100 protein-coding genes, 2 tRNA genes and 1 pseudogene (1 of these 103 running past the window's edge) are annotated in these 115,343 nt (G+C 39.2%); 43 read left to right on the top strand and 60 right to left on the bottom strand.

All coding sequences use genetic code 11. From position 1 onward, the window contains the following. Both argB and argC read right to left on the bottom strand, forming a co-directional pair. Positions 1-645: the 5' portion of an acetylglutamate kinase gene (gene argB, locus H5161_RS09745; protein ID WP_182769173.1), read on the bottom strand. It extends 123 nt beyond the left edge of the window; 645 of the gene's 768 nt are visible here — the first part of the coding sequence; it begins with the start codon at positions 643-645; its stop codon lies beyond the left edge, outside the window. After that, a complete protein-coding gene (argC, locus tag H5161_RS09740; protein ID WP_182769172.1) occupies positions 646-1,656 on the bottom strand; it encodes an N-acetyl-gamma-glutamyl-phosphate reductase in 1,011 nt (336 codons plus the stop codon). A gap of 224 nt (positions 1,657-1,880) precedes the next feature. On the opposite strand from argC, the gene argE reads away from it, so the two are divergent. After that, positions 1,881-3,029 (top strand): acetylornithine deacetylase, encoded by a 1,149-nt coding sequence (argE, locus tag H5161_RS09735; protein ID WP_149602219.1) that lies wholly within the window; start codon positions 1,881-1,883, stop codon positions 3,027-3,029. A gap of 53 nt (positions 3,030-3,082) precedes the next feature. On the opposite strand, the gene H5161_RS09730 is transcribed toward argE, so the two are convergent. Then, positions 3,083-4,015: a hypothetical protein gene (locus H5161_RS09730; RefSeq protein WP_002958768.1), complete on the bottom strand. Its 933-nt coding sequence runs from the start codon at positions 4,013-4,015 to the stop codon at positions 3,083-3,085. A gap of 75 nt (positions 4,016-4,090) precedes the next feature. Further along, positions 4,091-5,476, bottom strand: coding sequence for a DNA repair protein RadA (radA, locus tag H5161_RS09725; protein WP_182769171.1), 1,386 nt, complete (start codon positions 5,474-5,476; stop codon positions 4,091-4,093). A 364-nt stretch (positions 5,477-5,840) separates the two neighbouring features. Here radA and H5161_RS09720 point away from each other — a divergent pair, with 364 nt between their 5' ends. Beyond that, complete coding sequence (locus tag H5161_RS09720; RefSeq protein WP_182769170.1) at positions 5,841-8,318, top strand: PilZ domain-containing protein; 2,478 nt, start codon at positions 5,841-5,843, stop codon at positions 8,316-8,318. Positions 8,319-8,338: 20 nt separating this feature from the next. Here the strand turns inward: H5161_RS09720 and serB are convergent, their stop codons facing one another. Continuing rightward, positions 8,339-9,367: a phosphoserine phosphatase SerB gene (serB, locus tag H5161_RS09715; protein ID WP_182769169.1), complete on the bottom strand. Its 1,029-nt coding sequence runs from the start codon at positions 9,365-9,367 to the stop codon at positions 8,339-8,341. A 152-nt stretch (positions 9,368-9,519) separates the two neighbouring features. Between serB and H5161_RS09710 the strand changes: the two genes are divergently transcribed. After that, positions 9,520-10,137: an AhpA/YtjB family protein gene (locus tag H5161_RS09710; protein WP_182769168.1), complete on the top strand. Its 618-nt coding sequence runs from the start codon at positions 9,520-9,522 to the stop codon at positions 10,135-10,137. Here the strand turns inward: H5161_RS09710 and H5161_RS09705 are convergent. The 5 genes from H5161_RS09705 to H5161_RS09685 form a co-directional block, all read right to left on the bottom strand. Further along, positions 10,107-10,874 (bottom strand): TatD family hydrolase, encoded by a 768-nt coding sequence (locus tag H5161_RS09705; RefSeq protein WP_182769167.1) that lies wholly within the window; start codon positions 10,872-10,874, stop codon positions 10,107-10,109. The two genes, H5161_RS09710 and H5161_RS09705, sit on opposite strands and share 31 nt — an antisense overlap. A gap of 21 nt (positions 10,875-10,895) precedes the next feature. Then, positions 10,896-11,534: a pyridoxamine 5'-phosphate oxidase gene (pdxH, locus tag H5161_RS09700; RefSeq protein ID WP_002958774.1), complete on the bottom strand. Its 639-nt coding sequence runs from the start codon at positions 11,532-11,534 to the stop codon at positions 10,896-10,898. Positions 11,535-11,962: 428 nt separating this feature from the next. Then, the gene (argS, locus tag H5161_RS09695; protein ID WP_182769166.1) at positions 11,963-13,705 is read right to left on the bottom strand and encodes an arginine--tRNA ligase; all 1,743 of its coding nucleotides are present in this window, start codon (positions 13,703-13,705) and stop codon (positions 11,963-11,965) included. 60 nt (positions 13,706-13,765) lie between these two features. Further along, positions 13,766-15,355, bottom strand: coding sequence for a peptide chain release factor 3 (gene prfC, locus H5161_RS09690; RefSeq protein ID WP_002958776.1), 1,590 nt, complete (start codon positions 15,353-15,355; stop codon positions 13,766-13,768). A 292-nt stretch (positions 15,356-15,647) separates the two neighbouring features. Further along, positions 15,648-15,851 (bottom strand): hypothetical protein, encoded by a 204-nt coding sequence (locus H5161_RS09685; protein WP_033020690.1) that lies wholly within the window; start codon positions 15,849-15,851, stop codon positions 15,648-15,650. A gap of 245 nt (positions 15,852-16,096) precedes the next feature. Between H5161_RS09685 and H5161_RS09680 the strand changes: the two genes are divergently transcribed. Continuing rightward, entirely contained in the window at positions 16,097-18,763 is a 2,667-nt protein-coding gene (locus H5161_RS09680; protein ID WP_182769165.1) for an ATP-binding protein, read from the top strand. 73 nt (positions 18,764-18,836) lie between these two features. Here the strand turns inward: H5161_RS09680 and rimI are convergent, their stop codons facing one another. The 5 genes from rimI to guaB all read right to left on the bottom strand — a co-directional run bounded on the left by rimI (position 18,837) and on the right by guaB (position 23,042). After that, positions 18,837-19,304: a ribosomal protein S18-alanine N-acetyltransferase gene (gene rimI / locus H5161_RS09675; RefSeq protein ID WP_182694287.1), complete on the bottom strand. Its 468-nt coding sequence runs from the start codon at positions 19,302-19,304 to the stop codon at positions 18,837-18,839. Then, complete coding sequence (locus tag H5161_RS09670; RefSeq protein WP_182694285.1) at positions 19,291-19,596, bottom strand: hypothetical protein; 306 nt, start codon at positions 19,594-19,596, stop codon at positions 19,291-19,293. The genes rimI and H5161_RS09670 overlap by 14 nt, the downstream gene beginning before the upstream one ends. Positions 19,597-19,660: 64 nt before the next feature. Further along, positions 19,661-19,737: transfer RNA gene (locus H5161_RS09665), tRNA-Trp, on the bottom strand. Between the two features lie 155 nt (positions 19,738-19,892). Beyond that, on the bottom strand, positions 19,893-21,470 hold the full coding sequence (gene guaA / locus H5161_RS09660) for a glutamine-hydrolyzing GMP synthase (protein ID WP_002958782.1): 1,578 nt from the start codon (positions 21,468-21,470) through the stop codon (positions 19,893-19,895). Between the two features lie 102 nt (positions 21,471-21,572). Next, positions 21,573-23,042 carry an IMP dehydrogenase gene (guaB, locus tag H5161_RS09655; RefSeq protein WP_002958783.1) on the bottom strand — a complete coding sequence of 490 codons (1,470 nt, stop codon included), beginning with the start codon at positions 23,040-23,042 and terminating at the stop codon, positions 21,573-21,575. A 401-nt stretch (positions 23,043-23,443) separates the two neighbouring features. On the opposite strand from guaB, the gene xseA reads away from it, so the two are divergent. Next, complete coding sequence (gene xseA / locus H5161_RS09650; RefSeq protein ID WP_024596085.1) at positions 23,444-24,775, top strand: exodeoxyribonuclease VII large subunit; 1,332 nt, start codon at positions 23,444-23,446, stop codon at positions 24,773-24,775. Here xseA and H5161_RS09645 read toward each other — a convergent pair. The 3 genes from H5161_RS09645 to H5161_RS09635 all read right to left on the bottom strand — a co-directional run bounded on the left by H5161_RS09645 (position 24,772) and on the right by H5161_RS09635 (position 29,386). Next, a complete protein-coding gene (locus tag H5161_RS09645; RefSeq protein ID WP_182747685.1) occupies positions 24,772-25,452 on the bottom strand; it encodes a hypothetical protein in 681 nt (226 codons plus the stop codon). The two genes, xseA and H5161_RS09645, sit on opposite strands and share 4 nt — an antisense overlap. 35 nt (positions 25,453-25,487) lie before the next feature. Further along, positions 25,488-26,306 (bottom strand): serine O-acetyltransferase, encoded by an 819-nt coding sequence (gene cysE, locus H5161_RS09640; protein ID WP_002958786.1) that lies wholly within the window; start codon positions 26,304-26,306, stop codon positions 25,488-25,490. Between the two features lie 197 nt (positions 26,307-26,503). After that, complete coding sequence (locus H5161_RS09635; RefSeq protein WP_182769164.1) at positions 26,504-29,386, bottom strand: pitrilysin family protein; 2,883 nt, start codon at positions 29,384-29,386, stop codon at positions 26,504-26,506. Between the two features lie 250 nt (positions 29,387-29,636). On the opposite strand from H5161_RS09635, the gene H5161_RS09630 reads away from it, so the two are divergent. Beyond that, positions 29,637-30,593 (top strand): methylenetetrahydrofolate reductase, encoded by a 957-nt coding sequence (locus H5161_RS09630; RefSeq protein ID WP_024597318.1) that lies wholly within the window; start codon positions 29,637-29,639, stop codon positions 30,591-30,593. A 259-nt stretch (positions 30,594-30,852) separates the two neighbouring features. Here H5161_RS09630 and H5161_RS09625 read toward each other — a convergent pair whose 3' ends face one another. The 3 genes from H5161_RS09625 to H5161_RS09615 all read right to left on the bottom strand — a co-directional run bounded on the left by H5161_RS09625 (position 30,853) and on the right by H5161_RS09615 (position 34,018). Next, a complete protein-coding gene (locus tag H5161_RS09625; RefSeq protein ID WP_182723965.1) occupies positions 30,853-31,833 on the bottom strand; it encodes a sensor domain-containing diguanylate cyclase in 981 nt (326 codons plus the stop codon). Positions 31,834-31,892: 59 nt separating this feature from the next. Then, complete coding sequence (locus H5161_RS09620) at positions 31,893-33,140, bottom strand: DEAD/DEAH box helicase (RefSeq protein WP_182769163.1); 1,248 nt, start codon at positions 33,138-33,140, stop codon at positions 31,893-31,895. Positions 33,141-33,316: 176 nt separating this feature from the next. Further along, positions 33,317-34,018 carry a DUF3581 domain-containing protein gene (locus H5161_RS09615; RefSeq protein ID WP_182716070.1) on the bottom strand — a complete coding sequence of 234 codons (702 nt, stop codon included), beginning with the start codon at positions 34,016-34,018 and terminating at the stop codon, positions 33,317-33,319. A gap of 112 nt (positions 34,019-34,130) precedes the next feature. Between H5161_RS09615 and H5161_RS09610 the strand changes: the two genes are divergently transcribed. Continuing rightward, the gene (locus tag H5161_RS09610) at positions 34,131-35,000 is read left to right on the top strand and encodes a CPBP family intramembrane glutamic endopeptidase (RefSeq protein ID WP_182769162.1); all 870 of its coding nucleotides are present in this window, start codon (positions 34,131-34,133) and stop codon (positions 34,998-35,000) included. A gap of 104 nt (positions 35,001-35,104) precedes the next feature. Beyond that, positions 35,105-35,497: a hypothetical protein gene (locus tag H5161_RS09605; protein WP_039484976.1), complete on the top strand. Its 393-nt coding sequence runs from the start codon at positions 35,105-35,107 to the stop codon at positions 35,495-35,497. Between the two features lie 16 nt (positions 35,498-35,513). Here the strand turns inward: H5161_RS09605 and H5161_RS09600 are convergent, their stop codons facing one another. The 5 genes from H5161_RS09600 to proB form a co-directional block, all read right to left on the bottom strand. Next, positions 35,514-35,813, bottom strand: a complete 300-nt coding sequence (locus H5161_RS09600) for a hypothetical protein (RefSeq protein ID WP_021032137.1) — start codon at positions 35,811-35,813, stop codon at positions 35,514-35,516. 161 nt (positions 35,814-35,974) lie between these two features. Further along, positions 35,975-37,459 (bottom strand): glutamate--tRNA ligase, encoded by a 1,485-nt coding sequence (gene gltX / locus H5161_RS09595; protein WP_002961608.1) that lies wholly within the window; start codon positions 37,457-37,459, stop codon positions 35,975-35,977. Positions 37,460-37,498: 39 nt separating this feature from the next. Beyond that, positions 37,499-37,858 (bottom strand): glutaredoxin domain-containing protein, encoded by a 360-nt coding sequence (locus H5161_RS09590; RefSeq protein ID WP_002961611.1) that lies wholly within the window; start codon positions 37,856-37,858, stop codon positions 37,499-37,501. A 56-nt stretch (positions 37,859-37,914) separates the two neighbouring features. Further along, on the bottom strand, positions 37,915-38,889 hold the full coding sequence (locus H5161_RS09585; RefSeq protein ID WP_182769161.1) for a GGDEF domain-containing protein: 975 nt from the start codon (positions 38,887-38,889) through the stop codon (positions 37,915-37,917). A 101-nt stretch (positions 38,890-38,990) separates the two neighbouring features. After that, the gene (proB, locus tag H5161_RS09580; protein ID WP_182769160.1) at positions 38,991-40,094 is read right to left on the bottom strand and encodes a glutamate 5-kinase; all 1,104 of its coding nucleotides are present in this window, start codon (positions 40,092-40,094) and stop codon (positions 38,991-38,993) included. A 119-nt stretch (positions 40,095-40,213) separates the two neighbouring features. Between proB and H5161_RS09575 the strand changes: the two genes are divergently transcribed. Further along, positions 40,214-41,173, top strand: a complete 960-nt coding sequence (locus H5161_RS09575) for a DMT family transporter (protein WP_182769198.1) — start codon at positions 40,214-40,216, stop codon at positions 41,171-41,173. Here the strand turns inward: H5161_RS09575 and H5161_RS09570 are convergent. Genes H5161_RS09570 through pdsO form a run of 3 tightly spaced genes read right to left on the bottom strand, consistent with a single transcriptional unit; the run spans position 41,068 to position 44,466 of the window. Next, a complete protein-coding gene (locus H5161_RS09570) occupies positions 41,068-41,673 on the bottom strand; it encodes a class GN sortase (RefSeq protein WP_182692556.1) in 606 nt (201 codons plus the stop codon). The genes H5161_RS09575 and H5161_RS09570 overlap by 106 nt on opposite strands. Then, positions 41,670-43,688, bottom strand: a complete 2,019-nt coding sequence (locus H5161_RS09565) for a marine proteobacterial sortase target protein (protein ID WP_182769159.1) — start codon at positions 43,686-43,688, stop codon at positions 41,670-41,672. Before H5161_RS09565 ends, H5161_RS09570 begins: the two co-directional genes overlap by 4 nt. Positions 43,689-43,734: 46 nt before the next feature. After that, the gene (gene pdsO, locus H5161_RS09560; RefSeq protein ID WP_024597605.1) at positions 43,735-44,466 is read right to left on the bottom strand and encodes a sortase-associated OmpA-like protein PdsO; all 732 of its coding nucleotides are present in this window, start codon (positions 44,464-44,466) and stop codon (positions 43,735-43,737) included. A 204-nt stretch (positions 44,467-44,670) separates the two neighbouring features. On the opposite strand from pdsO, the gene pdsR reads away from it, so the two are divergent. The 3 genes from pdsR to H5161_RS09545 all read left to right on the top strand — a co-directional run bounded on the left by pdsR (position 44,671) and on the right by H5161_RS09545 (position 47,944). After that, complete coding sequence (gene pdsR, locus H5161_RS09555) at positions 44,671-45,360, top strand: proteobacterial dedicated sortase system response regulator (protein ID WP_182716796.1); 690 nt, start codon at positions 44,671-44,673, stop codon at positions 45,358-45,360. Continuing rightward, positions 45,360-47,498 carry a proteobacterial dedicated sortase system histidine kinase gene (pdsS, locus tag H5161_RS09550; RefSeq protein ID WP_182769158.1) on the top strand — a complete coding sequence of 713 codons (2,139 nt, stop codon included), beginning with the start codon at positions 45,360-45,362 and terminating at the stop codon, positions 47,496-47,498. Before pdsR ends, pdsS begins: the two co-directional genes overlap by 1 nt. Before the next feature lie 281 nt (positions 47,499-47,779). Continuing rightward, positions 47,780-47,944 (top strand): hypothetical protein, encoded by a 165-nt coding sequence (locus H5161_RS09545; RefSeq protein WP_182769157.1) that lies wholly within the window; start codon positions 47,780-47,782, stop codon positions 47,942-47,944. Between the two features lie 5 nt (positions 47,945-47,949). Here the strand turns inward: H5161_RS09545 and H5161_RS09540 are convergent, their stop codons facing one another. Continuing rightward, positions 47,950-49,200, bottom strand: a complete 1,251-nt coding sequence (locus H5161_RS09540; RefSeq protein ID WP_182769156.1) for a multifunctional CCA addition/repair protein — start codon at positions 49,198-49,200, stop codon at positions 47,950-47,952. A 132-nt stretch (positions 49,201-49,332) separates the two neighbouring features. Between H5161_RS09540 and H5161_RS09535 the strand changes: the two genes are divergently transcribed. Further along, positions 49,333-49,560, top strand: coding sequence for a hypothetical protein (locus tag H5161_RS09535; RefSeq protein WP_182196206.1), 228 nt, complete (start codon positions 49,333-49,335; stop codon positions 49,558-49,560). Positions 49,561-49,590: 30 nt separating this feature from the next. Here H5161_RS09535 and H5161_RS09530 read toward each other — a convergent pair whose 3' ends face one another. The 4 genes from H5161_RS09530 to H5161_RS09515 are packed head-to-tail and all read right to left on the bottom strand — an operon-like array spanning position 49,591 to position 53,456. Beyond that, positions 49,591-50,091: a DUF1543 domain-containing protein gene (locus tag H5161_RS09530; RefSeq protein ID WP_002961636.1), complete on the bottom strand. Its 501-nt coding sequence runs from the start codon at positions 50,089-50,091 to the stop codon at positions 49,591-49,593. Between the two features lie 8 nt (positions 50,092-50,099). Then, positions 50,100-51,449: a sigma 54-interacting transcriptional regulator gene (locus H5161_RS09525; protein ID WP_182769155.1), complete on the bottom strand. Its 1,350-nt coding sequence runs from the start codon at positions 51,447-51,449 to the stop codon at positions 50,100-50,102. A 2-nt stretch (positions 51,450-51,451) separates the two neighbouring features. Then, positions 51,452-51,997, bottom strand: coding sequence for a hypothetical protein (locus tag H5161_RS09520; RefSeq protein ID WP_182673323.1), 546 nt, complete (start codon positions 51,995-51,997; stop codon positions 51,452-51,454). A 1-nt stretch (position 51,998) separates the two neighbouring features. Then, the gene (locus H5161_RS09515; RefSeq protein WP_182723959.1) at positions 51,999-53,456 is read right to left on the bottom strand and encodes a sensor histidine kinase KdpD; all 1,458 of its coding nucleotides are present in this window, start codon (positions 53,454-53,456) and stop codon (positions 51,999-52,001) included. A gap of 330 nt (positions 53,457-53,786) precedes the next feature. Here H5161_RS09515 and H5161_RS09510 point away from each other — a divergent pair, with 330 nt between their 5' ends. The 5 genes from H5161_RS09510 to H5161_RS09490 all read left to right on the top strand — a co-directional run bounded on the left by H5161_RS09510 (position 53,787) and on the right by H5161_RS09490 (position 56,756). Continuing rightward, positions 53,787-54,020: an EF-hand domain-containing protein gene (locus H5161_RS09510; RefSeq protein ID WP_002961641.1), complete on the top strand. Its 234-nt coding sequence runs from the start codon at positions 53,787-53,789 to the stop codon at positions 54,018-54,020. 24 nt (positions 54,021-54,044) lie between these two features. After that, positions 54,045-54,272, top strand: a complete 228-nt coding sequence (locus H5161_RS09505; protein ID WP_182769154.1) for a hypothetical protein — start codon at positions 54,045-54,047, stop codon at positions 54,270-54,272. A gap of 186 nt (positions 54,273-54,458) precedes the next feature. Further along, positions 54,459-54,695 (top strand): EF-hand domain-containing protein, encoded by a 237-nt coding sequence (locus H5161_RS09500; protein WP_182694203.1) that lies wholly within the window; start codon positions 54,459-54,461, stop codon positions 54,693-54,695. 9 nt (positions 54,696-54,704) lie between these two features. Beyond that, entirely contained in the window at positions 54,705-54,941 is a 237-nt protein-coding gene (locus H5161_RS09495; protein ID WP_002961647.1) for a calcium-binding protein, read from the top strand. A gap of 132 nt (positions 54,942-55,073) precedes the next feature. Continuing rightward, entirely contained in the window at positions 55,074-56,756 is a 1,683-nt protein-coding gene (locus H5161_RS09490; RefSeq protein ID WP_182723958.1) for an amidohydrolase, read from the top strand. Positions 56,757-56,811: 55 nt separating this feature from the next. On the opposite strand, the gene H5161_RS09485 is transcribed toward H5161_RS09490, so the two are convergent. Continuing rightward, on the bottom strand, positions 56,812-57,651 hold the full coding sequence (locus tag H5161_RS09485; RefSeq protein WP_039485043.1) for an HDOD domain-containing protein: 840 nt from the start codon (positions 57,649-57,651) through the stop codon (positions 56,812-56,814). Between the two features lie 296 nt (positions 57,652-57,947). Between H5161_RS09485 and H5161_RS09480 the strand changes: the two genes are divergently transcribed. Further along, positions 57,948-59,648, top strand: coding sequence for a dipeptidyl-peptidase 3 family protein (locus tag H5161_RS09480; RefSeq protein ID WP_182695732.1), 1,701 nt, complete (start codon positions 57,948-57,950; stop codon positions 59,646-59,648). Between the two features lie 41 nt (positions 59,649-59,689). Here the strand turns inward: H5161_RS09480 and H5161_RS09475 are convergent, their stop codons facing one another. After that, positions 59,690-60,094, bottom strand: coding sequence for an HIT domain-containing protein (locus tag H5161_RS09475; protein WP_182769153.1), 405 nt, complete (start codon positions 60,092-60,094; stop codon positions 59,690-59,692). Positions 60,095-60,205: 111 nt separating this feature from the next. On the opposite strand from H5161_RS09475, the gene H5161_RS09470 reads away from it, so the two are divergent. Next, positions 60,206-62,431, top strand: a complete 2,226-nt coding sequence (locus tag H5161_RS09470; protein ID WP_182769152.1) for a S9 family peptidase — start codon at positions 60,206-60,208, stop codon at positions 62,429-62,431. A gap of 142 nt (positions 62,432-62,573) precedes the next feature. Then, positions 62,574-64,211 carry a methyl-accepting chemotaxis protein gene (locus H5161_RS09465; RefSeq protein WP_182695734.1) on the top strand — a complete coding sequence of 546 codons (1,638 nt, stop codon included), beginning with the start codon at positions 62,574-62,576 and terminating at the stop codon, positions 64,209-64,211. 71 nt (positions 64,212-64,282) lie between these two features. Here the strand turns inward: H5161_RS09465 and H5161_RS09460 are convergent, their stop codons facing one another. Both H5161_RS09460 and dinB read right to left on the bottom strand, forming a co-directional pair. After that, positions 64,283-65,803, bottom strand: coding sequence for a leucyl aminopeptidase family protein (locus tag H5161_RS09460; protein ID WP_182769151.1), 1,521 nt, complete (start codon positions 65,801-65,803; stop codon positions 64,283-64,285). A gap of 129 nt (positions 65,804-65,932) precedes the next feature. Next, positions 65,933-66,985: a DNA polymerase IV gene (dinB, locus tag H5161_RS09455; protein ID WP_182769150.1), complete on the bottom strand. Its 1,053-nt coding sequence runs from the start codon at positions 66,983-66,985 to the stop codon at positions 65,933-65,935. A 681-nt stretch (positions 66,986-67,666) separates the two neighbouring features. Here dinB and H5161_RS09450 point away from each other — a divergent pair. From H5161_RS09450 to H5161_RS09440, 3 genes are all read left to right on the top strand, one after another. After that, positions 67,667-68,095, top strand: a complete 429-nt coding sequence (locus H5161_RS09450; RefSeq protein ID WP_002958095.1) for a thioesterase family protein — start codon at positions 67,667-67,669, stop codon at positions 68,093-68,095. 18 nt (positions 68,096-68,113) lie between these two features. Continuing rightward, the gene (locus tag H5161_RS09445; protein WP_182769149.1) at positions 68,114-69,166 is read left to right on the top strand and encodes an aldo/keto reductase; all 1,053 of its coding nucleotides are present in this window, start codon (positions 68,114-68,116) and stop codon (positions 69,164-69,166) included. Between the two features lie 117 nt (positions 69,167-69,283). Continuing rightward, complete coding sequence (locus tag H5161_RS09440; protein WP_182693575.1) at positions 69,284-70,207, top strand: ABC transporter substrate-binding protein; 924 nt, start codon at positions 69,284-69,286, stop codon at positions 70,205-70,207. Here H5161_RS09440 and H5161_RS09435 read toward each other — a convergent pair. The 6 genes from H5161_RS09435 to H5161_RS09410 form a co-directional block, all read right to left on the bottom strand. Further along, positions 70,158-70,778 carry a fumarylacetoacetate hydrolase family protein gene (locus tag H5161_RS09435; protein WP_182711480.1) on the bottom strand — a complete coding sequence of 207 codons (621 nt, stop codon included), beginning with the start codon at positions 70,776-70,778 and terminating at the stop codon, positions 70,158-70,160. The two genes, H5161_RS09440 and H5161_RS09435, sit on opposite strands and share 50 nt — an antisense overlap. 332 nt (positions 70,779-71,110) lie before the next feature. Next, positions 71,111-73,078, bottom strand: coding sequence for a hybrid sensor histidine kinase/response regulator (locus tag H5161_RS09430; RefSeq protein ID WP_039485072.1), 1,968 nt, complete (start codon positions 73,076-73,078; stop codon positions 71,111-71,113). A 10-nt stretch (positions 73,079-73,088) separates the two neighbouring features. Then, entirely contained in the window at positions 73,089-73,550 is a 462-nt protein-coding gene (locus tag H5161_RS09425) for a response regulator (RefSeq protein WP_039485075.1), read from the bottom strand. Continuing rightward, positions 73,551-75,035, bottom strand: a complete 1,485-nt coding sequence (locus H5161_RS09420) for an ATP-binding protein (protein WP_182716785.1) — start codon at positions 75,033-75,035, stop codon at positions 73,551-73,553. It abuts the gene before it with no gap. Between the two features lie 38 nt (positions 75,036-75,073). Continuing rightward, positions 75,074-75,283, bottom strand: a complete 210-nt coding sequence (locus H5161_RS09415; RefSeq protein WP_039485081.1) for a histidine kinase — start codon at positions 75,281-75,283, stop codon at positions 75,074-75,076. A gap of 14 nt (positions 75,284-75,297) precedes the next feature. After that, complete coding sequence (locus tag H5161_RS09410; protein ID WP_182769148.1) at positions 75,298-76,638, bottom strand: sigma-54 dependent transcriptional regulator; 1,341 nt, start codon at positions 76,636-76,638, stop codon at positions 75,298-75,300. A 235-nt stretch (positions 76,639-76,873) separates the two neighbouring features. Between H5161_RS09410 and H5161_RS09405 the strand changes: the two genes are divergently transcribed. Both H5161_RS09405 and H5161_RS09400 read left to right on the top strand, forming a co-directional pair. Beyond that, positions 76,874-77,389, top strand: coding sequence for an NUDIX hydrolase (locus H5161_RS09405; protein ID WP_039485087.1), 516 nt, complete (start codon positions 76,874-76,876; stop codon positions 77,387-77,389). A 216-nt stretch (positions 77,390-77,605) separates the two neighbouring features. Further along, positions 77,606-78,982, top strand: coding sequence for an NAD-dependent succinate-semialdehyde dehydrogenase (locus H5161_RS09400; RefSeq protein WP_182672851.1), 1,377 nt, complete (start codon positions 77,606-77,608; stop codon positions 78,980-78,982). Between the two features lie 158 nt (positions 78,983-79,140). Here the strand turns inward: H5161_RS09400 and H5161_RS09395 are convergent, their stop codons facing one another. Beyond that, on the bottom strand, positions 79,141-79,488 hold the full coding sequence (locus tag H5161_RS09395; protein WP_182732772.1) for a hypothetical protein: 348 nt from the start codon (positions 79,486-79,488) through the stop codon (positions 79,141-79,143). Between the two features lie 693 nt (positions 79,489-80,181). Between H5161_RS09395 and H5161_RS09385 the strand changes: the two genes are divergently transcribed. From H5161_RS09385 to H5161_RS09365, 5 genes are all read left to right on the top strand, one after another. Beyond that, a complete protein-coding gene (locus H5161_RS09385) occupies positions 80,182-80,727 on the top strand; it encodes a GNAT family N-acetyltransferase (protein ID WP_013868587.1) in 546 nt (181 codons plus the stop codon). Between the two features lie 146 nt (positions 80,728-80,873). Beyond that, complete coding sequence (locus H5161_RS09380) at positions 80,874-81,587, top strand: HNH endonuclease (RefSeq protein ID WP_182769147.1); 714 nt, start codon at positions 80,874-80,876, stop codon at positions 81,585-81,587. Continuing rightward, complete coding sequence (locus tag H5161_RS09375) at positions 81,574-81,984, top strand: hypothetical protein (RefSeq protein WP_182769146.1); 411 nt, start codon at positions 81,574-81,576, stop codon at positions 81,982-81,984. Before H5161_RS09380 ends, H5161_RS09375 begins: the two co-directional genes overlap by 14 nt. 2 nt (positions 81,985-81,986) lie before the next feature. Continuing rightward, the gene (locus H5161_RS09370; RefSeq protein WP_182769145.1) at positions 81,987-82,310 is read left to right on the top strand and encodes a hypothetical protein; all 324 of its coding nucleotides are present in this window, start codon (positions 81,987-81,989) and stop codon (positions 82,308-82,310) included. A 3-nt stretch (positions 82,311-82,313) separates the two neighbouring features. Next, complete coding sequence (locus H5161_RS09365; RefSeq protein WP_182769144.1) at positions 82,314-82,859, top strand: hypothetical protein; 546 nt, start codon at positions 82,314-82,316, stop codon at positions 82,857-82,859. A 163-nt stretch (positions 82,860-83,022) separates the two neighbouring features. Here H5161_RS09365 and H5161_RS09360 read toward each other — a convergent pair whose 3' ends face one another. From H5161_RS09360 to H5161_RS09350, 3 genes are all read right to left on the bottom strand, one after another. Next, a complete protein-coding gene (locus H5161_RS09360) occupies positions 83,023-84,105 on the bottom strand; it encodes an endonuclease/exonuclease/phosphatase family protein (RefSeq protein WP_182695738.1) in 1,083 nt (360 codons plus the stop codon). 23 nt (positions 84,106-84,128) lie between these two features. Then, entirely contained in the window at positions 84,129-84,491 is a 363-nt protein-coding gene (locus H5161_RS09355; RefSeq protein ID WP_182769143.1) for a hypothetical protein, read from the bottom strand. A gap of 76 nt (positions 84,492-84,567) precedes the next feature. Continuing rightward, positions 84,568-84,816: a TIGR03643 family protein gene (locus H5161_RS09350; RefSeq protein WP_024595124.1), complete on the bottom strand. Its 249-nt coding sequence runs from the start codon at positions 84,814-84,816 to the stop codon at positions 84,568-84,570. 123 nt (positions 84,817-84,939) lie between these two features. On the opposite strand from H5161_RS09350, the gene H5161_RS09345 reads away from it, so the two are divergent. The 3 genes from H5161_RS09345 to H5161_RS09335 all read left to right on the top strand — a co-directional run bounded on the left by H5161_RS09345 (position 84,940) and on the right by H5161_RS09335 (position 88,450). Continuing rightward, entirely contained in the window at positions 84,940-85,629 is a 690-nt protein-coding gene (locus H5161_RS09345; RefSeq protein ID WP_182732775.1) for an ABC transporter substrate-binding protein, read from the top strand. A 29-nt stretch (positions 85,630-85,658) separates the two neighbouring features. Further along, positions 85,659-86,315 (top strand): YoaK family protein, encoded by a 657-nt coding sequence (locus H5161_RS09340; protein ID WP_138488600.1) that lies wholly within the window; start codon positions 85,659-85,661, stop codon positions 86,313-86,315. A 74-nt stretch (positions 86,316-86,389) separates the two neighbouring features. Next, the gene (locus H5161_RS09335) at positions 86,390-88,450 is read left to right on the top strand and encodes a TonB-dependent receptor (RefSeq protein WP_182769142.1); all 2,061 of its coding nucleotides are present in this window, start codon (positions 86,390-86,392) and stop codon (positions 88,448-88,450) included. A gap of 7 nt (positions 88,451-88,457) precedes the next feature. On the opposite strand, the gene H5161_RS09330 is transcribed toward H5161_RS09335, so the two are convergent. Continuing rightward, on the bottom strand, positions 88,458-89,252 hold the full coding sequence (locus H5161_RS09330) for a helix-turn-helix domain-containing protein (RefSeq protein WP_182769141.1): 795 nt from the start codon (positions 89,250-89,252) through the stop codon (positions 88,458-88,460). A 106-nt stretch (positions 89,253-89,358) separates the two neighbouring features. Between H5161_RS09330 and H5161_RS09325 the strand changes: the two genes are divergently transcribed. After that, positions 89,359-90,555, top strand: a complete 1,197-nt coding sequence (locus tag H5161_RS09325) for an MFS transporter (RefSeq protein WP_154903461.1) — start codon at positions 89,359-89,361, stop codon at positions 90,553-90,555. Here H5161_RS09325 and H5161_RS09320 read toward each other — a convergent pair. The 4 genes from H5161_RS09320 to H5161_RS09305 all read right to left on the bottom strand — a co-directional run bounded on the left by H5161_RS09320 (position 90,544) and on the right by H5161_RS09305 (position 94,192). After that, positions 90,544-90,765, bottom strand: a complete 222-nt coding sequence (locus tag H5161_RS09320; protein WP_154903460.1) for a hypothetical protein — start codon at positions 90,763-90,765, stop codon at positions 90,544-90,546. The two genes, H5161_RS09325 and H5161_RS09320, sit on opposite strands and share 12 nt — an antisense overlap. A gap of 97 nt (positions 90,766-90,862) precedes the next feature. Beyond that, positions 90,863-91,276, bottom strand: a complete 414-nt coding sequence (locus H5161_RS09315; protein ID WP_007377055.1) for a GFA family protein — start codon at positions 91,274-91,276, stop codon at positions 90,863-90,865. Positions 91,277-91,510: 234 nt separating this feature from the next. Continuing rightward, a complete protein-coding gene (locus H5161_RS09310; protein WP_002958068.1) occupies positions 91,511-92,803 on the bottom strand; it encodes an amidohydrolase in 1,293 nt (430 codons plus the stop codon). 399 nt (positions 92,804-93,202) lie between these two features. Next, on the bottom strand, positions 93,203-94,192 hold the full coding sequence (locus H5161_RS09305) for a fatty acid desaturase (RefSeq protein WP_154903459.1): 990 nt from the start codon (positions 94,190-94,192) through the stop codon (positions 93,203-93,205). Between the two features lie 388 nt (positions 94,193-94,580). On the opposite strand from H5161_RS09305, the gene H5161_RS09300 reads away from it, so the two are divergent. Further along, a tRNA-Leu gene (locus H5161_RS09300) sits at positions 94,581-94,665 on the top strand. Positions 94,666-94,883: 218 nt separating this feature from the next. On the opposite strand, the gene H5161_RS09295 is transcribed toward H5161_RS09300, so the two are convergent. The 4 genes from H5161_RS09295 to H5161_RS09280 all read right to left on the bottom strand — a co-directional run bounded on the left by H5161_RS09295 (position 94,884) and on the right by H5161_RS09280 (position 99,180). After that, positions 94,884-95,357, bottom strand: a complete 474-nt coding sequence (locus H5161_RS09295; protein ID WP_058154199.1) for a VOC family protein — start codon at positions 95,355-95,357, stop codon at positions 94,884-94,886. 100 nt (positions 95,358-95,457) lie between these two features. Then, the gene (locus H5161_RS09290) at positions 95,458-95,928 is read right to left on the bottom strand and encodes a GFA family protein (RefSeq protein ID WP_058154198.1); all 471 of its coding nucleotides are present in this window, start codon (positions 95,926-95,928) and stop codon (positions 95,458-95,460) included. Between the two features lie 103 nt (positions 95,929-96,031). Continuing rightward, positions 96,032-98,104, bottom strand: a complete 2,073-nt coding sequence (locus H5161_RS09285; protein ID WP_182769140.1) for a catalase — start codon at positions 98,102-98,104, stop codon at positions 96,032-96,034. A 242-nt stretch (positions 98,105-98,346) separates the two neighbouring features. Then, positions 98,347-99,180 carry a mechanosensitive ion channel family protein gene (locus H5161_RS09280; protein WP_182769139.1) on the bottom strand — a complete coding sequence of 278 codons (834 nt, stop codon included), beginning with the start codon at positions 99,178-99,180 and terminating at the stop codon, positions 98,347-98,349. A gap of 288 nt (positions 99,181-99,468) precedes the next feature. Here H5161_RS09280 and gss point away from each other — a divergent pair, with 288 nt between their 5' ends. The 6 genes from gss (at position 99,469) to H5161_RS09250 (ending at position 109,215) form a co-directional block, all read left to right on the top strand. Beyond that, positions 99,469-101,331 (top strand): bifunctional glutathionylspermidine amidase/synthase, encoded by a 1,863-nt coding sequence (gss, locus tag H5161_RS09275; RefSeq protein WP_182769138.1) that lies wholly within the window; start codon positions 99,469-99,471, stop codon positions 101,329-101,331. A gap of 135 nt (positions 101,332-101,466) precedes the next feature. Next, positions 101,467-101,835: a DUF2237 family protein gene (locus H5161_RS09270; protein WP_182732786.1), complete on the top strand. Its 369-nt coding sequence runs from the start codon at positions 101,467-101,469 to the stop codon at positions 101,833-101,835. A gap of 236 nt (positions 101,836-102,071) precedes the next feature. After that, the gene (gene dps, locus H5161_RS09265) at positions 102,072-102,596 is read left to right on the top strand and encodes a DNA starvation/stationary phase protection protein Dps (protein WP_024595435.1); all 525 of its coding nucleotides are present in this window, start codon (positions 102,072-102,074) and stop codon (positions 102,594-102,596) included. 609 nt (positions 102,597-103,205) lie between these two features. Next, positions 103,206-106,145: a TonB-dependent receptor gene (locus H5161_RS09260; RefSeq protein WP_182694014.1), complete on the top strand. Its 2,940-nt coding sequence runs from the start codon at positions 103,206-103,208 to the stop codon at positions 106,143-106,145. 309 nt (positions 106,146-106,454) lie between these two features. After that, positions 106,455-107,243, top strand: coding sequence for a hypothetical protein (locus H5161_RS09255; RefSeq protein WP_182769137.1), 789 nt, complete (start codon positions 106,455-106,457; stop codon positions 107,241-107,243). Positions 107,244-107,496: 253 nt separating this feature from the next. Further along, entirely contained in the window at positions 107,497-109,215 is a 1,719-nt protein-coding gene (locus H5161_RS09250) for a SulP family inorganic anion transporter (RefSeq protein ID WP_182769136.1), read from the top strand. 268 nt (positions 109,216-109,483) lie between these two features. Here the strand turns inward: H5161_RS09250 and H5161_RS09245 are convergent, their stop codons facing one another. Next, the gene (locus H5161_RS09245) at positions 109,484-110,011 is read right to left on the bottom strand and encodes a hypothetical protein (RefSeq protein WP_182693385.1); all 528 of its coding nucleotides are present in this window, start codon (positions 110,009-110,011) and stop codon (positions 109,484-109,486) included. A gap of 621 nt (positions 110,012-110,632) precedes the next feature. Between H5161_RS09245 and H5161_RS20110 the strand changes: the two are divergent. Further along, a pseudogene (locus tag H5161_RS20110) lies at positions 110,633-110,869 on the top strand (sodium-independent anion transporter); the annotation flags it as partial. Between the two features lie 54 nt (positions 110,870-110,923). Here the strand turns inward: H5161_RS20110 and H5161_RS09240 are convergent. Then, entirely contained in the window at positions 110,924-111,601 is a 678-nt protein-coding gene (locus tag H5161_RS09240) for a glutathione S-transferase family protein (RefSeq protein WP_182769135.1), read from the bottom strand. Between the two features lie 316 nt (positions 111,602-111,917). Continuing rightward, positions 111,918-114,989 (bottom strand): PKD domain-containing protein, encoded by a 3,072-nt coding sequence (locus H5161_RS09235; protein WP_182769134.1) that lies wholly within the window; start codon positions 114,987-114,989, stop codon positions 111,918-111,920. Positions 114,990-115,343: the final 354 nt, after the last annotated feature.

Here is a 115,343-nt window from a genome sequence, read left to right as displayed (position 1 = left end):
AACTTTGACCTCCATCCCGCCCACAATTACTCCATTTGTAATTAAAGTATCAATGTGTTTTGTGTCAAGTTGATGTAACGGCTGTTTATTTTCATCAAGCACTGCTTCAACATCCGTCATAAAAATAAGCTCAGCATTTAAGTTACTAGCAATAGCCGCTGCTGCTTCATCTGCATTTACGTTGTACCAAAGCCCTTGCTCATCAAAGCCTATAGAGCTAACAATCGGTAGGCGACCGATTTTAAGTAAATCATTAACAATAGAATCGTCGTTGCTTTTACATTTACCCACTAAGCAAAGCGCTTTTAGCTTTTGATTGGCAGTAACACCTGCCTCAAAAAGGCTTAAGCCCACAGGCTTGTGCCCAGCACTAATAGCTTGAGTCATTAATTGTTTATTAGCGCAACCTGCGAGTGCACCCACTATATAAGGCATTTGCTCTGCTGGGCTAATACGTAATCCTTGGTGTTTAGCACTGGCAAAACCCGCTTGTTTTAACCATGTATCAACTAAAGCGCCACCGCCATGTACAATGACAAATTCATCATTTTTTTGCTCATTTAATACATCAAACAACGCTTTTGCTGCATTTTCTGTATTAAGTACTGCACCACCTAGTTTAATTACCCACGTTTTTTTACTCATTTAAAACGCTCCTTTTAAACCAGTGGTATGATCTAAATTCATAGAAATATTAATACACTGCAAAGCTTGTCCAGCAGCGCCTTTTAATAAGTTATCAATAGCAGACATCACAATTAACTGCGTTCCTTGTTGCTGCCAGCCAATATCAACAAATGGCTGCTTAGCTACACCTTTAATTGAAGGTACTTTATCGCCTAATAAACGAATTAATGGCTCGCTCGTAAGTACTTGATAAGCCGATGCAACGTTTTCCTTGGTAACGCCTGGCTTAAGCTGTACATAAATAGTTTCTAAAATACCGCGCGGAAAATTACCTAAGTGCGGTGTAAACAACACTTTGTGGCCAAGGTGTTGTTCAATTTCAGGGCCGTGGCGATGGTTAAACAAACCATAAGGTGCAAGCGACACTTCACAAAAATGCGTTCCTACACTGGCTTTACGCCCTGCGCCTGTAACGCCCGAAACCGCATTAATAATAATACTTTCGCTACTCAATAAGCCTGCTTGCTTAAGCGGTTTTAGCGCATTAAGCGCTGCTGTTGGGTAACAACCTGCAACAGCAATTAGCTTTGCATTAGCGATAGCATCATGGTTCCACTCAGCTAGACCGTAAGCCGCTTCATTTAAAAGCTCTGGATGTTGATGCTCAAAACCATAGTAAGTAACGTAGTCGTCATTGCTTGCTAAACGATAGCCACCAGATAAATCAAATACCTTTTTACCCATAGCTAAAAATTGCGGCGCTAGATCAACACTTACTTTGTGATCGGTACATAAGCATACGTAATCAGCATCACTTTGAATGTCATCAAAAGCTGATACGCTAAGAGGAAGTAAAGGGCAGTCTAGTAAGCCAAGGTGCTCTGGGTATAAATCACTTAGCAATTTATTTTTATCTAAGCTACCCTCAGATACATAACAGCCTGTTAAAGTTAAGTTTGGATGCTTAGCAACTAAACTTGCTAACTCTGCGCCGCTGTATCCGCTTGCGCCAATAATCACTACATTCATTTGTTACTCGTTATCTTAAAATTAATTACTACTTATCTATAATGTTCGCTTAAACTAGCTTAGACGCTAATTAAGTCTTTTTTATTAATGAATTTTGATTATCGTCGCATTATTTTCATGGCGTTACTTTTAATATATTTATGCTTAAAAAGTGAATTGATATTCATCATAAATACTTTTATATTGTTATGCAATTAAATTGAATAATAATTTTGGATTTTTTTATGCCTTTGCCTTCGTTTATTTCCATGTACCAACAATTGATTGCAGCCCCTTCAATTAGTGCTATTGAAGACAACCTGTGTATGAGCAATAAAAACGTAATTGAACTCCTAGCCAGTTGGTGCGAAACAATCGGTTTTACGTGTGAAATTATAGAATTAGAAGGAGGTAAAGGGCGCTATAATTTATTAGCAAAACGCGGAGAAGGTGATGGCGGATTAATGCTAGCTGGTCATACCGACACAGTGCCTTTTGATGACAGTCGTTGGAATCATAATCCATTTAAACTTACCGAACTCGATAACAAATTGTATGGGCTAGGAAGTATTGATATGAAAGGCTTTTTTGCTTTTGTATTACAAGCGATTAGTGAACTTGATGAAAAGCAGCAAACTCAGCCTATTTTAATCCTTGCCACCGCCGACGAAGAAACAACGATGGCTGGTGCACAACAAATATGTAAGCACCCGAATTTAAAACCTGCGCGTTGTATAATAGGCGAACCTACTGATATGACGCCAGTATTTATGCACAAAGGCCATATGAGTACAGCAATAAGAGTGGTTGGTCGCTCTGGGCATAGCTCCGATCCCGAACGTGGTCTTAACGCCATTGAAGTAATGCATAAAGTGATTACAAAATTGATGATCTTAAAAGAACAATTAAAGCATAAGTATTCAATAAACCACTTCGAAATCCCTTATCCAACATTAAACTTAGGTAATATTCATGGCGGCGATAACGCGAATAGAATTTGTGGTTGCTGTGAAATGCATATAGATATGCGCCCATTACCAGGTTTAAGTGTACAAGAACTACAAGCATTAGTACTCGATGCAACGAAAGAGATAAATCAGCAATACCCAAATGCGGTGAGCGTTATTGATTTACATGAACCAATACCGGCATTTAGTGGGAGCACCGACAGTGCTTTAGTAAAAATGGCTGAAAAAATAGCGGGGCAAAAAGCGGTCGCAGTAAATTACTGCACTGAAGCGCCGTTTATCCAGCAACTCGGTTGTGAAACGATTGTAATGGGCCCAGGCTCAATTAACCAAGCACACCAGCCTGATGAATTTTTAGCGATGGAAAAAATAAAACCATCACAACAAATAATCACTGATCTTATAAAAGCAAATTGCTTTAGCTAATAAGATTACAATAAAGGCGCCAATTGGCGCCTTTATTAATACAGAACTAAGGCCTAATCACCTTTAACTTCTAAGTTAATAAACTTAACTAGCTCTTCAGGTTGCCCTACTAGCATCATAACTTGTTGGTTAATTTCCATCATAGTTTTACCTTCAGGTAGCTTTGCAGACACACTGAATGAATTCAAACCTTTCGCAAAGCTAGTTAAAGCCTCTGCAATATCTTCAGTTACAGGAGCTTGTTGTAACTGTTGCTCTAGCGTCATTTCCATTTGCTCAAGCGTCATACCTTGCTTTTCAAGCTCGCTTGAGAGTAAATCTTTTAATTTACCCTGGTTATTTAAGGCAAAGCTAACATTACGCGGCTCTAATTTACTCATTGCTTGCATAACAAGTGTTTGCTGCTGTAATTCTTGCTCATACGTCAGCGGTTGATCACCCGCTTCTTGCTGCGCCTTGCTAATAGCCAATGAAGCATCCATTAACGCTTTTGAATTAGCTAAACCCATATCCATATTAAAACTAACAATGTCTTTTGCATCAAGCTTAACTACTACATCACTATTGCCAGACTCTTCATCGTAATCAAGTGATGAATGTAAGTCGTAACTTGCCGACGCTAACATTTCGTTTGTATCAGCTGGTAATTTTGATACGAAGCTTTTATCAAACTGAAAGCTTTTTACATCAAATGATGTATGTGGTGATATTTTATCCGGCTCGTAGCCAGTTATTTCAATGCTTTGAATATTAGCAACATTGTCACCTTCAGGGCTTATTACTTCCATGTTTGTTATTTCTACACTCTTTGAAATAACACTTGCCGATAAACCAGCGTATTTAAATGTAGCGCCAGTTTGCTCGCTTACTAAAGCAAGTTGCTTATCTACTTCTGCACGCACTTCTTGAGTTGCTACGTAGTTTGCGTAACTAACACCACCCACGCCTGCGGCCACAAGAGCTGCAACTATAACTAATTTTTTCATGTCATTTCCTTATTTAATTCTTTCTATAAAGTGTCTCAACTTAAGAGTAACACTGAAGAACATCACCGATAAGTGTTAATTAATCAAACTAAGTAACTCATGTACGGTTTTTACAGGGGTAATTTTAGCGCCTAGCCCTTCCATCGATTTATGGTAATTGCGAAATGGAATATATATTTCTATAAAACCATGTTGTGCAGCCTCTTTAACACGCGGTACACCACTGTCTATTGGGCGTACATCGCCGTTTAAGCTAAGTTCTCCCATAATACACGTGGTACGAGGTACAACAAATTCGTTTAAACTGCTAAGTAACGCGGTTACTAATGCTAAATCGATGCAGGTTTCTGTCTCATCAATTCTTAAACCACCCACAATATTAAAAAACGTATCGTGAAATATTTTAGTTTTAGTATGCTTACGTAATATACCGGTCAGCATTTTTATACGATTCATATTTAAACCAACACAAACACGCTGCGGAAATTCAGCTTCTGTTTCGGTAGTTAAACATTGAATCTCAAGCAATAAATTACGATTCCCTTTACGAATACAGGTAATAGTAGAGCCAGGTGAGTCGGTGGTTGAACCCGATAAAAATATTTCACTTGGATTATCAACGCTTAACATTCCACGTTCACACATTTTAAAAATGCCAACAGTATCAATATCACCAAAGCGGTTTTTATTTGCCCTAAGGGTTCGTATTTGCCCATCGTTGGTATCTATGTGTAAAAGCGCATCAACAATATGTACAAGTGTTTGAGGGCCTGCTATTTCGTTATTTTTATTTACGTGAGCAATAATGAACATGGTTACATCATTTTGCTTACAGTACTGGGTTAATGCTTGGGCGGCGCTTTTTACTTGCGAAGGCGAACCTGGGCTACCATTTGCCGTATCGGTTACAACAGCTTGAATAGAGTCAATAACAGCAAACTTAATTTTATTTTTCTCGAGCTCTTCGATGATGGTTTCAACGCTCGTTTCAGAAAGTAAATAAAGCTCGTCCGGGTTATAGTTTAACTTTAAACGATTTACCCTGTTTTTAAACTGCGATAAAGATTCTTCTGCCGTACAGTAAAGTGACGGCATCCGTTGTGACATTCTCGCCACTAGGTCAGATAGCAAAGTTGTCTTACCCGCCCCCGGATCGCCCGAAATTATATTAACAGAGCCAGTAGTCACCCCGCCGCTTAGTACGCGATCAAGCTCGCCGATTTCAGTTAGCTGCTTTTCAGCCTCTGATGTAGCAATATCATTGATTTTTTTAGAGCCACCACCAACACCACCAGCATAACCACCAACGTTTGCTCGTATTGATGCTTTTTTACTGTGCCCTGCTGAAGGCTTAAATTCCGCTAATGTGTTCCACGCACCGCAGCGACATTGACCCTGCCAACGTTGATAGTTCATGCCACATTCGGTACAAACAAATTCTACTTTTGCCGCTTTAGCCATTGATAACTTTACCTACTATTCTTTAATTAAAAAAAATTCTTACTATTAAGCGCTTATTTTGCCATTTCAGGCATTTACTTAGCAACAAACTCTTGCCTGCTTAAAAATCTAGCGTCACAATCAATAAATACACATGGTGTTTCTTTTTAGCTATAATTTAGGGCATACTTTTTGCTTTGTAATAGTTTAAAGTAACTTGCCAATAAAATGGCAGACAACACACACATAACAAGAGCTAAACAGTAGTAACTCAAATAATCGTACCTATATTAATAACATAGCGCGATTTAACGTTTATTGAACTTCTAATAAATGGACTTAACAGTATACCTACTTTTTCAATTAGACGGTGATGGTTTTATAAATGGCTGATGACATAATGCTCAAACACGAAGACCTCGTGAATGAGTTAAAAACATATTTAGGCAACGCTAAATTTGATCTAATTTTCAAATCAAAAACCGCAGGGTTAACTAAACCTGAGCAATTTTTAATGAAAATGGAAATGTCGCGTTTATCTCAGCCAGTGGCACGTTTTGTTGATCTTCGCGGATTAGTGACAGGCCAAGTAAAACCATATGAGCATAACGGCAAGCAACACTTTATGGATGACACAGCCATTGAAGTGTTTGAAAAAGCGCTTAAACAACATGGTGAATACACCTTAGCTGTTTACGAAGCCGTAATGAATACAGAAAATAACCACCGCGTATTACAAAAACAAGCAGCCGAAAAATCAGAGTTACAAGAGTTAGAAAATAACTTAAACACTGAAGTAATTAAGTTTGCCTCTTACGAGAGCCGCCGTGAAGAGCGGATGAATTACTCAATAAAAGTAACGATTGATTACAAAGATAAAAAGAACATTGCTGCTAGCACCTCAGATATATCTTTAAGCGGTTGTAAAGTTAAGCTTGCAACGCGCTACTCTATAAAAAAAGGCGAACTCATCGCAATGCGCTTAGTAGGCCTTGAGCAAGACTTTGAACTTGGCCTAAAAAACGGTATTCAATACGAAGTTGTTGCAGTAGAAAATATCTCTCGTGAATTTAATCACATCCGTTTAAAGCGCACTTATATAGAAAACAACGATGCCTTTAATGACTTTTTAGAAAGTTTTATTCATGGTAATAAGCGTCGTTATAAAGTAAATCTAGATAATACGCTCGATGCTGTAGTATCAAAGGGGTATGAGCAGTACTACATTCCTCGCGTAACGTCATTATATGTGTTTTTAAGTAAAAAAAAGGAGCAATATTACCCAAGCCTCAGCCTTACCACTGAAAATAATATTTTTATTCAGCGCTACTTTACCGATGAAAAAAAAGTACCGTGTTTGTACAATATACTTAATCATCAGCGTATTACACAATTACTAACTCAAATTACCGCAGTAAAAGAAGATTACCTCTATACATTTACACATATATCATCAGGTAAAATTTATTACTACTCAGCGACGCGTACAGAGTTAAATAACAACCCTAAATTACGTGATCTATTTTTAGGTTTTGGTAGCCAAAAAGAGAGCTGGCAGTGCTTTAAAATACAAGTAATGCCAAGTCATCCAGATGATTCTTTTATACCGCTTTCACTACCTAATAGTGCCGGTGAAAATATAGAAAAATTAAATAAGCCACCTTCACCTCGTGTAAAAGGCCTTATAAAAGATGTTAAGTATATTGTTGTACTTACAAATATTGGCAATAAAGCTGAACAAGCAAATTATAAACAACTTACTTTTGATAAAGCATTAGTAAATCAGCTTAAGCACTTTGGCCACGCAAAACACAAAACACCACCCTACTTAGATATTGTGCCACTTGAATACGTAAATTTACGCTCGCATAAGCGCTATCTTTATAAAACACCAGTTAGTGTCACTATTAATGATGAGGTATTTAACGGCTATACACGTGACTTTTCGGTAATGGGTTTGCAGTTAGAGTGCGAACAACCTGCCACATTTAAAAAAGGCGATATAGTACTTTTAGCATTCCCTGAACTTCAAAAAATAACTAAAAAGCATAAGCTTAGTGAACTAAAGTACGAAGTAATGGCCATCAGTAAGTCATTTACTACTATTAACCTAAAAGCAAATCGTATTGCTGATTTACCCCATGCTGGCGTGACCTTTTTCACTCAGCTAATAGAAGGTAATAAAGACAAACTTAAAGTATCTGAAGAAGCACCTAAAGTAGAAGGCTTATCTACCGCACTTAGAAATATGGTTACAAAAAGCGTTTGCCAATTTCCGCTATATTTACACAAAGAAGCTGCACACTTTAAAACCGGCGCAATTGGATATGGATTATACGCCAGCCCTATTCACGTAATTTTGCAAAACTTTGGTTTATTAAGTAACAAAACTGACTTTTCGAGCATTCTGACTGAAGAGCAAATTATTAATGTAATAACACCAAATATTAAAGATCGCAGCCGCCAAGATGCACCACTTGCTTTTACACTTGCTATTAACTTCGATCCTCGAAAAGGCAGTATTGAAGAGGCTATTGTTAGCCAATGCGCTTTAGGTGAAGACTACTCAAGCTTTTATAAACAAATTAGTAAAGGTATTACATCGCAACTTATATTCGTAATGCGTTTGTATATATCGCGCACAGGTCGCCCCGATACTGATTATCTTTCTAATGAGCTAAAATACGTAAGTCAGTACGCAATGCACAAAGCTAAAGATTTAGAAGAAGCCTTATGGGCCGTAGCTGGTGTGGGTGATGTAGTAGATATAACTGAAGAAGCGCTAAGCCATTTAGAACTAAAAAAAGAGCAAGTAGCACAAATGAGCCGCCGTAAGCTTATTTGGTTAAACCGCTTACGTTAAGCGGTTTAACTTAATTTATTTTAAAGTGTTGGTTGTTTTTCTAACGGAATAGCCAACATATACAACAATTGCAATAATGACCCATCACAAATAGCCGCCTGTGCTTGCTCAACCACTTTTGGCTTACCATGTACGGCCACACCTAGGCCTGCTTTTGCCATCATGACTAGATCATTTGCGCCATCTCCAATAGCTACAGTTTGTGCTTTTTTAAGCCCTAGCTTTTGCTGAAGTGACTCTAAAACGACCGCTTTTTGCTGCGCATCGACAATCGTACCCAGTACTTTACCTGTTAGCTTGTCGTTTTTAAATTCGAGCACATTAGCGTGCACTTCATCTAAATTAATCAGCTCTTGTACACGCTCTGCAAAAGGCACAAAACCACCTGAGGCAATCGCCAAATACCACTTATGTTGCTTTAAAATTTGGCACAGTATTTTAATACCAGGCATTAATGGTAATGTACTTTTCAGCTCTTCAATTAAGCTTTTTTCAATACCTTCAAGCTTAGCTACACGCTGATATAAACTCTCACTAAAATCAAGTTTACCCGCCATTGCAAGTGCAGTTACAGAGGCAACTTCATCGTATACGTTCGCAAGGCGTGCTATTTCGTCTATGCACTCAATAGTTATTGCAGTTGAATCCATATCCATAACCAATAAACCTGGCTCATATAAATTAGGCGGCGTAGCAACTTGCACTAATTGACAATCAAGCGTGTTTGAAAATTCTTGTAGTACTAAAGGGTTTATAGTTTTATCTGCATTTTGCGCGTAAAAACACAGTGCTGGTGCAAGCCCTAAATCAGGTTGGTATTGGCATATAGCGGTGACGTTTTGGTTATGTGTCGCTAAAAAGTCAACAATATTGGCAATGTGTTTTTCTGCAAAATCACCTGCAAATGCGATGCTAAATAAGCCTAATGCTTTGTTTGGAATATAATCGAGAGGTGTAGATACACCACCACTATAGCTAAACCATTTATTTAGAATTAAGTGTTGTAATGGTTGCTCAGCAGCTTGCTGTGCCATGTTGATTTGCGACATGGGATCTCCGTGTTTATTTTTATTTTCCTGATAGTTGGCATCTCAAAACTGCTATTCTCAACACTAAATTCGCCATCAGGTGGGGTTTAAGGTTATAGTTAGTGTAGTTGTAACATCAAATCAAAATGCTGTCAGTAGCATAAACGGTGACTATGAAAAATAACCATATTAAAAACCCTATAAGCGCATCCCAAAGAAAGCGACTCGTTCGCTTAATTCTTGCGGCTGGCTGTTTTGTATTACTAAGCTGGGTGGGTGTTAATAGTAGCTTTCAGAGTCACCAGTTACTTTACGATAGCGCCGACAGCACCGCAAAAAGCCTCACTCAGTTTATGGCTTTAAATGTTAAAACACCTTTAATCGAAAAAAATAAACCCCAGCTCAATGCAATTTGTAACGATATAAGTAAAGATGAGTTCGTGCTTTCGGCCACTATTTACGATCAACAGGGGATTTTATTAGCCAGTAGCGACAATTGGCAGTCGCACCATGTTTATGGTCAACTTTCTGATTCTACCCCCGGAATAAGTAAGTTAAAAACACCTTTTATGGAACCTGTTATAAGCGATGATGACCGCCCTATAGGTTTTGTATCTATTACTTATTTAACTCGCGCTGCAATATCCGACAGCCATAATCATTTTCATGACTTAGGCAGGCAGGTTTTATTAATGCTAGTGATTGCTTGTATATTTACGTGGCAGTTAGGACGAGGGTTAAAACGTTGGCAGGTAAATCGTTATATGCAAAAAACATCTGAGCAAGAATAGTAAAGCTGCTTTGCAAGCGTCTCTCTTTCACTATGTGGCTTTAAACTACATAACGCGTTAAATACATCAGGTATATGCAATGGCGTGTTAATCTCCCCTTGGTAGCCATTTAAAGGCATTGAAGGTGAATCTGTTTCAAGCACTAAGTGCTCGGGCTCAATAGCGGCAATAACAGCACGGGTTTTAGCTGCACGCTCATAGGTAATAACACCGCCTACGCCAAGCTTAAAGCCCTGTTTGATATAATACTTCGCTTGTTGGATTGAACCTGAAAATGCATGAATCACTCCCCCATTTTTTGGCTTACAACGTTTAAACGATTGTGCAATTAAATCATGGCTTTGTCTGTGATGTACAATGAGCGGTAAGCTTAGCTCATTAGAAAGCCCTATTTGCTGTTCAAATAAATAAGTTTGTTTAGAGAGGTTTTCAATGCTTCGATCAAGCCCACACTCACCAATGGCCACCAGCTGATGCTTATTTGTAGTTGCAAAGTCAAATAACGCTTCTATGTGCGATTCTTTATGTTGCTCTAAGAAGTAAGGATGTAGCCCTGCCGCTATTTTTATACTTGGATAGGTTACTTTGAGCTTTATAAGAGTATGCGATTGAGCAAGCGTAATACCCGGCACAACGAACTGATTAACTCCCTTTGCTACACACTCGGTTATCAGCGATTCACGACTTGAATCAAACTCACTAAAATCGAGGTGGCAATGAGAGTCAATAAATTGCACGGTTACTTACTCATCTATTTATTAAGGGTTTAAGCGTGTAATTTGCCAGCTGTTATCTGCTTGGCGCTGATACATAAAACGGTCATGTAAACGATGCGCCCCACCTTGCCAAAACTCAATTTTAGTGGGCACTACACAATAACCGCCCCAAAAATCAGGTAATGGAATTTCACCTTTAGCAAACTTGTTTTTCATATTAGCAAAGGTTTCCATTAGTACTTTACGTGATGACACCGGACGACTTTGAGCTGATGCCCACGCTGCTAATTGGCTTTCTTTAGGACGAGATAAAAAGTACTTTGCCACAGCAGAAGTAGGTAATGGTTTAGCCTCGCCATAAACAATAACTTGGCGTTCCATGTGATGCCAAGGAAAGTGCAAGGAAATTTTGTTATTGCCTTTAAGCTCCTGCGCTTTACGCGAACCTGTATTGGTAAAAAATACAAAGCCGTTATCATCCAGATGCTTTAAAAGCACTATACGCTGTGAAGGCTGACCGGTTTCATCAACAGTTGCTACAACCATCGCTGTTGGATCGGGTAATTGGCTTGCTACAGCATGCTCAAGCCATGTTTCAAACTGCTTGAATGGGTCATCTTGCAAGTTATCTTCGCTTAACGCGTCTTGCAGGTATTCACGGCGGATATCTTCGAGTTTCATAACAAATCCTTTAAATAAAGACTTAGAAAAGAGCTTAGGGTAGCGAGCTTAAAACAATAGATATTGAGTAATAACAAGTATCGAGTCTCAGGTATATACGATAGAAATAGCACCGAGTCTCGGGTGTATCGTTGGGTTTCGTTTCACTCAACCCAACCTACAATGTAAAACATTGCATCTGCAAGTGTAGAAGTGCTGACAAGACGGAGTGCTTTTTTATGCCAAGGAGCATACATTTAGTATGTGACTTAGGCTAAAAAAGCACGACAACGCAGTCAAAGCGAACTACACGCAGCAGACGGTTCACCTAAGTAGTTTAGCCTAAGACAAGGCATCCAACCCGACTTATCCCTATGAGCATACGGTTTGTATGTGATTAGGGTAAGCCGGGGTGGATAACGCAGTATTAGGTTAAAATACGACGGTGATTACATTTGCTCCATGACTTCAATGCCTAGCAAATCTAATCCCGTTTCTAATGTTCTTGAAACCAAATTACACAACACTAAACGGCTATCGCGCGCGCTTGGCTCTACGCCTTCTTTAAGTACTGGGCAGGCTTCGTAAAATGTCATGTATAAGCTTGCAAGCTCGTATAAGTAACCACATAGTACGTGCGGTGTTGCTTCGCTGATCATTAAATCAAGTACTTCTTCGAGCTGTAGTAGCTTAAGTGCAAGTGCTTTTTCTTGAGGCTCAACAATTGCAACGTCTGAATTTAATGTAGCAGCATCAACACCTGATTTGCGGAAAATACTGCGTACGCGTGTATAAGCATATTGTAAGTAAGGAGCGGTTGCGCCTTCAAAACTTAGCATGCTGTCCCAGTTAAAAATGTAATCACTGGTACGGTGCTTAGAAAGGTCGGCATATTTAACTGCGCCAATACCTACTTTACGGGCAATTTCGCTGCGATCGCTATCACTTAAATCAGACTCACGTTCAGCTAATTTTGCTGCTGCGCGGTTAATTGACTCTTCTAATAAATCAGCAAGTTTTACTGTGCCACCAGTACGTGTTTTAAATGGTTTATTATCGGCGCCCATCATGGTGCCGAACGGGCAAAACTCGTAGCTTGTTTCGTCTCTTAATAAACCAGCTTTACGCGCTGTTAGCTCTACTTGGTTAAAGTGTAGATTTTGACGTGCATCTACAAAAATTAAGATGCGATCAGCACCTAATTTATTTGAACGGTAGTCACATGCCGCTAAGTCTGTTGTTGCATATAAAAAACCACCGCCAGATTTTTGTACGATAAAGGCTGATGGCTCGCCATCTTTATTAGCTAGCTCATCTAAAAACACCACTTGCGCGCCTTGCGACTCTACGGCAATGTTTTTATCTTTAAGTAGGCTAATAATATCGTTAAGCTCTGCATTGTATGCGCTTTCAGCCATAATATCGGCTTGGGTAAGCGTTACATTTAAACGCTTGTATACTTCTTCAGAGTGTTTAACTGAGGTGGCTATAAATAGTTTCCAAAGTTTTTCACAATGCGCATCGCCGCCTTGTAATTTAACAACGTAGTCACGTGCTTTATCTGCAAAGCCTTCTTCGTCGTCAAAGCGTTTTTTAGCATCGCGGTAAAAAGTTTCTAAATCAGCAAGCGCAACAGTATCTAAGTCAACGCCTTGGCTAATTTGATCTTCTAAATGCGCGATTAACATACCAAATTGCGTACCCCAATCACCCATGTGATTTTGACGTACAACCGTATCGCCTCTAAATTCAAGCGCACGTACAATTGAGTCACCAATAATAGTTGAACGTAAATGACCTACGTGCATTTCTTTAGCTAGGTTTGGTGATGAATAATCAACAACAACTTTTTGTGGCTTAGCGTGCTCGTTTACAGCTAGTTTTGCATCATTGTTAGCCGCTTTAACGCTTTGCGCTAAAAACTCAGGCTTTAAATGGATATTAATAAAACCAGGACCCGCAATTTCAGTCTTTTGTGCAATATCGCTTACATCAAGGTTATCAATAATTTTTTGTGCAAGCTCACGTGGATTGCTTTTCATTTTTTTAGCTGCGCCCATGGCTGCATTAATTTGGTAATCACCAAATTGTGGACGCGTGCTTTGCGTTACTGCCGGGTTTGTGTCTTCAGGTAAGCCTGCACCGACCATAGCTGCAATGGCTTTTTCAATTAAAATAGTACGAATATTCATATTTTTTTACCTTTATAAACCCGCCAAAGCAGGTTTTCTTTTAATTCTTGTAAATGAGCTCTAGTTTTCGCGTGTATGGCTAAACGTTACTTCTGGGTAACGCTCGACCGATAAGTTAAGGTTTACACGGCTCGGCGCAATGTAAGTTAAGTTATCACCGCCATCGAGTGCTAAATTGCTTTCGCATTTACGTTTAAATTCTTCAAACTTTTTAACGTCATCACTGCTTACCCAGCGTGCCGTATTCACGTTTACGCCTTCATAAATAGCATCAACGTTATATTCTGCTTTTAAACGTGCTACAACCACATCAAACTGAAGTACGCCTACCGCGCCTACTATTAAGTCGTTATTAATAAGTGGTCTAAATACCTGTACAGCCCCTTCTTCAGAAAGCTGTACTAAGCCTTTTAATAATTGCTTTTGCTTAAGCGGATCGCGAAGGCGAATACGACGAAATAGTTCAGGGGCGAAGTTAGGAATACCACTAAATTTAAGTTTTTCGCCTTGCGTGAACGTATCACCAATTTGAATTGTACCGTGGTTATGCAAGCCAATAATGTCCCCAGCGAAAGCATCTGCGGCACGTTCACGATCGCCCGCCATAAAGGTTACCGCATCAGAAATGCTCACTTGCTTGCCAATTCGCACGTGATTCATTTTCATGCCTTGGCTGTACTTACCCGATACAATACGCATAAATGCAATACGGTCACGGTGTTTAGGGTCCATGTTGGCCTGAATTTTAAATACAAACCCGGTAAAGTTTTCTTCAGTTGCAACAATTAGTCTGTCTTCGGTTTCACGTGGTAATGGCGTTGGCGCCCACTTAGTTAAACCATCTAACACGTGATCAACACCAAAGTTACCAAGTGCGGTACCGTAATAAACTGGCGAAAGCTCACCGGCTAAAAACAAATCTAAATCAAATTCGTTTGATGCACCAATAACAAGCTCAAGCTCATCACGTAACTGCGCAGCTAAGTCTTCACCAATGGCAATATCTAACTCTGGATTATCAAGGCCTTTAATTGTACGAACATCTTGAATTTTATGACCTTGGCCCGTTTTATATAAAACAGCTTCATCATTATGAATGTGATAAACACCTTTGAATTCTTTACCACAACCAATTGGCCAAGTAATGGGTGCACAGGCAATATTTAGCTCTGTTTCAACTTCGTCCAGCACTTCCATTGGGTCGCGAATATCACGGTCACATTTGTTCATAAACGTAACAATAGGTGTGGTACGCAGGCGTGTAACTTCCATTAGCTTACGGGTACGGTCTTCTACACCTTTAGCCGCATCAATAACCATTAAGCACGAATCTACTGCTGTTAATGTACGGTACGTATCTTCAGAGAAATCTTCGTGTCCTGGCGTATCAAGTAAATTAACAAGTGCGTCGTTATATGGAAATTGCATTACAGACGTAGTAACTGATATACCACGCTCTTTTTCCATTTCCATCCAGTCAGATTTAGCATGCTGGTTAGAGCCGCGACCTTTTACAGTACCAGCTCTTTGAATAGCTTGTCCGAATAACAATACTTTTTCGGTAATCGTTGTTTTACCAGCATCCGGGTGAGAGATGATAGCAAAGGTCCTTCGCTTGCTGATTTCATTGATAATAGTCTGGTCTGCCATTGATAAATTCTTTTAGTTTATATGCGGGGTTGAATGCATTTTAATAAGCGTCTGCGAGTAAACCCGTTATGTTGATCGTAATTAACTACTATTCTCGCTGATTTTCACGTTGCAAACAGCTGATAATAAAGCGTCAATAGTTGATTTTTTAATAATGGCAATTGTAACAGGAGTCGGTATAAAAGTGTGCTATCTACTTAAAAATATCTTAGCTTTAAAATAAATGTGTACAGCAAGCGATATTTAAACGACCTACAATTTGCTCGTAGATCGTTTAAATAAAAATGAGTAGTTACTTAACAACATCAATAGTAGGTACAACCGACATTCCAACACGTAGTTGACTAAGTAAAGGCTGCTTAGCATCTAAACTAATCTTTACCGGTAGGCGCTGCGCTATTTTAGTAAAGTTGCCTGTCGCATTATGCGCACCAATAGTGGAGTAACTTACACCACTTGCTGGACTTAGACTGTCAACGTGTCCTTTTAATGTCACGCTTGGCAATGCATCAACTTTAATTAGTAACTTTAAAAGATGTAAAACTATGTAAGTTTTTTAAACAGCGAATTAATATTATATCCATGTAACTTGTTAAATTTAAATAACTTAAACATAAAAAAAAGAGCTAAAGATCATGCAACTAATGATTGTAATTTAGCCACCAAGACCGCTATAAGCTTGTGTAATCAGGTCGTAACGCATATTATTGGCAGATTGCATGGAGGATAAGTCGTTTGGTCATGAAAACCAGTAAGTTAAGTATAAGATTATTATGGTATATAACACCTCTTGTTATTCTGCCACTGCTATTTTTAGGTGGCTTTACGCTCACCAATGTCACTAATTCAACACAAAAACAAGCTGATTTAATAATGAGCCGTTTTGTTGAGCAACAACAGCAAAAAATATTCAACTATATCGACTCTTTTCACTCTACTGCAAAACTACTTTCAAATTCGCCAGTACTTAGTGACTTTTTAGCAAACGATATTAGTGCCAACGGTAATTACACCCGAAAACTTGGCGCGCTTATGGATGTATTTGCCAGTTACAGCGAAGCTTATCCAGATATAATTAGCATTAATTTAGTTTCAGCAAGTGGGAAAAGTGATGCCTACTACTCTAATAACCTAACAACAGCGCCTAAAAGCTATCCATTTTTTAATCGAGTATTGCAAAGTAATTTAAGTACACAGCAATTTATGATTCAAAAGGACGATGGCACCACGAGCTTATATTTCATTCAACGAATTGACAGCGTTGATTACTACTTGAAACGTCCACAGCAGCTTGGTTTTATTGTAATACATATAGAGCCTTCAATACTCAACTCCAGTATTTTAGAAGCGCCATATAACAACACACTTAATTTAATGTTGACCAAAGACGGGAAAATTTTATTTAGCTCCGACTACAACATGCGCGGCCAATACATAAGCGAATATGAACTTAACCAAGTACATGATCTTGCCGATATAGGCATGCTTTCTACCATTGAACTCTCAAGCATAGATAAAATAGAGCGAATGATTTTTGCCGTACAAATGCCCGGTGGATATTATTACGTTTCAACCATTCCCAAAGGTGTGCTTTATCAATCTGGTAAAGCCATAAGCTTAATAACAGGCTTAATTGTTATTATTTCGATAATCACCCTGCCAATATTAATTTTTATAGTGGTACGTAATTTATTACTTAATCCAATTGAATTACTAGGTGCTGCAAGCCACCGTGTTGGTGATGGCGATTTGTCGGTGCACTTACCAGCTCATACAAATGACGAAGTGGGTGTTTTGTTTAACGACTTTAACCACATGGTTAATCAAATTAGACACTACCAGCAGCAGCTTGAAGAATATAAACACCACCTTGAAGATAAAGTAGAAAGTCGTACTAAAGCACTTGAAGCCATGAACAGCCAACTAGAGCTTGCAATTGGCCAAGCCGAGCAAGCTAATCAGCTTAAAAGTCGTTTTTTAGCTAATATGAGTCACGAAATACGAACGCCACTTACGGCTATTATGGGCTTTACAGAGCAGTTACTCCACAACGACAAAGTAGCCAACGACAAACAACATCTAAGCACTATTTTACGTAATTCAAAACACTTACTAGAGTTAATAAATAACATACTCGACTTATCTAAAATTGAAGCTGAAAAGCTAGCTGTCGATTTGTCTGCGTTAAACGTAGTACAGCTTGTGCATGACATTGAATCGATTATTCAACCACTGGCACAAGAAAAACAATTAACCCTTAATATTGATTACCAACTGCCGCTACCTCGCACCATTTATAGTGATGTGACCCGCTTAAAACAAATACTTATAAATATTGCAAATAACGCTGTTAAATTTACCGAAAATGGCAGTGTGTCTATTTGCGTGCATTATTTACAAGCAAGTCAAAAGCTAGAATTTGTAATTAAAGATACCGGCATTGGGATGTCTGAGCATCAAATAGAGCGTGTGTTTAAACCGTTTGAGCAAGCCGATGCCACAACCACACGTCGTTTTGGTGGTACAGGCCTTGGGTTGTGTATTTCTAAAAATTTAGCACTGTTACTTGGTGGCGATGTAACGCTTGAAAGTGAAGTTGGCGTTGGTAGCCGCTTTACAATTAGGGTGTCGTGTCAGTTATCTGATGATCAACCAATGCTTGAGTTTTTAACGCAAGAAAGCCAGTTAATACCAGAGAAAGACCCTCTCTTATCGTTTGCGACCAATAACTTTGAGGCTAATATTTTAGTCGCTGAGGATAACCCTGATAACCAACTATTAATTAAATTATTACTGCAAACTTGGGGCCTTGAACCCGATATTGCTAGTAATGGCGCACAAGCTGTAGAAATGGCACTCGTTAATGACTATCAGCTTATTATAATGGATATGCAAATGCCTGTAATGGGCGGATTAGAAGCGACTAAAATGCTTCGTCATGCAGCATACGATGGCCCCATTATTGCCCTTACTGCTAATGTAATGAACCACGATATAGGCACTTACCTAGAAGCTGGCTGCAACAAAGCACTCGCTAAACCCATTGATAAAGATGCTCTGGAAAATGTACTCGTAAGCTACCTACATCTTGAAAAGGATAATCAAAATAAGTGGGACAGCTTATTAAAAAGCGAAAAGTTTCAGCAAATTACTGATAACTATTTAGCCAACTTACCTACTTATTTAGAAGAAGTTAAAACTCTGCAACATTGTAATGACTGGGAAGCATTAAGAAGTATAGCGCACAGTATTAAAGGTAGTTCTGGATGCTTTAATTTTGATGAGATTTACCACAGCGCTGTGGCACTTGAAGAAAATTTAAAAAGTAACAATAAAGTGCCAAGAGACGAGCTAGTAAATAAATTAATAGCAGCCATTGAGCAAGCAATTAGTGGCAAAGTAACCTAAAAGAAAACTTACAAAATAGTACAAGTTCGGTGCGTTAGTGCTCTATGCTTAAAACGCTAACCACCGACTTTAATTATGAAAAGTTTAAACCTAATGCCATGCCCATTAAAATAGCGTCTTCAAAGCCATTTTTGGCCGGATTATCACTTGGATAGTAGTTTTTACGCACTGACATCTCTGTAAAGCCAGCGTTCTCGTATAGCGCAATAGCCCGCGTATTAGATTCGCGTACTTCTAAAAAGAGGTTTTCAGCATTTTGCTGTTCACCATATTCAATAAACTGGGCTAACAACTGCCTTGCAATACCCTTACCCTGGTGGCTTGGTGTTACACAAATATCCATAAGCGTAAAATCAGGCCCTGCTTTTTCACCAATATAAAAACCAATCATGCTCACCTCATCAAATGCGGCAACATTAAAATAGCGCCCGCCTATACATGAACTCATTGTATTTAAAGTCCACGGATGGCTATGACATGCTGTTTCGATGGTCATTAATTGAGGTATTGCAGTTTCATCTACTGATTTAAAGTTTATCAAGGTGTTCACTCATTAAAGCCCATAAAGCACGCTTCTCAGAGGCGTTGAGCTGTGGGGTTGGCAATGTAAGCTGATTGTCGTTTAATTGCATCTCACTACCCTGTACAACGCTATTTATAATAATAGCCCCTGCACTGAGCTTAATGTCTGCAAATAGTTGCTCATTTATCGTTAAAGAACTAGCTGTCGTGCTTTGCGATAAAGTATCTGCTTGGTCATTTGTTTGAGAACAATAATGCTGATTGAGTTCAAGATTTTCTATATCAAAAATAGCTGCGTAACGTGGATGCATAACAACTCAGTAGATTAGACATTTGAACAATATAAGAAGTAATAAAAACGATGTAAAGAAGAAATGGCAGGGGCGGAGAGATTCGAACTCCCAACCATCGGTTTTGGAGACCGCTGTTCTACCAATTGGAACTACGCCCCTGCAATGACGACGAATTATAGAGAAGTTTCGCCAAAGGTAAAGAGAAAAATCACTCTTTTAGTTCAACTGCTTTTTAAATAAACAAAACGGCGAATTAGCATGCTAATTCGCCGTTTTTTAATCACTTAAAATTAGTTAATTAAAACTAAAATTAATTATTCCCATTCGATAGTTGCAGGTGGTTTACCTGAAATATCGTAAACTACACGAGAAATACCATCTATTTCGTTAATGATACGGTTTGAAACCACACCTAAAAACTCATATGGTAAATGTGACCAGCGTGCTGTCATAAAGTCGATTGTTTCTACACAACGAAGTGATACAACCCAATCGTACTTACGTGCATCGCCCATAACCCCTACCGATTTAACTGGTAAGAATACAGTAAACGCTTGGCTTACTTTATGATAAAGCTCAGCTTTGTGTAGCTCTTCGATGAAAATCGCATCTGCGCGGCGTAGTAAATCACAGTACTCTTTTTTGATTTCGCCAAGTACACGTACACCTAAGCCTGGTCCAGGGAAAGGATGACGGTAAAGCATGTCGTACGGTAAACCAAGTTCTAGACCAATTTTACGTACTTCATCTTTGAATAATTCACGCAATGGCTCAACAAGGCCCATTTTCATGTCATCTGGTAATCCGCCCACATTGTGGTGAGATTTAATAACATGCGCTTTACCTGTGGCAGATGCCGCAGATTCAATAACGTCAGGATAAATTGTACCTTGTGCTAACCATTTCGCATTTTTAAGCTTTTTGGCTTGCTCATCAAATACATTAATAAACGTGTGACCAATGGCTTTACGTTTATCTTCTGGGTCTGATTTACCAGCTAAATCATTTAAAAACTGCTCTTCAGCTTCAACTTTAACAATGTTTAAGCCAAATTTATTACCAAACATGTCCATAACTTGCTGACCTTCGTTTAAACGAAGTAAACCATTATCAACAAATACACATGTTAGCTTTGCGCCAATTGCACGGTGAATAAGCATAGCCACAACTGATGAATCAACACCACCAGATAGACCTAAAATAACTTCGTCATCACCTACAGTTTCTTTAATACGCTCAATAGCATCATCAATGATTTTTGCAGGAGTCCATAATTTTTCACAGCCACAAATATCAATAGCGAAACGCTCAAGCAAACGTAACCCTTGATGAGTATGCGTTACTTCTGGGTGAAATTGTACGCCGTAAAAACGCTTTTCTTCGTTAGACATTGCAGCATGTGGACAAGTAGATGTTTTAGCTGTTGTTGTAAAATCAGCTGGAATGTCCATTACTTTATCGCCATGACTCATCCATACGTCAAGTATGCCGTTGCCGCCATCAGTAATATGGTCTTCAATTGCATCAAATAATGCACAGCTGCCTACTTTTTCAACTTGTGCGTAGCCAAACTCTTTTTTATCAGAGCTGTGTACACTTCCGCCAAGTTGAGCTGCCATTGTTTGCATGCCGTAGCAAATACCTAGCACAGGCACGCCTGCATTAAATACATACTCAGGAGCGCGCGGGCTGTTTTCAAGTGTTGTTGATTCTGGACCACCAGAAAGAATAATACCTTGTGGGTTGAACTCGCGGATTTGCTCTTCAGTCACATCCCATGCCCAAAGTTCACAGTAAACACCAATTTCACGCACACGACGGGCGATTAATTGAGTGTATTGTGAACCAAAGTCTAAAATGAGAATTCGTGAATCGTGAATATCTTTGCTCATGGAGTATCTCGTAAAGTCTGATGCTAAATGCCGTTTGTTAATGTAAACGACTAAAAAGAGGGCTTGCAAAGCAAGCCCAGTATATTAAATTAATTACGCTGCTTAACCTAAGCGGTAATTTGGTGCTTCTTTAGTGATTTGCACATCATGAACATGCGACTCACCCATACCTGCTGAAGTAACACGTACAAATTGTGGTTTTGTATTTAGCTCTTCAATTGTTGCACAACCCGTTAAGCCCATAGCACTACGTAAGCCACCTACTTGCTGATGAATAATCGTTGCAATAGGACCTTTGTAAGCTACGCGACCTTCAATACCTTCAGGTACTAACTTGTCTGCTTCGTTTGATTTTTGGAAGTAACGATCTGATGAACCTTCTTTTTGATCCATCGCGCCCAATGAGCCCATACCACGGTAAGATTTGTAATAACGGCCTTGGTACAATTCAACTTCACCTGGTGCTTCTTCAGTACCAGCAAGAAGAGAACCCACCATTACACACGATGCACCAGCAACAAGTGCTTTAACAATATCACCAGAAAAACGAATGCCACCATCAGCAATAACAGGAATGTCGCGACCTTTTAAGCCTTCAACAGCATCTGAAATAGCGGTAATTTGTGGAACGCCACAACCGGTAACAATACGTGTAGTACAGATAGAACCAGGGCCGATACCTACTTTAACTGCATCCGCTCCGGCATCAGCTAGTGCAATCGCACCTTCAGCTGTTGCAATGTTACCTGCAATAATTTGTAAGTCTGGGTACTCTTTGCGAGTTTTAGTAACACGGTCAATAACGCCTTGAGAGTGACCATGCGATGTATCGATAAGTAAAACATCAATACCCGCTTCTACTAATGCAGCAATACGCTCATCAGTACCTGCACCAACACTTACAGCAGCACCTACACGTAAACGACCTTGGTCATCTTTACATGCGTCAGGTTTGTCTTGGGCTTTTTGGTAATCTTTTACTGTGATCATGCCTTTAAGTTTAAATTCATCATCAACAACTAAGATTTTTTCAATGCGGTGTTCGTGCATTAAGCCTAAAATTTCTTCGCGTGCTGCGCCCTCTTTAACGGTAACAAGCTTTTCTTTTTTAGTCATAACGGTAGAAACAGGCTGTTCAAGCTTAGTTTCAAAACGCATATCACGACTAGTAACAATGCCTACAAGCACATTATTGCTGTCGGTAACCGGAAAGCCTGAAAAACCTTTTTCGTGCGAAAGCTCAATTGCATCTGCAATTGTTAAATCGGCAGTAACCGTTACAGGGTATGAAACAATACCTGCTTCGTAGGTTTTAACTTTACGTACGTTTTTCGCTTGTTCTTCAATAGTCATGTTTTTATGAATAAAACCAAGACCACCTTCTTGCGCAAGGGCAATAGCTAAACGAGCTTCTGTAACAGTATCCATAGATGCTGAAATAAGCGGCAAGTTAAGTTTGATACCACGCGTTAAGCGAGTTGAAATATTTGCCGTGTGTGGCAAAACAGTAGAATGACCAGGTACTAAAAGTACGTCATCAAAGGTAAGAGCTTCTTTAGCGATTCTAAGCATTTTGGCAACTTCTCACATGTGGATCTAAGATAAGGAATTGCGGCCAAATTTTAACAGCGTTGTTGGCATGAGTAAATAATATTTCGCAAATATTTATGATAATATAGGGTCTATTAGCCTTTCAAGGTTAAATTTGCAGCAGTTTGTTAGGTAATTAGGCAAGGCAGAGCCTATGCAGTGTGGTTATTCCCCATAAATAGGCGATAACGTAGCATCAATTCCAAACAAGCGCTGCCCAAAGGGTTCAGCCTAGGGGCGATTAACTCTTTGTTACTCGGTTTTTACTTAGCCCACTAGGTTACAAACCTCGCGCCGCGATTAAATCGCCCCTAGTTTGAACGAATTTTAATCTACAAAGGTCAATAGACCCTTGCTTTATAAATAGTTTTAGGTTGTTTTTTATGTTTTCGAAGCCTTCGCAGGCGGTTTACACCGTTTCACGCCTTAATAGAGAAATTCGCACAATTCTTGAGCAAGGTTTTGCATCTTTAGTGCTCACGGGCGAAATTTCTAACTTTATTACCCCTGCATCTGGACATTGGTACTTTTCGTTAAAAGACGATAAAGCACAAATTAAAGCTGCTATGTGGCGTGGGAATAATCGCAACCAAAGCTATCGCCCTGCAAATGGCGCGCAAGTTACAGTAAAAGCGCGTGTATCACTTTATGAACCTCGCGGTGACTACCAGCTTATTGTTGAGCATATGGAACCGGCCGGCGAAGGTCAGCTAAAACAAGAATTCGATGCACTTAAAATGCGTTTGGCCGCCGAAGGATTATTTAGCTCTGCGTATAAAAAACCACTTCCGCAAAACATTAATCGTATTGGTGTTATTACCTCAGCAACCGGCGCTGCTATAAAAGATATTTTAACGGTACTTAAACGCCGTGCGCCGCAGTTAGAAGTAATCATTTACCCTGCTATGGTACAAGGCAAAGAAGCACACCTACATTTAATTAATCAAATTGAATTAGCTAATGCTCGTGATGAAGTAGACGTACTTATTTTAGGACGAGGCGGCGGATCACTTGAAGATTTATGGTGCTTTAATCACGAACAGCTCGCACGAGCTATTTTTGAAAGTGAATTACCGATAGTAAGTGCAGTAGGCCATGAAATAGATACAACCATTAGCGATTACGTTGCTGATGTTCGTGCAGCCACTCCATCAGCCGCAGCTGAGCTTGTAAGCCCAAATACGCAAGAGTTACACAACAAAGTAACGCAATTGGTTAATCGTTTATCTAACGCGTTTAAGCACGGTATTGCCGATAAACGCGCTCTAGCAACGCAGTTACAACACCGCCTTAATTTGTGTCATCCGCGTAGTCAGCTTAGTCAAAAATCACAACGTTTGGATGAGCTAAGCATTGCGCTTCAACAAGCTATGCGTAATCGTTTATACCAACAAGAACGCACACTCAATAACTTAACACCTCGTTTGATGCGCCAATCACCTGATAAAAAACTCGCTTCAGCAAGCCATCAACTCTCGCAATTACAAGCTAGGCTAAACCAAGCTATACAGCATCAGTTACAACAAGCGAATAATAGCTTAGCACTGCAAGCAAGCAGGTTAGACTCGGTAAGTCCGCTTAATGTTTTAGCGCGCGGTTATAGCATCACTAAAACACAGCAAGGAAAAGTAGTTAAATCTGTGGGGCAAATTAAAACAGGCGATGTTTTAGTTACAGAGTTAGTCGATGGCTCTATAGAATCACAAATTATTTAAAGCTCTGTACTTAGCAACATTTTAAGTTCGCTATCGCTCGATGTGGAGGTAGTGCTTTTAAATTGTTGCCAAAACTCTTGTTCCATCAACTTATCGTTTAGCTCTCGCCATTGAGCATTACCAAATGTGTCGTTATCAATGGGGGCGGCAAGTTCAAATTCACATACTGTTTTTTTACATTTTGCACTAACAACGTCAGGAATAATTGATAAATCAGCTGTTAATAAAAAATCTTGTAATGCCATTTCAGTACGATAAGCCCATTCTTCATCGCGCGTTTGATTTTCAAATTTATCACGTAAAATCTGCTCAAAATCTGAAGGGCCCCTCATTTTCTTTAAAACACTTTTGAGCGCCGCTTTCTGTTCGGCGAGTTGCTGCTTAAGCTGAGTTACTTGCTCTTCTAAAGGTAGTTCATCAAGCATTTGGGTTTCTGAATTGGTTGTAGGCGTGTCTTCAGCGGGCTCTATACTAGCGACTTGCTCAGGTACTGCAGAGTCTGCATTACTCAATACCTCATTACTTTGTTGTTCAGTATGAAGCTTTTTCTGTTTTTCATAACTTGGCTGCGACTTAACAGATTCTGGATGACTTGAAGCTGCATTAAAGTAGCTCCAAGTTAAACCTACACCCGCAATAAACCCAATCCCTAGAGCCAATAAACTATTCTTGTTCATGTTAATTCCTTTTAAGTTTTATTATTTTTAGTTACTTATAACATTGCACTCGTGTGCGATTCGTTTTCAGGCTCAGGATTTGCTAAAAAGTTTTGGTTCATACTTTGCGCCGGACACTCACAATCCGGTCGACCAATAATTTTAGCGGGTACGCCAACAGCGGTTGTGTGTGGTGGAACATTGCTAAGTACAACTGAGCCCGCACCAATTCGTGCGCCCTCACCTACTTCAATATTACCCAGTACTTTAGCACCCGCGCCAATTAATACGCCTGCTCTAATTTTAGGATGACGATCGCCCTGCTCATTGCCTGTACCGCCAAGCGTTACAGATTGCAAAATTGATACGTTATCTTCAATTACCGCTGTTTCACCAATAACAATACCGGTTGCGTGGTCAAACATAATGCCTTTACCCACTTTACATGCTGGGTGAATATCGACCCCAAACACTTCAGAATTACGGCTTTGAATAAAGCGCGCTAGCTCTTTGCGATTTTGTTGCCACAAACAATTAGCCAAACGGTGCGCCTGAATAGCATGAAAACCTTTTAGATTTAATATAACCGTAAGATAGGTTTCTGATGCAGGGTCGCGGTCTTTTACCGCTTTAATATCCTCAGCAACAAAAGATAGCATACGGTCACATTTTACAAATGCTTGGTCAAACAGCTCTCGGATAGTGAATGCAGATACCACCGCATCAGCCAACTTATTAGCAACAATAAAGCTCAATGCCGAACCTAAACAATCATGATTTAAAACACATGAATAAACATGACTTGCTAATAATGGTTCACGTTTTACTACATCGTTAGCTTCGTCGCGAAGCTGTTGCCAAATTGCATGACGCATAATACTGCACTGCCTTAAGTTGATATAAAATAGCCTTTTCCCAAGTCTAACGGATTTAACCACTAAGGTGTTAATCCCTTAGTTATTTGTTCTGGTTATTAGGTATAACTGTTTATTAAGTTTCATTATTAAATAATAAAAATGCCTCGATGCTTATAGCACCGAGGCATTATTTTAACGCTTAAAAAACACTTAAATTATTGAAATACTTTATCGACTTTCATCACTTCAATATTTTTTGCAGGAATTGCTAATTTATAATCAGCAATCACTTTATCTTCAGCCACTAATTCAGCAGGTTTATTAGTGTTATAAATCATTGGTGATGTTTGCTGCGATGCTAAACGTTTTTGCATATCAGCGCCGTCACCAGTAATAAATACATAGTGAACATTGTCTGTTTGTAAGTTTTCTTTAATAACGCGATTAACATCAGCAAGCGTTAGCGTTTTAAGTTTATTAGTTACGTAACTTACAAAGTTATCAGTGTTGTAAAATTCGCTATCAAGCGCGTAACCTAATTGGCGATTTTGACTTGCAACCATTTGCGGCACAAAGTTAATTAAAAAGTTACGCGTAGCTTCAAAATCACCTTCGCTCATACCATTTTTAATTAGCTTATCTAGCTCAAACAAGGCGGTACGTGTTGCAAAGTGCGCATCGTTATTAGAGCGAAGTGGGCGTAACCACACTTGAAATATTTGCTCTGAGCGCCCTAGGTTTGCATCTGGCTTGGTTTGAAACATACCACGTGGAAAGTATTCAATGTATGCGTAATCGCCATAGTTCATGCCGCGAGTTTCACGAATGCGCTCATATAAAAAGCTGTTAGAACTACGGTGCTCACCAAAGTACGAACGCACAAGCCAAAGGGCTGTCCAGTCTTCGCTACTTCTTATTGTATCAATAGGAAAACCAAACGATACAGCAGTCGATTGTGCCGATTTTTCTACAATAGTTGCATGATGACCTTTAAGCACTGGCGCATCAGGAATACTTAAACGGCTTTGCTCACCTTTTGGTAGCGTTGCAAAATCGCTCATCATTTTAGCTTTAAGGTTTGCAGGCACAGCCCCAATTAAGCCAACCGTGAGTTTAGATTGCGTAAGCTCGCTGTTATAAAACGCTTTAACATCATCTAGCGTCAACGCTTCTAAATCCGAAATATCACCGTAGTTGTAACTTTCGTAAGGGTGATTTTTGTAAAGTGCACTGTATAGCACTTCTTTGCCTAGCTCTTCATCGTTAGATGCTTTTAAGCCTGATTTAATACCATCGATCATTTCTTTTTTAAGGCGTTTAAAGTCATCTTCTCTAAAGCCTGGGTTTAATAATTGATCGCTCACAAGTGAATACCACTGCGCTGCATTGTCTTTATGAATACGCCCTTGGAACGACAGCATTTCTTTATCTATTTGATAACCAAAGCTACCTGCAAGCGGATAAAGTGCTTTTTGAATATCTTTATAGCTTGTCGCCTCTGAGCCACCTTGTGCAAGCATTGCCGCAGTGAGCGCTGCAACACCTTTTTTGCCTTGAGGGTCGGCAGCCGCGCCGGTATTGAATAAAAAGTTAACATCGATTAACGGCGAGCTATTGGTTTTATCAAGTACTTTAAATGCAGGTGCCGCAGGTGCTTGTTCAAGCTTTGCAGTAAGCGCATTTAAATTAACTTCTTGCTCAAAACCTGGGGCTTTATCAAGTGCCGACATTGTTAATGTGGTACGTGCGTTATCAGTAAAGTATTTATTAGCAACGGCTTTAATATCTGCGCTGGTGATGTTATCTGCCGATTTATACAGCTGGTTTATAACCTCAGGATCGCGCTCAAAATGCATGTAGCTGGCAAGGGTTGATGCAATCGCTTGCGACGAATCTAAGCCATTAATAAAGCTGTATTTAAGATTCGATTTTAAATCACTTAGCTTTTGCTCATCAACAAGCTCAGTGCGTGCTTTTGCATAAGTTCGATTAATGGCATCGCGCGCAGTGGCTAAATCGCCTGCGTTTTCTACTTTAACAAATACGTGTAATAAACCCGGATCTTTAGTCTCTGGGTTATAGGTAAACATTTGGCTGGCAATTTGTTTGTCGACCACTAGCTCTTGATATAAATCTGAATTACTAGAAAAATAAAGCTGTGAGATTAAATCAAGCGCCGCTCTGTCTTTTTTAGCAGGCTCCCACGCAGCGCCTTTGTACGATACGAGTAACCAATGCCCTGGTAGCGCTTCATCTTGCTGGTGTAAATATTTTGGTGCTTGTTGAACAGGTTCTGCTTTAATGTCAGCAACATAGTTACCCTTTTTCCAGCTGCCCCAATGCTTTTTAACCATTGCCATTGTTGCTTGTGGGTCTACATCGCCCACGATGACAAGTGACACGTACTCAGGCTTATAAAACTTAGCAAAAAATTCTTTACCATAGGCCATTTGATCAGGCATGGCTTCTATGTCTTTAAAAAAGCCCATAGTGGTGTGTTTATACGTGTGCTTATCAAACGCCTCTTCGCGTACAGCGCTTAATAATTTACGAATTGGGCTCGCGTTGTTTTTTAAGTACTCACCTTTTACTGTTTGTGCTTCTGTTCTAAATTGCTCTTCGGTGTAGGTTAAGTTTTGAAAAATATCAGCTTCAAGCTCAAGTACTTTATCAAGGTGCTGCTTTGAAAAGTTTAAATGGTAATTTGTGTAATCGTTTGTGGTATATGCGCGGTTATCAACACCTGAATTTTTTAATATGTCTGAGTACACATCTTCAGGGTATTTTTTTGAGCCTTTAAACATCATGTGTTCAAAAAAGTGAGCAAAGCCTGTTTTGCCCTCTTCAACTTCGTTACGCGATCCAACCGATACCGGAATTTGCAGCGACACTACATCAGGGTAATCGGTTTTAACAACCATGACACGTAAGCCGTTTTCTAGCTCTTCAATTAAGTAATCTTGTGAAAAAACACGGTCATCAGCTTTATTTACTTGTTCTTGTTGTGCTGTTGTTTGCGTGCTTTGGTTTTGTTGCATGGCGCAACCCGTTAAGGCCAGCGATACCGCTAAGCTGGTTGCTAATAATTTAAATTTCATTGTTGTCCCTTTTTAAATTGAGCAAATTTGTTGTCAGATTTAACTCTTTAATTATGCCCCAAAGCCAATAAATATAAGAGTCCCAAGGGGATTTATTATGTAAACAACTGTGTCAATTATAAATTATGGGAACAAGCACTATGAATAAACATCATGTTAATTGAAAAACTTTCATTAAATAAATCTATCTAGACGTCTAAATGGCTGCTATATTAAATCCATCAAAACAAACTTAGCTGGAATGAGGATTATGGCTTTATCACTAAAAGAGAAGATAGTGGACACCAATCAAGGTGTTTATCTTATTGGTACTACCCCGCCTAAAATTGGCACCGATAAAGCGCAATTAAAAACCATTGCAGAAAAGCTATTAGGTCGCTTACACGAAATTGAATACGACGGCGTGATAATTTACGACATTCAAGACGAAAGCAGCCGAACTAACCAAGACCGCCCATTTGCGTTTAAACAAACCGTTGATCCGCGTGAATACAGCCATTTACTTCGTAATTTATCTGCACAAGATGTGATTACTTATAAAAGTGTGGCGCAGCGTGGCGTAGGCGAATTTAAAGATTGGCTAAGTGAAACTAAAAACGACTACGATTTACAAAATGTTGTTTTAGTAGGTAGCCCATCATCGATAGGCGATATAAAGCTAAGCCTGCCAGATGCTTATAAAGCATTGGCTGAGCAATCAGATGATTTCTTTTTAGGTGGCGTTACGATTGCTGAACGCCATTCAAGTAAACGAAATGAGCACGAACGATTAATAGAAAAAACAGCACAAGGTTGTCAGTTTTTTATATCGCAAGCTGTTTACGATGCACAAGCGACTATAGAGCTAATCACTAGCTACGCACGTACATGTAAAGCGCAGGGTATTACACCACAACGTATTATATTAACGTTTACCCCGTGCGGCGGCGAAAAAACCTTAGAATTTATGCAATGGTTGGGTATCTCAGTGCCAGAGGCAACAAAATGGCGCATGCTTGATGCAGACAATACATTAAGCGAATCGGTCCGTATTTGCCGCGAAAACCTCGACTTAATACTTAAAAGCTGTGCGCATTTAGATGTACCGCTGGGCTTAAATATTGAAAGCTTAACAAACCGTAAAGAAGAAATTGATGCATCAATTAACTTATACCGTTTATTAAAAGCTATTATGGAATTAAACCTTGCTGAAAAGCTAATAGCTTAAAGGCTAGGTAAGAGCTAATTAACCCCCTTCTTGGCAAGCCTCATGGCTTGCTTTTTTATGTCCGTACTTTGAAAAATAAATTAAGAAGTACAAGTAAAAATTTGCAGCTTAAGCTATTCATTGAAGCTATTTTTGGTTATTACTCTCAAGCCTTTTTAAGGCAAACCCCATAGAGGAGCACATAACACCAAAAATAAAACCTATCGCAGAAAAAACCAGCCAAGTTTTTGTGGCATGAGTCATGACGAACTTACTTTTATTATTGTGCTTTTTTAGCGAGTCTATACGCTTGTTTATTTTTATACATTGCGTGGTCTGCATCATTTAATAGCGCTTCAAAGGGCTGCTTTTGTTTATTAGTAAAACTATAACCAATGCTGAGCGATAAATCGCAAACACCTTCTTTTAGTAAAGCATTTGTATACTCAGAGGATATTTTATCCATGATGTAGCTAATTTTGCTTTTATCGCTTAATTGCATTACTGCAACAAACTCATCACCACCTAAACGCCCTACTATGTCGGCATCTCTTAAATGGTTTTTTAGCGTATCCGCCAAAATAATTAAGGCTTTGTCACCCACTTCATGACCAAAGGTGTCGTTTAATTTTTTAAAGTCGTTTATATCTATAAACAAGCAACATACGTCGAATCCCAAACGCAGTGCTAAATTAAGCTTTTGCTGAGCTAGTAAGTTAAGTGCTCGGCGATTATAGATATCTGTTAATGAGTCTAACATGGCTATTTCGCGCATTTGTTCATAGCTGTAAACAAGCGCTAGGTCGTCTTCAATTAAATCGCGTAGTTGCTCTATGAGTTCAAAGTATTCATCGGTATAGCTAGTTATTTTAGTGTCTTTTAAGCATAGCGTGCCAAATACTTCACCTTCTGGCCAATGAATAGGTAAGCCTAGGTAGGATTCAACGCCATCCTCAACTACTTCTGGTAGGGTGTTCCATGCATCGTTATTGCTTGCATCATTAACATATAAAATATTATTAGTTTCAGCGACGTGCCGACAAAAAAGAGGAGTTTGAGGGGGAAGTATCGGGTTGGTTTCAAAGCTTGAGCCACCTTCGTTATTTCTAATAACAACGCGATAGCCTTTGCTTGTCGCCTGAACTATATAACCAGACGGGGCTGAAAAAAGCCCCGTGATAAGGTCCATTGTTTTTTGCCATTTATGCAAAGATATTTGGCCATCAACACCAGAGAATGCCCATTTATCAGTTTCAAACATTAACTTTACCTCGGCTATTTAATAGCTCCAGTATAGGCAAAAAAGTAAACTAAAAGCTATTATTTACGACGTCTACTTGGCTCTCTTTTACCTGTAATGCGTTTTTTATCGCGATCTTTTCGAGATTTATTCGTATTTTTACGATTATCTTTGGGCTTTTTATTTAAGTCAGGCTCGTAACCTTCTAACCACTGCGGCGTTAAACGCGTATCGAGTAATACTTCAATTTCTTCTAGCAGCCATTGCTCATCAATACTTACCAATGACATAGCAAGCCCTTGTTCACCAGCGCGACCTGTACGGCCAATACGGTGCACATAATCCTCGGCAATGTACGGCAGTTCAAAATTAATTACGTATCTAAGTGTAGAAATATCTAAACCACGCGCAGCGACATCGGTTGCAACAAGTACGCGTGTAATACCTTCTTTAAAGTTTTGCAATGCACGGTCGCGTGCGCCTTGCGATTTATCGCCATGGATTGATTCGGTTTTTAACCCATCTTTACACATTTCTTTAGCAAGCTGATCGGCCATTTGTTTTGTGCGAGTAAAAATAAGCACTTGGCGCCAGTTTTTCATGCCAATCATGTGCGATACAAGTTCGCGCTTACGGTCTTCATCTACAGCGTAAATAACTTGCTCTACTTCAACCGCAGCTGAGTTACGTTTATCAACTTCAATTAGCTCAGGGTTTTTAAGTAGTTTTTTACTGAGTTCAAACACGCTGTCATCAAACGTAGCTGAAAATAGTAAAGTTTGGCGATCGCCCGGGATATGTCGCAATATACGTCTAATTTCATCAATAAAGCCCATATCAAGCATGCGGTCGGCTTCGTCAAACACTAAAGAGTCTACGCTTGAAAGTACCACACTGCCTTTAACTATATGATCAAGTAAACGCCCTGGTGTTGCCACTATAACTTGTGCTGTTTTAAGTGCTTTTATTTGAGGGCCAATACTTGCACCACCATAGGCTAAAGCACCATTGATGTTAGTGCCTTGTGCGTACTTTTCAAAGCTGGCAAATACTTGCTGAGCAAGCTCTCGTGTTGGCGTTAAAATTACAACGCGGGCAAGGCCTTGCTCATCTTTTTTAGGGGTATTTAAAAGCTTATGTAACAGAGGTAAAACAAAGGCGGCGGTTTTACCCGTACCTGTTTGCGCGCTGCCCATTACATCACTTCCGGCTAAAATAGGCGGAATAGTTTTAATCTGAATTGCGGTAGGCTGAGTGTAATTATTTTGCTCAATCGCTGTTAATAATAACGGGTCGAGATTAAGTGATGAGAACGTAGTGGCAGACATAGGCTTAGCTTTAAAATAACAAAGAGCGCTATTGTACGCATATTACTGTACTGCGTAAATTAACCAGTCCAGAAAAGTATTTAATCGTGATTGCTCTCTTTCGCTTTAGCGCTAAAATAATAAAAAAGGCGCTAAATAACCGTTGTATTTAGCGCCTTTTATAATTTGCTGTAGCTTTAAGCTGGCTTTAGTGTCGCTTTACGTTCGTTGTAAAACGCTATTAAATCGTCAACTGTTGCTTGGCAGTATTCGCGAATACCCGAAACCACCATGTGCTTTTCACCACTACCCACTTTAACGCCGTTTTCTAACAGGTTAAAACGTAGTGTAATTTTTCCGCGCTTACCAGTGTACTCAAAGCTTGGCTCTGCAAATTCAAGTACTGGCGCTGTTATATCAAGGTTATCAAGATTAATAAGCATTGATTCGTAAATTACCATCGGACGAGCAGGGTTTATCATTACCTCTTGCTTGCCCATTAATGGGATAATTACATGCGGAAAGGTAGTACCAGAAAACTCAACATAATTTTTTATTAGACTATTAGTTAGTGCTGGGCATTGGCTGGTTTTACCGCTGCGCTTTACCTTTAAAATGACTTTTTCGCCATTGGTTACATCAAACTCATCGGCTCCCTCAGGGAAATGAAGTTTGGTGTTTTCATCAACCATACCGGCAAAAGTAAATTCCATTTGTTCACTAATACCGTAGCGGTCTAGTACCAATGAAAAAAGTAAGTCTCCTGGCGCGCAAAACTTTTTGGCATCTTTGTCATGAAGTGGATTGTAATCGTCAGCAACGCATTTAGCGAAGCGACAACCCTGCTCACGAGAGATAGAAACATAATCAGCATGCTGCTGAAAAAAAGGACTTAACATAGTTTGTTCACTGCTTAAACTGCTTATAACCTATCTATATTACCAGAAAAAAAATATTGAGAGGTCGAATCTGTTAGATTAATGGCTAAATAAAACAGAGTAATAAAAAACAATGGCCTTTTATTTATTAGCACTATCAATTATATGTGTTTTTCCGTACTGCAAAATATCAATAATGCGGCAACCCCTTTGGCACTACTTAATGGCTTTAAGTGTTCTAAGTGGGTATTTTCAAGGTTATATAAATTTGTATGCTCTGCTCAGCACTGGGCTTTACGTTGTTTTATACTACTGTGTGCTAAATGCAAAGCGGGCAATAATACGCGCTATTTTAGGTACTGTTTTTATAATTTCCTCACTGGTATTAGCACTTCATTGGGTGCCTGGTTTTAATAACCTCTCTATTGTTATAGATGAGCGTATTACAAGCGATGCGATTGCTTTTACCCTTTATGCTAATTTTGATAAAGCTATGGCTGGGTTATTCCTTTGTGCTTACTTTTATTCGAGTAAAAAAGCTTTAAAAGCAGACTCTAATAAAGCAGGCCCATTAAACGTTAAACAACCTATTTTTATAATTATTGCTACTGTTTTAGCTTCGCTCACTGCGGCTTTAACACTTGGACTTGTAAGCTTTAACCCAAAAGTGCCCAACTTTTGGTTAGCCTTTATTGCTATTAATCTTTTATTTACCTGTGTAACTGAGGAAGCTTTGTTTAGAGGTTTATTACAAACCAAACTTAGCCAAATAATCACATCTCCTCGCCTAGCGCTACTTGCTCCAATAATGACAGCAGCAGTGTTTGCTTTGGCGCATTTTGCTGGAGGATTTAACTATGTATTGGTTTCATTTATTGCAGGCTTAGGATATAGCTATATTTTTTATAAAACGCAGCGCTTAGCGTGGGCTATTTTATGCCATTGGTTAGTTAATGTTTGCCACTTCTTTTTGTTTACTTACCCTATGCTCAGTAAAATCTAAATACATTTACAAATGCTAACAATTTATCTGTTGGCAAACATTGCCAGCATTTGATTTTGTTAGTAATTTACTACTTTAAATAATAAATTAAAGGACTAATAGATATGCTACGTTTTATAATGGCAATAACAGTGCTGGCCACAATAACGGGTTGTTCAGGCATGACTTATCATACAGATATAGACAACGGTGTTTTATCTCAAGAAATTGGCACCTACGTTAATAAAAGAGATTTACAGCAATTTTATAGCGACCAAGAAGCACACGAAAGTGGCGCAACACTTTTAGGCCGAATAGAAGGTGAAAGCTGTGATGGCGACGGTATGGGCAGCAATAATGTAAGTTACAATCGCTCTAAATCAAACGCGATTGATTTACTTAAAGCTGATGCTATGCGCAGAGGCGGAAATGCTTTTACTATTAATTCTTGTAGTGAAACGTCTGTATCGTATTGCGACCTATCTGTTTTATGCACCGGACAGGCCTACGACTATTAATAAGTAAAAGTGCAAATTATATATTAAGCGCAAAGCTCAGTAGCACACGCTTTCCAGACTCGATTTTAGATACGCTGTGTTCGTACTTATCGGGTCTGAACAAATACACGCGATTAAATAAATTTATAATGCATTTAGAGCATTTAAATACCCCACCCGCTTTAGGTTTCTCTAATACAAAATTGAGCTTGTAATAGCGCCCTTGCTGCACAGGGTCAATATGGTTCATTACGCTATGATTGGTTGGGTAAGTAACAAGGTTTATCGAAAATGTATTACTGCTAAAAATAGCTTTGTTTTTAACGGTTGCAATCATACTGCCTCCTATGAGTTTATATGCCGCATTGTAGCATTTAGTAAATTATGAATGCTTAGGCTAAACAATATCAAAATACGATGTCATATAGCTAAACAGCCTGAAACAAAAAAGCCGAACTTATTTTACTAAGTTCGGCTTTTATAAGTGCATTTTAGTAATTATGCACTTGGGTATTCGCGGTACGCACGCTCTATATTTTTAGCCTGCTTTTTAGAAATACCTAAATGAGCAAGTGCAACACGTAAACGAGCACGTGATAAGTCAGAGCCTAATATTTCCATTGCATCAAGCACTGACGTACTTGATGTTTTGCCTGTAATTGCGACAAAAATTGGCTCTAAAAAGTCTTTAATTTTAAGCTCGTGGAATGTAGCCACTTCTTTTGCAATTGCAAAAATAGCGGGCTTATCAAAGCTACGTAAGCCTTCTAGCTGCCATACAAAAAATTGTAGTGCTTGGCGTATTACGTTTTCGTCTGCTTTACCAGCTGTTAATAGCGCAGGGTCGTAAGTTGGAATACCACCTACAAAGTGCCCTGCCAGCTCAACCATATCCGAAAGGGTATTAATACGCGTTTTAGCCTCAGGTAATACTTTAGCTAACATTTCACCGTTAAACTTCCAATCAACAAAGCGCTGAATTAACTGCTCGTCGGTTAGATTTTCGCGGATCCACATGCCGTTTAACCAGCTTAATTTATCCACGTCGAATACTGGGCCACCAAGCGATACGCGCTTCATGTCAAAGTTTTCAATCATTTCATTAAGTGTGAACTTTTCACGCTCATCTGGCATTGACCAACCCATACGACCTAAGTAGTTAAGCACGGCTTCTGGCAGGTAACCCATTTCTTTATAGTAGTTAATAGACGTTGGGTTTTTACGCTTAGATAGCTTTGATTTATCTGGGTTACGTAGTAATGGTAAATGACCAAGTACTGGCGCTTCCCAACCAAAATCTTCGTAAAGTTTTAATAACTTAGGTGCTGAGTTAATCCACTCTTCGCCACGGAAAATATGACTAATTTGCATATGGTGGTCATCAACTACGTTCGCTAAAAAGTACGTTGGGAAACCATCCGCTTTTAAAAGCACTTGCATGTCTACGTTTTCCCACGGGATCTCAATTTCATCTCGTAGGTAGTCGTTAAACTTAAATGTGCCTTCGCTTGGGATTTTCATACGTATAACGTAAGGTTTGCCTGCCGCTAAGTTTGCTTTAATTTCTTCATCTGTATGGTTTAAACCACGACCGTCGTATTTAGGGCGCAAGCCTTCTGCCATTTGCTCTTCACGCATTTGATCAAGCTCTTCGCTTGTTGCAAAGCAGTAAAACGCTTTACCATCGTCAACTAACTGATGCGCGTATTTTTTATATAAATCGCTACGCTCAGATTGACGGTAAGGACCAAATTCGCCACCCACATCAGGACCATGATCCCACTCAAGCCCTAACCAGCGTAAGCTATCCATAATCGCAAGTTCAGACTCTGGCGTGCTACGTACTTGGTCTGTATCTTCTATACGAAGTACAAATTCACCGCCTTGTTGTTTAGCAAAACAGTAGTTAAATAAGGCGATATAAGCGGTGCCAAGATGCGGGTCACCAGTTGGCGACGGGGCAACACGGGTGCGAATTGTCATGGTAAATTCTCTTTAAATAAGTGAGATAATAAAAGTGGTTTATGCAGCTACTTTGTTTAAGTAAGCAATAATATCGTTTGATTCATACAGCCATTGTACTTGGCCATTTTTCTCTATACGCAGGCAAGGCACTTTAACTTTGCCGCCTTGCTCAAGAAGCTCTTGACGATATTGCTCATTATTTTTTGCATCACGCGTTTCTATGTTTAAGCCTTCGCGCTTAATAGCGCGGCGTACTTTTACACAAAACGGGCATGCTTTAAATTGGTACAGTTTAAATTGTGAGGTTTGCTGATCAAGCTGTGCTTGCTCGTCGCTTGCACGCTTTTTACTGCGAGGAGTAAATACAAAATTAAAGAATAAGATTATACAACCTAAAAACCAACGAACTAATTTCATGTTCTGTGCTCTGCTTACAACAATTTAAGGAGCCAGATTTTAGCACAAATTTACAATCAAAAAAGCTCAATACTGTTATCTATCTTTGGTTCGTTATTAACTTCTAATTCACTGTAGGAGGTAACTCTATTACGACCAGTATTTTTAGAGTAGTAAAGCGCTAAATCAGCCTGGTTTACAATACTCGATACAGTATCAATACTCACTAACTCTAAAAAACCAATGCTAATGGTTAATTGGCCAATTTGTGGAAAAGGGTATTGGGCAACATTAAGGCGTAACCGGTTAAGTGCAACATGTGCATCACCCTCTGTTTCTGCTTGAAATAACATAGCAAATTCTTCACCACCATACCTAAATACATAGTCTTCTATTCTAAAATTATTTTTTAGTAGCCGTGCAATAAGTAAAATAACCTCATCGCCAATTACATGCCCGTAGTTATCATTAATATTTTTAAAGTTGTCGATATCGGCAATAGCTAAATACCAACGTCGCTTTTTATTGTTATCATTTCTTGGTAACAAAAAACCGTTACCCGATACAATCTCAATTACTTTTTTATCAAATGTTTGCCTATTTAAAAGCTCTGTAAGTGGATCTAACCGCGACTTATATAATAGCCCAAGCTGATTAGCATAAATATTTAAAATATGTACAGCTAACATAGTTGTTCGTTCTGGTAATTCTTGCTCGGTTTCTATTAATAAAGTGCCGACTACTTTTCCAAAATGATAAATAGGCACGTAACTTGTAGTACTACTAAAGGCATAGCTCACCCTAATTTTATTTTGAGTGACCTTTTGTAATAACAATGATGCTTCATCTGGGTTTAATTGCTCTAAATTACTATTTGAATTTATAAGAGTAGGGGGTATGGGGGCTGAAAAATTTTTATTGACGTAAATGGCAAAATTATCAACTTCGAGCAAGTCGCCAATTATTTGTATTAATGCGCTATCTAAATCACTTTCTTCCTCTTGCTGGGTAAGCTTAATAATCCATTCGTGCCCACACTTATTTGCCTTCATTACACTGCCTAAACTAATTAAACTTTTATTAGTCTAGACAATACTCATGAATTTACTAAGTTATGAGGTAATACTTATTAACTAATCCTTTAGAATAGGTATTAAAGTAATACTAAGTCGTCGCGATGCAATACTTCTGCACCACTATCGTATTCAAGTAACTCACCTATTTGATTTGAGTGTGCGCCTTTGATTTTATTTACCTCGGTACTGCTAAAACGCGTTAAGCCACGTGCAATTACTTGATTTTTAGTATCTATTAAATCAATTAAATCGCCTCTTTCAAAACGTCCAAATGCATTAGTAACGCCTTTAGCAAGTAAGCTTGCACCTTTATTTTGAAGGGCACTAATAGCACCTGCATCTATAACAATTTGGCCGGTACTTTTAGGCCCAGCTAGTAGCCATTTTTTACGGCCATCTTTTGGGGCGGTGAGTTTTAAAAAGCGTGTACCAGGTAACTCGTCACTCATACATTTTAAAATAACGTTTTTACCAGCGCCTTTAGCAATAATGACTTCAACGCCTGCACGCCTTGCAATGTCGGCTGCTTGTAATTTGGTTGCCATGCCGCCAGTACCTAAGTTTGTACCACTGCCACCAGCAAGTTGGCGCAGCTCATCGTTTATATGTGTTACTTCACCAATGAGGGTGGCATCGGCATTGGTGCGAGGATCGCTGGTAAATAACCCTTCTTGATCGGTAAGTAGCAATAATTTATTAGCATTAGCCAAAATAGCAACAAGTGCCGATAAATTATCGTTGTCGCCTACTTTTATTTCACTGGTAGCGACTGCGTCATTTTCGTTAATGATGGGCACAACATCGTAATTTAATAACGCATTGAGTGTATCGCGGGCATTAAGGTAGCGCTCTCTGTCGTCTACATCAGCGCGGGTAAGCAGCATTTGCCCTACATTTACCCCATATAAAGCAAACAAGCTCTGCCAAATATGAATAAGTTGACCTTGTCCAATTGCAGCAAGCATTTGTTTATCAATTAAGCTTCTGCCACAGGGTTTTAATAGTTGTTCGCGCCCAGCAGCTACCGCGCCGCTCGACACTAAAATAACCTGATGCCCCTGCTTTTTAAGCTCGCAGCATTGGCGTACTAATTCAACCATATGTGCTTTGTCTAGCTTATCGGAGCCGCCAGTTAGTACGCTTGTACCAAGCTTTACAACTATTACCTGTTCCCTTTGCATGTGCTTTTTACTATTGATTAATTAAAGATGAATTAATTTATACCAGCTCGGTATTTTTGAACAAGTTAAAAATTTTCATGCTAGGATCTGATTTTATTAAATTAAGTAAATTACTCTCTATGCCTGCCAGTTTATGTTTAATTATTGCCACCTTTTTATGGGGCAGCTCTTTTATTGCGCTCAAATACGCCATTGCTATTTACGACCCTGCATTGGTGATATTTTTACGCATGCTCACCACGTTAGTTTTGTCGCTTTGTTTATGGCGCTACGTTATTCGGTTTGAGTACTTAAAAGGTGACTGGAAGTATTTAGTGGGTATGTCGCTTGCTGAGCCTTGCTTATACTTTTTATTTGAAGGCCATGCAATGGAATACACATCAGCCTCGCAGGCTGGTGTTATTGTCTCTTGCTTGCCTATTATTATTGCGTTGCTTGCCTTTGTATTACTTAAAGAGCATATAAGCAAAGCCATTGTTGTCGGTTTTACGCTGTGTATAGGCGGCAGTATTTTACTTACGCTTCTTTCACCAAGTACCGACCAAGCACCTAATCCGTTACTAGGTAACTTTTTAGAGCTTATGGCGATGGTGTGCGCTGCATTTTATACCGTAAGTATTAAACATTTAGCTAATCGCTACTCGCCCCTGACTTTAATTGCTTTGCAAGGTATTAGCGGCAGCTTGTTTTTTGCGCCGTTTTTATTTTTTATCGACCTACCAAGCGAAAATCAGCACGACTTAACTGCGCTCATGAGCATTTTGTATTTAGGTTCGTGTGTAACCCTTGGCGGCTACGGCATGTACAACTATGCAATTAGCAAAGTATCAGTATTAACCGCTGCTGCGTACTCTAATTTAATTCCTATTTTTACACTTATTTTGTCAGCTATTATTTTGGACGAAGTGCTCAACGTTTGGCAATGGCTGAGCATATTTGTGGTATTTATTGGCGTAATGGTAAGCCAGCGCCATCAAGAACTCGTGGTTGATATACCGCTTAGCGAATCAGGCGAAGACATTTGCGCAGATACAAGCAACCTTAAATCAGTACCCGAGGCAAGTGAATCAAAAGGGTAACAGGTAAGCAAATACAGCCCAGGTGTTTGTAAAAATGAGTTTTGGGATTGATGAATAACCTCAATCCCCGTTACCTTATAATTTTGAATCACCCCACTTTGCAGTTGCAAAGTAAACGCCTCGCCCACTTTGGCGTGTTGTAAAAATGCAAAGTGGGTGTCGTTATGCCCTGCTATTAGCGCGCCTTTTTCGTTTCCAAACTCTTTTCCGCCCAGCTCCCCTGCGGGTAAAAATTGGCTAGGCGCAAACGCTAAATTGCGACCACTCGCTCCAGCTAATACACTTAATGTTTTATTATGGCTTGGCCAATCAAGCTTTGCAGTCACGTAGCTGTCGGCGTAATACCACGGTTTTACTTTAATGCCGGGTGATTTAAGCGCCTCTTGCCATGCTTGCTCAATTAATACTTGAGCAAGCCACGCTTTTGCCTGCATATAAGCGCCGTGACCAAATAATCCAAGCCCAGCTATTAGTAAACCCGCGCTTAGCCACTTTTTCATTTACGTGCCCTGCTTAACTTAAATGATCGGTTTATTTTAAGGGCGCTAAATCCCAATAATAAAATACAGCCTAGTAATATATGTAACCTGCTTTGCCCATGGGTTTGCGGTAAACGCATTGCCATACTTTGTGGTACTGCATTAGTAGCTTGCGCCGTTTGCTCTGCCACTTCTTTTATTTGAGTTTGTTCAATCGCTATAAAAGCAGTAAACGGGCTAAGTAATTGATGAGTAAGCGCAAGCTCCTGTACTTCATCTTTAACTGTATTTTGCTCGTTGTATAAAAGTAATGACTTGATTTTTTGGCGCGCCCACAGTTTTGCTATACCTTGAGCGCTTGAGCTATTTTGTGTACTTAATTTAATACTTAAAGGACCTTGTGCTGTTTGCCCAGCAAGTACCACATTTTTAGCATTATTAAGTTTTATGGCGACCATGATAGGCTCACCAAAATATAAATCAGGTAGTGGTGACGGCCAAAAATCTAAGCTGTTACCGCTTTCATCGCTTAGCCCCAAATTAGTAATAGCTGGATGTGCAAGCTTATCAAACAACTGCTGCATTTTAGGTTGCACCTCGCTTGTGCTGCCTATAAACGTAAATGAGCCTTTACCTATATCTGCCGCTCGGCGCATAAAAAAGCTATTCGGTGCGCTGCCAATACCCACTGTAAATAAGCGGCTATCGCCTAATTTACTTTGAATATTTTTAAATAATGCATCTTCATTACTTACGCTGCCATCAGTTAAAAATACAACTTGGCGTACAAAACCATCAAACTCGCTGCCATCAAGTACGGCATTAAGCGCACCTTGTATTTCAGTGCCGCCGTCGGCCTCTAGGCTATAAATAAATCGCTCTGCACGGCGTAAATTAAAGTCACTGGCTATAAGTGGTTTATCGCTCATTGGAGTCACTATGTTGTCAAAACCAATAATGTTAAAGCTGTCGTCGCTATCAAGTAATGAAAGTGCATAAAACAACGCTTTTTTAGCTTGCTCCATAGATTGCCCGTGCATAGAGCCTGACGTATCAACTACAAAGACCATTTCACGAGGTAAGCGCTGTGTTTGTGTGAAATGATCCCCTGGTGGCATTAGCATAGCAAGCCCGTATCGGTCACCATTTTCAAACTGCTGAGTAAAAAATGCGGCTTGAGCTTGCTCTTTTTGCAGCGGTTTAAACTCAAGTACAAAGTCGCGATTAACTGCATTTGTCTCATTTAACGCTATTTTATATTGTCCAAACGCGGTGTTTTGCACATCAACATTGTGAAATTTAGAATTGATATCCACCAGCTCTAAGCCTACGTCTATATCTATGTTTAAGCTAAATTGGCTGCTTGGTACGTTATCATTTTGATTACTGCTTTTAATACTGTAAACAGGGCTTAACCATCCCGTTGGGAGTGAGTTAAAGTGCGTTTGGTTCTGAGTACTCACCTCAACTTCACCACTAATCGCGTGATAACGCGGTGTAATGGTAGTAGGAAATCTAATAGCAAATGTGCCGCTGCTGTAATCAATTATTTCTTGATACTCAAGCTCAATAATTACTTGCTCACCAGGGCCAATATTTGCCACATTCGTAATAAACATATTGGCGCGTTGCTGGCGTACAAGGGCCGCTTGCTTACCTGCTTTTTTAGCCTCCTCGTATTTTTTTTCGGCCTCTACCTTTTTATCAATTTGGCCTTTAATGACTCGCTCACCTATACGCATAGTCATGGCATGTACGGCGCTTTCATCAGGCAATGGAAAAACGTAGCGCGCATTAACCGCAAACGGGTTTTCGTTTTGATAGGTTTGCGTAACTACAACATGATTAATTAGGCCGGTTAAGGTCATATTGGCGTCGCTTTTTAATATTATTGCTGGGCCTGCTGGCGCACCATTGCTATCAAAAAGCTCTAACTTGGGTGATTGCGCATGGCTTTTGAAGCTCGCTAACAGCACAATCGCTATGAATATAAAAATGCTTACTTTAGTAAGCATTTTGGTCGGTTTACTCAACATAAAATCACTCCATCGAACGCTTTGTTTTACTTAGATTCAGTTAGATTTAGTTACTCGCCGTTTGGCCATTTACTGAGTTCATTGAGCGAGTGGTAAGCGTTACGCGTCTATCAAAAAAGTTATCTTCCACCGTGTTACTGTTAGCCAATGTTTGCTGCTCGCCAAATGCCTGCGTGCTTAAGCGTTTATGGCTCACGCCGTGTTTTATTAAATAGCTTTGCACGGCATTTACACGTGCTTTGGAAAGTAAAAGGTTGGCTTGCTCATCGCCTCGTTGATCGGCAAAGCCACTTAAATCAAGTGCGAGTTGTGGTTGGTTGTTTAACAAGGTAACCAGTTGGTCTAACTGCAGCGCAAAATGCGGGGCAATAACACTTGAACCTGTTTTAAATTGCACCGTCATCGCCAATAAGTTATTAATTTGAACTTGAGTTAACTGCTCATTTTGATTGGCAAGCACTTCTAGCTGTTGCTCTAACATATTGTTGTGGTTAAGCACGTGTTGGTAATCGCTGGTTTTTTCTTTCATAACCGTAATTGCACGCTCTTGCTCTGCAATTTTGTTATCAGCTACTTTTGAATCACCTATTAAACCACCGGCAAATGCCCCAATAAACGCACCTATTGGCCCGCCTACTACGCCGCCAATAATAGCGCCTGCACCTAAACCAATAGCCGTTTCTTTATGGGCTTCTTTTGATGGCGTGTTAGATGTTGAGGCAATTGCTGGAGTACAAAAAATAGCAACGAGTGTTAACGCAATTAATGTCTTCTTCATGATTTGATCCTTAAACTTACTTTTTAATTTGTGATGTTTTGTTTTGATGGACCTATTAAAACAAGCTCAAGTGGCAACAAAGGGGATCAAAAATGGCAAACTGCTGAGCAATTGTGGCAAAAAAATGGCAATTGCCTTTTTAAGCGTACTTAGCTTAAAAACTTCGATATAGTGCACAACAGAGCCGATAGGATAATGATTAAGATGAAAAAAATAGCCATTGTTGAAGATGAACCCGCAATCCGCGAAAACTACATAGAAATGTTGAGTGCACAGGGCTACCAAGTAAGTGGCTTTGCCGATCGCGCTAGCGCTGAAGCTGAATTTAAAAATGCCCTGCCCGATTTAGCCATTGTTGATATTGGCCTAGGCCATGAAATAGATGGTGGTTTTTTACTGTGCCAAACATTGCGATCGCTTTCTAAAACACTGCCTATTATTTTTTTAACCGCCCGCGATAGCGAAATAGATACCGTATGCGGCCTACGCATGGGCGCCGACGACTACCTAACAAAAGACATAAGCTTGGCCCACTTGGCTGCACGTATTGGTGCGCTATTTCGCCGCATGGAAGCACTTGAACAACCCGCTGATGCAAATGCACTCATAACACGCGGGCAGTTAACGCTCGACACGCAACGTATGCAGGTATTTTGGCAGCAACAATTAGTTGATTTAACCGTAACCGAATTTTGGATGCTGCATTCACTTGCCCAGCGACCAGGCCATGTTAAAAGCCGTAACGATTTAATGAGCGATGCAAAAATTTATGTAGACGACAGCACTATTACTTCGCACGTAAAACGTATTCGTAAAAAATTTATAGCAATCGATAGCACCTTTGATTGCATAGATACCGTGTATGGTATGGGCTACCGTTGGGAACAACACTAATGCTACGATTTGGTCTGCGCAGTAAATTTATATTACTTTCATGTTTTTTGTTTTTGCTGCCGTGGCTTGGCTACGAGTACGTATGGGAAATGGAAAAGTTTTTACGCCAAGGCCAAGAAAAAACCCTCGTAGGCACCACTCGTGCACTTGCTACTGCATTACATGAGCGCCCTGCATTATTTGACGAGCAAACCAACTTTTTAGACCAAGTTGTAAAAGGTCGTGATTTATACGCTTATAATCTTAAAAACCCTATTCAGCTCGACGGTAAACTTAACGATTGGGACAGCTATCAACCGTTATTTTGGCACTACGACAAACGCTATTTACAAAAAACAGATAACAAACATCAAGCCAGTGACTTATCGTTTGATCATATGGTTGGCAAGTTTGATAACTACTTATACGCCGCATTTAAAGTCACCGACAATACCCTTACTTATCGCGCTAAAAATAGCTTAAGCATTACTAATAACGATTATTTACAAATTGGCCTAAAAACGCCTGACGGCCAGTTTAATACTTACATTATTGCGCCACGCCAAAACGGCTGGGTTAATGCGTTTGATGCAAAAACCAAAGCCCCTTTTACTAAAATCCAGGGCTATTTTGAAAGTACCGAATCAGGTTATAACGTAGAGCTGCGCTTTCCTATTAGCATGCTGGGCAACAAACTTGGCTTTGCTATTGTTGACATTGATAGTAAAGAGGCATTGCTAGAGCCTAAAATAATGTCGACCTCAAACTTAAATAACCCAAACGATTTAGGCTCAGTATTAGTCCCTTCTCCAGAAATTAGCCGTATTTTAAAAGGTATGGGCCACAGTGGTAGCCGCATTTGGGTGGTTGATAACCATCATCGTGTACTTGCGCAATCGGGTACTATTCAAAATGCAGATGGCGTATGGGCTGATGGACTTGCTAACAAAGCACCTGAAACTTGGTGGCAGCGCTTTGAGCAAAATTACTTACACCCAATTTACTATAAAATATTAACGCGCCCCGAAAATGAGTTTTTAGATACCCTGCACGATGTAGCTTCTATGCAGGGCACACATTTAGCGAAAGCATTAAAAGGGCAACCAGCATCGTCCTGGCGCTTAACTCCCGACAGCAAAGCCGTTATTTTATCGGCCGCTTACCCTATTTGGATTCAAGACCAAGTAATTGGCGCGGTAATAGCAGAGGAAACCACAAACGGCGTACGTACGCTGCGTAACAAGTCACTTGAAAAACTCTTTAACGTTATTTTAGCTGTGATGCTAATTGGTACTGTCACATTGTTCTTTTTTGCCTCACGTATATCGAACCGAATTAGGCGGCTGCGCGATACCGCTGAGCAAGCAATTGATGCACAAGGGCGTGTTACCGGCAGTATTAATTACAGCGATGCTAACGATGAAATTGGGGATCTGTCTCGTAGTTTTTCAAACATTGTGAGCCGACTTGGTGGCTATACCGATTACTTAGAAAATATGTCGTCGCGGTTATCGCATGAGCTGCGCACGCCGGTTGCCGTAGTGCGCTCGTCACTCGAGAACTTACAAAGCTTGCCACAGAACGAGCAGAGCCAAAAATACCTCGACCGCGCCAGTGAAGGCGTTGAACGCTTAGGTAAAATAATAACCACCATGAGCGAAGCCACTCGCCTTGAGCAAAGTATTCAAAGCAACGAACCTGAGCCTTTTGATTTACAAAAAGTAATAAATGGTTGCATGCAAGGCTATCAGCTTACTTACCCACACCAGTTATTTACGCTTGATGTATGCCAAAACAAATTACCTATGCAAGGTGCACCGGAGTTTATAGCTCAGCTGCTTGATAAACTTATTAATAACGCGCTGGAGTTTAGTGAAGCCAATACGGCTATTAATGTAGGCCTTAAGCAGAGCGAAAATAAAGCAACATTAACAGTGAGTAATACTGGTCCTGCTTTACCTGAAGGACTCACTGAGCATATTTTTGATTCAATGGTGTCGGTACGTAGCCAGCAAATGCAGCAACAACCACATTTGGGGTTAGGGCTTTATATTGTAAGGCTGGTGTGCGATTACCATAAAGGCAGTGTAACCGCGCAAAACAACGAACAAGGTGATGGTGTAGTATTTACCGTAACACTGCCGTTAGCTAATGGTTAGGGCTGTATTTATACCGTTATATTTGTACCGTTATATTTATAGCCACTGCATTATATGCAAATAGTAAGTACGTAATAAATTAAATTCAGCTGTATATTTTTAGTTAAAAAGAGTTACTTTAATTTATCTTAACCCCATATAAATTAACAAATAAACCCCTCTCATCCCTTAAAACCCGCCGGTTACAATTTAGTACAACTTCAAATGTAACTATTCACTTTTTATTCAGTCGAATGACCATACCCTACATCATATTAAAGTATTAAATTGAAGGAATACTCATGAAACCATCACTAGAGCGTGAAGAACTAGACTTTATTTTTGACTTATACAGGCCCTCTAAAAAGCCCAAGTCTGAAGAGATAAAACCAAAAAACACCAATTACAAAGAGCTAAGAAAGCACGACGCGACTAAAAACCAAGGCGTATCGCACTACTTAGTCTGATTTTATTACGCTTGGGACTTCTCATGTTCTAAAAATGCTTTAATGCAGTTTATTTCTGCAAGTTTTACTTCTTCGCCTATTTCAGGGCCTTTTTTGCCATTTTTAAGTGCATCTTGCACTACTTGTTTCTTATCCATTTTTTGCAGTTCAGAATGAATTGCTCGCAGTTTAGCTGCTTGCGGGTATGGCTTATCTACCAGTGTTTCACCACGCCCTTGTGCATCGCATTGGCATGCTTGGGTAAACGCTATAAAACGTTCTGGGTGTACCAACGCATTTAAGTTAGTCACTATTAGCTTGTGAATGGTTTGCGGCCTTAACTGATCAATTGTATGGCAAAGGGTGTGATTATCACTGGTGAGTACACCAACATCGCGAAAACGGTTTGGCACTTTTAAGCGCTCACAAAACGCCTCAATAACTGCAACACCTTCGCGTTCGTGCCCTCGTAGGTTTCCATACTTTTTAAAACTCAGCGCTTTTCCAAAATCATGGGTAAGTGCAGCAAAGCGTGCTTCTAAGTTAAAATTCAAATCGGCTGCACGCCTAAGTACCAACATAGTATGCACAAATACATCCCCTTCAGGATGATGGTTTGCCGGTTGCGGTACATTGACCATGCGCTCAAGTTCTGGAAAAATACCTAAACCTTGCAGTGCTTCAAAATAAAGCTCAGGGTGCTTTTCACCCAGTGCTTTTTCAGTTTCAAGCCACACGCGCTCAGGTACTAAATGATTTAGCTCACCTTTATTTTTAAGCTCGCGCATTAATGCATAGGTACTTGGGTGAATACGCCAATCGCTGCCATAGCGCGCTAAAAAACGGGCAATACGCAGTACTCGAACAGGGTCTTCTACAAATGCCTCTGTGGTGTGGCGCAGTGTTTTATTTTGTAAGTCAGTTTGGCCATTAAACGGGTCAATAATATTACCGTGTTCATCAAGCGCCATTGAATTTATGGTCAAATCACGCCTTGCTAAATCTTCTTCTAGCGTAACGGTTGGGCTGGCATCAACCACAAAGCCTGTGTAGCCTTTGCCACTTTTACGCTCTGTGCGCCCCAGTGCGTATTCTTCTTTTGTTTTTGGGTGTAAGTAAACCGGAAAGTCACTACCTATTGGCACAAAACCAAGCGATTCCATCGTTTTTGGTGTTTCCCCAATCACTACATAGTCGTTATCTTTTGATTTTATATTTAGCAGTTTGTCGCGCACTGCACCACCAACGAGGTAAACTTGTTTTAAGTTACTTTTCACTTTATTCCCAATAACACTTGCCCAATTGTTTGACGCTAATCATATCATTAATTAAAAAATTCTGCGGTATTTGCCAAGCTTAAGTAAGCTCATTACAATGGCGCATTATTTTTAGCTATAGCCTCACAATTAATGAAAAACCATTCATCAAAAAAAGAACTCATATTACTACCCATTTTATTAGTGGTTATTTTAATGTGTGTGGCGGGTCACTTTTTACTACAAGCAAATTTTCAAGACAGTAATGTGGTTGAATACATGTTGGCAGCACTGCCGTTTGCTATGTTTGGGTTGGTTATTGTGGCGTTTAAAATGGCGGCTAAAAGCGAAAAAGATGAGCAAAACGAGCAGGACTCTTAATCCTACTCTGTTTTAGCTACTTATTATAATTTAAAGTATGTGATAGCCAAACCAGTCTGGCTTTATCGGCTGCGATATACCGCTGGGCGTGAGCTTAATGTTTAGCTGGCTGTCGAGTAAATCAATGGCAAAGCAATCGTCCACATCATGTAAATCATCTTTATGAATATGACTAAGCCCTGCGAGCAAATCGTTTTTAGCGCGCTCTTTAGCTTCATGGCTACTGCTTGCAACATACAGTGCAAAGTCATGTTGCTCAGCCATTGAATCACTTCTGTAAGCGCCTAAATTTACAAAATAGAGTTGTTTATTTTGCTCCACATAGCTATCAACAACTTCTACTTTAAAGCCATCAATATGATTAATTGCCATGTAGCTATCCATGTGAACACTACTTCTGTCGCCTACCCATTGGCTTTTTAACTTTGAGTAGGTTTGCTCTATATTCTCCCCTACTACAAAACGAATATCATGCATTTCAATGTGGCAACCTTGAATCCGGCCACCTAAATACACCATAAATAACTGCATGCTTTTCCTTAACCTAAATTATCAACATCAATATTATGCTTTTTAATCAACTTATAAAAATCTGAGCGGTTGCGCTTGGCAAGCTTAGCGCCTTCAGCTACGTTACCACCTGCCATTTTTAAAGTGTTAATTACATAGTCGCGCTCAAACTCTTTTTTAGCGTCGTTTAGTGATAATGGTTCTACGTATGTTTCGTTACTATTTAGCGCAGCTAACACTAAATGCTCTGAAATAACATCGCTTGGCGTTAATGCTACAACCTGCTCTACTACGTTTTGTAATTGGCGGATATTACCTGGCCAGTCGTAACGTACAAGCGCATGCATAGCATCGCTTGCAAAGTGTTTTTCAGTTTGGTTCATGCGCTTAGCAATGCTTGCACTAAAGTGCTGTGCTAATAAGCTTATATCTTCGCGGCGCTCACACAGTGGCGGTAATTTTAAATTAACTACGTTTAAACGATAGTATAAATCTTCTCTAAATTGCTGGTTTAAAATAGCTTCAGGAAGATTTTTATGTGTTGCCGACACTATGCGTACATCAATTGCTATCTCTTCTTGAAAACCTACTGGGCGAATTGTTTTTTCTTGTAATACGCGCAGTAACTTAACCTGTAAGTTAAGCGGCATATCGCCAATTTCGTCTAAAAATAACGTGCCACCCTGTGCTTGTTGAAACAAACCTTGGTGATCTTTAATTGCACCCGTAAACGAGCCTTTTTTATGACCAAATAATTCGGACTCTAAAAGCTCCCCTGGTACAGCGCCGCAGTTAATTGCAACAAAAGGGCCACCGCTTACATGGCTATGCTGGTGAATCGCCTGTGCGAGTAATTCTTTACCAGTACCACTAGCCCCCGAAATAAGTACATTAACTTGCGTTGGCCCAAGTAGTTTTACTTGCTCTAACAAGTGCAGCATTGCACCACTGCGCGTAACTATATTACTTTTAGGTGCAGCTTCATCGGCGTTAACACCATGAATTTCTATCGCTTTTGCAAGGCTGTCAAAGAGCTCATCTTTATCCACTGGTTTAGTTATGAATGCAAAAATGCCCTGCTTAGTTGCCTCTACTGCATCAGGAATTGAGCCGTGCGCTGTCATCATAATGACAGGTAATGCAGGGTAGCGGCTTTGCAGCTGACGATGCAGTGCCATACCATCCATTTCATCCATGCGTAAGTCGGTTATTACGGCGTCAAACACTTGGCTTTTAAGTATTTGTAGTGCGGTTAAGCCGCTTTCGCAGGTTGTTACTTCGTATCCTTTTGATTCAATACGAATAGCGAGCAGTTTTAATAAGCTAGCGTCGTCGTCTACGAGTAATACTTTTGCACCTTGTACTTTAGTTGCGGCCATCGTTACTGCTCCTTCGTTTCTTCTCGTAGTAAAAGTTGCTGCTCAATCGTTGCTAACGATGAGAGGGTTTCTTGCATTTTATTATTAAGTGCTTGCTGCTCTTTTTTAGCATTTATTTGCATAGTTACTTGCTGCTTTTGAAGCCATAAATATTGCTTTATGTCATCAGGCCAAAAGTAAGCAAGATCGAGCTTTAGCAACTGAGTCATTACCGTATTTGGATCATTATTTATGTTTAAGCACATAAATTTAAAAAAGCGTTTAAGCTCGTTTTCGCCTGTAAAAACATCTTTGCTAGGTACCAATTTAAACCCGCCACACTGATTAGCGTGCCATGCAATAACTTGCTCTGCAGGAGGATAGCTTGGTTCAATTTTTGGTCTAGGTTTTGGACTAGGGTTACTGTTTTTGTCGGTCGTTTTTTTTGTATCGACCACAGGTGCAGGTGTAATTGACACACGCTCTTCTTGCCCATTATTAATTTCACAACCTGATATAACCATGCTGCTACTGAGCACACATAAAATAGCGATTAAACGCAAGCGCATGTTAATTAACTCCTAGATTTTTTGTTATGGGAATTTTAATTGAAAACCGGCAACCATGTGGCTCGTTATGCTCAACACTAAGTGTACCTCTTAGCTGTTCAACAGACTCTTTTACAATAGTTAAACCCAGCCCACTGCCTTGCAGCGTAACATTTTTACTGTGTTTACCTTGATAAAATGCGCTGAAAATTTGAGTTTTTTCTTGCTCTTTAATACCGCACCCTTTATCAAGTACAACGATACAAAGCTGGTTTTGCTCAAGCGCTAAATTAATAGTAACGCTTTGCTTATCTTCTGAAAATTTTAAGCCATTTGAAATAAGCTGAATTAAAATCATCTCAATAAGCTCACTAGGTAAAGCAAGCGGTTTGTTAGGTAAAGTATTTTGCCACTGCAGAGCTTGCTGACGCGCAGTTAAGCGATGCTCAAAATGGCTATTAATTTTATTAATAAGAAGACTAAATTCAACTTCGCTTAGGCTATCTTTACTGGTGCGAATAGCATTATAACTCAGCAAGCTGTCAATCATTGTACGAAGGCGCACCATAGATTGGCTAATAAGCTCAAGCACTGCTTTTTGCTCAGCGGTAATTGGACCTACTATTTCATCAGTTAATAAGTCAGTGCCTTCGACCATTGAAGCAAGCGGCGTTTTTAGCTCATGAGTTACATGGCGTAAAAAAGTATCTTTTTGCTGCTCAAGCATATGAAGCTGTTCTTGTACCCATTGGAGCTTTTCTCCTAGCTCAACAAGCTCAGCTGAACCTTTCACAGATATTTTTTGCTGCCAATGCCCCTGCCCAAGCTTATCAATAACCGTAGTTAACCCTTTTAGCCGCCCACTTATGCGCCATAAAAAACCACCCCCAACAATTAAAGTCAGTGGAATAAGTGCCACCAGCCAATTTATAAATGACGCTTGCAGGCTTGTAAGCTCTTTTTGGTTATTGGTAATTTGCGCTTCGTTTTTATCACGTAACCATAAAGTAAGCTCAGCAACTAAATCGCTCACTGGCACAAATAGCTCAGCTTGCTGTTGTTTTTTCTCAACAAGCTCTACATGCGCGGTTTGTAAGGTGGTATATAAGCGTTGCCATTGGTTGATATACTCTTTATTCGTGTTTACAAATTTGAGTTCATCAATGCTTTGTAGGGATGATTGCCATTTATCAACAATAAGCTTATCTAGCGATTCACTTTTTAATACCCAGTTTTGTCTAGTGGCGCGTTCAAGACTGTTGAGTTCTTGCTTTAAAGTGTTAAACGATTTGGTAACTTGGTAGTTGCTACTCACAATACTTTGAGTAACCGCTAATTGCTTATTAAGCGCATTTAAAAATACGATCACCACTATAGAAAGCGGCAGTAACGAAAGCAGCATACTCATTGCAAATTGCCCAATTAAATTAGGCCGCCAGTTAAGCATTGCTTGGTATTTTTTAGCTATGGTTGCTGGCATTTCGTTTAGTCCTTTTAAGTTAAGCGTTCTATTATTAAGTGCTTACCTTATACACTAGCTGAACCAGCAATTATATTTAATACGATTAACAGCCAGCACTACAAAACAATGTGTCGCCAAATAGAGACAACGTAACTTGTTGATTTTAATAAACTCCCTTTTAACCCCATTAAATAGTGTTGCAAAAGGCGCACAAAAATTACAATAAACCCAGTAAAAACTTCTCACTGGTTTAAAGCTAAAACAATAACCAATTGAAAAATAACAACAATTATTATTGGCACCATTTTTGTAATAGGAGTAATAACTTTAATCAATAAGGAAATAATTATGAACAAACGCATTTTAGTAATTTCATCATTACTGGCTTTAGGCTTTTTAGGCGCTAATGCACACGCAATGGACGTTCACGCGACTTTTAACGAACTTGATAAAGACAGTAACGGCACATTAAGTGAAGCCGAAGCAGGTGAAGATGCTGTGTTACACGAGAATTTTTCTCAAATTGATACTAATCAAGATGGGCAATTGTCGCTAGATGAATTCAAAAAATTTATTCAATAAACTCATTTAATAAGGAACGTGATTATGAAACAACTTATAGCCGCTTTTTCATTAATGTTTTTAGCAATTAGTGCCACCGTAATTGCATCGCCAATAAATGTGCGTTTTGCCCACTTAGATAAAGACATGGACGGACAAATATCAATTGCAGAAGCAAAGGAAGATAAGGAAGTAATGAGACAATTTGCCGACTTAGATGAAGACGGTGATGAAAAGGTCTCAAAAAAAGAATTTGAAAGCTTTAAACCTTAATGAGTAATTACTGATTAAGCTTTACTTAAGCTTGTTATAGGTAAACTGGAATTAAAAGCATTTGCCATAATCCCTGAGGGAGTGTGTAAAAGGATTTAATGTTGGGAGTTAAATTACGGCAAGTGCTTTTTCCTTTTCACTTTATTTTAGCCACAAACTTTAAATACATCTTTTGGAAGGAACACCATGAAGATACTTCCCCTTACTATAAGCATCTTAATGCTATTAAGCTTTGATGCAGCTGCACTTGATGTAAAGCAACGCTTTGATCACCTCGATAGCGACAAAAGTGGCTATTTAACGCATGACGAACTTGATCCCCAACCACAACTATTAAACACATTTGTAAAATGGGACAAAAACCAAGATAACCAAATTTCGTTAATCGAATTTAAAAATTACCTTACCAATAACCTCTACTGAGTATTTTTCATGAAAAAAACAAGCTATATAGCGCTTTTTGCGTTTAGTATTTTTAGCACATTAGGCTTTGCTGCAAGCAACAATGTTGCAGAGCAATTTGAAAAACTTGATAGAAACCAGGATGGTTTTTTAACACGTTCAGAAACCGCTGTAGACCCTGCTTTGTGGTCTCGGTTTTCAAGCTACGATCAAGACAAAGACGGCAAGCTAACGCTAAGTGAATACAGTTTATACGCTAGTAAATAAACCCTTTCAAAAGCTAGATATTTTATGTTCTAGCTTTACTGCTTTTTTCTTCATCATAATTTGTCTCACATATTGGTATTATAAAGTTGGGTTTGCTAGTGTTAACGCACTAACAATAAAAAATAATGCCTTATGTCGCTCAAAAAAATAATCAAACCACTCATACTAGCCAGCCTTTGCGCTAGTTCTAGTTACACTCTTGCACAAACAAAAGTAATTTATAACGCAAATGGTTATACCCCTTTATACCAAGGTGAAGTACAGCAGTTTACTACCCTCGTTATTAAAAATGGCAAGGTAGTAAAACTAGGTAGCGATACACTTAAAGATAGCTACCCAGATGCCAAGCTAATTGATGCGCACGGTAATACCTTATTACCAGGCTTAATTGATGCTCATGGGCACGTTATTGGCCTTGGCGATAATTTATCGCAACTTGATGTACGCGGTGCAGAATCGGTTGATGAAGTAACGAATAAACTAAAAGTATTTGCCGATAACAAACAAGGTTGGATTATAGGGCGAGGTTGGAACCAAGAGCTTTGGGCTGATACACGCTTTCCTACTGCTAAAGATTTAGACAAAGTAGTTAACGATCGACCTGTGGTGCTTTCTCGAGTTGATAGCCATGCCATTTGGGTTAATTCAAAAGCGCTCGAACTTGCAGGTATTACCGCCCAAACAAAAGCACCTGAAGGCGGTGAGATAATTAAAGACGAATTTGGCAATCCTACGGGTATTTTTGTAGACAAAGCAGAATCGCTAATTACCCAGCATATGCCAGCCCCTTCAAAACAAGATATAAGTGACTCACTTGATGCAGCAGGTAAACATTTATTAAGTTTAGGCATTACCTCTACTCACGATGCAGGTATTGATAAAACCACATGGGAGGTTTATAAAGAGCGCGGCGACCTTGGTAATTTACCGCTACGTATTGTGGCAATGTTAAGTGGTGCAAGCCCTGATTTAGACACAATGTTAAAGGCAGGCCGATACCACGACAAAAATGACTTTATGGAAATTCGCAGTGTTAAAGTTTACGCCGATGGCGCACTGGGCTCTCGTGGTGCAGCACTTATTGAAGAATATGCAGACAGACCTGGTCACCATGGTTTAATGCTTGAAACGCAAGAGAAACTCGAAGCACTCTTTACACAAAGCTTTAAAAGCGGCTTTAGCGCAAATACTCACGCCATTGGCGACAAAGCAAATAAAGTAGTACTTGATGCCTATCAAAATGTGTTTAAAAAAACGGGCGGTATATTACTGCGAAACCGAATAGAGCACGCCCAAATTGTAACCCCTGATGATATCCCTCGCTTTAAAGCGTTAAAAATAATCCCTTCAATGCAGCCGGTGCATGCCACTTCTGATATGCATATGGCAGAGCAGCGTTTAACTGAAAAACAACTAAGCGGCGCCTACGCGTGGCAAACATTTTTACAGCAAGGTTCGGTTGTTGCAGCGGGCTCTGATTACCCTGTAGAGCTTGCAAATCCATTTGATGGTTTGTATTCAGCCATTACACGCATGGATCATAACAAACTACCGGAAAACGGCTGGCGTGCAAGTGAAGTACTAAGCCGCGAAGATGCATTACGTGCATTTACTCTCGGTGGCGCCTATGCAGCTCATCAAGAATTTAAGGTGGGTAGTTTAGAAAAAGGTAAATGGGCCGACTTTATTTTAATTGATAAAGACTACTTTAAAGTACCTGTTGAGGAGATATACAAAACAAACGTACTGCAAACATGGGTAGCAGGAATAAAGCGATACGAAAAAACTAAAACAGAAAATACCACCGAAAAATAAAACTAAAAAAGGGTTAACGCAAGTTAACCCTTTTTGGTTGTGTAGGAAGGCACTTTTAGCTAAACATGTTTTTCACATCTTTTAGCATGTCGTTGTACTCATCACTTGTGAATAATTGCATAGACGGTATAACGCCTTTGTCTATATACGTTTGCAGCGCTGCAGACTTATCAGAAACTTGTAACGTGCCCTCTAAAATAGCCCCTACTCGAATAAAATCCACGTAACTAACTTTTTCAGGTTTGTAACTTGGGTCAGCCCAGCTCTGAGCTACATCAACAAACTCTTTAGGGAATTCCCACGCTTGCATAATAGATGAGCCAACCTTTCCGCTAAGCTTTTGAATTGCATGAGCCAAAAAGCTTGGATTAGCAAATACCTCTGGGTGGCGCTCAGCTTCGGTTAAAATTGGTAATACACCAATATTATACACAAGTGCGGCGAGTGTAATAGAATCACGATTTAGTGACGTGTGCTTACTATTTTTTAAATAAAATTCCATGAGTGATATTGAATGGCTAGCAACAGTTAATGTTTTTTGCCATGCCTTACCCATGTAGCCTTTAATTAGCTCATTATTTGATACAAATAATTGTTCCATAGCCATAGCTGTAGCAATGTTTTTAATTTGACGTAATCCAATACGAGTCACTGCTTGTTGTAAATTAGATACTTTTACAGAACGTCCCATAATCGCACTATTAGCTACTTTTATCATACGAGCTGAAAGCGCTGGATCTTGTGAGATTACATCTGACATTTGGATTAAATTCACATCTGGGTTATCTGCAGCTTGGCGAACCTTAATCGCTACTTCAGGTAGCGTTGGTAAAACCAACGTATCGTTATTTATTCTATCGACTAGAATCGTTAATAAAGCGTTTTCTGTAGACATAAAGCTGCCATCCTTTTGTGTTCAGCCTGTAAAGTAACTGCAAACTCAAGCAGTTAATTTTCGTATTAGTAATATAATTAGTATTGTCTAACTTACCGATAAAGTTAAGAAAATTATAGAAGTTTATTTTTATTTATAATGCTTTACCGCTCATGCTTGCCTTACAACGCCAAATACTTGCTATTTACCATTTAGTTTTGCTTTAATGCACTCACAATAAGGAAGCGTTTGTACATACTTAATATTTTAACTAAAGCAGTACAAATTATTAAACTTACTTTTTAACAGGCAATATAATGATCTTAAATAAAATTAGCCAAGCAATTATGCTCTCTGGTGTTGTTTTTCTTAGCGCATGTTCTGAACAAGCGCCGTCTTCTACCGACAACACAGCCGTAGAGCTTGCTCAAAAAAGCAGTGCACAGTCAGGCCCTAAGCTTATTAATGCAGATAAACAACGTTTAGATATTTACACCGACTTTAGCTTACAAAGTGATTTATTGCACTTAAGCGATAATCAACGAGCAATGGTTGCAAAGCTTATTGACGCTTCAAAAATAATGGATGAGTTATTTTGGAAGCAAGCATTTGGTGAAAATAAAGATGCTTTTTTAGCAAAACTAAACGATGAAAAAGTACGTAAATTTGCTGATATTAACTATGGTCCATGGGATCGTTTAAATGGTGATGAAGCATTTTTATCCAGCTATAAAGAAAAACCTCTTGGCGCACAGTTTTACCCTGCTGATATAACCAAAGAAGAGTTAAACAATGCAGACGTTGAAGATAAAACAGGGCTTTATTCTGTAATTAAGCGTGATGAGCAAGGTAAGCTTTACAGCGTGCCTTATTCAAAAGAATACGCTGATGAGCTTGCAAAAGCCGCTGATATTTTACGTGAAGCAAGCAAACTTGCTGACGATAAAGAATTTGCTAACTATCTAAACTTGCGTGCCGATGCTCTACAAAAAGATGACTTTCAAGTATCTGACTTTGCTTGGATGGATATGAAAAATAACCCAGTAGATGTGGTTATTGGTCCAATTGAAACTTATGAAGATCAATTATTTGGTTACCGCGCAGCTTATGAATCTTACGTACTTATTAAAGATTTAAAATGGAGCGAACGCTTAGCTAAATTTGCAGCATTTTTACCTGAGCTTCAAAAAGGCTTACCTGTAGATGCTAAGTACAAACAAGAAGTACCAGGCTCTGACGCCGACCTAAATGCATATGATGTTGTTTACTACGCTGGGCATTCAAACGCGGGTAGTAAAACAATAGCAATTAACTTACCAAACGATGAGCAAGTACAGCTAGAAAAAGGAACTCGTCGTCTGCAACTTAAAAACGCAATGCGTGCTAAATTTGATAAAATTTTAGTACCAATTTCAGAGCAGTTAATTGTACCAGAGCAGCGTAAACACATTACTTTTGATGCATTTTTTGCCAATACGATGTTCCATGAAGTGGCTCACGGTTTAGGTATTAAAAATACAATCACAGGTAAAGGTACTGTTCGTCAATCACTACAAGAACACGCAAGTGCCCTTGAAGAAGGTAAAGCCGATATTTTAGGTCTATACATGATTGAACAGTTACTTAAAAAAGGCGAAATTACTGAAGGCACTATTGAAGATTATTACACGACCTTCATGGCAGGTATATTCCGCTCAGTTCGTTTTGGAGCATCAAGCGCGCATGGTAAAGCAAATATGATCCGCTTTAACTTTTTTGCTCAAGAAGGTGCTTTTTCTAAAAATGAAGAAGGCTTATACCGCGTTAATATGGAAAAAATGAGCATTGCAATGGCCAAGCTTTCTCGCTTAATTTTAACTCTGCAAGGTGATGGCGATTATGAAAAAGTAGATCAACTAATTGCAACGCATGGCGACATTAAAGAAGAACTTGCTAAAGACTTAGAAAAACTAAGCAAAGCTAATATCCCTGTAGATGTAACATTTAAGCAAGGTAAGGAAGTACTAGGGCTTAAATAAGTTTAGTTAAACTTAGTTAAACCCTAAAAAAGCGTTGCAGCTTAAAACTGCAGCGCTTTTTTTAGCTCTGTGATTTGTAGATCTGTATAAGGCACTGCTGGGTGTTTACCCCATATTGGCGCAGGCCATGCAGCATCACTCGTAAAACGCGCAATATGATGAATATGCAACTGCGGCACCATATTACCTAAAGCCGCTATGTTTAATTTATCAGGTTTAAATACATCCATTAATAATTTACTTAGCTTGGCTGACTCTTTTAAATAAACAATTTGATCATCCTCAGATAAATCAATTATCTCTTTTAAGTTAGCCCGCCTAGGCACTAATACAAACCACGGATACAAGCTGTCGTTCAATAAAAGTACTTTACACAATGGCCAATCGGCAAGTTCTATACAGTCGCGTTTAAGTTCTGGCGCTAGTTTAAATTCAAGGTGAGTCATTGCTATGTCCTACTTTGTCTTTGATAATCGCCACTTTATAGCATTTAGTTGCAGTTGCACACGCTTGGCTTTACCATCAAAGCAATATTTATAATAAGCTAAGGCAACCTTGTGCTAAAAAAAATAAAACACCTCTCACTAGCTATACCGTTAATGGTTGGCGCTATTAGTGTTCAAGCAAAACCTTTATCGCTGGAGCGAATTTTTGACGATCCGAGCCTTTCTGGTAAATCACCTGTACAACTTAAATTTTCGCCTGACGGCAGCCGTGTAACTTACCTACAAGGCAAAAGCGATGACTACAACCGCTACGATTTATGGGAATACAATCTAAAAGATAACACCAACCGTGTGCTAGTTGATTCGGCAAAGTTATTTTCAGGCCCAGAAAACCTATCAGATGAAGAAAAAGCACGCCGCGAACGCCAACGTATTTTTGGTAAAGGCATACTTGAATACAAATGGTCTAAAGATGGCAAAGCACTTTTATTCCCACTCAATGGTGACCTTTATTATTACGATTTAGCCTCAGATAAAAGTAAAAAACTAACCGACACTGAAGCATTTGAAACCGATGCACGCTTTTCACCTAAAGGTAACTACGTATCGTTTATTCGAGAGCAAAACCTTTATGCTTTAGAGCTTGAGTCTGGTAAAGAGATTCAGCTTAGTAAAGATGGCGGCGGCGTAATTAAAAACGGCATGGCCGAATTTGTTGCTCAAGAAGAAATGAGCCGTATGACAGGTTACTGGTGGTCAGGTGATGAAACTAAAATTGCCTATACCCGCGTTGACGAAACCCCTGTAAAAGAAGCTATCCGTAACGAAATTTACGCTGACGAAGTTAAATTATTTAACCAGCGCTACCCGTTTACAGGTACCGATAACGTTAAAATTCAACTTGGTGTGGTTAAGCTAAACGACCAAAAAGTAGATTGGATTGATTTAGGTAAAGATGAAGACATTTACATTGCACGCGCTAAATGGCTAAAAGACGGCAATACACTGTCGTACCAATGGCAAAATCGCTCGCAACATAAATTAGAACTGCGTTTTTATAACAGCGAAACTAAAGCCCAAAAAGTAGCGCTGACCGAAAACAGCGAAACGTGGATAAACCTACATTTTGATCTTGAGTTTTTAAAAGACAAAAAACACTTTGTATGGGCATCTGAGCGCGACGGCTTTAAACATTTATATCTGTATCGTACAAACGGTCAACTTGTTCGCCAAATTACCTCAGGTGACTGGGCTGTTGATAGCTTAAAAGGTATTGATGAGAAAAAAGGCATTGTTTACTTTGCCGGTCGAAAAGATACACCGCTTGAAAGCCATTTATACAGCGCGCCTTTATTTAAAAAAGGCGATGCCAAACGTATTACCGAAAAAGGTCAGTACCACAATGTTGTGCTAGCAAAGGACAGCAAAACCTTTATCGATAATAGCTCGTCTGATAATAAACCAAACTCAGCAGCGCTTCGTAAAGTAAACGGCGAATTCATTACCTGGCTTGAAGAAAATAAGCTTGATAGTAGCCACCCGCTTACCCCTTATTTAAGCGATTTAACAAAACCAGAATACGGCACAATTAAAGCCGAAGATGGTCAAGTTATGCATTACCGTTTATTTAAGCCTAGCAACATTACTGATGGCAAAAAGCACCCTGTTATTGTTAACGTATACGGCGGCCCGCATGCTCAACGAGTGACGAATAGCTGGCGCAGTAAAAACTTGTACTTTCAGTACATGGCGCAACAAGGTTACGTAATTTTTCAACTGGATAACCGTGGTTCGTACAACCGTGGTAAAAAGTTTGAAGATGCTATTTATAAACATTTAGGTGTGGTTGAAGTTGCCGATCAAATTAAAGGCGTAGAGTTTTTACGTACACTTGATTACGTTGATCCACAACGCATCGGTGTTTATGGCCACAGCTACGGCGGCTACATGGCACTTATGACTATGTTTAAAGCAGGCGATTACTTTCAAGCCGGCGTATCAGGTGCTCCAGTAACCGATTGGGCTCTATACGATACACATTACACAGAGCGTTATTTAGGTCACCCTGATACAAATGCTAAAGGCTATGAGGACAGCGCAGTATTTCCATATGCTGATGGCTTAAAAGGCCCATTAATGATTTACCATGGAATGGCTGATGACAACGTATTGTTTACGCATTCAACTAAGTTATTTAAACAACTGCAAGATAACGAAAAACAGTTTGAAATGATGACCTACCCAGGCTCTAAGCACAGCCTACGCGGTAAACAAGTGCAAACACACTTACATCAAACAATTACAAACTTCTTTAATCGCCATTTTGACGTTAAATAAGCAAGTAAAGTAATAACAGACTAAAGGCTGATTGATAAATCAGCCTTTTTTTTGCATTAATAGGCGTTAAGCCTAGATTAAACTCTTTTTTTAGCTACGCTTATTCTATGCGCTAAAGCGCACACTTTTTGAGGATAAATGTATGCCTAATCTACGAAGTTTTAGTATATCCCAGCGTTTTTCACTGTTAATAGCCATCGTTGTATTTGGACTAATAATACTTAGTATATCGAGCCTAACTCATCAATATAGTTCGCTAAAAGACGAGCAATACATAAAAACACAAAATGTAGTAGAAACGGCGTACAGTATAATCGAGCACTATTATGCGCTTGAACAAGATAACACTCTCACTCAACAACAAGCTCAATCACAAGCACTTAATGCAATAAAAGCACTGCGCTACGACAAAACCAATTACTTTTGGATTAACAATTACCAGCCAACAATGGTTATGCACCCTATAAAACCTGCGCTTGATGGAAAAGATTTAACTAATAACAAGGACCCTGACGGCAAAGCATTGTTTGTTGATATGGTAAATATAGTTAAACGCTCTGGCGAGGGATTTATCCCTTATAAATGGCCAAAACCAGGTAAAGATAAACCGGTTGAAAAAATCGCATTTGTTAAAGGTTTTAATCAATGGCAGTGGATTATTGGCTCGGGTGTTTACCTTGATTCAATTGAAGAAGCATTTAGCGAGCAACGTAACCTTATAGTCATCAGTGCAATAATTATGATTATTGCTGTTATTTTACTTAGTTACTTTATAGGTAAGAGTATTTTAATACCGACTCGCTTAGCAGCCGATATGATGAAAGACATTTCTCAAGGCGAAGGTGATTTAACCCGTAAATTAAATGAATCCGGTAATGATGAAATATCTGAACTATCACGTTCATTTAATTTATTTGCTCTAAAAATGCGCGAGTCACTTGTTCATGTAGCACAAAGTGCAAACGATGTAAGCGAACATGCGCATACAGTTGACGACTCAAGTAGAACAAGCCACTCATTTATTGAGCTTCAAAACGATAGTTCAACCCAAGTTGCAGCTGCCATGGAGCAAATGACTCACCAAATACACGATGTGAGCCGTAACGCTGAAGCCGCAGAGCAAGCAGCTAAGGATGCAGCACAAAATGCATCAACGGGTAAAAATGTGGTTGCGCAAACAATTACAGCAATAGAAACACTCTCAAGCAACATTGAAACAGTCAGCCGTGTAACAGAAGATTTAGCCAACGAGAGCCATAATATAGGCTCTGTGCTTGATGTAATAAGAAGCATATCGGAGCAGACAAACTTACTGGCATTAAACGCTGCCATTGAAGCAGCTCGCGCAGGAGAGCATGGTCGAGGATTTGCTGTTGTTGCAGATGAAGTAAGAACACTGGCCAGTCGTACAGGGCAAAGTACTGACGAAATTCAAACCATGATCACTAAACTACAAGAAGGTGCAAAAGCAGCAGTAGAAGCAGTTAAATCAAGCCAAGCACTTTCAGTTTCTACCGTAGAGCAGGCGTCATCAGCCAATACTTCACTTAATGAAATAGAACGACTTGTTTCAATTATTACCGAAATGAACAGCCAAATAGCACGTGCCACAGAGCAACAAACGCAAGCTGCCGACGAGGTTAATTTGCGTATTAATGAGCTATCTCAATCAACTGAGCAATCATTAAATAATACTAAGCAGCTTACCGATGCCAGTGATAACCTCAAACAAAGTAGCGAAGGTCTTTCGAGCGTAGTTAATCGTTTTAAATTAGATTAATCGATAGCGTTCTCATAAAATGCAAAAGCCCTGAATTAACAGGGCTTTTTTATTACATGTAAGTTTTTAGCTTACAAACAATAACGTGCAAACAAGCTCGTTACTGATGCAGCTGTTGGCTTACCATGCTGCCAATCACCGCCTTCAACACCGCTACCTGCTATATCCATATGAACATAAGGTAGAGGCTGTGCAGAGTCATTACCGTGCTTATCAAGCCCACCAACAATAGCCATAAACGCCATAGGGAACTGATGTCCACGAGCAGTAACGGCAGATGCTGCGTTATTGCTAGATAAAACATCGTCAGCTAGCGTACGTGGTTTAATAAAGTCGTAGTCTTCACGGCGTGAACGCGATACTTCAGCGCCATCGGCCCACAAATCTCCAAGGTCAGCTATTTGACGTGAAACACCAGCACTACGAGCTGGACCATTTTCAACATACGCACCGTAAGGACCCATTGCGCGAGCTGCATGACCCGTTAATGTAGCAACAGTAAACAGCGTTGGATTAACCTCACCTTTAGCTAAATCTTTCATTTCGCTAAGCAGGTCGCCCATTGCTAAACGCCCTTCTGCATCGGTATTACCAATACGGACACGAACACCTTCACGGCTAGTAATAATTTCATCTGGCACAAAACAATCTGAGCCAATAGAGTTACGAACAACAGCTAAGTACGAGACCACTTTAACGCCTTTAGGCTGATAATCAGCAACGGCTTTCATAAAGCCCGCAACAGAAGCTGCGCCGCCTTTATCACGGCTCATGCCTGCCATATGGCCGCCTACTTTTAAATCTGCACCGCCTGTATCGTATACAAGGCCCTTACCTACAAACATAAGTGTGCGAGTAATTTCGCCCTCTGGTACATATTCAAGCTTGACAACACGTGGGTGATGGCGCTCAACTGCATACGATGCGCGAGCAACTGTACTTAGCATTGGGTAGTTTTTATCAATAGCTGCAATATCATCAATTACGTCAACTGCAATGTTTGAGCCTTTAAACAATTCAACGCAGTAATCAGCAAAACGTGGGGGAGCCATACGCTCAGGTTCAGTACCACACAGGTCACGCGCTGCATATTGGCCAGCTGCAATTGCATTAACAGCTTTAATAGTTTGCTCGCTTGCGCCAACTAAACCAATCTGTGTAATTGGTTCAATGCTTTCACCGTGATATTCACGCGCTTCTAATGGCTGCCATAAGGCTTGGCAAGCGCCTAAATAAGCAACCTCTAAAGCATGCTGATAACGGCTATCGCCATTTAAATTTGGTAAAAATAATGCAGGGTTAATACTGCCCGACGCTTTTGCTTCGTTAATTGCTAATTTAGCAGCATCAAAATAACGACGCACGTCGTCGTAATCTCTATTTAACGGACCGGTTGGCGCAAGTACAACGCGCTTGTTTTCAATTACTAATAAAGTAACTTGCTTACCGATGCGAGAATCTACGTTTGCTTGAGCTAAAATAGCATCACGTAATGAGTTATTTGGTAACTGAGAAAAGTCATTACTAATAATAATAAGCGCATCATGAGATGTGCATTCAAGGATTGCACTAACCGCTTGAGGGTATGCCATAAATAAGGTCCTGTTAGAAAACATAAGCCCCTATTATCGTCGATTTAAATATTGAAGACCAGTAAGGAGCGATGAGCTAATCACATAACCTATCAATAAATGGCAACTTGGAGTTACAGGCTTTACAGCTTAATCGAGAATACTAAGTTGGAAGTTTTGCTCTGGCTCGTTTTTAATGCCAACGCCTATGCCAAGTAATCTTACAGGCTGTTGTAGCCCACGCTGGTAGGCCTTAGTAAGTAGTTGAACAAATATTTCTGTATTTAGCTCGTGGTATACCTGATCGGCAGAGGTCACTACAAAATTTGCAAACTTCACCTTAACACTCAATTTATTAATACGGTTTTGTAACTGCTGTTTATTAAGCCTTAAAACTAATTCGTCTAACAATCTTGGCAGCTCATCTAAGCACTCTTGCAAACTTGTTTTGTTGTACTCGTAGGTATGTTCAACACTCAGCGATTTTCTTATACGATCTGTGGATACTTTACCAACATACTCACCTGCACATTTTTGATAAAGCGACACACCAAAATTACCCACATGTTGCTGCATCCAGTTAACGCCTTTTTCACGTACATCCTTGCCGGTATATAAGCCTTTTAAATTTAGCTTTTCGAGCGTTACTTTGCCCACTCCTGGAATTTTCCCAAGCGGTAATTGCGCTAAAAAGTCATCGACCTCATCAGGCAAAACGACAAATTGACCATTCGGTTTATTTTCGTCACTGGCTATTTTGGCAATAAATTTAATCGGTGCAATACCAGCTGATGCAGTGAGCCCTGTAGCATTGTAAATATCGGCTCTTATTTGCTGTGCAATAAGTGTGGCACTGCCTTTACAAGCGGTGCTGTCTGTTACATCTAGGTAGGCTTCGTCTAAAGAAAGGGGTTCAATTAAGTTTGTATAGCGGCTAAATACTTCACGTATTTGGTTTGAAGCTTCTTTATATACAGCCATGCGCCCTGGGACAATAACTAAATCGGGGCATAATTGTTTAGCATGATAGTTCGACATAGCCGATCGCACGCCATACTCTCTAGCTATATAGTTAGCGGTTGAGAGCACGCCTCGTCGGCTATTGCCTCCAATAGCAAGCGGTACACATGCAAGTTTTGGATTATCTCGCATTTCTACTGCTGCATAAAAGCAATCCATGTCTATGTGAATAAACTTCTTCATCACCACAATAATAACTGGTTATTTATACAGTCATTATTATAGAATAAAATGTGATATGCAAGCCTAGGGCCTGTTTATCTTTCGAGGTTAAATTTGCAGCAGTATGTTTGGTATTTAGGCAAGGCTGAGCCTATGTAGTGTGGTTATTCCCCATAAATAGGCGATAACGTAGCACAAATGCCAAACATATGCTGCCCGAAGGGTTCTGCCTAGGGGCAATTTACTCTTTGTTGCTCGGTTTTTACTTAGCCCACTAGGTCACAAACCTCGCGCCGCGATTAAATAGCCCCTAGATTGAACAAATTTTAATCCTGAAAGGTCAACAGGCCCTAGTTAACGATTAAAAAAAGTGTTTATTGTCCTCCGATCTCTTATAACCACGTAGCCAATACATAACCTCAAATAAAAATCCTGCCAACATTAAAATGATAGCGCCAGATTCATTCCCCATCGCGTAACAGGTAAAAGAGGCTATAAAAACCAAACAAGCTAAGGACCAATTAATTATATTCTGCATATTATTACCTTTGTGTGTGTTTGTGTGTGTCTGTGTAATTTAACTGTAGACCTAAAATTAAACAGGTACAATCATCTTATAAAAAAAACATGCCATTAATTACCTTGAGCTCGTAACACCATGTTGATAATCTAAGTACTTTAAAAATCAAGGGCCAATAAATAATGCAAACGTTTAAAGATCAGCACCCTATTCATACCGATATCACCGTAGCATGGGCTGATATGGATGCGCTACAACACGTAAATAATGTAGTGTATTTACGTTACTTTGAAATAGCCCGAATCGACTTTTTAAATAAAATAAATTTGTTCGACACAATAAGCCCAAACGGTGTGGGCCCAGTAATAAGCGAAAATAACGTTCGCTATAAACGCCCAGTAACTTTTCCCGACACACTCACTGTAGGCGTTACAATTACAGATCTTAAAACAGATCGCTTTACCATGAACTACACAGTTTACAGCCATGCACAAAAAGCAATAACGACTACGGGTGCATCTAAAGTTGTAATGTTTGATTTTACTACAGGGCAAAAAGCCCCAATCTCCGAGCCTCTTTTATCGGCTTTAATCAGCCATGCTCAAAACTAATTTAGTTAAGGAATTTTTATGCAATACAACCCACTAGGTAGCAGTGGCGTAAACGTATCTCGAGTGTGCCTAGGGAGTATGACTTGGGGTAAACAAAATACTCAAAGCGACGCTGATGAACAAATAGCCTACGCGCTAGAGCAAGGCGTAAACTTTATTGATACAGCCGAAATGTATGCTGTACCTCCTTCGCCAGAGACCTATGGTAAAACCGAGGAAATTATTGGCAATTGGCTATCGCGTAATAAACAAAAACGCAGCGATGTGGTACTAGCTACAAAAATTGCAGGCAATGGATTATCGTGGGTACGTGATGGCGGCAATATTACTCGCCAAACAGTAATAGAAGCCGTGGATGATTCACTTAAGCGACTTCAAACAGACTACATTGATTTATATCAACTACATTGGCCAAACCGCTCTACCCCTCACTTTGGCAGACAATGGCCCGGCACTCTTAAATTTACCGACGTAAATACACAAGAGCAGCAAGCTAGTATGCTTGATATTCTAGAAGGCCTTAATGAATGTGTTAAAGCAGGTAAAATTAAGCACTGCGGTTTATCTGACGATACGCCATGGGGTATAAGCCAGTTTTTAAGTTTGGCCAAAGAGCATAACTTACCGCGTATGGTATCTATTCAAAATGAGTTTAGCTTAGCGCACGCTAAAGACTGGCCGTATTTAATAGAACAATGTGTACACGAAGATATTGCCTACTTACCGTGGTCGCCTTTAGCAGCCGGTTTATTAACGGGTAAATATCTAAATGGAGCTCGCCCAGAAGGCTCTCGTTGGACCTTCATGCAGCGTAACGGTATTTTTAGAGATACACTCAATGCAGAGCAAGCAACTAAGCAGTATGTTGAGCTGGCTCATGCAAACAATATTACTCCAGCACAACTAGCCTTAGCATGGTGTAACCAAGTAGATGGCGTAACTTCTTCAATTATTGGGGCAACATCTATAGCTCAATTAAAGGAAGATATAGACGCATTTAGCATAACGCTAAACGACGAAATTCTTAGTGAGATTAACACCATATTTAGAAACCATCCGATGCCTTATTAAGCATGTATGAGTTAAAAGCAGCCTTGAATGAGGTTGCTTTTTAACTAAAATATTTGACCCTACTACAACCAACACTATACTTTTATTAAGTTTTCTTAATTCAACGAACACTTATCAATGCTGAAAAACGGATACTATGCATTTTGCTTATTAATTGTATTCAACGCGCACGCCGTTGAGCAAAAAGTACAACCTCTAGAAGAGATTATTTGGCTGCAAAGTTACACGCCCCCATTTCATATAGCTAAAAGTGAAAGCGCACCACAAGGCGGTATTTGCGACAACCTAACCGAGCAACTCATTAGAACCATAACTGATGTAAAACATACTCGCTTAATTGTTCCTCAGCAGCGTATAAATAAATATTTAAATGAAGGGAAAAATGTATGTTTTCCGTGTGTTATTTATAAAAAAAATAATAACCAACAACTTAACTACTCAAATCCAACAACGGTATATCCCCCATTTTCAATTATCACGACTAAAGATCTAAAGCCGCAATTAGAAGAAAAGCACGGCTCGCCTATTCACCTTATTAATTTATTAACCGACCCGCAATATGTATACGGGCAAGCGGCTGCACGTAAATTTACAACTAAAATTAATACAATTATTGAAAATACAAAACGAGATAAAGAGTCTTCGTTAAGTTGGAGTAGCGAAAATGAAAGTCAGGCTGTTATAGCACGCTTGAGTCACGGCTTTTTAGACTACTCAATTGATTACCCGTTTATGGCTGATTACTTTAATAAACAAGGGGAGTATACGAATATAGAAAGTGTGCCAATTGCAGAAAATGACATTCAATTTATAAGAGGAGCAATAGGCTGTGCGGCTAAAGCACCTAATAATTTTGCAGAGCAAGCCCTTAAAAAAATTAACCGCGCATTAAAAAATAATGTACTTCAATCGCCTGAGTATCAACAAAGTCAGCATAATTGGCTTAAAACCACCTTTACTGACTTTGATAAACACTACCAACAGCAAGTCATTAATTTTTACTTACTTGCCACTGATGCTCAAGCAAACACTGATCATTAGCATAAAGCGCCACTGCAAAAATACTTTTAGCTGTTACCTCACCTACGCCCGACGGTGTACCTGTCATTATTACATCACCGTCTTCTAAGCTCATAAATTCACTAATTTCTTGTAAAATTGAGTCAGGGTTGTGCAGCATAAAATGAGTATCACCTCGCTGAATCACTTCATTATTAATTTTAAGTTCAAAGGTAAAGTGCTTCATTGCATCAGTTAGCGCTACAAAATCAGTTAAAATTACAGAGCCGTCGAACGCTTTAGCGCGCTCCCATGGAAGCCCTTTATTTTTTAATTTACTTTGCGCAGTACGCTTAGTTAAATCAAGGCCGAGTCCAACACCTGCAAATTTTTTATCTTTAACTACAAAACATAGCTCGGTTTCATAATGCAGCGTATCGCCGTTGTGAGCTGCAAATAACGTATTAGTAATTGCGCTATTTGGCTTATTAAATAAAACCATTTGATCTGGCGTTTCGTTATTTAGCTCTGCAATGTGTGCGGTATAATTACGACCAACACACACTACTTTTGATGGTGTTAATTCTTCAGATACTAACTTTATTGAATGCATATAAATAATGTCTCAGTTATTGGACCTGTTGACCTTTCAGGATTAAAATTTGTTCAATCTAGGGGCTATTTAATCGCGGCGCGAGATTTGTAACCTAGTGGGCTCGATAACTGCTCCTGCGTTATTCTACTGACTTACATCCCTGTAAGAATAAGTAAAAACCGAGCAACAAAAAGTAAATAGCCCCTGGACAGAACCCTTCGGGCAGCGCATATTTGGCATTTGTGCTACGTTATCGCCTATTTATGAGGAATAACCACACTACATAGACTCTGCCTTGCCTAAATACCAAATAAACTGCTGCAAATTCAACCTCGAAAGATAAACAGGCCCTAGCTAATAAGCGTTTCAAGTAAGCTCAAATTAATAGGTTTAAGTAAAACTCGGTCAATATTTAAATCTTTTATTTCTCTTGGATCTGGCTCTGCGCCACTTACAATCACTAAACGTAATTCAGGGTATCGTTCATTAATTTGCTGGCCTAAGTCAACGCCACGACCATCAGGTAAATGCATATCTAACAATACCTTATTAAATTGCTGGTCGTGATTAAGTATTTGCAAACATTGTGCGCAGCTAGACGCAATGACGGTTTCAACGCCTAAACTTTCTAAAAGTAGTTGCGTAATTTGCGCTGCATCATGATCGTCTTCCACAAGTAAAAAGCGCTGCTTTTTCTCGGTTAAGCCATTACTACAATTTATATCTTTAGCTTGCGGTGCATGCTCTGGCGCTACCAAGTAATCTTGCAAACATTGATATAAAGCCGCGCTATCAACAGGCTTTGGTATTACATCGTTAAAACCAAGTGCAGCAAGCTCCTCATGTATGCCTTTCATCGTAGCGGCAGTGAGCGCAATTATTGGGCCTTTGTAGCCCATTTTTCTAAGCTCTATGGTGGCTTCCTTGCCGCCCATTACAGGCATATGAATATCAATAAAAATAATATCGTAAGGCGCTTTATACGCATCTGCTATGCGTACTTTTTCAAGTGCTTGCTGGCCATGTTCGGCATAATCTACGCGCGCACCACAGGTACTGATCATATGACCAACTAGCATGCGTAAATCACGTAAATCATCAACCACTAACACTCGCCCATGCACTTTGCATGGAGCCGATTTACTTTGTAATTGTGGGGCACTACTAAAATTAAGTACTTGTCGTTCTACTTCGCTAATATCACCTGGATATACCGAAATCGTAAATGTAGAACCTTTGCCTATTTCAGAGTGCAAACTAATATCACCGTGCATACGCGCTAACAATTCAGCACATATTGCCAAACCTAAGCCTGCGCCACCTACAGAGCGTGATTCTACATCGGCTATTTGTTCAAATGGCTTAAATATAAGTTCTTGTTTTTCAGGGGCAATGCCCATACCTGAATCTTTAATGCTAAAAAATAGCATTTCGCGATCATCAACCCATTGCGTCCACGCATTAACAACAATTTCGCCTTTATCGGTAAATTTAACCGCATTGTTTATTAGATTTATTAAAATTTGACGAACTCTTGTTGCATCCAGTCGTGCAACCAAAGGTAATGGCTGATGTGATTCAAAGCGCAGCGTAAGGCCCTTATCAAGCACCGATACGCGCATTAGCGTGTATACATCGGCAAGCATGCTATCAAGGTTAACTTCGCTTAGGGTAAGTTCCAGTTTATCGGCAGCTATTTTAGATAAGTCGAGCACGTCGTTTAACAAGCTCAATAAGTGTTTACCATTTCGATAAATAACACCCAATTCATTTTCAGCTTGCTGACTAAAATCGCTCTGCATTAACAGTTCGGTGTAGCCTAAAATAGACGATAGAGGAGTACGTAACTCATGGCTCAAATGAGCTAAAAATCGATCTTTTGAACGGTTTTCGGCTTCAGCTTTTAAGCGTTCTACTCTCTCGCCTTCAACATCTTTACGTGCCAAAGCATAACGAATAGCACGCGCAAAGCGGCTCGAACTCATTTCTGTTTTAATTAAGTAATCTACTGCACCGGCATCAAGCGCCGCCGAGTCTAACTCGTCGTTTGACTGCCCGGTAAGCATAATAATGGGACCGCTAAAGCCATTGGCAATTGCTTCTTTTAATACATCTAAACCATTCGATGCACCCAAGCGGTAATCAAGCAGGCAAATGTCGTGCTCATTTTTACTAAGCGTTGCAATTGCCTGCTCTGGAGAGCTTATCCATTGAATGTTAAACGTGTGTGAATCCAATTGGTCCAGATAGTCGCAGGTGAGTATGTAATCATCTTCATCGTCTTCTACAAGCAGCAACTGAGTCACTTTATCTAACATACAATCTCCATTAATCGTTAAATGTTGTCGGTAGCTCTACAAATTCTACCCAGTATTTTCCTAGCGTTTTCATTAAATCAACCAAACCATCAAACGTTACTGGTTTTGTAATGTAAGATGCAGCACCTAAGTTATACCCTTTAACCATATCTTCTTCTTGTTTAGACGTAGTTAATATAACAACCGGAATTCCCTTTAAGTTAGGGTTTCCTTTTATAGCTTCAAGCGCTTCACGGCCATCCATTCTAGGCATATTTAAATCAAGTAATATAAGTCCAGGACGCGGCGAAACTGCTTTGTCTTCAAACTTACCTTTACGCTCTAAATACTCAAGCAACTCAACGCCATCTTCAACAAAATGAAGCTCGTTAAGTACACGACTTTCAGCAAGGGCATCTTGTGTTAACAAACGATCATCTTCATCGTCGTCTGCCATTAAAATAGTAATCGGTTTTACTTTTGAATAGGGCATTTAAGCCTCTCCTTGCAATGTGAAAAGCTCAGCTTCCACAGGTAGTTTTATAATAAAGGTTGCACCTTCACCGTCTTTACTTTGGGCTGTAATTGTTCCGCCGTGGCGCTCCACAATACGCCTACATACAGAAAGGCCAATACCCGTGCCTTTATATTGTGAGCGTCCATGTAAGCGTTGAAACGGTACAAATATTTTATCGGCATAGTCTTGTGAAAAACCAATACCGTTATCTTCTATGGTAATAACTTGAAAACTTAAATGAGTATTATGATCAGAGCTGAAAATATCTTCATCTTGATAACTAATTTTTATGTGTGGGTTTACGTCGGGACGCCTAAATTTAACAGCGTTCGACAACAAATTTAAAAACAGCTGCTGCATTTGGCTTTTATCGGCCTGAATAACTGGCAAATCATCTACATCAATTTGTGCTTCAGACTCTTTTATCGCTATCTCTAAATCACTTAATATATCAGCTACAACTTCATTTAAATTCGTGTCATCAAAATCTTTACCACGCGTTGTAATTCGCGAAAACTCTAATAAGTCGTTAATCAAGTTAGACATACGCTGCGCTGCATTTTTCATGCGCCCAATGTAATCCATCCCCTTTTCACCCAATTCATCTTTAAACATGGTTTCAAGACGGTCGCTAAAGGCTTGGATTTTTCTAAGAGGTTCTTGTAAATCATGGCTTGCTACAAAAGCAAACTCTTCAAGCTCTCGGTTACTACGGCTCAATTCATCTGAATATAATGTTAGCTCTTGTGTCCGCTCAGAAACCTTCATTGCTAATGTTTCGTTTTGTTTTTCAAGCTCAAAACGATATTGTGCTGCATTTCTTAAATTAAGGCGCGTCATAATAAACATACCAATAATCAGTAACGCACTCGTTATTGCTGTTATAGCGAATGTAATTTTAGCTTCATTTTTAATCTGTGCTAATTTAGAAAAATGGCTTACTTTAAAGAGTAATTCACGGTCTTGAATTTCATTAACATACTCTCTAATTTGCTTATAAAGCTTTCTTCCTTTATGCGTATTTAATACATACAACGCACGTCTTTCTTTGTCATCTAGCGCAAGGTTTACAGTTTGTTTTAATTCTTTAATTTTACTATCTACAAGAACTAACAACTGGGCTATACGCTCAGCTTGACCGTCAATCTCAGAGTGAAGCGACTTGACATGATCTGTTTGCGCTTCAATTTGGCCTACAGCATCGTAGTACGGCGTTAAATAGTCAGTCTCTTCTGTCAATAAATAACCACGCTGCCCAGACTCAGCCTGCACTATGGATAGATGCAGCTTCTCAATTGCAGTGGTTAGCATGCTAGTGTTGTCTAAACTTTTTTGGGTTTGTGTTAAGCCTTGAATCGTATTCAATGCTAAAAATGCGTTGCCCACAATAATACCTAGCACAACCACCATAAATGTTGCCCAAGTGATATTCGCTTTACCTTGCTGTTTTTTCTTGCTCATTTAGCTTCCCGAATTAAAGTTTATACAACACTTAATATTTATTGAGAGTCTGATATTTTTTGCAAACTTTCGCTGCACTGTTGGCAATTATTGATAATTTTATCAAGTGCATCTAACGCTTTTTCTTTTGGCATATCGTTTTCAAGTACCAATTTAATCAGCTCAGCATTCATCGAAATACGATTTAGCGGCCCTCTTGCATCGTGTACTAATTTATTGAGTTGCTCTGTTTGGTTATCGGATGTCATGCCCTTCCTCAAATCTATTTATATTCGCCAATACCGCCATATGCATTAAGGCGGTTATAAAGTGTTTTAGTACTAATACCCAGCATTTGTGCAGCAAGCGTTTTATTACCTTGTACCTTATCAAGCGTTGCATGAATAAGTTCTTTTTCAACTTCTTCAATTGTTTGCCCTGCTGATACAGGCTTTTCGGCAGCTTGATTATTAACGCGCGAAAAGGGTGACTCTAAGTTATCAGGTAAAATAATGTCGCTGGTTTGTGGGTCGCTCATAATAAATGCACGGTGTATAGCATGGCGGAGCTCTCGCACATTACCCGGCCATTCATAGCTTTGCAGCTCTTTGAGCTGTGCGGCAGTCCAACTAAAGGCAGTGCCGTTTTCGTCATTAAGTTGATCTAAAAAGGCTTTTGCTAGTAAAGGTACATCTTCTTTTCTATCGCGAAGTGGCGGTATATCAATAGGAAAAACAGCCAACCTAAAGTAAATATCTTCACGAATAACATTATTTTGTGCCAAATCGGTAAGCGAGCGGTTAGTAGCTGAAATAACACGGCAATTGGTTGGTATTTCTCTGTTACCACCTACGCGTGTTACCTTTTTAGTTTCAAGCACTCGCAGTAAATTTGGCTGCATATCAATTGGCATTTCAGTTACTTCGTCTAAAAACAAAGTACCGTTATTTGATTGCTCAAATACACCTTCTTTACGTGCAATTGCGCCTGTAAATGCGCCTTTTTCGTGGCCAAATAACTCACTACCAATTAACTCTTTTGAAAGTGCGCCACAGTTGCTAGCAACTAATGGCCCTTCGCACTGGCTTGCGTTATGAATAGCTTGAGCCACTACTTCTTTACCTGCACCACTTTCACCCATAAGCATCACGTTAGCATTTGTTTTAGCTACACGTTCAATCATGTTGTAAAGCTTTTGCATTGGCTCAGATTCACCAATTAAACCACCAAAGTGACGCGTTATACCGCCCGACTTTGCTTTTTTAACTGCTTTTTTAGGGCCATTTAAAACCAGTTCTAAATCTTCGCGTTGTAATGGCTTTAATAAATGCCCTACATTTGGCTCACACATATCAGCTAAAATGCCTTTAACTGAAGGATGACCCGATATAAGTGTAATTTTTGGAGATTGCCCAATCGTTTTTAAGTGATCAAGTAAGTGCAAACCGCTACCATCAGGCAACATAAAATCAAGCAGCACATGGTCAAAAGTATTATTTTCAAACCATTGATGTGCTTCTTTTAAACTGGTTGCGGTGCTTACATTGTGGCCGAGGAATTCGACTATGTGGCATACAACGTCACTAAACTCGACGTCATCGTCTACTAAAAGTATGTCTAACATGATAAATCCCTATGCTTTTTTTCTTATTCTACGCATCCTTGATATTAATTTAAAGGTGCGCCCAGAATCTTATTTTTAAAATAAACTTAAGCGATTAAATGCTATTAATGTTACCAACCTAATATTTACGTATGCTGAAAAAAATCGATCACAAATTATGATTAATAATTAAAATCGTTTCTATTTATAGAATGGTAGCAACTATTATTATTAAAAACCTAAAAAAGGAGACGAAATGCAGCAATTAAAAACCTTAATACATTCAGGTATTAATATTGACCAAGGTACTCAATTTACACGCTTAACAGCTCGCGCCATTGTAATTAAAAATAATAAAATACTTTTAATGTATACAAACCGTTATGAAGACTACAGCCTACCCGGCGGTGGAGTAGATGACGGCGAAAGTATTGAGCAAGGCTTAATTCGCGAACTAAGCGAGGAAACCGGTGCACAACAAATAAGTGTAGTTAAAGCCTTTGGACTCTATGAAGAGTATCGCCCTTGGTATAAAGACGATTTTGATATTATTCATATTAAATCGTATTGCTTTGTATGTAGTATAGCCGACGAGTTTGGCAAAGCGCAGTTAGAGCATTACGAGCAGCAAAATGGCATGACAGCTAAATGGGTTGATATTAACGACGCAATTGCACATAACGAGCGCACCATTGCTAACAGTGAAAAACAAGGGCTTTCTATTTTACGAGAAACTTACTTATTAAAGCGCATTGCAAAGGAGCTAATATAAAGCTCTGTGTTTGTCCCAGAGGGTGTTGTAAATTTTGCAACTCCCAGAATATTTTACTGCCTCGAGCACCTCAATTTTTATATTTAAAAAATCCTCTTTCAGCAAAAATATAAATTTAATTAATAAAATCAGATGGATAAAAACAAAATCAACTTTTTATAAAAACTGGCTCTAGCCTTGCACCTTTTAAACAACTAAATTTGTAAGGAGATAGAAATGAGTAACACAGTTAAAACGATTAATCCCGCAACTGAGCAAACCATTGAAACCTATACACTACTTTCTCAAAAGGAAGCAGAACAGGTAATCGAAAAATCTCACGAAACATATTTAAAATGGCGATTAACGTCATTCACTGAACGTGCAAAATACCTTAATAAGTTAGCCTCACTCTTTGAAGATCAAAAAGAAGCTATTGCAAAACTCATGACCGAAGAAATGGGTAAAGTTTACGAGCAAGGCTTTCAAGAAGTTGAACTATGTGCAGGAATTTGTCGTTATACAGCCGAACAAGGCCCACAAGTACTTGCTGACGAAGAACGTGATATGGACGGCGGCCGCGCAATCATCAGCTACCAACCAACAGGTGTACTATTAGGTATTCAACCGTGGAACTTTCCGCTTTATCAGGTAATTCGCTACAGTGCAGCTAACATCATGGCGGGTAACACAACCGTATTAAAACATGCTGGTAATGTATTTGGCATGGCTGAAAAAATAGAAGAGCTATTTAAACAAGCTGGTTTCCCAGAGTATTGTTTTAACAATCTACTTATCGACGGCAAAACAGCCAGTTCTTTAATTTCGCACAAAGCAATTAGCGGCGTAACCTTTACCGGTAGTGATGCGACAGGTAAAAAAGTAGCAGAAGAAGCAGGTAAACACGTTAAGAAAACAGTGTTAGAGCTTGGTAGTAACGACGCTTACTTAGTACTTGATGACGCAGACCTAGAGCTTGCAGTTAAAACCTGTGTAACCGGGCGCATGATCAATAACGGTGAAACGTGTGTTTCAGCTAAACGTTTTGTTGTTGTAGAGTCACTTTACGATGACTTTAAAGCGCAAATTAAAGAGCAATTTGAAGCCATGAAAATGGGCGACCCAATGGCTGACGATACAGACTTAGGCCCAATGGCTCGTGAAGATTTACGCGACGGGATTCACGACCAAGTCATGGAATCAGTTAAAGCAGGTGCAAACATAGTAACGGGCGGCGAAATACCTTCGCAAACGGGCTACTACTACCCACCTACTCTACTAGATAACTTAGCCCCTGGTATGCCAGCCTATGACGACGAATTATTTGGCCCAGTAGCTTCGCTTATTAAAGCCAAAGACAACGACGATGCAATGCGCATCGCTAACGACTCTCGCTACGGTTTAGGCGGCGGTATTTTCTCTAAAGATGAGAAAAAAGCCATTGAACTAGCTAAAAAGTACTTTGACACAGGCATGATCAATATTAATGGCTACGGTTTAGCACAACCTAACCTACCGTTTGGTGGTGTTAAAGAAAGTGGCTACGGCCGAGAGCACGGCGGCTTTGGTATGCGCGAATTTGTGAATATCAAATGTATTATGATCAATAGCTAATTTAGCTTTAAATACTAATACATTAGAAAACCTAAAAGTGGGTAACCGCTTTTAGGTTTTTTTAACTTTAGAATTAGATTACAGAAGAGCTTAGTCTCTACTAAGTTCAAACCGCAAAGTAACTACACAGTAATAACTGTAAATGAGCAGTTTGCTTTTTAATCATTATCAACATAAAAGAATAATATAATAAATTCAGAGGCACTAATTGCAGCTAGCTGCATTATCAGCAAAAACATAATACCAATCCCAGCTTGAGGGTCAGGTTCAATACCAAAGACAAGTACTGCCGCTAAAGTAATAGTAAGTAATGCAGCTATAATTCTAATAAAAATGAGCCGTTTATTTTTATAGTTTTTAGCGTTAGCTAAAAAATATAGAAGCAAATAAGGCAACAGCATAAACGCAAAGCCAATTTCAGTTGGCATCCAGTACTTAATAGCAACAGCAACTAAAGATAAAACAGCAAGCGCCTTAACTGGGTAGTACATTTTTTTATAATTCACATGCTTTCCTTTGCACGCAGTGCTTTATTAGCACCAAATAAAATATTGCCGAACAATATAAAAACTTTAACTATGCAATGCAATGCAATCTATTTCACTAGACTTAACCTGACAGGCAACAATGAGCGATAAGCGGTCATTGAGATTGGCCAAATATCGTCGTGAATTGATTGGTAAGGCTGCTCTTTGCGCATATATTCATGAAAATGAGCGCTGAGCGCATATTGTTCTATTTATCTTTTCTTTAAAGTTTCAGAAACTTAGTAATAGTAATACCTTAAACTATTTGTTAAAACTATATCATTCAGAAAAATGAGCGTGACGTCGGCAGAAATATGCGCGATGAGCGCACTATTAAATTGTTATATGGTTCACAGGATAGAAGTATATGGATATATTTGAGTATAAAGTAGAAAAAGTTGGTGGTCTTTTTACATTTCGCACTACCAAATTTGTTAGGTTGCAAACTCGCTGCACAGAACTGGGAAAACAAGGCTGGGAATTAGTTAGCGTAAATTACGATTGGTTTACAGTCACGTATACAATGTTTTTTAAGCGGATACGGCCTAATAAAACCATATAACAAGGGTTTTCAAGTCGGACAAATTACAGTTGGCTGTTGTTCGTTCCTCACACATTATAGCCAACTACAATTTGCCGCTTAAAACGGCGTTATGTTTTTAAGAGGAAATCATGTTTACATTGGATGTTGATACCGATCTGAAACTGGCTTTGGTTACTCCCAAGTATGCTTCGGCCTATCTTGAAATTGTCAGTCGAGAGCGAGAATATTTGAGTCAATGGTTAGCTTGGCCTCCTCATGCAAGCAATGAAGAGTTTTTTCTTAGCTTTATCAAAAGTTCATTGCATGATTATGCTGATGGAAAATCCTTAGTTTGTGGGATGATTTACCAAGATAAGTTGGTTGGAAATATCAGTTTTAACAGTATTAACCGTCAACTGAAAAAAGTAGAGATTGGCTACTGGTTAAGCTCTGAATACCAAGGTAAAGGTATCGTGAGTAAGTCAGTTTTAAAACTGACCGACTTGGCTTTTACTGAATTTGATATGGAAAAGGTTCAGATATCAGCAGCGAGCGAAAATATTCCAAGTCGTAATGTATGTGAACGTTTAGGTTTCTCGCTTGAGGGCATAATCAGTTGCGCAGAAAATTTGAATGGCCGAGTTGTAGATCATGCTGTTTATGGTCTAAATCGTACCAATTGGCCCAAAACATAACAAACGCTTCAAGAGGGACAGCCAACGCGCGGTATTTTACTATGCGTTGGTTTTTGTGATTACGGTGTTATGCGGAAGCTTAGTAGTAGCGTTGGCTGCCCCTTAAGCGGGCGTTATATTTTTAGTTATAGCTCGCAGGAGGCACATTGGCTATTACAAATAAATCGATAAAATTACTATGGTCAAATGCAGCCGGAATATGTTCCTTTTCAGATTGTACAGAAAAGCTTTCAGTAGAGCAGGCAGCAGGGGTTGCCCCCTATACGTTGGGAGAAATGGCTCATATAAAAGGAAACAAGCCTGGCTCAAATAGATATGACCAATCACAATCAAATACTGAACGGGATAGTTATGAGAACTTAATACTATTATGTCCTACTCATCACACATTGATTGATAAAGAAGAAAATGAAGCTGAATATCCAGTAGGTCTTCTCCATGATATGAAAAATGTACACGAGAGCTTTATTTCAAATAGGCTTGGTGTAGAAAAATTTGAAAATACGGATCAGTTGAAAGATAAAATATCTATTTATATGTCTGAAAATCATCAAGCATGGGAGCAATATGGTCCACTGTCTGATAACGCCAGAAGAAACCCTAATAACGATCAAGTTCACGCTTTGTGGACCTCAGCTCGACTTTCTACAATTATTCCAAATAACCGTGAAGTTATAAAATTATTACAGGAAAATAGAGAGTTATTTTCTAGGCTTGAGCAACGGATTATTAGTAAATTTATAACACATGTAGAAAGCTATGAAGCATGGGTAAATGATGAAATTCCGTATCAAGCAGTTTTACGTTTTCCTACAGATTTTGAAAAATTAGTTTTTGGAGAAGAAGATGCCAGCACATAACGATAATTTTCCATGGATGAGCTATTACGGAAACTATAATTTTTTTGAACAACGTATGCGTGAGCACTCAAAAGTAAACTCAATTGAGCGTATTAACCCTAGCGTTTATAGTCTTGAGCTAACTGATGGTCGAAGATTAAAAGTATTTATCTGTGAGTGCTACTCCTTTGATACTGCTGAATATGTAGAGTCATGTGAAAACTATGGGCCCTTACAAGCTGTAGTTATCAGTTCTAATTGGTGTGGTTATTCACTAGATGTTAAACGTAATTGTATGTCTGATCAGGTTGGTGTGTTTGATACAGCTGGATTCATGGCTGCTATAAACAGAAGGGAGTATTGGACTTACCTTACAGAGTATGAGCGTGAACGATTTCAAGAAAATGGTTGGCTTTGAAATTGACGATATCTGTATATGGTTATGGTTCATATTTTATAGGTAACAGTAAATATAAAGACATAGACATCTTAATTACTCATATTTCAACAGACTATAATTCTTGCCTAGAAGTAATCGCATTGAAAAAGTCTATAGTCAATGAAATAGAAGGAGCGGATGTTACTATTCTTTCTTGTGTTGCTGAATCAGAATTTAACTTTATCCAGCAGTCTAAAGCAGTATTGCTTTCTGAATTTTTACAAAAACCCAACAAACTAATTTTAACAGAGTTATTTCAAAAAGTACGTGGGTATAAAAATATATTCGCAACTAGGAACTTTTAGGATATGGATTTTAAGCAGTCTTGGTATCACGGGACACGTACACCTAATATCACAGAATTCTGGCCTCTTTCTCACTTTGGCGATATTAACTCTGCGAAAATGGTTTGTGCAAATAAAGCATACAAGGATGGCCATAAAGGTGATCCTCTAATTATTGAGGTTAAACTTAATATTAAGGAAGAAGAAGTTTTCCCATTCTTCGATGTAGGCTCACCGAACCCTAAGTGGATTGCAGTGCAAATGCTCAACGAAAAAGAAACCTATCCTGTGTCTGAGAAATTGGCTTCAGATATAGAAAATGTCAGAGCAAAGCTTGTTAGCTTAAAAGCCAAAGGAAAGTCAGATGCTGCTAATGAACGATCGGAGTTTTCAGCAGTGTTAATTAAGCACGGATTTAAGGCTATTTGCTATCCAAATGAAGTAGAAAGTGAGACTAATGAAGTGAGTCTATGTGTACTGGATCCTTCGGCAATTGAGATAATTAATGTTGCCACCATGTGTGAAAGTGAAGCTAGACGTCTTTGGGATAAATCTGCAAGAAATGTATAACAAGAAAAGGCTGTCGGACGCTGCGCGCCGCAGCTTTGGGCGTTACCACTGTTTGCAATTGGCACTCTCCTGCCACTCGACAACATAAATAATGATTATAACTGGCAAGGTATTTTACTGTGTCGGATGGCGCTTCGCTTATCCGACCTAAACTGCCTAATAGCTATAACTTTTCCTCAAACCTCGGCACTTTTCGCTTATCTGCCTTATTCATAGCAAGCTCTTGAATTTCTTCTTGCTTAAGCTCATCGGGTTTATCTTCTAGTGACTCCTGATTAGCGTTTTCGTAAGAAAGCTCAGTAAGGAGTGCAAAGTGATCAGAGCCATACTTAGCTAAGCGCTTAATACGCTTTACTTTAAAGCCTTCGCTGTGAAATAAGTGATCGAGCGGCCAACGCATAAAAAAGTAGCTTGCATGAAAGGTGTTATAAAAACCACGGCCTTTTCGAGGGTCTAAAAAGCCACTTATTTGCATAAACAAACGGGTGCTACGCGACCATGCTACGTCGTTTAAATCACCGGCAACTATGGTAGGTCGTGTTGGGTTTTTAAGTGCTTTAGCCACCATTATTAGCTCTGAGTCGCGCGGGCGCGATGAGTCTTCTTCGGTCGGGCTTGGCGGTGCTGGGTGAATAAAGTGCCCTTGCATTTGCAGGCCTTCATCATTTTCAAACAGAATATGAATTGAAGGAATATCTTCTTCTATTAGCTCACATATTTGTGCATCGAGTATTTTAAACTTGCTGTATAAGTGCATGCCGTAACGATTGTCTTTAGGGCATTCTATGTAATACGGGTAATTTTTTTTAATGACTGATAATTTATTTTCCCACCAGCTATCACTCTCAAGTGTAATAAGTAGGTCGGGTTGGTGCTCATCTACAAGGCTAATTAGCTGCTCACTTTTATGGTTCGACATCAGTACATTTGCCGACATAATTCGTACGCTGTGGTCTATATGCTTTGGTGCGCTTTGCACTTCTTTTTTAGCAAGCCACGTATACGGGTAAATCCATTTACCTTGTAAAATCATTATAAGTAATGAGGTTAAGGCTATAAACACGTAGCCTATTGCGCTACTTTGCCATAATAAAAACAACGATGTAACGGCTACAAAACTGGCAATATAAAATACCTGTAAGCGCACAAAGTCGCAGCTACGCACTAAGTAATGCTGGCTGTACGACATTGGCAACAAGGTAACCAGTAAAAAAAAGCCAATAATTATAGCCAGCGCAATAAGCATTTTAATATCCTTATAAAGTTAGTTTAGCGACTTAAGATTGAAAGTATTTCTCGGGTGTCGTGCACCATGTGAACAACTGTACGGTCTATTTCAATACTCACTGTACCATTATCTCTAGAGCGTTCAATCACTCTACCTCGTTTATATAAATCACGATCTAAATAGTCGCCTCGGTGGTAGCTTTTACTTAGCCCTGGTGGCGTCCAACCTGCGCGAATTAGCTGCTTAGCCTCTTTTTTAGAAAGGTAGTCATTGTCGTTGTGTTTATGTGAATGATGCTTATTATGGCCGTGTTTATGACCATGCTTATCTTTATGCGGTTTCGCATCTGCGCTTATTGAACATAAAGCCAATGCTATTAGTGCTGTGTATGTTAGTGCTCTCATAAATAATCTCTAGCGTAATTAATAGCTAAAGGTTAACAAACACGGCTGAACATCATATGAAACAACTTACACTTATTTAACGTTGTTTATATTGTGTTTTACAGTGGCTTCGCATAATAGCGGGATCGCGTAATTTTAAGTGTTTTGTTTTACGACCAGCATGGCGTTTACGCCACACTTTAAAACTGCCTTTTGAAATATGTTCGCGCATAAATACCACCAGCTGCGGGTATTTTAATCCGTATAACTGCTCTATTGCCTCAAAAGGGGTTCTATCTTCCCACGCCATTTCGATAATGCGTGACTGCTGCTCTGCGTTAAACATGGTATATCTCACAAAATTTAACTTATACGCTAGGTAAAAATACTTAGATCAATGCAATTAAGCTCAGTAACTGTATAATTGGCGTTCAATTTATGTATTTTAAAAGATATCGAATTTTTATTTATGCGCGCAATATTTCTGTTTTTAGCTTTAACTTTACCTTCATTATTGCTTGCAGCGCCAAGTAAGACTTTGCGCTGCGTAACAACTCACTACCCGCCTTTTACTATATTTGATGAGAAAAGCGATACGTTCACAGGTTTAGATATTGAATACTTAACCTTTATTGAGCGTAATTTGAATCTTAAGATTGACGTAATTCATCTTCCATGGGCGCGCGTTAAAAAAGAAATGGCGCTGGGCTACTACGACTGCTATTTCTCTTTGGCCAATACAGAGGAACGAGCAAAGTATTTAGATTTTACAAGCGTGCCCTTGCATACTACTAAGTATGGTTTATTTGCTTTAAACAAAGATAAACTGCTCACTGACGATTTATCAAATACCCCAATAGCAATGCTACGCGGTGTTGCTGTGCCTGAGGTTATTGCTAAAAAGTATAAACTTGATGAGAGTAATCTACTTCGCTCACTTTCAACTAAAGACACTTTTGAGCTGCTAGAAAAAAAACGCGTTGAATACGCAATAACTAACTATCAAGCAGGTTTGTGGTACTCAAAGGAATATCAAAACGTATACGCTAGGCAGTTCAATGAGTTTACGTTTCCTACTTACATTGCTTTTAAGCGTGGCGTAATAGATACAAAATTAGTTGATGAGCAAATAAAGCGCTTTAAAGCACAAACTCAATAATTAACACTGTACACGTTAAGAGATAACCAATGTTTACAAAACTACCAAAGTGGGTTGAATATGGCGCGTTTACGCTCGCATTTATAGCGGGCATAGTAAACGCTGTAGGCTTATTAGGATTTGAGCACCAGGCTATTTCGCATGTATCTGGCTCTGTTACTTTACTTGGTATTAAAGCAATAACTAATCCCAGTACTGCCTTATTGTTACTTTCAATAATTGTTAGCTTTATGTTGGGTTCGGCACTGTCGGGCTTTTTGCTCTCTGGTGGCTCATTAAAACTTGGTCGTCATTACGACACTTTGCTTTTTATTGAAGGATTGCTACTGCTTGCGAGTGCTTATTTACTCAAAAACACATTCGTTTACGGCATTGTTTTAACGTCTGCTGCGTGTGGGTTACAAAATGCGCTAGCAACTAATTACAGTGGTGCTGTTATACGTACGACACATTTAACCGGTATTTTTACTGACCTTGGTTTAATGCTAGGTAAAGCGCTTAAAGGTGAGCAATTTGATACCCGTAAAGGCGTTATGTTTTTACTCATTATTGCAGGCTTTTTACTAGGCGGTATAACCGGCTACGTTTTATTTAAGCATTACTTAGTGCTGGCTTTGGTATTTCCTGCTGTGGCTTGTTTTGTTTTATCAATTACGTATCGGATTTATAGGTTACGTACGCTTTAACGCAACAAGTTTAAATGCATATTAAAACCGCATATTATAGAGGCAATGCAATATAGATTACTTTCAAGGAATGTATGAAACCTTATTTTCTGCCGCTGATATTACCCTTTAGCCACACTGCGTTTGCCAATAATCAAAATAATGATGCAATAGAAACCATAACAACTACGGCATCACGTATTGAAGCACTATCTACCCCACTCCCTTTATCAATAAGTACACTCAGCGAAGCGCAGCTAAATAGCATAGCGCCTACCCATATTGAAGAAGCCCTGCAACGTGTAGCAGGAGCTAATATTCAACGCGGAAATGGCCAAGAATATTTACCCGCACTACGCTCCCCCGTACTTTCGGGCGCTGGCGCTTGTGGTGGCATATTAACCTTAGAAGATGGTATACCACTGAGAGCCGCTGGGTTTTGTAACATAAACGAGCTATTTGAGGCGCACAGCGAAATGGCGCAGCGCATTGAAGTACTAAAAGGCCCAGGCTCTGCACTTTATGGCTCAAACGCTGTGCATGGTGTTATTAATGTAATAACGCCCGACACCACACAAGGCGGTGGCTTAGTTGGTTTAGATTATGGCTCGTACGGTTATACTCGCTACAAATTACGCGCAGGGCAAGATTACGGCAACAGCGGTATCGGCATTAACGCAAGTGTTACCGACGATAGAGGTTACCGCGACGACGAAAGCGCAGAGCAACAAAAAGTAAATATTCGCCATCGCTATTCAAATAATAATTTATTACTTACCTCAGGCCTTACTTATACAAATCTTGATCAGCAAACTGCGGGATTTATTACAGGCTTTGAAAGCTATAAAAACGAAGACCTCGCGCAAAAAAACTTTGACCCTGACGCATTTAGAAAAGCACGCGCATTTAGAGCATGGAGCAATGCAACATGGCAATTAAATAACGATGATGTGCTCTCTACTACGTTATATTTTCGCGACCAAAGCATGGACTTTTTTAAGCACTTTTTACCCGGCACACCGCTTGAAACAAACAGCCAAACCGGCTTTGGTGTGCAATCGCTTTATCAACATAATTTACAACGTAATATAAAAATAAACCTAGGGCTTGATGGCGAATACACGCAAGCCGATTTTACTCAAAGCCAAAACGAGCCCACTCAAGGTTCTGCATTTTTAGTTGCTACAGTACCCCAAGGTAAGCATTACGATTACGATGTAAACGCCACGCTTTATGCCCCTTTTGCATCGGTTGATTGGCAATTAAATAAGTGGTTACTTACTGCAGGTGTGCGCTACGAGCATATGCAGTACGACTACACCAATAATATGCTAGCAGGTAGAACAAAAGACGATGGTACAGAATGCAGCTTTGGTGGTTGCCGATACAGCCGCCCTGAGAGTGGGAAAAATAGTTTTAGTAATCTATCGCCAAAGCTTGGGGTTAGTTATCAGTACAATACAAATAACACGCTTTATGCAAACTTTTCTCGCGGTTACAGAGCGCCACAAGCGGCTGAACTATACCAATTACAACGCGAGCAAACTACTGCAAATTTAAGCGCCGAAATAGCAAATAACGCAGAGCTGGGTATTAAAGGAATTTACGAAAAACTACGTTATGGCGTGTCGGTTTACGCTATGAGTAAACACAATACGATTTACCGCGATAGTGACTTTTTTACGGTAAATAATGGCAGCTCTCGCCATCGTGGTATTGAGCTTGAGCTTGACTACCAGCTCACTAAGTCGCTTGCGCTTAACTTTGCTGGCACTCACGCAAAGCATACTTACACTAACAACCAAATACTTAACGGTTTAAATATAAACGGCAACGACATAGATACCGCGCCGCGTAATATTGCTAATCTCGATTTAACATGGCAGGCATTAAACAACGCGCAATTTGCTTTGCAGTGGCACCGCGTTGGTAACTACTACACCGACCCAGAAAACTTAAATAAATACCAAGGGCATGATGTTTTAAGCCTACGCGCACAGTGGCAAGTTACTAGTAATCTTGAGCTACTTGCTCGTATTATTAACTTAACTGATGAGGCCTATGCAGAGCGCGCCGATTACACCAGTTTTACCGGCGACAGATACTTCCCGGGTAGGCCTCGTAACGCGATGCTTTCGGCAACTTATACGTGGTAATGCTTATTTAAGGGCTAAGCTGATTTAAATCGCTCATGTATTTCATGGGCGACTTTTTCATTACCTTTTTAAACATAGTAATAAATGCACTCACCGACTCATACCCTAATAACTCCGACACCTGCTGCACACTTTGCTTATCAGAAAGCGCTTTTAAGGCTGTAATTATATGCAATTGCGTACGCCATTTTCCAAATGTCATACCGGTTTCTTTTTTAATTAACCGCGCTAATGTGCGCTCAGTTAATGCAAACTGCTTAGCCCATTGTGGTAGTGTTTTTCGGTTGTTTGGCTTGTTTATAAGCTGATCGCTCATAGTTTGAATTACCTCATTTTTAGATAATACAAAATCCAGTGGTTGTACGGGCATTTCAATAAGTTGATCAAATAACACCTGCGCTAAACGCGCTGTTTTACTATTTAAAGTATAGTGCTGATTATGCCCAGCCAACTCACACATTAGCTCTTTAACCAACGGCGTAATAGCTAACGTACAGGTATTTAGCGGCATACCGTTTTTACTACTATCAATAAATAAATGACAAAGCTGCGCGTTATCAGACGCCCTATTGCTATGCACCTTTTGTGCTGGGATCCAAATTGCACTGTGCGTGGGCACCATCCACATTTTGGCCGATACTTCACACGTTACATACCCATGCAGCGCTAAAATTAATTGCCCTTTTGGATGGGTATGTAGTGGTATTTCGTGACTTGCATGGGCATGCTCTATTTTGGCTATTATGGGCTGCGCCATAGTTTCAAAATTTTTAATGTCGTCCCAGCCAATTGCATCAAACATAGTTTTGTCTGTTTTTAGTTATTTAATGTCATTATCTCTAAATTATAGTTTTTGCTAAGCCTTTATACTAGCGCCCATTAAGTATTAGCTTTAATGGTCTTCCCTTTTGTTAAATAACACACCTAAATCACGCTTTGCTGGCATATTACTTGTGCTTGGCATATTACTTATTGCCGCAAATTTACGCGCCACATTTACAGGTATTGCACCTGTGCTTGAACAAATTATTAATCACTTTGGGCTTAGCGCATCGCAAGCTGGTTTTTTAACAACACTGCCACTCATAGCCTTTGCGGTTGCATCGCCAATGGCGGCAACTCTTGCTAAAAAGCAAGGGTTAGAGCGCACCTTGTTTGTGGCTTTGTTATTTATACTTGCAGGGGTTGCAGCGCGGGTAATAAATACCTCAGCCATGCTTTTTGTAGGCACCGCTATTATTGGTGTGGGCATTGCCATCGCAAACGTATTATTACCAAGTTTAATTAAGCGCGACTTCCCTGCAAAGGTTGCGTTAATGACCTCAGCCTACGTGCTTACTATGGGCGTGGTGTCGGGTGGGTTTTCTACTTTAGTATTTCCGCTTAGTCAGTTAAACGGATTAGGATGGCAACTTGCGCTGGGCTCATCAGCTCTTATTACTTTGGCGAGCATTATTGTATGGATGTCGCAATTAAGTAAGCACACAAAACCCGCGAGTATTGCTCAACACACTGACACGTCAAAAAGTGTATGGCGTTATTTACTAGCATGGCAAATTACCCTACTGCTGGGCTTAAACTCGTTTTTAAATTATATAATTATTACGTGGTTACCAAGCATATTAACCGAAACCGGTCACTCAGCTACCCAAGCAGGTGCTTATCATGGTGCTTTTCAAATAGCGACTGCATTACCGGGTTTAATATTAATTCCGTTACTTGCCAAATTAAAAGATCAAAGCGCGCTTAGCTTTATTTTAGCCATGTTGAGTGCACTCAGTGCATTGGGGCTGCTTTACATGCCTAGCTTTGCTTTTGTTTGGACCCTAATGCTGGGCTTTTGCTCTGGGGCATGTTTTATATTGGGGCTGTCGTTTATTAGTTTACGAACTGACGATTCGCAACAAGCAGCGTCGCTTTCAGGTATGTCGCAAAGCGTAGGTTATTTGCTCGCGGCTATTGGTCCTATGCTAGCTGGTGCATTACACACTACAACAGGCAGTTGGAGTGCGCCATTGTGGTTGTGCGCTATTGCCGGAGTACTGTGTGCTTTATGTGGTTTGGGCAGTGGTAAAAACACCACTTTAGCTAAATCAGCTAACTAGCTGCTGTAACCACGAAAATAAACCAGACGAAGGTTTACTACTCGCGTGCTTTTGCTCATAGCGTTTATTCGTTACTTCGCGCTGTTCACGGCGCTCTTGTGCTAAATTAGCTTTTGCAGTAAAACGCAAGCGCTGCTCTTGAGTAAGCTCATCATTAAAACTAATGGCTGTTTTTTTCACTGCTCGGCTGCTTTTAGGTGAACTACACATATTATTCTCCAAATGACTGACTTATAAGTAGACAGTCATTTGGTTAAATAAATTTCAAACCGCTTACTAAAAAAGTAATACTGATAACCCCAAATAACTAGTTTTGTGGGGTTGTATCAAACGCAGGTACTTCGTGTAAGCCGCTCAACCAGCTCAATGTTGATTTAGCCCAAATTTGTGCTGTTGGCGTAAACTGATCACGCTGATCAACCGCACCAATACGCAAGCCATATACACGGTCAGCTTTAGCTTCGTTAGTTGCATAAAGTGTTGTACCACATGTGCCACAAAAACCTTGCGCACGCTTGTTACCACTTTGCGCTGTTTTAACAAACTCTTTTGGCTCACCTTGGGTAAATACTACCGAATTTGGCTCTGCAATTATAACGGCTCTAAATGGGCCGCTCGACATACGTTGGCAATCGCTACAATGGCAAACAAGTGCATTGTTATTTTGAGACTTTGCCTGGTATTTAATTTCACCACAGTAACAGCTTCCAGTAATTTCCATTATTTAAATCCTTAATGCTTATGAAGATTGAATCGAGATATAAGACCGGCAGTATCGATTCATTATTTTTAAAATATAAAAAATTGCTCGCCGGTTCATTTGTATATTCGGTTAGGTTTTTAATTTTTGAGAGTGATTTTTTCAAAATTGAGCAAGTGCTACAAACATGATGCGATGTTTTAAATAAAACAGCAATACCACGTTAAGCTAATAGCGTAACGTGGTGTGTTTAAGCTATCTTTTATGTGCGTTTAAATAATCAACAGCTAACAGACTAAGCGCCTTAGTGCCTACTTTAAACGATGATTCGTCGGCATAAAAATAAGGTGAGTGATTACTAGCCACTGTATTTAAATCTTGCTCACTTGGTGTGCCGCCTAAAAATACAAATACACTCGGCACTTCTAATGCGTAAAACGAAAAGTCTTCTGCGCCGGTTATTTTTCCCATTTCAACTACGTTTTCATTACCTGCTGCTTTTTTAAGGCTAGGTAACATTTGCGCAGTTAACTTTGGGTTATTAATCGTTACCGGATAACCTTCGTGAATGTGTACCTCTGCAGTTGCACCTGACGATTTAGCAATGTGCGTGGCTGTGGTTTTTATTTTTTCAAATATTTGTGCTCGGTTATCCATATCAAAGTTACGAATTGTACCTACCATTTCGACTTCTTCAGGAATAATATTATTACGTACCCCACCCGCTATCTTACCAAACGAGACAATAGCAGGCTCTTTGGTAATGTTGATTTGGCGACTAACAATATGATTTACGCCTGTTACTATTTGCGCAGCTGCGGCAATGGGGTCAACCCCAGTCCACGGTGCAGAGCCGTGTGCCTGCTTGCCATGTACTGTTATTTCAAACCGGTCTGCACTGGCCATTGCTGGGCCACTTCTATAGCCAATTTTACCGCTGTGCAAACTAGATGTTATGTGTAACCCAAAAGCAGCTTCTGGTTTGTATTGTTTAAATATGCCTTCTTTAAGCATTAACTCAGCGCCCCCCTCTTCCCCCTCAGGTGCGCCTTCTTCTGCAGGCTGAAATACAAACATAATATTACCGTGTAGCTCATCCTTCATGTTTGCAAGCACTTGTGCAGCGCCCATTAGCATAGCCACGTGCGTGTCGTGCCCACAAGCATGCATTATGCCTACATCTACACCACGGTAATTGGTGGTTTTAGTTGATTTAAAATCAACATCTGCTTTTTCAGTAACTGGCAGCGCGTCCATATCTGCGCGTAGCATTACTGTTGGGCCTGGCTTTGCACCTTTTAATAGCCCCACAACACCTGTATAAGCAATCCCTGTTTGTACTTCCATACCCAGCGACTTTAAGTGCTTAGCGACAATACCTGCTGTGCGGGTTTCGCGATTTCCAAGCTCAGGGTTTTGATGAAAATCACGTCGCCAATCAATAACCTGTTGCTCTATCTTTTTAACTTGCTGATCAATGTTTGCATTGGCATTAAACGCACTAAGGGCAGCAAAGCCCAACGCTATTGAAATTAGTGATTTTTTCATCCTGTTTGTCCTTATTATATTTATTGGTTTTATAATATTGATGAGCACGAACCCTTATGTATTATTGAGAACATAATTAGTTTGCTCTATAACCACTATTACTGAAGGCTCTACAATAATCAATCCCATTTAAGCTAGATGCTCAACTATGAAGGGCCACTTCACTTTTCACTGGTTTTATCTATTTTTAGTTTAAAGTTTTAGCGCTAATTAAGCCTACCACTTTTGCTTTTGTTGATTTAAAAATGGCAATAAATAGTCCACCAAAGCGCGGACAGTTGGGCTTAATAAACGTTGCGATGGATAGAGTAAATTCACGGGTAATGGGCTTGGTACATAATCGCTATTCAAACTATAAAATAAGAATAGCAATGTAGAACCTCCTAATGTTGGAGGTAATTATTTATAAGCATTCGCATTTTTAATGCTGTCAAAATCATTAAAGCGCACGTTGTGCTGCGCCATTACTTTAAGTATTTTTTTACTTAGCATTTGGCGTAAATAAAACGGCTGATTTGGCACAAAATGATGAATGGTATGCGTTTTACCAAAGTTAAAACAAAATAAGTGAAACGGCATAAATAAACGACTCGTTAGTACATGAGTTTGTTCAAGTATGTTATTAACGCCACCATAGTAATGCATGCTTGAGGTAACAAAATTAAGCGAACTTGAACGAATAATATTAGGCACAATGAGCACAACCATTAAAAATTCAAACACATCCATTGTACTTAACAACCAACTAGGTGAATTTAGCGAAAGTGGTATAAATAAATCAACAATATGAAATAAAATAACGCTATATAAAACAGCAAAATACGCAGTCGCTATCGGAAATCCCGCATTAAAAACACTCGAAAAACTAAAGCCATTAATTTCTTTTCTAAAACGTTTAGTAGAAATAATTAGCCCTAATAACCCATCTACAATAACTAGCGCACGTAAAAATGGATTTTTAATACCGTTTCCCACCAAGCGTTCTTCTAGGTCTTGTTGTGTGCCTGAGGTTTTGTGATGGTGTAAATGCATTTTACGTCGGTACCATGGGCTAATAGTATTTGGCCGCATTAACCATACTGCTAACATCATTAAGTTATGCATGAAAGGCTGATTGCTAAAGTATTGTTTATGTATAAGGTCGTGCTCTAACTCATGGGAAATAGACGCAGCAATAGCCGCAAGCACTATACACACCCAAGCAGGTATTAGGGCTAAATAATATAAAACACCAACACCAATTAATGCGCTAAGCGACAGCAATAAAATAATTAACCCTAAGGTATTTTGATGTTCAAGTAATGGGTATTTTTGACGAAGTAATGCTTCTTCTGCCTTAATAGCTTTAACAATCGATTGAATGTTCTGTTTGGCACTTAATTGAGTCATAATTAATGTCTTAAAAACCTTGTTGTACAAATAATACCTGAATCAAGCGCAAAATCGGCATAAAGCAGGAATAATTATTATACGATTCACTATTATCAATAGTTCAATTGCTTATTTATTCAATCGCATAACAGTTTAATAGCACTCATAACCCAAAATATTCGCTTTATATATCAGCCCAAAAAGACTTAAAAAATTTACCGGTAGAGTCTCCTTGCTATAAACGATTAATTATCAACCAGTTGTTTATGCAAATAAAAGAAAAGGCTTGCCGCCCCCTCTTTTGTTTGTATAATGCGGATACAGAATAAGAGGTATATAAGTATCCTTTTTATTTTAAGTGGTTTTTCTTTATCTTTTTATGCTTAAAAGATTAAAGAAAAATTATGCCAGCGTGATGAAATTGGTAGACATGGGGGATTCAAAATCCCCTTCCGAAAGGAGTGCCGGTTCGAGTCCGGCCGCTGGTACCACTTTTTGAACCTCAGCTAATTATTGGCTGAGGTTTTTTTATGCCTAAAATTTAACTAGTAATCTATACCAATTCGCTTTACTAAGTGAGCTACTTTTAAATAAGAAAACGGTTTCGATAACAAGGTAAAACCTAGTTAAGCTGAAGCAAAAGCTACAAGCCTTCCAATGAAGCCATCAAGGTAATTAGAAAGCTACATAAATCTAATTAGCATGCGAGTTATGCGTCTTGCTCTTGATTTGTTATATTCCCAATTCGATTATTTAACTCTTCGTCACTAACATCTTCTTTGTGTGTACCAATGATCCATATATGACCAAATGGGTCTTGTAGTGTGCCGGTCCTATCACCATAAAACTGGTCATGTACGGGTCTTATTAGTGTTGCACCAAGCTCAATTGCTTTTTTAAACACGGTATCAACATCTTCAACATAAAGCATAAGGCTTAGCGCTGTACCACCGAGTTCTTTTGGGTTTTTTAAATGCTCTTCAGAACCATTATCTGAAAGCATAATATGCGAATCACCAATTATTATTTCTGCATGGGCTATTCCACCATCAGGTAAAGGCATCTGCATTACGTGTTCAGCACTAAATGCATCACAATAAAAATCTATCGCTTTTTGTGCGTCATTCATAATTAAATAAGGTGTAACTGAATGAAACCCTTTTGGTATTGCTGAGACTGCCATAATATTCTCCTTTACTTACGCGGTGATTTTTAATATTTAATTAACTAAATATGCGTTTAATTGCCCCTAAATTTAAGCTTAGCTCATACAAAAAATTGCGTTACTTTTCGAGGTTTAAACGTTTATGCCAAGCAGCAATACTTTCATCAGGGTATTCTTCAAACTGCTTGTCACCTTCATTAATGGGCGCATTTACCCAATTTGCTTTACTACCAAGCATTAAATGAGTGCGCTCTGGCGGTATGGGTAACTCACTATCTATTGCACCAGCAAAGGGGTGAACTTGCTCAGGCCAACGTGCATCGTATAACCACAAGTTAGCACTACAATGCTTACAAAAATGACGCTCTGCAGGGCTGATTTTATCGCCTATTTTTGCATGATAAATAGTTATGTGTTCACGCCCTGTAACCTCAAGCGTGCTGTATTGCGCGTTTAAATTAATAACAAACCCGCCGCTCCCTGCGGTTTTACGGCATATAGAGCAGTAACATAAATTGTAAGGATAAGGGTGTTTTGAGTTGACCGTAAATACCACTTTGCCACAGTGACAAGCGCCATTAAGCTTCATAATATATCCAATATTTATTGTTGGCTTGAACTAATACCTTAACTAGGTGAGCTAAAAAAACCACAACAATTACATGCTGTGGTTTTTTTAATTATTGAGCTTACTAACGCTCCCAATATCTTAAATTACGCAATGTATTTATAAATTTATCGGCTGAATGTGCCTCTAAATCTATCCAACCATCATCTACTTTTCCATCAAGGCCTGCCGCTTTAAATAAAGGCTTAGCCTCATTTGTAAAGCCTATAAATTTCATATGTGCGTACGCATCACTTACAAAGTCTTTAGCTTCTGCTACGGCAGCTAGTTTTTTAGCTCCATCTTCGGTGGTGAGTACAAGTACCGCATCGTATAAAACCGATGGACCACCATTAATAACCTGATCAGCTTTAAAGTGTTTACCTTTACTGCATTTAGCACCGCCAACTTGCGGGGCAATAATTTCAAAGTTTGCACCTTCACTTTTAAGTGCATTGGTAACCGATTCAAAAATTTCTGCATTAAAGCCATCACTTACTAAAATACCTAATTTACGGCCTTTGAAGGTGTTGGGCGCATTTTTCAAAATACTTAACGCATCAGATACAGGTAAGTCTTTACGTGTTGGCATTGCAGCTTCAGCTGGAGCTGGCATTTCTTGCAAGCCAAGTCCTTCGGCAACTTTATTTGCGAGGGTTTCGTCAATATTTAACAAGTGCGATACCAAACGTTCTCGTATTGGCAAATGCTCAACTTTAGACAGCTCAAACACGTACGCAGATTGAATATGCGCCTGCTCTACCTCTGTTTGACTTAAATAAAATTGACGAGCTTGACTGTAATGATCGCTGAATGTTTCTGAGCGATAACGCAGTTTATCACCGCCACTTACTTCAGGTTCCTTTGAGCTTTTAAAGCCATGTACTGGGCATTCGCGCGGGTTGTTTTCGTCGCCGCTCCATGAGTTTGGCTCATAATTAACACGCCCTTTTGGATTGTGCATTGCCATGTGGCCATCTTGCTGAAAATGACGCATTGGACATTTAGGCGCATTGACCGGAATATGCGTAAAGTTAGGACCACCTAAACGCTTGGTTTGGGTATCTAAGTATGAAAAGTTACGACCTTGCAGTAGCGGGTCAGGTGTAAAGTCGAGCCCCGGTACAATGTTTTGAGTACAAAATGCTACTTGCTCTGTTTCTGCAAAAAAGTTGTCTACAACACGGTCAAGCACCATACGACCAACAATTTGCACTGGTACTTGCTCTTCAGGTATAAGCTTGGTGGCATCAAAAACATCAAATTCAAATTCATCAGCAAATTGCTGATCAAACACCTGTACACCTAGTTCCCACTCAGGGAAGTCGCCGTTGCCAATAGATTCCCACATGTCTCTGCGATGAAAATCAGGGTCCGCGCCGTTTAGCTTAAGTGCTTCGTTCCATACTACAGATTGCATTCCGCCTTTTGGTTTCCAATGAAATTTAACAAATTTCTCATCACCTTTGGCATTAATAAATTTAAAGGTATGAACACCAAAACCTTCCATAAAGCGTAAAGAGCGTGGAATAGCTCTATCAGACATTGCCCACATAACCATGTGCATTGACTCAGGTGACAAACTCACAAAGTCCCAAAAGTTATCATGTGCTGTTTGCGCCTGCGGAAAACCACGATCAGGCTCGGCTTTAGCGCTATGAATTAAATCAGGAAACTTCATTGCATCCTGAATAAAGAATACCGGTATATTGTTACCCACTAAATCCCAGTTTCCTTCTTGGGTATAAAATTTTACCGCAAAACCGCGTACATCACGTGCTAAATCTGGTGATCCTTTATTACCTGCAACCGTAGAGAAGCGAGTAAACACAGGCGTTTTTTCACCTTTTCGCTGAAAAATATCTGCACAGGTTAAATCTTCAAGCGTGTCGTAAGTTTCAAAATATCCGTGTGCACCATAACCTCTAGCGTGCACTACTCGCTCAGGAATGCGTTCGTGATCAAAGTGAAAGATCTTCTCGCGCATTATATGATCTTCTAATAATCCTGGGCCACGCTTGCCTGCACGTAATGAGTTTTGATCGTCACTTACAGGGCAGCCCTGCGCGGTGGTCATAGTAGGGTGTTCGTCCGACGCCTTTTGATGCAATTCGCCGCCATGCCCTTTATTACCTGAGTATTTAAATGATTCAGCCATGTTTAGTCCTTCATACAGTTTGATTTAATGGGTCAATAGTTTTTATGAGCTTTAAAGCTAAAAGCGACTATGCAAATGCAAAATAAAGACCAGCCATCCAACCTAGTAAAAAAGGGCTGTACAGATAACAATGTAGTATTTGAGGTGGTTTATAAAAGAAAAAGTTACACAGGTATGTAACTTTTTCAGACAAAAAAAGAGCACTTAAAAGTGCTCTTAGATTCATGTCAGTTTAAATTTAGTTAATCTTTGCTTTCGTTAACTAAAATAACTTTACGATGTGGGAAAGGTATTTCAATGTTGTTTTTATCTAGTGCTTTTTTAATTAACTCTGGCACAGTGTAAAGAATATCGAAGTAATGCTCGCCCTTACAAAATGGCCTTACTAAAAAGTCTACTGAGCTGTTGTTAAGAGTTTCTACTTCAACAAAAGGCGCTGGATCTTTTAGTATATGTGGGTGCGCTGCAAGTACCCCATCTATAACTTTACGTACAGCCGTTGTATCTTCACCGTAAGCAACACCAAAATGCATATCTACACCACGAATTGGATGATGTGAATGGTTTATAATTTGCGCGCCCCAAATTTGACTATTTGGTATAATAACCTGTTGATTATCGAACGTTTGTAAAATAGTAGTAAACATATCTACTTCTGTTACTTTACCAAAACGCCCTGCAGCCTCAATAAAGTCATTCACTTTATAAGGTCTAAATATTAGCAACATAACGCCTGCGGCAAGGTTCGACATTGCACCTTGTAACGCCAAGCCTATAGCAAGTCCCGCAGCACCGAGTAAAGCAATAATAGAGGCTGTTTGTACACCAAAGCGATTTAACACAGCAATAATAACGAACGCTAATATGATGTAGCGAGCCATGCTGCCTAAAAAGCGAAAAAGCGTATCGTCAAGATGAGTGTATTTATGACACAAGCCAATAATTAAATTGCGTACTTTGCCCGCTAACCATAAGCCCGCAAGTAAAATTGCAATTGCTAGTAATATGTTGGTTGCCCACGTAATTGCAGCGGGTAAATATTGATTAATATCAATGTTGTTTATTATGTCTTCCATTGTTTTTCCTGTTTTAAAACTTTTAGCTAGTTTTGCTATGCCAAACGCAACAATTTAACAAAAAATTAACTGAAGTACGAATATAGGTTCAGTTTTACATGTATAAACACTTTGAAGGAGGGATTTCTTAACTACTGCTTTTAAAACTATGGATTAATAAAATATAATTTTAAGCCCTATTTAGCACCAATATTTAATTAAAGATTATACCCAGTAATATCTTGCTATAACGCAGTTTGGCTCATATAGTCAGCAAATTATCACACCTTATTTTGAACATCTTTGTTTATGAAATCTTCTGCTAGTGATTTTGGTACTTTATTAGGTTATGCACCTGGTAATGTTGCTGTTTACTCATCTGATTATGATACGGCTGATGAAAGCATTTATCCTAATCGTAGCGCCTATCGTAGTTACCTAGACGGTATTTACATGGGCTATAAATGGCAATGCGTTGAATTTGCCCGTAGATGGATGTACCTCAATCATGGTTATATTTTTGATGACATAGCCATGGCTTACGATATTTTTGAGCTGCGTTCAGTGCGCGATGTAAATAGCCAAAACAGATTGCCACTAAACGCGTTTAAAAATGGTGCTAAACATCACCCTCAAGTAGGTAGTTTACTTATATGGGAAGAAGGCGGCGAGTTTGAAGAAACAGGTCATGTTGCTGTCATTGTTGAAGTGCATGAAGATAAAATACGTCTTGCTGAGCAAAATGTAGGGCATCAAATATGGCCAACAAATCAAAACTGGTGCCGTGAACTAAAAGCAAAAGTAACTAAAGATGGCGACTATTGGATTGAGTGCTCTTACAGCGACGCCACTATTTTAGGTTGGATGACACAAACTGATGAAACAGAATATGCTGAGCCAACGTTTGAGCTAAACACTGACTTATTTACTATAGAAGCCCATAAAGCAGCAGATACAGGCCAAGCAAACAAGTCATGGTTAAATATTGCGAATGACGATGAAGCTGCCTACGTAGAAATGATGCAAGGCCATAAACTTACATCCGTAGATGAGGATCAGCATAATTACTTTGCAATATCTCAAACGGCGCAGCAAAGCATTGAGCATGCAACAAATGAGCTGCATGGCTTATTTATGCATGCAACCGACTATGTATTGCAGCACCCTGAGTTATTAGAAAAGTTTAATTTACCCGATGTTGTGCTTAATAAAATTCGCCAATCGTGGGATAACCGCTTAAACCAATTAATTACCAGCCGGTTTGACTTTGCCTTAACAGCAGCAGGTTTAAAAGTTTACGAATACAATTGCGATTCGGCATCGTGTTACATGGAAAGCGGCAAAGTTCAGGGTAAATGGGCAAAACACTTTGGCGTTAAAACAGGTGTAGATGCAGGCCAAAATTTATTTAAAGATCTCGTAAAAGCATGGCGAAAAAGTGAGGTAAAAGGTCTTGTTCATATTCTGCAAGATGATGAACCAGAAGAACATTACCACGCATTATTTATGAAAGAAGCTATTGAAGCCGCAGGCTTTGAATGTAAGCTAGTAATTGGCTTAAGCACACTTCGCTGGAATGAGTCAGGCAACATAGTAGATACTGATGGCGCACAACTGAGTTACGTATGGAAAACCTGGTCGTGGGAAACCGCACTTGATCAAATTCGTGAAGAATGCGAAGCCGACCAATCATTAGGTGATAACTTTGAACCACAATTCAAAGCTGGTGAAACGCCGCGCTTAGTCGATGTATTACTGCGTAAAAATGTCATGGTGTTTGAACCGCTGTGGACATTAATTCCAAGTAACAAGGCTATTTTGCCAATACTGTGGAGCTTATTCCCTAATCATAAATATTTACTTAATACCGCGTTTGAGCTTAACGACGAGTTATTACAATCCGGTTATGTAGTTAAACCAATAGTAGGACGCTGTGGCGCTAATATTCAACTTATTGATGAGCAGCAGCAAGTTATAGAAAAAACAATGGGGCACTTTGCAGAGCAAGACCAAATATACCAACAACTATTTGCACTGCCTAAAGTAGACGACTACTTTGTACAAATATGTAGTTTTACAGCCGCCGGTAAATACTCTGGTGGTGGCGTGCGTGTTGATAAAAGCATGATCATAAACGGTCATAGCGATTGTATGGCGCTGCGTATTAAATAATAAACAATACTAAGCCCGCAATTTGCTGCGGGCTTAAGTTTGTGTAGCCCTTCCCTCTTTTAAGTTTTATAGCTATCTCAAGCGAGTTACTCCTGTTAGAGTAAATTTATTAAACACCACAAATTAAGGTATTTCATGGCGAATCAATTTAATGTACTCGGCACACGCTTAAAACTATGTTGCGGTAATGGTGGCTACACACGTGAAGGGTTTTGTTATGTACCAGAATCAGATCTTGGCAATCACAGTGTGTGTGCAATTATGACTGATGAATTTTTACAATTTTCAAAATCACAAGGTAACGATTTAATAAGCCCGAACCCTCTTTACGATTTCGAAGGTTTAAAAGCCGGTGATAAATGGTGCTTGTGTGCAGTAAGATGGCTTCATGCTATTTCAGCAAACGTTGCGCCACCAGTGGTGCTTGAGGCTACAAATAAAAAATCATTAGAAATAGTGCCGCTCGATGTTTTAAAAGCGCACGAATATAAAGCCAACGTTTAAATACACCTAAGAGTAACTAAATTAAAGTCTGCATATTTTACAAATATATGCAGGCTTTTCAAAAACCCAATCTCCTCTGCAGCCTTAGAAACCTTAATTTAAAATATAACCAATTGTTTTTGAATCACTTTTCAAATAAAGCAACTTACGGCATAACAGTTGCTTCATTAAGTTTAAGTCATGCTCATAACGCAACATATTATATGAGCAACACATTACTTAATGTAGGAGAAATTATGAGTAACAATAACGAATCAAACAAAACAACTAAATTTACCGCGCCAGGTATGAGTGACGAATCAGCCCAAAAAACAATAGCTACCCTCGATAACCGCATGGTTGCATTGATAGACTTACAACTAACTTTAAAGCATATTCACTGGAACGTAGTGGGACCTAATTTTATTGGCGTACATGAAATGATAGACCCGCAAGTAGACATTGTACGCGAAATGACAGATACAATTGCAGAGCGAATTGCGACTCTTGGTGCAGTACCTGTTGGCACACCAAAATCAATTGTAGATCGCCGTACTTGGGACGAATACTCAGTAGGCAAAGGCCTAGTAACCGAACATTTGGCTGCGCTTGATAAAGTATATAACGGCGTTAATGCCGATCACCGCAAAGCAATTGAGACTCTTTCTGAGCTAGATCCGGTCTCTGAAGATATGATCACCAGCCAACTAGCCGATTTAGAGCAATTTCAGTGGTTCATACGAGCACATTTAGAATCATCTACAGGCGAATTACAAAGCTAATACATCTAAAGTAAGAAAGCCCAGCATTGTTATGCTGGGCTTTTTTTTGCGTAAAAATCTATTTATCGCTACCTAGCTTACCGCCCCCACCCCAGCTAGTACAAAATCAATATAAAAACAATAGAAAATTGGTATTACCAAAATGATTTTTAATTATTTTAACCTCTCCACTATTTCGCAAATTTATAAATCATTTAGAACTTTTAATGGTCGCTCTTCCAATTCAATATCACTTAAAAAGTAAACTAAACACGTATAAAAGTACGACATAAAATTTCAAAATAGTACTAACAAATGTATTAAATAGTACAAATAATATATAAAAATGCCTTTGGTAAAGATACTTCAATAAAATTCATTCAAAATACAAAAAATAAAAACACCCTATAAGCCATTAAATTTATTAAATATAAGCAAAATAAAAGAGGTTTTTGTAATACACATTGTGAAATTTTGGTAAACAAAGGTTGTAAATAAAGTTGAATTGGATTAATTTCAACCATACCACCTGTATGACACACTACAGGAAAGAAACAGTTAAATTGGTTAACCAAGCCAAGTAACAACACACACACAATGACGCAAGTCGTACCCAAACGGGAGAGATACATGAAACTCAATCAAATTACTTCAACATTAATTAATAAGCATAAAAGAAGTAGCTCTACAACAATCAGTGCCGCAGCCCTTTTATTAATGGCTTCTTCAAATATTGCAGCGCAAGAGGCTCCCGCAGCTTCAGAAACGGCAGCTGCAGACATTGAAGTTATTGAAGTAAAAGGCATGCTAGGCAGTATGAAAGCCGCCGCTATGCTTAAGCGTACTGACGGACGTATTGTAGATGCGATTGTTGCTGAAGACATTGGTAAGTTACCAGATAATAATATTGCAGAAGCGTTGCAACGTATTACTGGCGTATCTATTAATACCGATTTTGGTGTGGGTGACAGTGTTTCGATTCGTGGCTTACCTCAAAACCGTGTTGAATTAAATGGTCGCTCTACTATTGGTGACTCTCGTGACGGCATTAGCTTGCAAGATTACCCATCAAGCTTCTTAAAAACAGTAGAAGTAGTTAAGTCTCCTACTGCCGATATGATTGAGGGTGCATTAGGCGGAACAGTTAGTTTAAAGACAGTTCGCCCATTAGAGTTAGATAAACTAACTGGCGCAGTTTCATTAGATGGCGAATACGCTGATAAAACAGAAAATGTAGCTCCTATTTTTAGTGGTTCAATTGGTAACAACTGGGACTTTGATGAAATGGGTACCTTTGGTGCCATTGCTATGTTTTCATTCCAAGATCGCGAAATTCGCCAAGATGAAACATCTAGCCGTGTTAAACCTCAAGATATCGAAATTAATGGCCAAGAAGGTAATACACCTAGTGGCAACGCTATCGTAAGAGACGAGCACAGTGTTGAACAATACGTAGAGCAGCGTAAACGAACTGCTGTAAATTTATCTCTTCAATGGGCACCACAATCTGGTAATGGCATGGTGTATCTTGATTTAAGCGGCACAAAGCGCTCAGGTGAACAAGCTGGTAACTCTATTTTAGGTGTCGCAGGTTCACTATCAACAGATGCAAATACAACTCAAGATGCTAACGGCGTAAATAATTACACGTTAACAAACGAGTTTGGTATTCCTAAAACATACAGTGACTTTCGTGAAACTGACTCGTTTTCAAATGCACTTGGTGCAGAGTGGAACCTTACTGACAGTATCAAAATCTCAGGTGAAATTGCGGTAGCATCATCAGAAAGCGTAAGACCTGATTCTGAATTTACACTTCGCCCAATCGAAAAATCAACATTTGAAGCAAGTGGTGGAACTCAGCTAACAAATCATTTATATGATGGTGCATTCTCTCAAGACGGTAATAAATTACCAAGCATCATTCATTCAGATCCTAATGCATTTACTGACCCACAAAACTTAGCACTTCGTACGTTTAAAAGTGAAGATAGAAGAACAGACAATGACGAAACAGCTATTCGTTTTGATGTTGAAATGTTTGAGCCACTCAGCAGCTTAAGCTGGGTATCTAAAGTAAAAGCGGGTGTACGTGTTACTAACCGCGATTACGAATATGAGCAATACAAAGTAGAAATTAAAGACATTTATAAAAATGCATTTAACGACTCAGACGGTTCGTTAGCCACTTTATGGGTTGATGACTACAACGCTGCTTTTTCAAATAGCTTTACAACAGTTAGCCACGACAACTCATTTGACCAATTAGGTCATTCGGGACAAAATGACCTACTAACCTTTTTAAGCTACAACGGTTTATCTAACCCGGCCAATACTTACGCTCAGCTTCAGCAGTTACTTGCAGGTACTAACCTAGCGTCAACAGGTAGTCTTTCAGATAACCAAGAGTTCCAAGAAAGCGCATACCGCAACGTAGTTGAAGATACTGCTGCCGTGTATATATCAGCCTACTTAGACTTTGATAACATCACTGCAATTGTGGGTGGTCGTTATGTAACTACAGATTTAGAATCAAGCGTATTTCTTAATGGCGAAAAAGTAACTGGCGACAATGACTACAGCGACTTTTTACCAAGCTTAAACGTAACGTATAACTACTCAGACGAAACATTATTCCGCTTTGCTGCTGCAAAAGTTATGCGCCGCGCTGACTTTAGCGAACTAAGCCCTGCATTTGACGTTAATAACGACATTACAGGTGCAACGCAAGGCTCTATTGATTTAGAACCATATCGTGCAACGCAATACGACTTATCTGTAGAGCATTACTTTGACCAAGGTAACGTAATTTCTTTCGCAGTATTTTATAAAGATGTTGAATCTTTCTTAAGTAACGAAAGTAGCTGTGTAGCTGCATCAAGCACTTCAACAGGTCAAAACGTAACTCAATGGAACCAAGTATGTCAGCTTGACGTTGCAGGTGTTTCACAAGACAACCTAGTTTACTCGGATGCAACTGACTTCCCAGTAGATGCTGATGGCTTTAACCATGTAGCAGGCTTACGTGACGCAGGACTAACGGGTATCGATACTGTTAAAAATGTAAACGGTGAAAACGGCTCAGTACAAGGCTTTGAAGTTGGTTATCAACAGTTCTTTACAGACCTACCTGGTGCATTTTCTGGCTTAGGCATTAACGCAAACTACACATACGCAGACAGCGAGCAACCAAACGGTAACCCGTTATTAGATATTTCTAAAAATACGTATAACTTACAAGTATTTTGGGAATACGAAGGTTTCTCTACTCGTCTAGCTTATAACTACCGTGACAGTTTCTTAGATACTGAAAACGAGAAACGTGTAGAAAATATTAACTCAGACGGCAGTATTTCAGCAGAAGGTACTGTTTACGGTAATAACTACCGTGACGACAGAGGCCAGTTAGACTTCTCTGCAAGCTGGGATATTAACGAAAACGTGACCTTAGTAGGTAATGCGACCAACTTAACGGGTGAGCCTTCTATTTACCTATCTGAACTAGGTGGTGCTTGGAAGTACACTGAAGCGGATCGCCGTTACAGCTTTGGTATTCGCGCTAAATTTTAATTTTCCCTAAAAACTAAAGCCTGCTTTTATGCAGGCTTTTTTACGTCTATAAAAAAGTGGCACTTGTGTTAAAACATCGCACAATTTTTATAACTAAATATTTATTTAAAGCAATAAAATTATCATTGAATAATACCCCAAACTAAAATTTAGATACCGCGTAAACAATATCAACCTTCTGCACTTCACTTTTAGCGCACAAACTAAGCACCATACATTGCACTAAAAACCAGCAACCTTGCAGCTTGGTTATAAAATGTCTAGCATTCTAAAGCCGTACTTATAATTGGTACAAAAAAAGGATTAACAATGTTTCTAAAATACATAACAACAATATCAATCACATTATCATTACTATTATTAACAGCATGCGGCTCTGGGGGAAGTAAAACAAAAGAGGCTGAAAGTATTGAAATACCACAATCGAAAGCGGTTATTAATAACAGTCCCTTAAGTGACTACAAAATAATTATCTATGGTAATAGCCATAGTTCACAGTTAGGGGGCTTATTAGAAATAATTATTACAAGCCAGTTACCTAGCACTTCAGTCAAAATAACGACTGTCAGTGGTCGATTTTTAGATGAAATAGTCGCAGTAAATGCGAATGTCGATAAATTAAAAAGTGATAACTGGAGTCATGCAATTTTTCAAGGCCAAAAGTACTCACAATCAGGTTCGACTGACTACCCTACAAGCGCAACTGAGCGATTAATCTCGAACGCAAAAGAGCATAAAATTACACCTATTTTATTTCCAGAGCATCCTCAAAAAGGGGATCCAGCAGAAGCAAAGCAGGTTTACGACCTCCATTTAGCAATCAGTCAAAAACAACCTAGCTGCATAGCGCCAGTTGGCTTCGTGTGGAATCGAGTATTAGAAGTAATGCCTAGTATAAACCTTCATAGTGCCGACGGTAATCATGCATCCTATGCTGGGAATGTCCTTACAGCGATGACCTTTTATCAAATCATTACCTCGGAATTAACAGACACAATGCCATTTATTCCTGCTATAGATTTAACACAGCAAGAACAAGCCTTATTTGGACAAGTAGTAACAGAGGTGCTTGAGTTATATCCGGCATGTGGTGCTTAATAATCTTAAAAAATTTAAAACTAGATTTAGTGATTTCTTGAGGTGCTCAATATCAGTACATTAATACTACGCACATAAGCTGATTAAAAGACACCTCAGGAAAATTCAATTTTCACTTTTTTGCCAAATTATAAATTTAATATCTTGATAAATAATCACCTGCAATTTATTAAAATAACCGTCGTCCTAGCTATACTTATTTGAATATTAAATTTACTATCAAAACGTTGTAACTATTAGCAGGAAAACTAAGGTGCTGTCGCGTTTATATAATTTTATGCCCGGTTTAAATACATTGCTGCACTATGAACGCCAATGGTTTGCTGATGATGTAAGGGCGGCGCTATCAGTAGCTGCAGTGGCTTTACCTGTTGCCATTGCTTACGCACAACTAACCGGTGTTAACGCCGCCGTAGGGTTATACTCTTGCATACTGCCAATGATGCTATATGCACTTTTTGGTACTTCAAAACAATTAATAGTCGGCCCTGATGCCGCAACCTGCGCCGTTATTGCCGCTGTAGTAACACCTCTTGCTGCAGGTGACAGCTTTAAGCATTGGCAACTTGTTGTCACCATGACCGCCATGACCGGCTTTTGGTGCTTTATAGCCAGTAAATTTAAGTTAGGTGTATTAGCCGACTTTTTATCTAAACCTATTTTAATGGGCTTACTAAACGGCGTAGCCATCACTATTATTGTGGGTCAATTTTCTAAAGTATTTGGTTTTACTTTTTATGAGCGCTACTTACTTGAACGCCTCGGTGGTGTGCCCACATACCTAGCGCAAACACATGTTCCCACCTTATTAATGGCTTTGTTTACACTGGCGGTCTATTTTGCCATGAAACGGATAAAGCCCACGTGGCCTGCATCTATGTTTGCTATTGCTTTTGGTGCACTTTTGGTATGGATTTTTGATTTAAAACAATTTGATATAAAAACCATTGGCACCGTAACTGGCGGGCTTCCCGTTTTTAATACCCCTGTTTTTGATTTAGGGATTATTCGTGAGCTGGTGGTACCCGCACTTAACTTAGCCATCGTGAGCTTTGTTAGTATGATGCTAACTGCCCGCAGCTTTGCTGCTAAAAATGGCTACGACATAGACGCCGATAAAGAATTTAGAGCGTTGGGTATTGCCAATATAGCGTCAGCTCTTTCGCAAGGTTTTGCCGTCAGTGGCGCCGACTCACGCACCGCGGTTAACGATGCAACAGGTGGTAAAACACAGTTAGTATCAATAATTGCAGCAGCTATTATTGCGCTCATAGCTGTATTTTTAACAGCCCCACTTGAATTTATTCCAAGCGCAGCGCTAGGTATTGTACTTATTATTGCCTCTGTTCATTTACTCGATTTAAAAGCTGTTTGGCAATTAAAACGAAAAGACAAACAGGCATTTTATCTCGCCTCAGCCACCTTACTTGCGGTGTTATTTATTGGCGTTATACCAGGGATCACACTTGCTGTATTACTAGGGTTATTTCAATTTATTCGCACTGTTATGCGCCCAACAGACAACATATTAGGCGTAGATGTTAACGGTGTAGTAAGAAGTTTAGACGCCACAGATAAAGCAAAAGCAGTGCAAGGTGTGTTCATCTATCGCTTTAATTCACCTTTAACTTACTTTAATGCCAGCTACTTTAAACGCAGATTACTTGAGCAATACGCAAGGCAAAAAGACGATACACAATGTGTAATAATTGACGCTGTGCCCTGCTTTACTCATTTAGATTTAAGTGTAATGGCCATGCTTGCAGATCTCGACGTTATATTTAAAAAGCGTGATATAAGGCTTGAGCTTGCAGGTAGAAAACGTCAGTTACTTTCGTGGTTTGATATTGCAGGAATGAAGTCAGGAAAAGAAGGTATATATATTCACTCCGATCTATATGTTGCGCTACAAAAAAATAGTGTAAGCCAGCCTACCGACGAAGTTGCCTTATTTGAAGCTCATACCAATTAGGAAGAATTAGCCGTGTTGTAAATTATAAACGGCAATAAAATAAAAAAGAGTAACTGTATTTTATGATTAGTTAAACAGCTAAGCCCCCTGATTGCCCTGTAAGTTATTTTCAATTCACTACATAAGCTATTTAATGGGCTAAAATAACTAAATTCTTAACAGGCTTCTGATATTGAAGTCACATCAATAGAGCAGCTAAGTTATAATACGGTTTAACCAACAACACTACTATACAACCTTGTTGGTTAAATTATTATGTCAATTAGCATTATAAAGTCGTCGATATTGATACAGCGTGTGGCTGCATAAGATCTTTTGCTTTTTCCATTTTCTCGTGGGAATCGGTATGTACAACAATCGCCCACAGACCCGAGCGAGTTGCTTCTCTTATATTATTGATTAAATCATCGTGATCTGGCCTTAACGAAAAAGCTCCAGCAATTAGTAAACCAACAAAAGTACAAAGAATACCTATCGAAACATATGTTTCTAGGATGTGTTGTTGTAAAAATTCAAACTCTAATAAAAAGAGTATACTGGCAATAATCACACCAACAACAAGACCAACTACGGCAAATACTAAGTGTGATTTCAACATAGTTTTAGCAATTTTTTTATCTTCAGGCTCAACCTTTTCATCGTAATGTTGATCGTGAGGTGGAATTAGCCTTATGCTTTGTTTTACAAAATTCTCGTCATTATTTAAAATATCAAAGGTTGCTTTAGCTTTATGTTCGCTGTCAAAAATACCACCCACTTTAGTGGCTTTATCTCCACTGCTTATATTCGCTTTCATGGCTATTATCTCCGCATTAAATAAATAGTGGTTTAGTAAAACTACTAACACTAATTAATAAAAATTATTGATAATTGAAAATACGACTAATAAATTCACTTTATCATCATAAAAGCAGTTGCAAGACTAACACCAACTTGATTGACGAGTAATAACTCAACTCCCAAAGTAAATAAGCTTACGTGTAAATTAGAGGTGGAGGGGTTATCCTTTGTTTTTTAATACTTTTAGTACCTATTTAAATTCATCGATTATTCTAACCTTATTATTTTTGTTGCGAACTCTGCACTACAATAATTAATGTCCATATAAATCACCGTGTAGAATATACAAAAAATATTTCAAACCTCGAAGCAACTAAAAAGTAATAATTCAGTATCGCCTTGTTGATAAGCCTAGCTATCAACAAGGTTTTAAATTAATAGCATACCCTCGGAGTCAAGTTTGAGGATATATGGCTTTAAGTTAGCCTAAATAATTTGTATTTGAATACTTATAACTTCATGAAGGCCCGTTTTTTATTTCTTTGGATCTATGCTTAAATTACTGTGGATGAACCATGTGTTCAACCTCATGCCAGTTAATTTAGCAATCACTTTAATCACATAAAAGAAAATACCAATCATTGCCGACCTCGACGTTATATTTAAAAAGCGCGATATAAGGCTTGAACTTGCAGGCAGAAAACGCCAGCTGCTCTCATGGTTTGAAATTGCCGGTATGAAGTCAGGAACAGAGGGCATATACATTCACTCAGACCTATACATCGCCCTAAAAAGAAATAGCGTAAGCCAGCATACAGAGGAAGTTAATTTATTCGTGGCAGATGAAAATAAAGAGGCGCTCACACATCCATAAAATACTAAACAGCAGATCAGCTAGCTGGCTCTGCTGTTTAGTATTAAGTACTTTTTATACTTTAGGATAATTTGAAGGGAAAAACGCTTTTTTAGCGTCTTCATCAAACTCTTTTTTAAAGGCTATATCATTACCAATTGCGCGTGCACGTGCAACCGCTGGGCGGCTATCAATGCTTTCAAACCAACGCTTAAGATTTGGGTACGGTGCTAAACCCTCTTCACCTAATACAACCGGTGCTTTATCAATCCAGCCCCATGCAGATACATCAGCAATGGTATACGTATCACCCACTATAAAGTCACGACCTTCAAGGTGAGTATCAAGTACTTCGTAATGGCGCTGCGCTTCACGTAAATAACGATTAACCGCGTAATCAAGCCCTTCTGGCGCCATGTGTCTAAAGTGAACACTTTGCCCTGAATACGGACCTAAACCAGATGCGATAAACATTAACCACGACAGCATTTCAGCGCGGTCCTCGCCCTTGCCTTCAAGCTTCCCATACTTTTCAGAAAGGTACATTAAAATAGCATTCGAATCGAACACACGTGTTTCACCATCAACAATTGCTGGCGCTTTAGCGTTTGGATTAATTGCTTTAAATTCAGGTGTATGTTGCTCACCTTTTAAAGTATCAAGAGGAACAAGTTCAAACGGTAAGCCTGTTTCTTCTAAAAAGAGTGCAACCTTCATTGGGTTAGGAGTATGGTGAAAATAAAATTTAATCATGTAAAGTTCCTCAATAATTGAGCAACGATTAAAGCACAACTTGAGCGGGTGTTCAAATTAAGTTTTAACTAAGTAAAATACACAGTTAAAACGTGATTTAACTGTGAGTATTTCGTGATACTTCAATCTTAAAAATTACTTATGCTAAAGAAAAATAAACTTTTGTATGAAGTAATATGCTTAAAAATCAATTGCAGAAGCAACAAACTAAAAGTATGGCAAGTATTAGCACTACTCATATTTGGCCCATTAAATAAAAAGCCGATATTGAGCAACGCTCAATATCGGCTTTATTAATCATTTAATTTTGTCTAAATTAGTCGGCTAAAGTTGGAACTGTAATAGGAATTACAACCCTTCTTACAACTGCGCTACCATCACCTCTTATCCAAAGTATCACTTCGTAATTTAATTCCTCAAGAGAGGCATTTTTAATCCCTTTCAAATTAATTTCAAAGGTCACTTCTTCATTTGGTTTAACGTTCTCAATTAATACAGGGGTAATAGTTTCAACCCACTGCTCTCCTGAAATCACTTCAATTGAGAGATCGATTTCTTTTAAAGCCTCATCAAGAGCTGAAGAAATAGCCGCTGCAATTTCGTTACTATCATACGACAATAAAAATGTTTGTCCTTTGGTAGCTAACACAATTGAATCTAAATCATCTGTAGCTAAGCCAATTGAGCCGCTTTGCAATCCAAATACCGTCACACCTTTTTCTTGTAATACATTGATGACCTCAGTTTTGCCCGCACCCGGGTAATTCTCATCTATATCTGAATCATGAAATGGCGCGTCTGTCGCTAATAAAATAACTTTTAAAGCACCTTCACGCCAACCAATATTCATAGGTTCAATATCACCTAAACTAGTATAATTTCCATCGTTGTCTATATCTCTACCAGCTCCAGTTACAGCTTGGTACAAACCTTCTAACTGTGATTCTTGATAATCATTACCTGAATAAATGGTTAAATTATTGATTCCTGTTTTTGCGGCATCTATATCTGTAGTCACCGACTGTAATAAATAGAACGCTTCATCACCATCGTATTCATGGCCGTATCCATCAATAGGAAAGTCTGAAAAAGCAGAAACCCCAAAAGCAACATTAATTCCACGACCAGATAAGTTTTCTAATATATTGTCAGCTTGCTCTTTTAAGCTGGCTATATCATCAGTATAACTACCGCTAACATCAATTAAAAACATGACATCAATTGCTGTCACAGTAGTTTCAGGTAAGGTAAAGCTTAACTGCGAAGTAGTTTTATCCCCTTTAGATAAAGCAATTGGTGCCTTAACATCTAAAACAGAATCAACAGTTAAATCGGCTGTTTGTATTGCAGAGTGAATATTTAGTAACTGCGTAGGACCGGTTGTGCCTAGAGCTTTTGACTCTTCAGAAAGCGTTAAATTAGAAGATGTAGCAACTAAAATATCTTTAATCTCCGCTGCTTTTAATGAACTATTAATTCCTTTCACAATCCCTGCAGAGCCTGTTACTAAAGCAGCTGAAAATGATGTACCTACGCCTAAGCTACCATCAGTATTCCCCCACCCCATTTGATCACCAGGAGCCGCAATATTTACGACGTTACCCATACGTGTAAAATCAGTTTCTTTATCATCTGCATCTGTTGCCGCTACAATCAATGTATTTGTTTGCCAAGCATCTTGGGCGATATCATTGATATCAACTAAAAGTTGATCATCATTTTTTTCACAGTTATTACCAGCCGAATAAACTAGTAATACATCTTTTTCTTTTGCGTATTCCACTAAGTTAGTTTGTTGTAGACGCCAAATTCTATTACTTTTTAATCTAACTTGTGAGTCGTCAGCACAAGTGCTTGTATCACCCCAAGATATATTTACAATGCTCGCACCGTTATCTATAGTCGCCTTAGTTCCTGCTATTAAATCTGTTATATAAGTTTTAATAGGAGATTCAGATGAACACTCTTCAGTAGTTGATCCATCCTTACAACGCTTAACATAAATATCGGTATGTATTAAGTTGGCACTGTGATCAACACCATACACTGCACTGCCTTCACTCGTGTTATGTCCAGCAATAAAGCTAGATACCCACAACCCATGAGAACTATCAGTTTCTGTATCATCACCTTCAACAACACCAAATTGGCCATTCTCTTGTGCGCGTAGACGAGTTAAGCGAGAGCTTTCAATGCTAATTTGTCCTGCACCTATACCGGTATCAACAACACCTAATGTCACTGGCGCTAAAGTACGTTCTTGTAATGCATCCCATGCTTTATCTGCGGCTACAGCTTTAACCCAATAATCTCCAGAAAAAAGAGGCTCATCAGTGCTTTCCTCTGCAATATATTGTATTACAGTGTTTTTATTTTTGATTACATGATTATAATTACTAATCAGACTTAAGTTTTTTGACTCTATAACAGTATTTAAACCTGCATGCCTAACGCCGCCCATTTCCCCAATTTTTGTTATCAAGCTATTTTCAGAAGCGCCTTCTCTAACTCTTATCTGTAATACTTTTAATGCATCATCAAAACTTGCGATTCCAGCATCATTATTACTAATCTCATCAAAAACAGCTTCTAATTCAGCTTCTGTAACATCATCGTTTAAATGTACTAATACTTCATTCAGCGCTGCCTCAACGGTTTGCCCATCTATAACAATATTTTCACTACCACCAGGTATAGACATAACACTTGCGGCAACATTAGTCACATCAACAAAAACACTACTTGTAGCTGTTTGACCATCATTATCTGTCACTGTTAAGCCAAAAGTTAACGTTGTATCAAAATCAACTTCTGGAGCAATAAATTTTAAAGAATCATTAGTTAAGTTATCAATTTCAATGATAATGCCGTCAGTTTGTTGCCAAGCATACGACACTATTGAGCCATTAGAATCTTCTGCTATGCTTGTAATTTCTACTTCTGTATTTTCTTCAACAGTGACTCTTTCGTTTAAGCTCAATGTTGGTTCTACTAGTACATTTTTAATAGTAATTGAAATAGAGTCAGATGCAGTCAAACCACCATCATCAGTAGCAACTAATTCAAATACAACAACTTGCTCTTCATCTACTTCTGGCGCTGTAAAAGAAAGGGTGCTTGTATCTAAGCCGCTAAGCTCTAAATCAATTCCAGAGGTTTGCTGCCATGCATAGCTTGCTATTGTACCGGTTGAGTCTTCAGCAGTTCCTGTAAATGAAATAGATTGATTTTCATCTACGATAAGGTCAGCTCCTGCATTTACTGAAGGTGCTGTATTGGCTACTACTTTAGGTGTTTCACTAGTACTAGATGGGTCTTTATCACTGCCACACGCAGTTAAAATAGAGGTTGCGATTAAACACAATGCAAAGCACTTTGTCTTTTTCATTTAATAAATCCTTTTGAAATTTACTGATTTTTAGTAAATCAAACATCCGTTTAAAACTAAAATCGGGTGTTTTGACCCAATAAAAAGTTATACTGAAACCTTATTTTAACTAAATGACACTTAAAGGCAACAATTAAAAACCAAATAAAACAACAGGATAGCAACTTAAGCAACACAATACTGTACCACTTATCAGAACAATAAAAAAATAAAACACAAATAATTAACTTAATTAAAATAATAAAACGAAGCGATACTTCCTAAAACAACTCACTCCCCCCTTATTTCTAGATAAAAAAGGCTAAAAAAATAATTAGCATAATATTTATTAGGTAAATATAACCTTGATAAATA

Source organism: Pseudoalteromonas sp. SG43-5, assembly GCF_014164345.1.
Classification (GTDB): domain Bacteria; phylum Pseudomonadota; class Gammaproteobacteria; order Enterobacterales; family Alteromonadaceae; genus Pseudoalteromonas; species Pseudoalteromonas distincta.
The sequence above is the reverse complement of the archived record's forward strand: the minus strand, read 5'-3'. Positions and strand labels throughout refer to the sequence as shown.

Excerpts from the sequence above, each read along its gene's own strand:
- H5161_RS09255 (WP_182769137.1), top strand. The coding sequence starts at position 106,455 with ATGTTTCTAAAATACATAACAACAATATCAATCACATTATCATTACTA.
- H5161_RS09460 (WP_182769151.1), bottom strand. The coding sequence starts at position 65,803 with ATGGCATACCCTCAAGCGGTTAGTGCAATCCTTGAATGCACATCTCAT.
- H5161_RS09355 (WP_182769143.1), bottom strand. The coding sequence starts at position 84,491 with ATGAGAGCACTAACATACACAGCACTAATAGCATTGGCTTTATGTTCA.
- H5161_RS09305 (WP_154903459.1), bottom strand. The coding sequence starts at position 94,192 with ATGACTCAATTAAGTGCCAAACAGAACATTCAATCGATTGTTAAAGCT.
- pdsO (WP_024597605.1), bottom strand. The coding sequence starts at position 44,466 with ATGAAGAAGACATTAATTGCGTTAACACTCGTTGCTATTTTTTGTACT.
- H5161_RS09505 (WP_182769154.1), top strand. The coding sequence starts at position 54,045 with ATGAAACAACTTATAGCCGCTTTTTCATTAATGTTTTTAGCAATTAGT.
- cysE (WP_002958786.1), bottom strand. The coding sequence starts at position 26,306 with ATGCGTCATGCAATTTGGCAACAGCTTCGCGACGAAGCTAACGATGTA.
- H5161_RS09440 (WP_182693575.1), top strand. The coding sequence starts at position 69,284 with ATGCTGAAAAACGGATACTATGCATTTTGCTTATTAATTGTATTCAAC.
- radA (WP_182769171.1), bottom strand. The coding sequence starts at position 5,476 with ATGGCTAAAGCGGCAAAAGTAGAATTTGTTTGTACCGAATGTGGCATG.
- H5161_RS09360 (WP_182695738.1), bottom strand. The coding sequence starts at position 84,105 with ATGCTTATTGCGCTGGCTATAATTATTGGCTTTTTTTTACTGGTTACC.
- H5161_RS09320 (WP_154903460.1), bottom strand. The coding sequence starts at position 90,765 with ATGTGTAGTTCACCTAAAAGCAGCCGAGCAGTGAAAAAAACAGCCATT.
- H5161_RS09620 (WP_182769163.1), bottom strand. The coding sequence starts at position 33,140 with ATGTCTGCCACTACGTTCTCATCACTTAATCTCGACCCGTTATTATTA.
- gss (WP_182769138.1), top strand. The coding sequence starts at position 99,469 with ATGAAATCTTCTGCTAGTGATTTTGGTACTTTATTAGGTTATGCACCT.
- H5161_RS09575 (WP_182769198.1), top strand. The coding sequence starts at position 40,214 with ATGCCTGCCAGTTTATGTTTAATTATTGCCACCTTTTTATGGGGCAGC.
- pdsS (WP_182769158.1), top strand. The coding sequence starts at position 45,360 with ATGCTACGATTTGGTCTGCGCAGTAAATTTATATTACTTTCATGTTTT.
- H5161_RS09535 (WP_182196206.1), top strand. The coding sequence starts at position 49,333 with ATGAAAAACCATTCATCAAAAAAAGAACTCATATTACTACCCATTTTA.
- argC (WP_182769172.1), bottom strand. The coding sequence starts at position 1,656 with ATGAATGTAGTGATTATTGGCGCAAGCGGATACAGCGGCGCAGAGTTA.
- H5161_RS09645 (WP_182747685.1), bottom strand. The coding sequence starts at position 25,452 with ATGAACAAGAATAGTTTATTGGCTCTAGGGATTGGGTTTATTGCGGGT.
- H5161_RS09615 (WP_182716070.1), bottom strand. The coding sequence starts at position 34,018 with ATGTTAAGTCCTTTTTTTCAGCAGCATGCTGATTATGTTTCTATCTCT.
- H5161_RS09670 (WP_182694285.1), bottom strand. The coding sequence starts at position 19,596 with ATGCATCCACGTTACGCAGCTATTTTTGATATAGAAAATCTTGAACTC.
- H5161_RS09435 (WP_182711480.1), bottom strand. The coding sequence starts at position 70,778 with ATGCATTCAATAAAGTTAGTATCTGAAGAATTAACACCATCAAAAGTA.
- H5161_RS09500 (WP_182694203.1), top strand. The coding sequence starts at position 54,459 with ATGAAGATACTTCCCCTTACTATAAGCATCTTAATGCTATTAAGCTTT.
- H5161_RS09420 (WP_182716785.1), bottom strand. The coding sequence starts at position 75,035 with ATGAGCAAGAAAAAACAGCAAGGTAAAGCGAATATCACTTGGGCAACA.
- H5161_RS09490 (WP_182723958.1), top strand. The coding sequence starts at position 55,074 with ATGTCGCTCAAAAAAATAATCAAACCACTCATACTAGCCAGCCTTTGC.
- H5161_RS09520 (WP_182673323.1), bottom strand. The coding sequence starts at position 51,997 with ATGCGCTTGCGTTTAATCGCTATTTTATGTGTGCTCAGTAGCAGCATG.
- H5161_RS09680 (WP_182769165.1), top strand. The coding sequence starts at position 16,097 with ATGAAAACCAGTAAGTTAAGTATAAGATTATTATGGTATATAACACCT.
- H5161_RS09445 (WP_182769149.1), top strand. The coding sequence starts at position 68,114 with ATGCAATACAACCCACTAGGTAGCAGTGGCGTAAACGTATCTCGAGTG.
- proB (WP_182769160.1), bottom strand. The coding sequence starts at position 40,094 with ATGCAAAGGGAACAGGTAATAGTTGTAAAGCTTGGTACAAGCGTACTA.
- H5161_RS09610 (WP_182769162.1), top strand. The coding sequence starts at position 34,131 with ATGGCCTTTTATTTATTAGCACTATCAATTATATGTGTTTTTCCGTAC.
- H5161_RS09350 (WP_024595124.1), bottom strand. The coding sequence starts at position 84,816 with ATGTTTAACGCAGAGCAGCAGTCACGCATTATCGAAATGGCGTGGGAA.
- dps (WP_024595435.1), top strand. The coding sequence starts at position 102,072 with ATGAGTAACAATAACGAATCAAACAAAACAACTAAATTTACCGCGCCA.
- dinB (WP_182769150.1), bottom strand. The coding sequence starts at position 66,985 with ATGAAGAAGTTTATTCACATAGACATGGATTGCTTTTATGCAGCAGTA.
- H5161_RS09600 (WP_021032137.1), bottom strand. The coding sequence starts at position 35,813 with ATGATTGCAACCGTTAAAAACAAAGCTATTTTTAGCAGTAATACATTT.
- argE (WP_149602219.1), top strand. The coding sequence starts at position 1,881 with ATGCCTTTGCCTTCGTTTATTTCCATGTACCAACAATTGATTGCAGCC.
- H5161_RS09405 (WP_039485087.1), top strand. The coding sequence starts at position 76,874 with ATGCAGCAATTAAAAACCTTAATACATTCAGGTATTAATATTGACCAA.
- H5161_RS09605 (WP_039484976.1), top strand. The coding sequence starts at position 35,105 with ATGCTACGTTTTATAATGGCAATAACAGTGCTGGCCACAATAACGGGT.
- H5161_RS09510 (WP_002961641.1), top strand. The coding sequence starts at position 53,787 with ATGAACAAACGCATTTTAGTAATTTCATCATTACTGGCTTTAGGCTTT.
- H5161_RS09720 (WP_182769170.1), top strand. The coding sequence starts at position 5,841 with ATGGCTGATGACATAATGCTCAAACACGAAGACCTCGTGAATGAGTTA.
- H5161_RS09425 (WP_039485075.1), bottom strand. The coding sequence starts at position 73,550 with ATGCCCTATTCAAAAGTAAAACCGATTACTATTTTAATGGCAGACGAC.
- H5161_RS09280 (WP_182769139.1), bottom strand. The coding sequence starts at position 99,180 with ATGGAAGACATAATAAACAACATTGATATTAATCAATATTTACCCGCT.
- H5161_RS09375 (WP_182769146.1), top strand. The coding sequence starts at position 81,574 with ATGCCAGCACATAACGATAATTTTCCATGGATGAGCTATTACGGAAAC.
- H5161_RS09290 (WP_058154198.1), bottom strand. The coding sequence starts at position 95,928 with ATGAAGCTTAATGGCGCTTGTCACTGTGGCAAAGTGGTATTTACGGTC.
- serB (WP_182769169.1), bottom strand. The coding sequence starts at position 9,367 with ATGTCGCAAATCAACATGGCACAGCAAGCTGCTGAGCAACCATTACAA.
- H5161_RS09590 (WP_002961611.1), bottom strand. The coding sequence starts at position 37,858 with ATGAAATTAGTTCGTTGGTTTTTAGGTTGTATAATCTTATTCTTTAAT.
- H5161_RS09345 (WP_182732775.1), top strand. The coding sequence starts at position 84,940 with ATGCGCGCAATATTTCTGTTTTTAGCTTTAACTTTACCTTCATTATTG.
- H5161_RS09585 (WP_182769161.1), bottom strand. The coding sequence starts at position 38,889 with ATGAAGGCAAATAAGTGTGGGCACGAATGGATTATTAAGCTTACCCAG.
- H5161_RS09480 (WP_182695732.1), top strand. The coding sequence starts at position 57,948 with ATGATCTTAAATAAAATTAGCCAAGCAATTATGCTCTCTGGTGTTGTT.
- H5161_RS09245 (WP_182693385.1), bottom strand. The coding sequence starts at position 110,011 with ATGAAAGCGAATATAAGCAGTGGAGATAAAGCCACTAAAGTGGGTGGT.
- guaB (WP_002958783.1), bottom strand. The coding sequence starts at position 23,042 with ATGCTTAGAATCGCTAAAGAAGCTCTTACCTTTGATGACGTACTTTTA.
- xseA (WP_024596085.1), top strand. The coding sequence starts at position 23,444 with ATGTTTTCGAAGCCTTCGCAGGCGGTTTACACCGTTTCACGCCTTAAT.
- H5161_RS09400 (WP_182672851.1), top strand. The coding sequence starts at position 77,606 with ATGAGTAACACAGTTAAAACGATTAATCCCGCAACTGAGCAAACCATT.
- H5161_RS09565 (WP_182769159.1), bottom strand. The coding sequence starts at position 43,688 with ATGTTGAGTAAACCGACCAAAATGCTTACTAAAGTAAGCATTTTTATA.
- argS (WP_182769166.1), bottom strand. The coding sequence starts at position 13,705 with ATGAATATTCGTACTATTTTAATTGAAAAAGCCATTGCAGCTATGGTC.
- H5161_RS09415 (WP_039485081.1), bottom strand. The coding sequence starts at position 75,283 with ATGACATCCGATAACCAAACAGAGCAACTCAATAAATTAGTACACGAT.
- H5161_RS09710 (WP_182769168.1), top strand. The coding sequence starts at position 9,520 with ATGAAAAATAACCATATTAAAAACCCTATAAGCGCATCCCAAAGAAAG.
- H5161_RS09635 (WP_182769164.1), bottom strand. The coding sequence starts at position 29,386 with ATGAAATTTAAATTATTAGCAACCAGCTTAGCGGTATCGCTGGCCTTA.
- H5161_RS09530 (WP_002961636.1), bottom strand. The coding sequence starts at position 50,091 with ATGCAGTTATTTATGGTGTATTTAGGTGGCCGGATTCAAGGTTGCCAC.
- guaA (WP_002958782.1), bottom strand. The coding sequence starts at position 21,470 with ATGAGCAAAGATATTCACGATTCACGAATTCTCATTTTAGACTTTGGT.
- H5161_RS09340 (WP_138488600.1), top strand. The coding sequence starts at position 85,659 with ATGTTTACAAAACTACCAAAGTGGGTTGAATATGGCGCGTTTACGCTC.
- H5161_RS09475 (WP_182769153.1), bottom strand. The coding sequence starts at position 60,094 with ATGACTCACCTTGAATTTAAACTAGCGCCAGAACTTAAACGCGACTGT.
- H5161_RS09570 (WP_182692556.1), bottom strand. The coding sequence starts at position 41,673 with ATGAAAAAGTGGCTAAGCGCGGGTTTACTAATAGCTGGGCTTGGATTA.
- H5161_RS09410 (WP_182769148.1), bottom strand. The coding sequence starts at position 76,638 with ATGTTAGACATACTTTTAGTAGACGATGACGTCGAGTTTAGTGACGTT.
- H5161_RS09270 (WP_182732786.1), top strand. The coding sequence starts at position 101,467 with ATGGCGAATCAATTTAATGTACTCGGCACACGCTTAAAACTATGTTGC.
- H5161_RS09515 (WP_182723959.1), bottom strand. The coding sequence starts at position 53,456 with ATGCCAGCAACCATAGCTAAAAAATACCAAGCAATGCTTAACTGGCGG.
- H5161_RS09730 (WP_002958768.1), bottom strand. The coding sequence starts at position 4,015 with ATGAAAAAATTAGTTATAGTTGCAGCTCTTGTGGCCGCAGGCGTGGGT.
- prfC (WP_002958776.1), bottom strand. The coding sequence starts at position 15,355 with ATGGCAGACCAGACTATTATCAATGAAATCAGCAAGCGAAGGACCTTT.
- gltX (WP_002961608.1), bottom strand. The coding sequence starts at position 37,459 with ATGACAATTCGCACCCGTGTTGCCCCGTCGCCAACTGGTGACCCGCAT.
- H5161_RS09430 (WP_039485072.1), bottom strand. The coding sequence starts at position 73,078 with ATGTTAGATAAAGTGACTCAGTTGCTGCTTGTAGAAGACGATGAAGAT.
- H5161_RS09240 (WP_182769135.1), bottom strand. The coding sequence starts at position 111,601 with ATGATTAAATTTTATTTTCACCATACTCCTAACCCAATGAAGGTTGCA.
- H5161_RS09495 (WP_002961647.1), top strand. The coding sequence starts at position 54,705 with ATGAAAAAAACAAGCTATATAGCGCTTTTTGCGTTTAGTATTTTTAGC.
- H5161_RS09310 (WP_002958068.1), bottom strand. The coding sequence starts at position 92,803 with ATGAAAAAATCACTAATTTCAATAGCGTTGGGCTTTGCTGCCCTTAGT.
- H5161_RS09625 (WP_182723965.1), bottom strand. The coding sequence starts at position 31,833 with ATGTTTGAAACTGATAAATGGGCATTCTCTGGTGTTGATGGCCAAATA.
- H5161_RS09335 (WP_182769142.1), top strand. The coding sequence starts at position 86,390 with ATGAAACCTTATTTTCTGCCGCTGATATTACCCTTTAGCCACACTGCG.
- H5161_RS09450 (WP_002958095.1), top strand. The coding sequence starts at position 67,667 with ATGCAAACGTTTAAAGATCAGCACCCTATTCATACCGATATCACCGTA.
- H5161_RS09295 (WP_058154199.1), bottom strand. The coding sequence starts at position 95,357 with ATGGCAGTCTCAGCAATACCAAAAGGGTTTCATTCAGTTACACCTTAT.
- H5161_RS09315 (WP_007377055.1), bottom strand. The coding sequence starts at position 91,276 with ATGGAAATTACTGGAAGCTGTTACTGTGGTGAAATTAAATACCAGGCA.
- H5161_RS09525 (WP_182769155.1), bottom strand. The coding sequence starts at position 51,449 with ATGGCCGCAACTAAAGTACAAGGTGCAAAAGTATTACTCGTAGACGAC.
- H5161_RS09365 (WP_182769144.1), top strand. The coding sequence starts at position 82,314 with ATGGATTTTAAGCAGTCTTGGTATCACGGGACACGTACACCTAATATC.
- H5161_RS09545 (WP_182769157.1), top strand. The coding sequence starts at position 47,780 with ATGAAACCATCACTAGAGCGTGAAGAACTAGACTTTATTTTTGACTTA.
- pdxH (WP_002958774.1), bottom strand. The coding sequence starts at position 11,534 with ATGAAACTCGAAGATATCCGCCGTGAATACCTGCAAGACGCGTTAAGC.
- H5161_RS09330 (WP_182769141.1), bottom strand. The coding sequence starts at position 89,252 with ATGTTTGATGCAATTGGCTGGGACGACATTAAAAATTTTGAAACTATG.
- H5161_RS09385 (WP_013868587.1), top strand. The coding sequence starts at position 80,182 with ATGTTTACATTGGATGTTGATACCGATCTGAAACTGGCTTTGGTTACT.
- H5161_RS09285 (WP_182769140.1), bottom strand. The coding sequence starts at position 98,104 with ATGGCTGAATCATTTAAATACTCAGGTAATAAAGGGCATGGCGGCGAA.
- pdsR (WP_182716796.1), top strand. The coding sequence starts at position 44,671 with ATGAAAAAAATAGCCATTGTTGAAGATGAACCCGCAATCCGCGAAAAC.
- H5161_RS09465 (WP_182695734.1), top strand. The coding sequence starts at position 62,574 with ATGCCTAATCTACGAAGTTTTAGTATATCCCAGCGTTTTTCACTGTTA.
- H5161_RS09630 (WP_024597318.1), top strand. The coding sequence starts at position 29,637 with ATGGCTTTATCACTAAAAGAGAAGATAGTGGACACCAATCAAGGTGTT.
- H5161_RS09260 (WP_182694014.1), top strand. The coding sequence starts at position 103,206 with ATGAAACTCAATCAAATTACTTCAACATTAATTAATAAGCATAAAAGA.
- H5161_RS09485 (WP_039485043.1), bottom strand. The coding sequence starts at position 57,651 with ATGTCTACAGAAAACGCTTTATTAACGATTCTAGTCGATAGAATAAAT.
- H5161_RS09235 (WP_182769134.1), bottom strand. The coding sequence starts at position 114,989 with ATGAAAAAGACAAAGTGCTTTGCATTGTGTTTAATCGCAACCTCTATT.